Source organism: Methylophilus sp. E2MeOHC9 (assembly GCF_058744375.1).
On sequence record NZ_CP196024.1, the window covers coordinates 2,124,801 to 2,240,143 of the forward strand.

A 115,343-nucleotide genomic window follows, 5' to 3' on the forward strand; every position below is an offset into this window, starting at 1 on the left:
AACGCTCCACACGTGATCAAAGACAAAGTCTTGACCGGCTGTTCAGGTGCTGAATTCGGCGTACGCTGCTTTATCCAGGCTTACAACATCAAAGATGGTTCTACAGCATGGAAAGCCTACTCAACAGGCCCTGACTCTGAAACATTGCATGACGCTAACACCAACAAAGACAACCCACTGTATAACGCATTGTCAGTTTACCAAGACGTAAACGGTGGTAACAAAGAAGGCGGTTCCTTCAAACGCCTGGAAGCTTCACAAATCAAAGGTGGCGAAAAAGAATTGGGTACACGTACCTGGTTGAAACCACAAGCGATCAAAGATGGCTGGCAACATGGCGGCGGTTCCGTATGGGGCTGGTGGCCGTATGATGCAAAAACAAACCTGGTTTACTACGGTGCTGGTAACCCATCAGTCTGGAACCCGGACGTACGTCCAGGTGACAATAAATGGTCTATGACCGTGACTGCGCGTGATCTGGACACTGGCGTGGCTAAATGGGCGATGCAAATGACACCACACGATGAGTGGGACTACGATGGCGTGAACGAAGTCATCCTGTTCGACAAAGGTGGCAAAACATACGCATGGCACCATGACCGCAACGGTTTCGCATACACATGGAACGCAAACACTGGTTCTCTGATCGCTGCTGAAAAAGTACACCCATTTGTTAACTGGGCTGCTGATGTAGACCTGAAAACAGGTGTGCCAAGCAAAGATGGCCGTTACTCAACTCACCAGGACTACAATGCTAAGGGTATCTGCCCGGCTGCTTTGGGTACTAAAGACCAACAACCTGCTGCTTACTCACCAAAAACCGGTTTGATGTATTCTCCACTGAACCACGTATGTATGACATACGAGCCAGTTGAGTCTAAATACGTTGCTGGTCAACCATGGGTTGGTGCGACATTGACCATGTTTGCTGGTCCTGACGGCGTAATGGGTGGCTTTGCTGCTTATGACCCAATGACCAACAAAAAAGTCTGGTACAACAAAGAGAAATTCTCTGCATGGAGCGGTGCGTTGACGACTGCGACTGACTTGGTGTTCTACGGCACGCTGGACCGTTGGTTCAAAGCTGTTGATGCCAAATCTGGTAAAGAGCTGTGGAAATTCCAGGTTGGTTCAGGTGCGATCGGTAACGCATTCACCTACGGCAACAAAGGCAAACAATACGTTGGTATCTTCTCTGGTATCGGTGGTTGGGCTGGCGTGGCGATGAACCTGGGTATGACAAGTGACACCGACGCACTGGGTGCTGCTGGTGGTTACAAAGAGTTGACCAAGTACAACGCTGCTCCTGGCGGCGGTGCACTGAATGTATTCTCACTGTAATTTGAGATTCATCTCGAAGTACTTTTAGAATTACGTTGACTTAAAAACACCCTGCTTCGGCAGGGTGTTTTGCTTTATGCGGGTTGATACTAGAAGTTGTAACTAGGGTAGGGCTTAATACAGAGCCGCCAGTTTAGCTGGCAATAGAAGTGATGGGTCTGTGGAGGCAGTGGCTTAACGCCTAGCCGTAGATATGCACAGCGTTTTCAGCACGGATCTGCTGAAAGATCTGGTGGCGTGCCGGCGCGATCTCACCTTTGGCAACTGCTTCCAGGATCATGCAACCAGGTTCATGCGTATGGGTGCAGTTATTGAACTTGCAGTGGCCGATATGCGGCCTGAACTCGACAAACGCATATTCAAGCGCAATGCTATCAATGTGGTATAACCCGAATTCTTGCAGGCCGGGGGAGTCTATGATGGCACTGTCGTTATCCAGGTGATAGAGGTGTGTGGCAGTCGTGGTATGTTTGCCGCTATCCAGGGTGGTGCTGATTTCCTGTGTCTTGCTACGTACTTCAGGCAATAAGCCATTGATGATGGTGGACTTGCCCATCCCTGATTGGCCGACCAATATACTGGTATGACCCGCAAGGATGGGACGCAGCGCGTCTACCGACTCTTTAGCGTTGAGTGGTAATGAGATGTAGCCCAGCTGCGCGTATTGGGCAAGCTTCGCCACCGCATCCGGATTAGGCAAGTCACTTTTATTGAGAATAATGACTGCGCGTATACCCGCGGCTTCCGCCGCGACCAGGCAACGGTTTAACAGGTCTTCATAAAAACTGGGCTGGGTCGCCAGCACGATCAGTATTTGGGTGACATTGGCTGCCAGGATTTTGCTTTTAAAGGCATTGCTGCGATAAAGCAGTGTGTCGCGCTCTGCCGTTTTCTCGATCACGCCTTCTTTGTTGGAGGTGAGTTTGACCGAGACGCGGTCACCGGCGGCATTATCGACTTTCTTGCCGCGGGTGACGCAACTGAGTTTGCGGCCATCGGCCAGCTCAACGTTATAGCGCTTGCCAAAGGCAGCGACAATCAATCCTTCTTCCAGCATATTAGAAATGATAGTAAGCCTGGTTGAGATACTGTACTACCTGTTGCTCATCGTCATCAAACCACTTGAGGTTGAGCATGGTATTACAGTTGGTGACCTGCGCTTTGAGGCCATTGAATGAACGCACTTTTCGGTACTCCCTGGTATAAATCCCGCTGCCATCTCCGCCAAAACTGCTGGCATGGCAGGAGATGCAATGCGTTTTCACCAATTTTTCACCTGCTTGCAGATCAGATTTGCTAGCCGCCTGTACATTCGCAGCTAGCAATGTGAATAAAACAGTGATGGCTAGTGCTTTCATGCGTAAGTTTGCAATTTGGCAATACGCAAACTGGCCGGGGGGTGCGAGTCGTAAAAGGCCGAGTGTAATGGGTCTGGCGTGAGCGTAGACGCATTATCGCGGTAAAGTTTGACCAGTGCATCAATCAGGTATTGCGGACGCGACTGCTGCGAAGCGTATTGATCCGCTTCGAATTCGTTAATGCGTGAATACGCCGCCAGCAAAGGACGCAGGATAAACATAAACACCGGGCTGACGAGCATGAACAGCAGTAAAGCCATATGATTGCTTGCCTGTGCCACGCCCAGGCCATGGTAGAACCAGTCCTGTTTCATTAAGAAGCCTAATAGTGCCAGACCGAGCAGGCTTAAACCGAACATCATGATAATGCGTTTAATCACATGCTTGTGCTTGAAGTGTCCCAGCTCATGGGCAAGCACCGCTTCGATTTCATCGGCGTTGAGTTTTTCAAGCAGGGTATCAAAAAACACCACACGCTTGTTTTTACCAAACCCGGTGAAGTAGGCATTGCCGTGACCAGAACGCGTGGAACCATCCATGACAAACAAGCCCTGGCTGGCAAAGCCGCATTTTTTCATCAATGCTTCAATGCGGGCTTTCAAGCCCTGGTCTTCCATAGGCGTGAATTTATTGAATAATGGCGCAATCCAGATCGGGTACACAGCCAGCATAAACAGGTTAAATGCGCTCCAGATCAGCCACAGGTACAGCCACCACCAGTCACCAGCCCCTTGCATCAGCCATAATGCGACGAACAGGAGAGGGCCACCCAACAGCAGGCCAACAACGCTATGTTTGACCAGGTCAGCAAAAAACATGGCGCGTGACATTTTGTTAAAGCCAAATTTTTCATCGATATTGAAAGTTTGAATGTAATCAAAAGGCAGCGTCGCTGCGCCAGAAATCAACATGGCCGAACAAATCACCAGGGCACCACGGATGATCTCATGCGCAGGTAGCCACTGCTGCCAGAGTTGATCAAGCCCCTGTAACACGCCACCTAGGGTCAGGATAATCAATACTACCGACTCGATAATCGTTTCATTCAAACGCAGTTTAACTTTGGCGGTAGTGTAATCGGCTGCACGTTGATGCGCTTCCAGGCTGATCGTCTCTTCAAAAGCCTGAGGCACCTGCTGGCGATTTTGCTGTATATGGCTAATATGCCGTAAACCAAGCCAGACGCGGATAGCGAGGCTGATGGCAATGACGGCAATAAAGATTTGAGTAAAGAGTTCAGGCATATCGATCATGATTGGCTAAGTGATTTCGGTTAGCTATTTTGATGGATTAATACCCACCTTGTTCACTGAACTGAATATAATGTTTCATTTTAATGGAAATCATGACGTGAGGCACACAATTGGCAACTAATCAGGACAATTTAATCTGGCTGGATATGGAAATGAGTGGCTTGCTGCCAGAGTCTGATCGTATTCTTGAGCTGGCGGCGGTGGTCACGGACGCGCAATTGAACGTGATTGCAGAATCTCCGGTACTGGTCGTTCACCAATCTGACGCCGTACTTGATGGTATGGATGCCTGGAATAAAGGCACACACGGGCGCAGTGGCTTGATTGAGAAAGTGAAAGCATCGGTTCTGGATGAGGAAGCGGCAACGGATGCCATGCTGGCTTTTCTGAAAGAGCATGTACCGGCCAGTAAATCACCGATGTGTGGCAATTCTATCTGTCAGGACAGACGTTTTATGGCACGCTACATGCCGCGGCTGGAACAGTTCTTTCATTACCGCAACCTGGATGTCAGTGTATTTAAAGAGTTATCACGTCGCTGGCGCCCGGATATTTATTCAGGCTTTAAAAAGGCCAGCCGTCATGAAGCACTGGCAGATATTTATGAGTCTATTGATGAGCTTAAATATTACCGTGAGCATTTCCTGGTGATGACACTGCCAGCCAAGCCAGAATAACCGGCAAAAACACGATAAAAAAAAGACGCCTACTTGGGCGCCTTGAGGGAGGAGAAGTTAGCTTTGGAGAAGCTTGATTAGTAATTAGCATCTTCTGTGCCAACTTTGCCTCCACATTTCTTTTATAAAGCTTATCAGCCTGGAACCAGCCTGTCATATAGCTTTTGGTAATGTTTGGCGCGCGTTTCCCAGCTCACATCTTGTCGCATGGCCTGTTTTTGCAGTTGTAACCACTGACCAGAATTGGCAAATAGTTTAATCGCTTCGCGCAAGGTGACCAAAAGTGTCCAGGGATTATGGTAGGGCATTACAAATCCTGTCATTTTTGCCGGCACTTTCCCTTCAGCCGTCAACTCGCCACCATGTACAGAGTCTGCCAGCCCGCCCGTGTTGGCAACCACAGGTATCGTGCCATAACGCAGGCCGTACATCTGGTTCAGGCCGCAAGGCTCAAAACGTGAAGGCATGACAAAAATATCGGTGCCCGCCATGATGCGGTGCGAGAGGGGCTCGTTGTAGCCTATGGTGACTGATACCTGCCCGGGGTATAGTTGCATCAATGTCTGGTATTGCTGTTCCAGCGCTGGCTCGCCACTACCGAGCACCGCTAATTGACAGCCGCTTTCCAGCAGTTGATGGGCAATAGTGGCCAGCATATCCAGGCCTTTCTGGTGCGTCAGGCGGCTGACAACCCCCAGCAATGGCGCCTCGGCATTCACTTCCAGGCCCAGTTCAGTTTGTAGTGCGTGTTTGACTTCTTTTTTACAGCGTAATTTCTTGACACTATAGTGGACGGGTAAATAGGCATCGGTCGCCGGATCCCACACATGCGTATCTATGCCATTCAGAATACCGGCCAAGTCGGCTGAGCGGTGTTGTAACAAACCTTGGAAGCCAAAGCCAAACTGCTCGGTCTGGATTTCCTTTGCGTAGGTCGGGCTGACTGTAGAGAGGGCATCGGCGTAGTAAAGTCCTGCTTTCATAAACGAGACATGGCCAAAGAACTCATAGCCTTCTGATTTAAAATCCTGTTCATCGAGGGTCAGGCGATGACGCCAATCTGCATGAAAATTACCCTGGAATGCTAAATTATGAATGCTGAACACAGATTTTGTTTTACTGCCCATCTGGCGCAGGTAATAGGGCGTCAGGCCGGTTTGCCAGTCATTACAGTGGATCACATCCGGCTGCCAGGTCTGTAAATCATTAGGCATCGCCAGCATGGCTGCCACCTTGGAGAGCACGCCAAAACGTAGGGCATTATCCTGCCACTCGCCGTACTGCGGGTGATGATAAGGTCCCCCCTCGCGGTCGTACAACGCTGGGTAATCTATCAACAACAGTGGAATCTGTGTGCCGGGCAGCGTGGTCTGGTAAATATCGCAGAGGGTATCGTCGAACACCTGCAGTTCCCCAAGTAAACGCGGTGATTCACAGGTAGCCAGTATGCCGCGGTAAGCAGGCAGCACAATTTGAATGTCGAGCCCGGTGGCAAATAATGCAGTGGGGAGTGCACCACTGACATCTGCCAAACCTCCTGTTTTGATGATGGGGAAAATTTCTGAAGTAGCAAATAATAAACGCAAGGGAATCTCTTTAAATCAACAGAATGTGGTGGAAGGGCAGTGGCACTAGCAAGTTATGATACATTGCCTGAAACGCTTTTAGAAGGACATTAAAATGAAATCTTGGCTAGCAGTGGCGGTCGGTGCAAGTGTAGGCGCCTGGATCAGGTGGGGCTTATCGATTGGTTTGAACGGCATAGGCGTGATTCCGCTGGGGACTTTCCTGGCCAATGCGGTGGGTGGTTTGCTCATGGGTGTGGCATTAGGCATCTTGCAAAGCGTGCCGAACTTATCCCCGGAATGGCGATTACTGATGACAACGGGCTTTCTAGGTGGGTTAACCACTTTCTCCACTTTTTCGGCAGAAGCCTTCGCACTCTTGCAAAAGCAACATTACGGCTGGGCCATGATTTACATCAGCAGCCATGTCATCGTATCTATTGTGCTGACCATTATTGGCTATTGGTGCGTGCTGCGCTGGCAGTAAGTAGTACGTTGTGCTAATGGCCGTATAAAAAAAGAGAGCCATCGCTGGCTCTCTTTTATTGTTACTGGTTTCGATGCTACCGTGAAACCAGCGGTCATGGGCTGACGCTAGTTATTTCTTTTGCGTTTCAACCATCACCATTGCATTGGCTTCACCAGCCGCTGCTTCATCTTTTTTCCACTTGGCAGCTGAGCGTGGCTTTTTGGCTTTACTCGGTGCATCTGCTGCTGGCGTTTCTGCAGGTTTAGTGTCACCAGCCTTGGTTTCAACCAATTGTATGCCTGGATCTGCCGCAGTGCTATTGCCAGTGGTTTTTGCCGCTGCCGGTTTGCGTTTGCGTGCTGCCGGTTTCTTAGTCGCCGCTTCTGGCTTTTCAGTAGAAGCTTCTTCTTTGCTGGCTGCTTTAGCGGCTGCAGTTTCTACCAGTTCAATCGCTGGCGATGCCGTGGCAGAACCTTCTTCTGCTGCTTTACCGCGTGCTTTGTTGCCGGTTTTTCCACCGCGTGAACGATTGCGTGCAGGTTTTTCTGCATTGCTGTCGTCAGCTGTCGTTTTTTCAGTTGCTTTCGCTTCTGGTGCTGCCTTGTTTGGCGCTGCTGTGTCAGCAGGTTCTACGCTGTTGGCTTTCGCTACAGTTTGCGTGTCAACCGGTGCGCTAGTTTTTGTTTCAGCCACTGGCGCAGTTGCTTGACTAACCGCTTCAGCATTGACCGGTGCCTGTGCTGATGGTTGCGATTCAATCACCTGGGCATTGTTGTTCAAGCCTTCAGTGTTCTCATTGCTACCTGATTCATCACGAGGGCGGCGGTCACGACGGCCATGACGGTTGCGGCGGTTGCCACGCTCGCCGCGTTCCTTGATCTCGCCTGGCTGTGCGGTTAGTGCGGCCTGGTTAGTGTCCGTTTTAGCCACTTCTTGGGCTGGCTGACGTGGCTGCCTATCTTGCCTGTCCTGTCTGTCTTGCCTATCTTTACCAGCAGGTTTTTCCTGTTGTGGTCTATCTTGTCTAGGCTTGTTAGCAGCATCTTGTTCTCTAGCCGGGCGCTCGCCACGTTCTTGCTGTGGGCGCTCGCGCTGACGGTCGCGATCACGGCGGTTACGGTTCTTGTTGCGGTCACGGCCATGCTCTTTGGTGTCACGCGCTGGCTTGGTGGCTTCTTCAGCAACCTCTTTTTCTTCTAATCCTAACCAGGATTTGATCACGCCGAAGAAAGATTTTTTAGGGTCTACTGCAACAACCACTGGTTTTTCTTCCACGATCGGTGCAGAAGTCGCCGGGGTAATGCCTTTCACCAATGCTTCAACCTTGCCTGGTGCAGCCGCTTGCTCTAAGCGGTGCTGGTAATCTGACTCAGTCGGCAGGTCGACCATTTTGTAGCTGGCTTGTGTGGTTTCTTCATTCACATCATCATTGCGGATACGCACGATGTTGTAATTTGGCGTTTCCATATGGATGTTAGGGATGAGGATGACTTCTACGCCAGTGCGCTCTTCAATTTTATGAATATCGGCACGTTTTTCATTCAGCAGGAAAGTCGCCGCTTCAACAGGTAATTGCACCTGAATGATCGCGCTGTTGTCTTTCATCGCTTCTTCTTGCGTGATACGCAGAATATGCAATGCAGTGGATTCAATACCGCGGATATGGCCAGTGCCGTTACAGCGTGGGCAGGTCATATGGTTGGTTTCACCCAGGCTAGGGCGCAGGCGCTGACGTGACAGCTCCAGCAGGCCAAAACGTGAAATCTTGCCCATTTGCACACGGGCACGGTCGTGATGCAATGCATCGCGCAGCGCATTTTCCACTTCACGCTGGTTGCGCTGGTTTTCCATGTCGATAAAGTCAATCACGACTAAACCGCCCAGGTCACGCAGGCGCATCTGGCGTGCGACTTCTTCAGCAGCTTCCAAGTTGGTATTAAATGCTGTTTGCTCAATATCCGCACCTTTGATGGAGCGGCCTGAGTTGACGTCGATAGACACCAATGCTTCGGTGTGGTCAATCACAATCGCGCCACCGGAAGGCAGGCGTACTTCACGCGAGAACGCAGACTCGATCTGATGCTCGATCTGGAAGCGCGAGAACAGGGGGATCTCATCCTGGTACAGTTTAACGCGGGTCACATTGCCCGGCATGACGTGATTCATGAACTGTAATGCTTGCTCATGCACATCAGCGGTATCGATCAGGATCTCGCCGATATCGGCACTGAAGTAATCACGGATGGCACGGATGACCAGGCTGCTTTCTTGATAGATCAGGTAAGCGCCAGGCTGGAAATTGGAAGCATCTTCAATCGCTTGCCACAGTTGGGTCAGGTAGTTCAGGTCCCATTGCAGTTCTTCAGCGGTACGGCCAATGCCGGCGGTACGCGCAATGATGCTCATGCCATTAGGCACTTCCAGTTGCGCCATGGTGTCACGCAACTCATTGCGGTCTTCACCTTCAATGCGGCGTGAAACACCACCTCCGCGTGGGTTGTTAGGCATCAGCACCAGGTAACGACCAGCCAGCGAGATAAAAGTGGTTAAGGCTGCACCTTTGCTGCCGCGCTCATCTTTGTCCACCTGGACAATGACTTCCTGGCCTTCTTTGATCACATCCTGGATGCGGGCGCGACCTTCAGGTTTGTCCTGAAAGTAGCTGCGGGAGATTTCCTTGAAAGGCAAAAAGCCGTGTCTGTCAGTACCATAGTCGACAAATGCGGCTTCAAGTGAGGGTTCGATACGGGTGATGACCCCTTTGTAGATATTGCTTTTACGCTGTTCTTTGCCAGCGTGTTCAATATCCAGGTCTATCAGTTTTTGTCCATCGACAATGGCAACGCGTAATTCTTCTGATTGCGTTGCGTTAAACAACATTCTTTTCATGCAGTGCTCCTTGGCGAAGCTGCAGAATAAAAATGAGTACAGGGCGAGCCAGGGTTGTGAATCAACCGCCAGAATTTAACGTGAGGCCAGATTTAACTTGAGGCCAGTGCAATGGCAATTGCAAAGCTAATGAAGCAGTGCAGGCATCAATATGCACAATCTTTAAGTATGTCAATGAACCACAAGGGCAATCATATTGATACTCAATATATCTGACAGAGTCTAGCTTGATGAAAGGCCTGGCAGGTGTGTCATTGTTATCCACCTGTGTGATCCAACGCTATTTATCTACTAAAATAAAACCCTATGCAGAGTCTAAATTCGTTAAAATTCGGGTTTGGCAAACGCCGGGCTCATATCGTTAATTATTCTGCTTGAGCTTTCGCGTTTCGTATTTCTATTAATTATCGCTACTTGATGGCGAGCGGTATTCACCAAAATTTTTTGATTCTGAAGTGACACACGGGGCCAAGTAAAATGGCCGTTGTCGCTAAGGTTATTTCGATGTCAGCAATGTGAAAAACTGTTGACGATACCGGAAAAAACGCAGACCCAGAATGCCGACAGTATATCTATAAGTCCTGATAAAGCAAAGCAAGACCTGCATATGACCCCGAATTCACCACAATCACCAATACAGGCCTCGCCCGACAGCGTGGATAAGCCTATGCACCAGGATAAGCCAGCCAGTGACAGAGTCACGCTGCTACGGGTGGATGAGGCCTCTGAAACCCAGCGGGTGGATAATTACCTGGCCAAAGTGCTTAAAGGCGTGCCCAAGAGCCACGTCTATCGCATTCTGCGCAGTGGCGAGGTGCGGGTGAATAAAAAGCGTGTCACTGCCGAATACCGCTTGCAACTGGGGGACGAAGTCAGGGTGCCACCCATCCGCATGGCAGAAGCGGCCCCTAAACCTGGACTGCCAGCAGTCAGGCCCAAACTCGCCGAGATGGTGATTTATGAAGATGATGCCATGCTGGCCCTCAACAAACCTGCGGGCATGGCAGTGCATGGCGGCAGCGGCATCAGCCTGGGTGTGATCGAACAACTGCGTCTGGAGCGACCGCAAGCCAAATTCTTAGAACTGGTCCACCGCCTGGATAGAGAAACCTCAGGCGTGCTGATGATCGCCAAAAAACGTTCTGCACTAACCGCCCTGCATGAAGCGATGCGTCAGCACAAAATGGATAAACGGTATGTCATGATGGTGCAGGGGCAGTGGCTGGAAGCGAAAAAGAAAGTCATTCTTGATTTGCAGAAATATGTGACTGAAAGTGGCGAGCGCCGTGTACATGTGGTCGATCAGCCTTTGCTCAATAATCAGCCTGGAGGCCGGAAATCACTCAAATCCGCTGGCGTGATTGCGCAACAGCAGGCTTCCAAAGGCCGGTTTGAAGTCGAGACGCAAGTATCTGAAACCTGGTTTTATTTGCAGGAACCGCTCGGGCAATACAGCTTGCTACAAGCCAAACTGGTCACCGGGCGTACGCATCAATTGCGTGTGCAGCTATCGTATCTGGGGTTTCCTATCCTGGGCGATGATAAATATGGCGACTTCACGCTCAATAAGCAATTGAGCAAGCAACGGTTAAAACGCATGTATCTGCACTCCAGTGAAACACGGATTGCGCATCCGTTAACCGGTGAACCTTTGCACCTGGTTGCCCCATTGCCGGCAGAGTTGGACACTTTTTTGCAACACCAGCGTCAACTTAATACTAAATAATAAGTGAATTGAAATAAATGATAGAAGGCGACCCCGTGAAGCAGTTTGATTTGGTTGTTTGGGATTGGGACGGCACGATTGCTGATTCCACAGGCATGATCACACAGGCACTGATCAAAGCCGCCGATGAAGCTGGCTTGCCTGTACTCAGTGAAGCGCGGGCGCGCAGCATTATCGGATTAGGTCTGCGTGAATCGATTGAAGTGCTTTATGGGAGTATTCCCAATGAACAGGCACAAGCGCTGATCATACATTACAACCGCAATTATTATGCGGCAGAAGAAACGATCCTGCTGTTTTCCGGCATCACTGAAACGATTGCCAGCATTGCCAGGAAAGGCTGTAAACAGGCGGTGGCAACAGGTAAAGGCCGCCGTGGATTAAATAATGCCTTACAGCTTTCCGGCCTGGCTAAATATTTCAGTGCGACTAAAACGGTCGATGAATGCTTTTCAAAACCACATCCGCAAATGCTGGATGAATTGATGGATGAACTGGTGGTCATGCCTGAGCGCACCTTGATGATAGGTGACTCTCAATATGATATGCAAATGGGCAAGAATGCCGGTGTGATCACAGCGGCAGTCACTTACGGCTCACAAACTGCTGCACATTTACAGCAGTATTCACCGGATCATATGTTTGATGACGTGGCAACATTGAGTGCCTGGTTGCTGGCCTCGACATGAGTGAAGCTGTGTTGACATTTAATAGCGCAGATCTGCTGGAAAAAGGCGATGGTTTGCGTTTTGCCATGCCAGCATTAGGCCCGCATGCCTCTGGATTTGTCGTGCGTTACCAGGGTAAAGCCTATGCTTATGTTAACCGTTGTGCCCATGTACCGGTGGAACTGGACTGGGAACACGGGAAATTTTTCAATATGACGCAAGAATGGTTGATTTGCGCGACCCATGGCGCCATGTATTCTCCACAGAGTGGGCGTTGCATCGTCGGCCCATGCCAGGGTAAATCGCTATCGCCGATTCCTGTCAGTGAACAAAACGGGATTGTGACAGTACATCTGGATCAGTTCTGACTGCTTTTATTTTTAGATCAGGATGACTAAACAGTGGCAAACTGATTAGAATTGTTAAAGTGACTAAAATTATTAATGAAAGTTGAGTTATGCAAGCAGAAAACCAGCAGTCGCCAGAATTAAAAAATAGCCAGCCTTCGCAGGACTCGGCGATTAGCAGCTTGGAAAAAATAGCATTAGCCGGCTTGCAGGAGCAGAAAGTTTCAAGACGCTGGTCTGTATTGTTCAAATCCTTAACTTTTATCTACCTGTTTTTCCTGTTGCTGATGCTGCTGGGCTGGGTAGGGGCAAACAAAAGCTCATCATTGGCACATACAGCGTTGATCGATCTTAATGGCGTGATTGAAGCTGGCGGCCAGGTGAATGCCGATGCCGTCATCAGCAGCCTGAAAGACGCTTACGACCACAAAGGCACCAAAGGCATTATCTTGCGTATCAACAGCCCGGGCGGCAGTCCGGTACAAGCCGGTATCATCAACGATGAGATACACCGCCAGCGCAAACTGCATCCGGATGTGCCTGTTTATGCCGTGGTAGAAGATATTTGTGCTTCGGGTGGTTATTACATTGCAGTAGCCGCGGACAAGATTTATGTAGATAAAGCCAGTATCGTCGGCTCTATCGGTGTGCTGATGGATGGTTACGGTTTCACCGAGTTAATGAAGAAAGTCGGCGTGGAGCGTCGCTTGATGACCGCCGGTGATAACAAAGGCATGCTGGATCCGTTCTCGCCTGAGAATCCAAAACAAAAAGCGTTTGCGCAAAACATGCTGGACCAGATTCACCAGCAGTTTATCAAGGTTGTACGCGAAGGCCGTGGTAACCGCCTGAAAGAGACACAGGAAACCTTCAGCGGTTTGTTCTGGAATGGGGAAGAAAGCATCAAACTTGGCCTGGCCGATGCAGAAGGCAATGCGGATTATGTTGCGCGCGAAGTCATCAAACAGTCCGAGATTGTGGATTTCACATATCAGGAAACCGTGGTTGACCGTTTTGCCAAAAAACTGGGTGCGAGTATGGGCCAGGAGCTTGGTCTGAACGCTAAGAACCTGTTGCCTATGTTGCGATAATCACGCTCATATTCTTAACTTTTCGGAAAAGGGACTTTAGGTCCCTTTTTTATTGCACTGATTTTAGTGCGCTGCTTTATTGATGGGACAATCATGTTTATCCAGTGGAGTGTCATGGTATGACACAAAATCGCCAAGTCACAATACGCGTCATTGAGGCAAAGGATTATGCTGGCTGGAATGCCTTATATGCCGCGTACGCAGCATTCTACGCCGTTGCGCAAACGCAAAGCATGCGCGATCAGGTCTGGCAGTGGATACATCAATCCGCGCCCTTGGTTTACGCACTGGTAGCGGTGAGTGAAGAGGGGCATGTACTGGGGTTTTTGCATTACCGCACATTTGTGCGCCCATTGGCCGCGAGTGTGGGTGGCTATATAGATGATCTATTTGTGGTGCCTGAAGTCAGGGGGCGGGGAATTGCCAGGCAATTGATCAAAGCCGTTGTTGCTATTGGGCAGGCCAGCCAGTGGTCAGTGGTGCGTTGGATGACTGCAGAGGATAATGAGCAGGCAAGAGCGTGTTATGACAGCATTGCAGAGCACACGCACTGGCAGACGTATCAAGTGCAGGTTTGAAATAAAGCGTTTGAAATCAGGCCATTACATTGCAACGATTCAATCAAGTTTTTACCTGGGCACGCCCAGGTAAAAACTTGATTGAATAAAACATTATTTTTTAGTTTTATTCTTTTCGTTACGTTGTTTCAATTTAGCGCGCAACTCGTTCTTACGTCGACGCATGGTGACCAGGCCTTCACCTGGTTTACGCTCGTCTTCTTTATCAAACGGGTTATCCCCCTTGTGATATTGCACACGTAAGGGCGTACCCACCAGTTGGAAGGCTTTGCGGAAAATGCCTTCGAGGTAGCGTGTATAGCTATCTTTGATGCCATCGATATGGTTGCCGTGTACCACCACGATAGGCGGGTTGCTGCCGCCCTGGTGAGCGTAGCGCAATTTCGGGCGTATGCCACGCGTGATTGGCGGCTGGTGCTGTGTGGTCGCTTCACCGAGTACGCGAGTCAGCTGCGGCGTTGCCAGTTTGGCCATGGCTGCCTTGAACGCGACATCGACTGAACCCAGTAACTCATTCAGGCCTTTTTTACGCAAGGCAGAAATATAGTGGAATTTGGCAAAGTCCAGGAATTGCAGTTTACGGTCGATTTCGCGTTTGATCCATTCACGCTCGTCATCTTGCAGGCCATCCCATTTATTGATGGCAACTACCAGCGCACGGCCTGAGTCCAGGATGTAGGCCGCGACGTGCGCATCCTGCTCGGTAATGCCTTCCTTGGCATCGACCACCAGGATGGCGACGTTGGCATCTTCAATCGCCTGCATGGTTTTCACGACGGAGAATTTCTCTACTGCTTCAAACACTTTGCCGCGTTTGCGTACGCCAGCAGTATCAATAATGATGTAATTTTTGCCGTCTTTTTCGAGTTCAATTTCAATTGAATCGCGCGTGGTGCCTGGCTCGTCGAATGCAATCACGCGGTCTTCACCCAGCAGGGCATTGACCAGGGTGGATTTGCCGACGTTAGGGCGGCCGACGATGGCGATTCTAGGCGTATCCGGGTTGATTGGTGCAGACTCTTCTTCGATCTTATCGGCAATGGTTTCAAGCGCGATCTCGATCAGGTCACGTACGCCTTCGCCATGCGCTGACGAAATCGATAGAGGTTCACCAATACCAAGTTCGTGAAAATCTGCGCTGACCACGGCTTTGCGCATGCCTTCGGTTTTATTGACGGCCAGCAGCACAGGGCGTTGTGCTACACGCAAAGTCTGCGCAATGGTAAATTCCTGAGGGGTGAGGCCGGCACGTGCATCGACCAGGAAAATGATGACATCGGCTTCATCAATGGCAAGCAGGGTCTGCTTGGCCATTTCTTTTAAAATGCCGCTATCAGCGGTCGGCTCAAAGCCGCCGGTATCAATCACCAGATACGGCTGGCTGGCGCCCATGCCGCGACCATAGTGGCGATCGCGTGTCAGGCCCGGCAGGTCTGCAACCAGCGCATCCCGCGACCTTGTCAGGCGGTTAAATAAGGTGGATTTGCCGACGTTTGGTCGGCCAACTAGAACAATGGTAGGTAACATTACTTGTATGTGACGGCATAAATGTGCCCATCACGTGATTGAGCTAGAAACTGGTTATTAGTCCCTGCAACCAGTGACATGATTGGTTTGGAGCCAAGCTGAATGCGGCCTACGAAGCTGCCATCATCCTGACTGAGGAGGTGTATATATCCTTCGAGATCACCAACGGCGACGACACTGCTCAGTGCTAATGGCACAGTCAGGTTACGGTAGCCCAGGTTACCCTGGCGCCAGAAGGTTTTGCCATTGGTATTGTCCAGCGAGTAGACAGAACCTATGGTGTGACTTAAGTAAATTTTGCTGTTATCAACGGTCAGGCCTACATAGCTGGAAATGTCACGACTCCAGGCAACCTGGCCACGCTGGCGGTCAACGCCTGCGACTTTGCCTTGATAGGCGACTACGTAGACGAAGGCGCCATCGACAAACGGCAGGCTGGTGATGTCTGCGATCCGCTCGATCTCGGTCACACCTTTAGGCTGGGCGACGGTGGCTTCCCACAGCAACTTGCCGTTGTCTGCGCGAATGGCCACCAGTTTACCACCTGGAAAGCCTGCATAAACGGCACCGCCATCCACGACAATGCCGGCCTGATTTTTGAGAGAGAGAGAAGGGGTGGCGCGCTCATACACCCATTTACGGCGGCCATCAGCGGCATCAATACCGTAAATGTGATGGTCGCTGGTACGTACGATCACCGTGCCGTCAAAATAACGCGGCTGCCCTTGAATTTCGCTGCTAAGGATGGCGCTCCATAATTTTTTGCCATTCACATTCAGTGCATATAAATGACCTTTACTGGTGCCTGCCAATACCAGTCCGCCACCTAAACCCACACTGCTGCTGATAGGCTCATTCAGTTCGGTCTGCCATAAGGTTTTGCCGTTATCAGCGGATAACTGCGTGACAGTACCTTCAGCATTGACCGCATAAATCAGGTTGTCAGCCAACACGGGCGCATATGTAAAGCGGCCCGGTTCACCTACATCGGCAGACCATGCGATACGCGTCTCGTAAGAGCTTTTGATATCTTCAAGTTCGACTGGCGGGTTAGCCGGTTCAGCGCCAAAAATGCTTTCGCTCAGGTTGGTTTTGACATCGTTAAACGCGGTGCAGGCGGAGAGGCTGCTGCCAAGTAACAAAATGGCAGCCAGTGTCAGGCTGTTCAGCAAATAAGTTTTTTTCATGCGCAAAATAGGTGAGCTCGGCAAGCGTTGCATGTTGTTAACCCAATGCATCCAGTTTTTGCTGGGTCAGGTAAAACAGTTTTCCTTCTGGGTCCAGGCCTTTAAGCGCCTGAATATAAGCTTGTTTTGCTTCTTTTTCCTGTTTTTTCGCGATATAGATATCACCCAGCATGCTGTTTTTCAGGCCATCAAACCCGCTGTCATTAATCGCTTCCAGTGTTTTCTTGGCATCATCTAATGCGTTGCGCTCGATTTGCAGGCCGGCAATCTCAATGGCTGCCATTTGCTTGATCGCTGGCTCTTTGGCTTCGGCTACTGCCCAATGCAGCTGTTTCTCTGCCGCTTCGCCTTGTTTTGCCTGATGCAGTGCACGCGCGGCAAACAGGGCAGACCTGCCAGCATAAGGCGTCATGCTGAAATCTTTTTGGATGGCTTCGGCATCTTTGCTAATTTGCTCGGCCTTTTTAGTATCTACATCTTGCAATGAATTGCTGACCAGCGTTTGATAAGCAGTAGAAGCAGCTGTCGCTTTGCTGTCCATCCACGATTGGTAACCTTGCCATGCGGCATAGGCAACGATAGCGGCCAGTACAAGGCGGATTGCCATCTTGCCGTTTTTGTTCCACCAGACTCTGAATTCGTCCAGCTGTTCCTGTTCTTCCAAATCGTACGCCATGATATTTTCCTGCTTATTTTTTGTATGAGTGGTTATGCGATTGCTGCGCGCAAGCCATGCCCGGGAATTGCGCTAAGTAATTGTTGTGTATAATTTTGCTGGGGTGCATTATAAATGTTTTCTACGCTTCCTTGCTCAATTACTTTGCCTTTTTGCATCACAAGTACTTCGTCGGCAATATGTCTGACCACCCTTAAATCGTGAGTGATAAACAGGTAGCTGAGCCCCATTTCCTGCTGCAACTGCTTTAATAGCAATAGAATTTGCGCTTGCACAGACACATCCAGCGCCGATACCGGCTCATCACACACCACCAGTTTCGGTTCTAAAATCAGGGCGCGTGCGATGCCTATACGCTGACGCTGGCCACCGGAAAACTGGTGCGGGTATTTTTGCGCATCTTCTGCGTGCAAGCCGACTTTTTTCAGCATCTGGCTGACGCGGTCTTTTTGCTGGCTGGCATTGCCGATGCGGTGTATGACCAGTCCTTCGCCAATGATGTCGCCAACACGCATTCTCGGGTTCAGCGAAGCAAATGGGTCCTGGAAAATCATCTGGATATCGCGACGCGCACTGCGCAAAGCAGACTTATCCAATGCCAGGAAATTGACGCCATCAAATTCAACTTCACCGCTATCCAGCGGTAATAAACGTAAAATGCCGCGCGCCAGGGTCGATTTTCCACTGCCGGATTCGCCGACGATCGCTAAAGTCGTGCCACGTTTGAGTTGCAGGCTGACATCATCCAGTGCACGGATAGTGTGGTTGCCCAAGCCTAGCGCGCCGGTGCGCTGGAGATAGGTTTTTGTCAGGTGATGGGCTTGCAGGATCAGGTCAGACATGTGCGCTCCATCAGGCCGGTGTTAACCAGTCATAGGTCATAGGCTGCAGTATTTTTTGGCCTTCGGCATCCGGCACGCAAGCTAACAGCGCTTTGGTGTAAGGATGCTGTGGCTGGGTCAGCACCTGGCTGACGCTGCCTACTTCGACGATCTCGCCCCGGAACATGACCACTACTTCATCGGCGATATCTGCAACCACGCCAAAATCATGCGTGATAAACAGCATGGCCATCTGCATGCGGTCTTTCAGTTCTTTCAGCAAGCGTAAAACCTGTGCTTGCACGGTCACATCCAGGGCTGTAGTGGGTTCGTCAGCAATCAGCAGCACCGGTTCACAGGCAATACTCATGGCGATCATCACACGCTGGCGTTGGCCACCTGAGAGTTCGTCCGGATAGCTGTTGGCGCGGTTGGGATCAATGCCGACCTGCTCTAATAATGCAGCCACTTTCTGTTTTAGCGCAGCCCCTTTAAGGCCCAGATGTGTTTGCAGTGGCTCGCCGATCTGAAAACCGACGGTCAGTACCGGATTCAGCGAGGTCATCGGTTCCTGGAAAATCATGCCTATTTGACGGCCGCGCAGGCGCTGCATGGCTTTTTCATCCAGTGGTGCGATGTCCTGGCCTTGAAACAGAACCTGGCCTTGCATGTGCAGTTGTGACGAGAGTAATTTCATCACGCTCAGTGCGGTCAGGCTTTTACCACTGCCGGATTCTCCGACGATGCAGGTCGTTTTACCGCGTGACAATGACAGTGATACGTTACGCACCAGTTTGCGTTCAGGCGCGTGCGCCGGAAAAATGCTTAACTGGTCTATGCGTAAAATTTCACTCATTTGATCGTGTGTATTCCGGTGACAATCCGTGGAGATGCCAGCCATTTCAAGGCTACCGAAGTTGTGAAAAAAAGCGTTTTATGCAACTTCTAGCCTCCTGTGGAATTATCCTGCTTGCACAATGCTGAGTACTTGCGCCAATGGCACGCGGGCTTGTTCGCCCTGGCCCAGCATAGGTTTCAGGCTGATTTCATCGGCTGCGGCCTCATCATCACCAAAAATAGCCGCGTAGCGGGCACCGCTACGGTCAGCCTTCTTCATTTGCGATTTAAAGCTGCCGCCACCTGCATGCAGAACCACGCTTAACCCCATATTACGCAGGGTTTCCGCCACGGTAAAGGCTTTTTGTTCTGCCAGTTCGCCTACGTTCACCAGGTAGATATCCGGCTGGTTTTGTGCGTTGATGCCGTATTCCTGCATCAACAGGAATACACGTTCCAGGCCAATGCCAAAGCCGCAGGCCGGGGTAGGGTTGCCGCCAAGACGCTCAACCAGTGTGTCATAGCGGCCGCCACCCGCGATGGTGCCCTGGGCACCCAGTTTGGTGGTGACCCATTCAAATACGGTGCGGTTGTAGTAATCCAGGCCGCGTACCAGGCGGTGATTAATCGTATAGGCAATGCCAGATTGCGTGAGCAGGGCACACAGCTGTGCAAAGTGTTGTTTAGAAACTTCACCCAGGCAATCCATCAGCTTGGGCGCGGCCTCGCACATGGCTTGCATGCGCGGGTTTTTGCTATCCAGGATGCGCAATGGATTGTTGTGCAAACGGCGTTTGGCATCCTCATCCAGCAAGTCAGCATGTTGCTCAAAATAGCCAATCAACGTTTCGCGGTATTGCGCACGTTCATCAGCATCACCAATGCTGTTAATCTGTAATTCTACGTCCTGAATGCCCAGGGCTTGCCACAAACGTGCCAGTAGCACGATTTGTTCAGCGTCTACATCCGGGCCATCAAAACCAAACGCTTCTACGCCGACCTGGTGAAACTGGCGCTGACGGCCTTTCTGCACGTTCTCGTGGCGAAACATGGGCCCCATATACCACAGGCGTTGCGGGCCGTTATAAGTCAGGTTGTGCTCAACCACCGCACGCACGCAGCCAGCCGTGCCTTCAGGGCGTAATGTGAGTTTGTCGCCATTGAGGGCGTCTTCCCAGGCGTACATTTCTTTTTCGACGATGTCTGTGTGTTCGCCCACGCTACGCACAAATAATTCGGTGGGTTCCACAATAGGCATACGGATATGATTGTAGCCATACTGGCTCAGGATCTTGCGCGCAGTGTCTTCCAGCTTCAACCAGAGCGGGGTGGCTTCCGGCAAAATGTCGTAGAAACCTTTGATGGATTGGAATTTTTGGGTCATTGCTAACAGCCGTTTGCTTGAATTATTGTGGAATGGCGACGATAGGAATTACGCTGGGTTTGAGGATGCGCAATTTTCCTCCTTCGGCATAATGGGTGCGTACATATTCATCCACAATCAGCTGGAAATCTTGCGCGATATGATCACCTTTCAGTGTCACGGTTTTTTCACCATCGACAAACACCGGTGCGACCGGGGTTTCGCCGGTACCTGGCAAACTGATGCCGATATTGGCCAGTTTGGATTCGCCGGGGCCATTGACCACACAGCCCATAACGGCGACATTCAGTGTCTCAACGCCAGGATATTGGCCGCGCCAGATCGGCATCTGATGACGTAACCAGCTCTGGATCTGCATCGCCAACTCCTGGAAATAAGTGCTGGTTGTGCGGCCACAACCTGGGCAGGCGGTGACTAACGGTGTAAATGAGCGTATGCCCATGGTCTGCAGGATTTCCTGCGCGACGATGACTTCTTTGGTGCGGGATTCGTTGGGTTCTGGCGTCAGTGAGACGCGTATGGTGTCGCCTATGCCAGACTGCAATAAAATCGCCAGCGCAGCCGTGGAGGCGACGATGCCTTTGGAACCCATGCCAGCTTCGGTCAGCCCCAGATGTAATGGATAATCGCAGCGTTGGCCGAGATCACTGTAGACTTGGATCAGGTCTTGGACATTGCTGACTTTGCAGGAAATAATGATCTGGTCGGGGCTCAGGCCCAGGTCTATGGCTTGCTGTGCACTTTCCAGCGCGGATTGAATCAGGGCTTCGCGCATCAATGCATCGGAAGATAAGGGCTCTGCCAGCTTGCCGTTGTCATCCATCATCTGCGCCATTTTTGCCTGGTCCAGGCTACCCCAGTTCACCCCGATACGCACTGCTTTTTTGTAGTGGATGGCGGCTTCAATCATGGCGCCAAATTGCTCGTCGCGCTTGCTGCCTTTGCCCACATTGCCGGGATTGATACGGTATTTGGCCAGTGCCTCTGCGCAATCTGGATAAGCTTGCAGTAATTTATGGCCATTAAAGTGAAAATCACCCACCAAAGGCACGCTACAACCTAGTGCATCAAGGCCTTTGCGGATAGTCGCAACTTGCGCGGCCGCTTCGGCGGAGTTCACCGTGATACGTACCACTTCAGAACCGGCCTGCCATAATTCATATACCTGGCGTATGGTTGCCTCGGCATCTGCGGTGTCGGTGTTGGTCATACTTTGCACGACCACTGGTGAAGTAGTCGTGCCATAGAGTCCGCCGCCAACTGCGACGTGGCCTATCATGACCTGGCGGGTGTTTCGACGTTGAATCATGTTTATTTTAACTGGATGCGCGCCACACGGCCACGCGTGGCCTGGGTCAGGTCATAGGGTTGATTATCAATCGTCAGTTGCGTGCCCTGGGCATGCCCTACAATGACATTGACCGGTTTTTCTGCCACTACATTGTGTTCTGAGCCGGCAGTCAGCACTTCACTGAGTATTTTCTTGCCTTGCATATCTTCTATACGCACCCAGGAATCATCCGTGACTTTAAACACCAGAATCGCTTTTTGTGCATCCGCAGATTTCAGGGTGGTGCTTTCCACCACATTGTTGACAGCCGGTGTCGGGGTGCTGACGATGGTGCTGTCCGGGATCGCTGACGAAACGCTTGTGGGCTCAGTGGCTGGGGCAGGGAGTACTTCAGGCGCAATGCCAGCCGCTGGTTCAGTCGCCGCTGATAATGGCATCGTGCCGCCATTATCAGGCATGGATGCAGCATCTGCCGCCACAGGGGGAGAGGCTAGGGAGTCAGTTGCCGGTGCTGGATTGATCTCCTGGCCGGTCGTTTCGCTGATCTCATCGACATCCAGCGCCAGTGAGGCATTTTTGAGCGCTTGCGGTTTGATATGGTTGACGTAAAAATACGCCAGAATTGCAGCCAGGATGAGGAAAATAAAAAATGTCAGTATGCGTTGCGGACGGATCACGCGTGCTGGTTTATCAATAATGGATCGGCTGGCGTTTGATCGCACGCTCAGCGGCAAGGGTGCCGTACTCGGCACCATGCGCTGATAGGCTTCCAGTACTGGTGTGACATCAATATTCAGCAACCTGGCGTAGTTGCGGATGAAACCGCGCACTATGCTGGGTTGCGGCAATTTATCAAAATCATCCTGTTCAATCGCCTGGATCTGTTTCACGCCCAGGCGCAACTGGCTGCAAACTTCATGAATACTCAGCCCCAGCGATTCACGCGCTGCTTTTAATACGTTGCCGCAGCCTGAGCCAGGAATGACTGGCACAATAGTCTCTTCAATCGGAGGTAAATCTTTATCTGGTAAAGAAGATTGCATGCTGATAGGGTCGCCTGTTAGTTCCGGGGTGGAGATATCAATGGGTTGTGCTTCAACGCCGGTAATCTCTACCTTATCAGACACGTTTTCTGTATCGATTTTACGTTTGCGCCCACGCTTAGGCTTATTTTCAGCCTCTGTCGGTAGCGGGTTGACGTTGATGTTGTCTTCTGACGTCACTTGCATTTACTCCATTTTCAACAATTGTTTGGTTTCGTTGGAATTTGGAAACAGTTTATGCAACTGCACACTGTAATGATGCGCCTCATCCGGCATTTGTAATGTACGGTAAATGCGGACAGCCAAAAACAAAGATTCAGGCGTGGGGGCGACACTGACGCTGGTTTGCAGCGTGTTCAATGCTGCACTCGCGTCCCCGCGCGAAAATTGCAAATTGGCTAGCTGGTAAGCACTGGCATGTGCCAGTGGATCCACCTGTAATGCCTTGGCGAAATAGGTTTCGGCCTGCGGTTTTTGTTTGCTGCGCAAGGCACACACGCCGGCATTGTAATAAGCAAACTGCGGAGTCTTGTAGAGCGGGTTTTTAACTGCCAGCATGAATTCTTTTTGCGAGTCTTCATAGCGGCCCTGGTCACATAAGAAACGCCCATAGTTGTTATGGGATTCCGAGTTCACCGGCTGCAATTGAATCGCACGCTGAAAAGCTGTTTCTGCACGTGATTTATCACCCAATGCCGCATACACTAGACCGAGACCATTGTATGCAAGCGCATAACTAGGGCTGCGTTCGGTAGCGGTGTTGAATTCTTCAAGCGCGACATCGTAACGTTTGAGCCTGAAATATTCTGCGCCCAGTTCGGTATGCACGCGGGCCGACTCCACATCGCCGCTTTCACGGCCTATGGGTTGCTGGTCATAAGGCAGGTTGTTTGTGCTTTCGGACGGGTTTTGCGCACAACCGGCCAGCCACAGGCTAGCCAGGGAGATCACTAGGAGTTGCGCAAAAAAGTTTTTTTTCATGACTTATTGGCCACTTTGAATCGCACCTGATTGAATGGCAATGGTTCTTTCTGTTCGGCGGGTTTTGTCCAGTACCTTGCCCGCCAGCTGGCCACAAGCGGCATCAATATCCTCACCACGGGTTTTCCTGACGGTCACTACATAGCCAGCTTGCATTAACATATCACGAAAAGCGCGCACCTGCATGGGCTTGGAAGTGCCGTAACCACTGTTAGGGAAAGGGTTGAACGGGATCAGGTTGAATTTGCAAGGGACATCACGCACCACATCCAGCAATTGTCTGGCATGCTCAATGCTGTCATTCACGCCATCCAGCATCACATATTCAAAAGTCACAAAGTCACGCGGCGCCTTGACCAGGTAGCGTTCACAGGCTGCCATCAGGTCTTTGATCGGGTATTTTTTGTTGATAGGGACGATTTCATCACGCAGGGCGTCATTTGGCGCATGCAACGACACCGCGAGCGCGACCGGGCAATCCTCTTTCAGCCTGTCCATCGCTGGCACCATGCCGCTGGTAGACAACGTCACCCGGCGGCGGCTTAAGCCATAGGCGCTGTCATCCAGCATGATCTGCATGGCGGTGACGACATTGTCGTAATTAGCCAGCGGTTCGCCCATGCCCATCATGACCACGTTGGAAATGATACGGTCACTGGCGGACAGCAGATTATAACCATCGGCCTGGCGCAATGAGTGGTTAGCGACCCATAACTGGCCGATGATTTCAGACACACTCAGGTTGCGGTTAAAACCCTGGCGACCCGTGCTGCAAAACGTGCACTCGAGTGCGCAGCCAACCTGGCTGGAAATACATAAAGTGCCACGGTCATCTTCGGGGATAAATACGGTTTCTACGCTATTGGCAGTACCGTCTTTGAGGTTGTTGGTGCCAATCAGCCATTTACGTGTGCCATCGTCGGACACTTGTTCCAACTGCACATCGGGTAATTTGAATTCGGCTTCCTGGCGTAATTTTTCACGCAGGACTTTAGCGATATCTGTCATCTGGTCGAGGTCTAACACCCCGAAGTGATGCATCCAGCGCATCAGTTGCTTGGCGCGGAAAGGCTTCTCGCCGATACTGGTAAAGTAATCGGCGAGTTGCGGCTGGTTAAGATTGAGTAAATTAACCAAAGAAGTATTTAATTTCGATTGCTGCATTTTCCAATGAGTCTGAACCGTGAACAGCGTTCGCATCAATGCTTTCTGCAAAGTCAGCACGGATAGTACCTGGCGCTGCATCTTTAGGGTTAGTTGCACCCATCAGGTCACGGTGTTTCAATACTGCGTTTTCACCTTCAAGCGCCTGGATAATCACAGGGCCAGAGATCATGAATTTGACCAGGTCGTTGAAGAAAGGGCGCTCTTTGTGCACAGCGTAAAAGCCTTCGGCTTCAGCTTGTGTCAGTTGCGTGAATTTAGCAGCCACGATTTTCAAACCGGCGTTTTCAAAACGGGTGTAGATTTGACCAATCACGTTTTTTGCAACAGCGTCTGGTTTGATAATGCTAAGTGTGCGCTCTAAAGCCATGAAAACTCCAATGTGTAGTTAATTAACAAGAAAAATCAAACGACTATTCTACTATTTTTAACGTGATAGATAAACCTTGATTGCGGATTGTTTGTGTATTCATTGGTGATGTCTTGCTTGCTTATCGCCAGTAGGTTTACTTTTAACAGCTTAAATAACGCGCATTCCCGGCTTTATTTTTTCTATCCATACACTATAGATGTTTGTATGATGTGATGGTTTTCAACGATGGCGTTGGTTTTTTCAACGTAAACGAGAGATATTTCCACTCATGATAAATACAGAACAGAGTATGCATGCCTGCCCAGCCTGTGGCTTGCTATGTGACGATATTTCGGGGGATGCGATTGCCAAACAGCAGTTTTCGTGCGGCAAAGCAGCAAAATTTTACGCGCGCAAGACCGCTAACACGCAGCCACAGATCAATGGCAAGCCCGTCTCGCTGGCTGAAGCTGTGAGTGCCGCCGCAGGATTGTTGCAGCAAGCCAAAGCACCGTTGGTTGCGGGTAGCAGCACAGACGTACATGGCGCACGTGCCCTGGTGCACCTGGTAAATCAAAACGGTGCTGCCATGACGCACCTGAATGCCGCCAGCACGCTACGCAATATGAAAGTATTGCAGCACCGCGGCTGGCAAACCACCACGCTCACCGAGGTGCGCAACCGTGCCGATGTGATCTTGATGATAGGCACCGATGTGGTCAGCCACAATGCACGTTTTTTTGAACGTGTGGTGTGGGTGGATGAAGCCATGTTCACCGAACCTGCGGCCCGCCAGATTATTTACCTGGGTGGCGACAAACTGAAAACACAGGCAGGCACTGCACCGGATGGCCGTGCGCCACAAGTGATTGCCTGTCCTTCCGAGCAATTGCCGCAAGTGGTGTCTGCCTTGCGTGCACTGGTCATGAATAAGCCGGTTGCCGGGGAAGCCGTGGCTGGCGTTGCAATCAGCACCTTGCAGGCGCTGGCAGAAACCTTGAAGGCAGCCAAATACGCTACGCTGGTCTGGATATCCAAAGACCTGCATTACGACCATGCTGAATTGACCATAGAGAATATTACCGAAACCGTGGTTGCGCTCAACCAGAAGTCACGTGCCATGGGCCTGTCACTGGGCGGTAGCGATGGTGATACCAGCGTCAATTACGCGCACACATGGCTCAATGGCGTGATTATCGATGCACCAAACTGGCAGGACCATGACGCCGTGGTGTGGGTGAATAGCTATAGCCCAGAGGCCATGCCGCCTGCTGAAGTGTCCCCCGTCATCGTATTGGGTGCGCCCGATAGCGTTTTCACAACAGCGCCTGCTGTATTTATCCCGGTAGCGACTCCAGGGCTGGATACCGGTGGCCAGCAGTTCCGCGTGGATGGTTCGGTGACATTGCCGCTGACAGCGGCAAAACCTTCTGATGTACCTACCTTGTCGCATGTTGTGGCATTGATAGAAAAAGCCATCGAAAACAAGGGAGAACCGGCATGATTACTTTACTCAAAAATGCCAGGGTGATTGATCCCACCCGTGATCAGGATGGCGTATTACAGGACATCTACATCCGTGACGGACGCATTATCGCCAAACCGGACGAGACTGAAAAAATCGACCGGGCGCATGAGCTGAACGGCAAGATCGTGATGGCCGGTGCGATTGATATGCACAGCCATATTGGCGGCGGCAAAGTGAATATCGCACGTATGCTGTTGCCCGAGTATCAGGATATGCGCCGCTTGCAGGAGCCGGAAGCACACATTTGCGGCGCGAATTGCAGCCATCATGCGACGCCCAATACCACTGATACCGGCATGCGCTATATTGAAATGGGCTACACCGCCGCGTTTGAACCGGCGATTCTGGCAGTCAATGCGCGTCAGGCGCATATGGAAATGGGTGATACACCCATGATCGATAAAGGTGGTTACGCCATGCTGGGTAACGATGATTACTTATTGCGTTTGCTCAGCCAGAATGCCGACCAGAAAACCATTAATGACTATGTCGCATGGACATTGCACGCCACACAAACCATAGGCATCAAAGTAGTGAACCCGGGCGGTATTTCGGCCTTTAAGTTCAACGAACGCCGCCAGGACCTGGACCAGCAACATAGCCATTACCACATCACGCCACGCCGTATTTTGCAGGCGCTAAGCCGTGCGGTGAATGACCTCGGCATCGCCAAACCTTTGCATGTGCACTGTAACAACCTGGGCGTGGCTGGCAACTTCCAGACCACACTGGACACCATGGGTGCCAGCGATGGCGTGCCCATGCATTTGACGCATATCCAGTTTCATAGCTATGGCACCGAAGGCGACAAGAAATTCTCTTCTGCGGCTGCCAATATTGCCGAAGCCATCAATAAAAACAAACATATCACGGCCGATGTTGGCCAGATCCTGTTCGGGCAAACCGTGACCGCCTCTGGCGACAACATGATGCAGCATTTAAATGCCAAAGTCGCCAACCCGAAAAAATCGGTGATCATGGATATTGAATGCGATGCCGGTTGTGGTGTGGTGCCATTCAAATACCGCGATGAAAACTATGTCAACGCCCTGCAGTGGGCGATAGGCCTGGAGATTTTCTTAAGTGTAGAAGACCCATGGCGCGTTTTCCTGACTACAGACCACCCGAACGGTGCACCGTTTACCAGCTATCCGCACTTGATCCGTTTGCTGATGGACAGATCTTTCCGCAACGAGGCGTTTGACAAGCTGAACCTGGACGCGCAAGCCATGAGTAACCTAAAGGCACTGGATAGGGAATATACCCTGTATGAAATCGCCGTCATGACCCGCGCTGCACCCGCCAAACTGATAGGCCTGCAAGATCGTGGCCATTTAGGCATAGGAGCTGCGGCAGATATCACGGTGTATACAGAACAACCCGACAAAGAAGCCATGTTTGCCAAGCCAGACCTGGTATTCAAGGATGGTGAACTGGTCGTGAAAGAAGGCAAAGTCATCAAAGTGGTGTGGGGCGCGACCCATACTGCCAAGCCTGCATTTGATTTAGGCGTGGAAAAAGACATCAAGCAATATTTTGATCGCTACCACACCATGCAGATGCAACACTTTAAAATCAGTAATGACCATATTGCGGAAGATGGCCGCAATCATGTCATTAATCATCTGCAGGGGGCATGATGATTGTTAACGGCGTAGAAATAGACGACACCTTTGCGGAAGCATTCAATATGCGCGCCACGCGCGTGCTGATCACGGCACAAAACTTGCGCTGGGCTTATAACGCAGCCAATGCCATGACCGGTTTTGCCACCAGCGTGATTGGCTGCGGAGTAGAGGCTGGCATAGAGCGCGAATTGACCGCGGATGAAACGCCTGATGGCCGCCCCGGCGTCAGCGTGCTGCTGTTTGCCATGGGTAGCAAAGTGCTGATGCAACAACTGGAAACCCGCATGGGGCAATGTATCCTGACCTGCCCGACTGCCGCAGCGTTTGCTGGCATCGAGTCTGAAGACATGATCAGCCTCGGTAAACATTTGCGCTTTTTTGGCGATGGCAACCAGATTTCCAAGCAGATACCCAATGCAGAGGGCAAGCTCAAGCGTTACTGGCGGATTCCAGTCATGGATGGCGAGTTTCTCACTGAAGAAACCACCGGCATGGTGCGCGCTATTGGCGGCGGTAATTTCCTGGTTTTGGGCACCAGCCAGGCACAAGTTCTGACGGCATGTGAAGCGGCGATTGATGCCATGCGCAAGTTCCCGAATGTGATCATGCCGTTCCCTGGTGGCGTGGTACGATCCGGCTCCAAGGTCGGTAGTAAATACCCAAAAATGTTTGCCAGCACCAATGATGCGTTCTGCCCGACGCTGAAAGGTGCAGTCAAAAGTGAGCTGGACCCGCGTGTGGAAAGCGTGATGGAAATCGTAGTGAACGGCCTGGCATTTGAAGATATAGCATTATCCATGAAGGCTGGTATTGAGGCCGCATGCGGACTTGGTAAAGAGAATGGCATTCTGCGTATTTCTGCCGGTAACTACGGCGGAAAACTGGGGCCACATCACTTCAAACTGCGCCCGATTTTAAGTGGGGAGGTCGCATGAGTATCATCACATTAACAGCCAAGCCAGTGACACGCAGCATTGATTGCCGCAACTTGTCACCCCAATCCTTGCAAGCAAAAACAGTGGCCGAGATTGCTGCTATCAAATTGGCAAAAAACCTTACAGCGGGCGAAGTATTTGAGATCAGCATAGATGCCAGTGACGAAGCGCTGCAAGTGATCTTTAAAAAGACCACTTCTAACCATGCTTATATTGGTTTTGGCATGACGTTGGGCCAAGTAATCGTAGCGCAGGATGCCGGTGATTTTTTAGGTGCTCAAATGCAGCAAGGCGTGCTGATTTGCAAAGGCAATGTCGGCGCGCGTGCAGGTGACCGCATGCGACGTGGCATGTTGCTGATTGAAGGCAATGCCGGTGACTATTGTGCTTCTGACATGATGGCGGGTACGCTAGGTGTGCTTGGCACAACGGGCGCTTACCTGGGCTACGGTATGAAACGTGGTACCTTACTGCTGGCAAAAGCGCCAGCGGCACAAGCGACCTGGATTGATTGCGGTCCGCACAAATTGCCGTTCCTGAATATCCTGTATAAATCGTTTAAATTACTCGATAGCAAATTTGGGGAAATTTCCAGCCTGCGCGTGCAACGCTGGATGGGGGATATGGGCGGCTTGGGCAAGGCGGAGATTTTAGTGATTCTATAATCTTTTGATTTGGATCAATATTTATCAAACGGGCTATATGCCCGTTTGTTTTTTTGCATATTTGTCTTTTTCATTCAGCGGCTTAGGGTGGTAAAATGCCACTCTTTGAAACAAAGCTATTTCGCAAATGAGTCAATACCTCACCGCCGCGCTGTATAAATTTGTCACGCTGGATAATTACCAAGACCTGCAGCAGCCTATCCTGGAACAATGCCTGATGCTGGGTATTAAAGGCACTTTATTGCTCGCGAATGAAGGCATTAATGGCACGATTGCCGGAAAACCGGAAGATATCCGCGCCATTCTGGCCTATCTGCGCAGTGACCCTCGCCTGGCAGCACTGGAACATAAAGAGTCCTGGGCAGACAGCCACCCGTTTTACCGGATGAAGGTCAAACTGAAAAAAGAAATCGTCACCATGGGTGTACAAGGCGTGGACCCGAATGATGTGGTGGGGACTTACGTGAAGCCGGAAGACTGGAACGCGATCATCTCTGACCCGGATGTGATTTTGCTGGATACGCGTAATGATTATGAAGTGCATATCGGCACTTTCAAAGGCGCGGTGGACCCAAAAACCACCACTTTCCGTGAGTTTCCTAAATACGTGGCGGACAACCTGGATAACACCAGGCACAAGAAAGTGGCCATGTTTTGCACTGGTGGCATTCGCTGTGAAAAGGCCTCTTCATTTATGAAGCAGCAGGGGTTCGAAGAGGTCTACCACTTGCAGGGCGGGATTCTCAAGTATCTGGAAACCGTGCCTAAGGAAGAAAGCCTGTGGGAAGGCGATTGCTTTGTATTTGACCAGCGCGTGGCGGTCAAACATGGGCTGGAGGTCGGCGACCATCATCAATGCTATGCCTGCCGCATGCCATTGACTCAGGAAGAAATGCAGAGCGAGCAATATGAGGCCGGTATTTCGTGTCCATATTGTTACGATAAGCTCTCCGCTGAAAAAAGGGATTCCCTGCGCGAGCGGCAAAAACAGGTAAAACTGGCCAAGTCACGCGGACAGACCCATATCGGTGACGGCAAGCAGAAATAATCTCCGTTCACTCACGACTCAGGATCTTCCTGATCCTGAGTCTGGTTATCTGGCTCGACATAGCCAGCCTTATAGCCAGCCTTTGCTCGCCCGAGGTCATATTCTTGAAATAAAATTAGTGTAAATCTATGTGATTATGTCTATACTTTTATCAATGTGTAGGCCATATACACATACGCTCAGATAGACAGACACTAGTTTTAAGGAGAAAGCAGTGAAGTGCCCTGCAATATTGGCCAATGAACAGGAGCGGCTAGCCGCTTTATATGAGCATGGGTTTGACGATGAAGGGCTGGTGCCGAGTTTAGATCCGATTGTGCAAATTGCCGCGCGTATGTTTGATATGCCGGTGGCTGCGGTCAATATGATAGGCAGTGACCATGTGTTTTTTGCTGCGGCTGTCGGTGTGGGAGAAACGGATATGCGGCGGGATGTCTCTTTTTGCGCGCATGCCATTAACCAGGTGCAGATCATGGTGGTGCCCGATACCACGCTGGATGAGCGCTTTCACGATAATCCGCTGGTCACCGGTGAGGCCAATGTGCGCTTTTACGCCGGTGTTCCTCTCCGCTCGCCAGGCGGGCTGTCACTTGGCGCTTTGTGCGTCATCGATAACAAGCCGCATTTGGATTTCTCTGAAGAAGATCAACGTCGCTTGCGCGAGCTGGCGCATATCGTGTCTGACCGGCTTGAGCTGCGCCGCATTGAAACTTCCAGCAACCGCCATAGACCGACCTTCGAGAAATATGCCGGTAATTCAACCACGCCAGTGGTCTGGTTTGATGAACAGCTGCAAATCATTGCCTGGAACGCTGCAGCAGCGCTTTCACACGGTTATACACTGTCAGAGGGCGTAAATCAGTCAGTCGAGATGCTGGTGCCGGAACGGGATCGGCCTATCCTGCATGAAACCATCGCCAAAGCTGTTGCGGCGGATACGCTGGGCCATCTGGATACCTTTTCTGAAATATCCGGCTTGCGCAAAGATGGCACCCGGTTCCTGCTCGGATTTTCCCTGTTTGCCTGGAAAGAGTCCGGCAAAATGCGGTTTGAGGCCATCCTCAAAGACATTACCGAACAACGTATGGAAGAAGCCGAGCTGCGGCTGCGGGCCAATGTGGATTTGCTGACAGGCCTGGCGAACCGTGCCCGTTTTTATCGCGTGGTAGAAGATACCTTACTCGTACCTAAGCCTGCTGCCGTGTTTATGATAGACCTGGATGGCTTCAAGGATGTGAACGACACCCTGGGGCATACACTGGGCGACGCAGTACTCAAACAAGTGGCGGTGCAATTGGCACAGCTGGTCAATGTGCCAGGGCTGGCCGCCCGCATTGGTGGTGATGAGTTTGCGATTGTGGTGCCTGGTATCGTTGACCCTGAAGCCGCGATGCAACTGGCTGAAAAAATCATCCAGCAGATCGCCATGCCTATCTTGATTGACGGGCATGAAGTGCGTGTCGCCGCCAGTTGTGGTGTCGCTTTGGCACCGTTACACGCGCAGGAAGCGCTGGAGCTGGTCAGCGATGCCGACCTCGCCTTGTTCAAGGCGAAAATGTCCGGGCGCGGCAGGGTGTTCCAGTTTACGCCCGCCTTGCGTATGGAGGCAGTGGCACGCCGGCTGTACGCCATGGAGTTGCACCGGGCGGTAGATCAGGGTGAGTTCCTCTTGTATTACCAGCCACAGGTGAATTTGAATACCGGCGCGGTGATAGGCGCAGAGGCTTTGTTACGCTGGCATCATCCCAAACGCGGCGTGTTGACGCCTATCTCATTCTTGCCTGCCCTGGAAGGTGGGCCATTAGCTGCGATTGTCGGTTCCTGGATCCTGGATGAGGCTTGTGCGCAAGCCGCTTACTGGCGTCGTAATGGCGCCAGCGAGTTCCGCATCGGCGTCAACCTGTTTGAAGCGCAATTCCACGTCGGTAATGTCGTGCAGGAGGTGATGGATGTACTTGCCCGGCATGGCCTGCCGCCTGAGGCGCTGGAGCTGGAAATCACTGAAAATATTGCGCTGGATAATGACGAAGTCGTGTTGAACGCGCTGCGGAAACTGAAGCTTTATGGCGTAGGCATCGCCTTTGACGATTTTGGTACCGGCTATGCCTCGCTCAGTTTGCTCAAAACCTATCCACTCACACGCATCAAGATAGATCGCTCGTTTGTGCATGGCATGCTGGAGCACAAACAAGACGATTCAGTCGTGTGCGCCACACTGGATATCGCCCACGGTTTTGACCTGCATACGATTGCAGAAGGTATAGAAACCAAGCGTCAATACCACTATTTAAAAGAGAAAAAATGTGAAGAGGGGCAGGGTAGCCTGTTCGGCAAACCTATGCCTGCCACGCAGTTCGCCGGTTTAATAGGAATCAAGAATGTACCATCAGCGGCCTAGTGGTTACAGGTAATTAAGACTGCTGTTAAATCACATCCAGTGGGCTGGCGACACCGCGCCCGCCCGTGTTGACCACTTGCGTATAAATCATGGTGGTGCTCACATCGGCATGCCCCAGTAAGGCCTGCACCGTCTGCACATCCTGTCCGCCTTGCAGCAAATGGGTCGCAAAGCTGTGACGCAGTGTATTCGGCGTTACTTCCTTGTTGATATCTGCCTGCTTGGCTACTTTTTTCACCGCACGTTGCACGGTTTTTTCATCTGCATGGTGGCGATACACCACACCGGTTTGCTGATCCACCGAGAGTTTGCTGGAGGGAAATGCATATTGCCAGGTGAACGCTTTGCCCGCCTCAGGATATTTTTTTGCCAGGCCCAGTGGCATTCTTGCCTCGCCAAACCCCTTGGCTAAATCTTCCTCATGCAACTGCTCTACCTCCTGAAAGTGTGCCTTTAGCGGTTGGATCAAACTGGCTGGCAATAAAGTGATGCGGTTTTTATAACCATTGGTATCGCGCACCAATATCTCCAGCCTGTCAAAATCAACATCGGCGATCCGCAAACGCAAGCATTCCATCACACGCAACCCGCTGCCATACAACAGACTCACCATTAGCCACATCGTGCCATCCAGCCGCGTAAGAATGGCCTGCACCTCATGCTTGGTCAATACAACTGGCAAACGCTTATCTGCTTTCAGCTTGATCAAGTTTTCCATAGCAGGTAATTCGTGTTGCAAAACCTCTTTGTATAAAAACAGCAACGCACTTTTAGCCTGGCTTTGCGTGCTGGCCGAAACCTTTTTATCTATCGCTAAATGATTTAAGTAGGCTTCGATTTCTTCTGATCCCATATCGCGCGGATGACGCTTACCATGGAATGTAATGAAGCGTTTGATCCACTGGATATATGATTCTTCAGTGCGCTTGCTATATTCAAGCGAGGCCAGGCGCTCAATAATACTGGGGAACAGTTTTGGTTGCGGTGATTGTGAAGGTGCACTATCCATAAATAAACCTCCTTAACAGGTGCACTAAATTTAAATTAAATACTGAAAAATATCAATAATTATTAATTATTACTATTGTAGGAGAGTAATTTGATAAATATAAAAACCAGTTGCTTAGAACTTGTCCTCCGGAATATCTGTCAAGATTAAATTCCTAATCAACTATTCAAAAGCTAAGGGTTTTTGAAGGAGAAAAAATGGTTGCTAAAAACACGATTTGCCTCTGGTTTGATGGCACAGCGCATGAAGCGGCCAAATTCTATGCCGCCACCTTTTCTAATAGCAGCGTGGGTGCAGTGGCTTACGCGCCCGGCGATTATCCCTCAGGCAAACAGGGTGATGAGTTGACGGTGGCGTTTACTGTGATGGGTATTCCTTGCCTGGGCCTGAATGGTGGCCCCACTTTTAAACACAATGAGGCATTCTCTTTCCAGGTGGCAACGGATGACCAGGCCGAAACGGATCGCTTATGGAACGCGATTGTTGAAAATGGTGGGGAAGAAAGTGCTTGTGGCTGGTGTAAGGATAAATGGGGGATTTCATGGCAGATCACGCCACGCGCATTAACGGCAGCCATCACTGATGCCGACCCAGCAGCAGCCCAACGCGCTTTCGCAGCGATGATGCAGATGCAAAAGATAGATATTGCAGCGATCGAGGCAGCCCGGCGCGGCTGATTCATGATGGAACGCAGCATTATTTAGGCTAGACGTACACCATCCCAGCCCGTACTATGAGCTAAAGCTAAACGATATTAGAGAGGGGTCTAAGTGGCTATTCAGTTTTTACCTATCATCACAGCATTCGCACCTTATATTGCGCAGGTGGCGACTGCGGCCATTCCGGCGTTTACGCCCAAGCCTGAAGTCGCCAAAGTTGACCCTGTGTTAGCCAAGCAGATTGAGGAGTTGCAATCGGCGGCGATTCAGAATGCAGAGTCCCTGCATGTGCTGGCTGAGAAGATGCAGCTGGCGATACAGGGCATTGAAGCGGCTGCACAACGGGCGCAGAAGCAAGTCACAGCGTATAAAACCATGCTGTTTTTGTCGCTGGGGCTCTCTACTGCCTCATTGGCTACTTGCCTTTATATCCTGTTCAGATGATTTATGAAGCCGCGTATCAGTATCATCACGCTAGCCGTGGATAACCTGCAAGCCTCGCTGGCGTTTTATCGCGATGGCATGGGTTTGGCTACTGAAGGCATCATTGGCACTGAGTTTGAGTATGGGGCCGTGGTGTTCTTTGAGCTGGAAGGGGGCTTGAAACTGGCCATCTGGCCGCGTGAAAGCCTGGCGCGTGACAGCTCTTTGCCAGTGTCATCCACAGCGCTTACCCGGAATGCACCCGCTTTCGCAATTGGTCACAATGTAGCTTCTAAAGCAGCAGTGGATGCACTGATGGCGCAAGCGCTCAAAAGCGGCGCGACCATTGTTAAGCCCGCACAAGATACTTTTTGGGGCGGTTATGGCGGTTACTTCCAGGATCTGGATGGACATCTCTGGGAGATCGTCTGGAATCCGGACTGGGCGGTTGAAGACTAAACCGTAGCGCTTGCAAACTGTCAGTCGAGCCTAATATCCCCTCTTCAAGGACCCGCCGGTGACTTTTTCATCGCACGACGACTATCTAGCCAGCCTGACACCAGAGGTAAGAAGCCTGCTGGTTTCTATCCAGCAGACGGTAGTCACTTTGTTGCCAGAAGCTACGCCGTGTATCAGCTACCGTATGCCTGCATTTCGCACCAAGCGTGTGTTTTTCTATTTCGCCGCATTTAAAAACCACATCGGCATTTATCCGCCTGTCACACATGATCAAGACTTGATTGCGGCGCTTGCACCATACCGGGGTGAAAAGGGCAATTTATCCTTCCCGCTGGCACAACCATTACCCCTCGCATTGATAGGCCGGGTAGCCCTTGCATTGCATGATGAGTATGAGGCCGCTACGCGCAAAACGTGAGCTTGATTTATACTTGAAACATACAACTATGTTCAAGAATAATGTGGGAGGATACGTTTAGTCATGACAAATCTGAAAGTCACAGAAATCAAAGCGTTTGTGCCGGCCAAAGACTTTGAGTTATCCAAACAGTTTTACCGCGATATCGGCTTCACCATGGCCTCAGAGGGCGGCGGCGTTGCTTACTTTCACTTTGAATATTCAAGCTTTTTGTTGCAAGACTTTTGTGCTGAAGGATTTTCCGAGAACTACATGATGCATTTGCTGGTGGAAGATGTAGATGCCTGGTGGCAAAAAGTTGAGCAGAGCGGAGTCGTCGCAAAATATGGCGTTAAAATCTGGCCTATCACGTTGCAACCCTGGCGCATGCGTGATTTCTGTATCGCTGACCCTTCAGGCGTACTATGGCGCATAGGCCAGAATGTGGATTAAGACTGGCACCATATGATCACTGACTGGTTTTTCTGGGCAGCGCTTTCAGCCTGCTTTGCGGCGTTAACCGCCATCTTTGCTAAAATCGGCATCAATGGTATTGATTCTGACTTTGCCACGCTGATCCGCACGGTGGTCATCGCAGCAGTGTTGGCACCTTTTGTCTGGTTTGCCGGCAAGTGGAGTAACCCGCTGGCACTGCCTGCGCGCTCATTGCTATTCCTGGTCTTATCCGCAATCGCAACCGGTGCTTCTTGGATATGTTATTTTCGCGCACTACAACTGGGGGAAGCCTCCAAAGTCGCGCCGGTAGATAAATTCAGCCTGGTGCTGGTAGCATTGTTTGCTTTCCTGTTTTTGGGCGAGCGCCTTTCAGGACGCGAATGGCTAGGCGTGGCACTGGTGGCTATGGGCGTCTTTGTGCTGGCATTCAAACGCTAACCCATGCACTAGTGGCCGCCTTCATTGAAAAGCGCGACTGAGTAAAAAAACGTATTTAACCCACACACGAAATCATGCATGCTTGGTCATCCAGTCACGTCTGGATGACCCATTCAGGTTTTATCAATTTGACTGGAAAACATTTGTTACGTGCTTTAATTTATGGGCTCGCCATTTTGCATCTGGGGCCAGGTTTTGCGTTTGCAGTGGTGGCATTTGGCTGTGATGGTTTAGACCCGGCCTTGGGCGCATTCTGTCAGCAAGACAGCTTTGCTTTGTTTATTCGATTGACCCTGGCAGCGTGGGCAGTGATGATTGCTGTTTTATCGCTAAAAATATTCATCACAAACTACATGAATAAAAAATAATATTTAATTGATTTTAAATGTAAAAGTATTTTTTAAATTAGATTTATGTAAACTTTTCTCTGTGCTTGCAACTCGAATGCAATCATAAGAATGGAGTATCCAGCTTTGCTTTCCCTGAATCATAAAAAATCAAAACCACTATTTTTAAAATATTTAATGCTCAGCCTGTTATGGTTGAGTGTCAGCTGGCACATGCTCCAGCCTTCAGCGCAAGCCGGCGATGGTGTCGTGCCAAGGCTGCTCCTTTCAGGCAGCGATGCGGCGGAAGCGGATAAAGAAGCCAACAAAGAACCAGAGCCACCAAGAATCAGTTCGGTGTTTGGTACGCAACCCCTCAAAGTCTACAAGCTGCCTTTTGAGGACCAATATCCCAGCGGGCCGTTTGAGCGCCTGGATAAACATTTGTTTTTGTTCATCAGCAAATGTGGCGACGTCTATTTTGTGCGCCAGAATGAAACGCTGGAGTTAGTGAAACCCGGCAAGCAATTGGCGAAGTATATTCCAGGTGGCGATACTTCGTCAGATGAGAGCAGTAGCAAGCAATTGGTGTATTGCAAGGAGCTTTCCGGCGTGAAAGATTCGCTGCTGATAGGCAAAACACTGTATGTGGCTTATACCGCCTGGGATGAGGTGACCAATGGCGTGCGTCTGGCTGTGAGTGAGTTTGCGGTGGATGTAGAAAACAGCGAAGTGAGTTTTGACCGCGAAATCTATATCAGCCGCCCTGCGATCAAAGAGCCTATTCTCGGCCACCAGGTTGGCGGCAAATTGGCGTTGGGGGAGAACGAACGCACCTTGTACTTAAGCATAGGCGATTTTTCCAAACCGGACCGCGTGCAGGATAAGACCACTTCATTAGGCAAAGTCATGCGTATTGATTTGCAGCGGTTGAATGCCGAAGTCTACGCCACCGGTTTCCGCTCGCCTTCTGGCGGCCTGTTTTACGATAAGGAAAGCAATGAGTTGTGGCTCACCGACCATGGGCCGCGTGGCGGGGATGAGGTCAACCTGATCAAGCGCGGCAAGAACTATGGCTGGCCGATTGTCAGCTATGGCACTATTTATGAACGTGATGGCATGAGTGGCTATTACGGCAATAAATTCAACAGCCACGAAGGCCATGAAAAACCTTTGATGACCTTTGTGCCTTCCATCGGAATCGGCCCGCTGGCTAAGTACCCACCTACCGGGCGCAATGATTTCTGGGATAACGATTTGTTTGTTGCGGGCATGGGTAACACCACTTTGTACCGCATTCGCCGTGAGGGCACGACGCTGGTGTATGCGGAGCCGGTGCTCAGCGATTTCCGCATTCGTGCGATCCAGATCGATGCGAACGGTACTTTTTACCTGAAAACGGACCAGAACCAGTTGCTGATTTCAGAGCAGGAGTAAGCTTGGGTTTTGCACTCGCGATTACCTGCTTAACCTGGCATACATTGTGGATTGAATAACAGCATAAAATATTGCAGAGCTGGTGAGATGCCAAAGTTTGACGCAAAAGTGGCCTCTGGAATCAGTCATACCCATGACGAGGGAATATAGTGTTCAAAACCTTGCTGTTGTTTGTTTTCACCGCCATTGCGGAAATTGTGGGTTGTTACCTGCCTTATCTTTGGCTGAGGGAAGGTAAGAGCGCCTGGCTGCTTGTGCCCGCCGCGATCAGCCTGGCAGTATTTGCCTGGTTGCTGACCTTACACCCGGCGGCGGCAGGCCGTGTATATGCTGCCTATGGCGGTGTGTATATCGGCGTGGCTATTGTATGGCTATGGCTGGTGGAGGGCATACGCCCGACAGGCTGGGACTTGCTAGGTGCCGTAGTCGCTATGCTGGGCATGGCGATTATTATGTTTGCACCCCGGCAGATATAAAAATTCATCTTCATGTTCATATAAGTCAAAAATTAGCCATTCTCAAATCTGCTCTATTAAGAAAATATTTATTAAATTTTTTATTTTTTAGTTAAACTTTTTTAAATAAGTCTGGATAAGTTGTTTTAAGAAGGGTGGGTTTGCATGTTGTAGCGCAGGTCCGATTCCTCATAAACAACAATCTGGAAGGTTTGGCTATGGTAGCGATCGTCACTGGTAATGGCGTAGGTCTTGGCAAGAGTTCAGCGGAGGTGCTGGGTCAGGGAGGGCAGGTAGGACTAGGCCAGCTCCCTGGATTAGCAGGCAATGCCTACGTGAATGCCAGCAACGGTAACCTCATCATCCAGCGCCAGGACGAGCTCCTGATTGGCCGCGGTCCAGATATCGGGGTGTACCAGACGTATAACAGTCAGGGCACCTTGGACTTCGATAACAACGACAACTGGCAGGTATCCTTGTATCGTCAGCTATCTGGTCGTACGGGCACCCTCAATGCTGCAGGCAGTACCATCACCCGTACCGCTGCTGATGGTTCCGAGCTAGTCTATACCTACGACAGTACCGCAGGCAGTTCCACCTTAGGCAAATACGTCAACAAGGATGGCGCCGGCAGTTTTGACACTCTCACTTATACCTCAGGCACCAATACCTGGGTGTGGCAAGATGGCAATACCCGAATCAAAGAAAGCTACGCGGTTGACCCCACAGACAGCACCAAATGGCGCATCACCAGTGTCACCGACCTTGACAACAACAGCCTCACCTATATTGGCTCAAGCAGCAGCACTGCATCAGCTTGGTCGTCATGAAGAAACGGTTGATGCAGTTTATAAAGCGTTGGAAATGGAACCTGAAAGAATTGGTAAGATTACTGGAGTGCTGGAGGCGATATTTTCTTTGGCGATCTTGAATCGCCGACCAGAAGCTGCAGAACTTGCAAAACGCCATATTGCGGCAAATCCTAACTGGCAAGATAACTCAACATTCACACAGGCTGCAAAGGAGCTTAGTGTTGTGGATTGAAAGTTAATAATAGTGAATTGCTTTAATCCAACAAAAAAATGCTGTTTGTAAACTTTTTTTGAGTAACTCCGGAGAGAACAAACAGACCGCGATCACCACCAGTGCTAGCAATATGGCGCTCAAGAAAAACAACCAATACTGGAAACCCGGCTTCTCTGACCACTTCTATGATGTCAACGGCCATTTCAACCGAGCTTACGACCGGGTAGGTAACTGAGACATTAAATACGTCACTGACGCCCAGGGAAAATGCTGACCCAAGTCACGGCCATTATTATGTTTGCACCCAGGCAAATTCCCTGCATTTTAGAAACTGAGGTAAAGAGATATGGCAACCCATATGTTTGCGGGTTGCCAAATTTATTATTTGAAAACTTTGGAACTGTTAAAAACCGCTTATTAAAAATCAATAGTTGCCGAAATCAATGCCGTGCGTGGTGCGCCCATGGTGATAAAGCTACGAGAGACTGAATTCCAGTAATCTTTATTCGCCAGGTTCATGATGTTGGCGCGGAAAGTGACTTTGTTGCCTGAGATCTGGGTGGCGTATCGTGCACCTGCATCAAACGTTGTCCAGCCAGGAATGCTTTGAGTATTCGCGACATCGGCTTGTGCTTCACCAAAACTGGACATGCGGCCGGTCAAGGTCAAGCCAGGGATGGCAAACACATCATATTCAGCATTGATCACTACGCTTACTTTTGGCACACCGACTGCGTCTTTGCCATCATTCACCCCATTGAGTGTTTTAGTCTGCTCCGGGTCGATAAATGTCACGCCACCAAGCAAACGCACGCCGTTGAATGGCTGACCAAAGGTAGACAGCTCCAGGCCACGGTTGCGCTGTTCGCCATCTGCCACCAGTCGACGGGCGGCATTGGTGAATGTGCTGGGCTGGGTGATCTGAAACACGGCTGCAGTGACGCCAAAGGTTCCAGCGTTATACTTCACACCAACTTCTTGCTGTTTTGCGACAAATGGCGGCAAACTTTCGCCAGCGTTGGCTGCTGTGTTAGGTGCGACGGAGCCTTGTGACAAGCCCTCACTGTAGTTGCCATACACAGAGTAATTGCCCAGTTTTGCGAGCAGGGCAGCAGTAGGCGTGACTTTGCTTTCGTCATAAGCATTTGTTTTGACGCCAGAGGTAAAAATGCCGCTATAGAGTGACTGGTGGCGGGCACCCAGAGTGAGCAGCAGATTGTCTTCAAGGAAGCCGAAGGTATTCACCAGGCCGACACTATGTAGCTGCAAATCGCCATTTTGAGGGATCACACCATAATTGACCGTGGGTTTTGGCAGGTTTGGGCTTTGGTATATATTGCCAGTATAGTTGGCTCCACGAACGGTTAAACCGCCAGCAGTCCGATCAAAGTCAGTGTAGGTCAAGGCATAGTTGTTACTCACGCTACCCAGTTGCATCTGACCACGTAGTCCGACCTCATAGGTATCCACTTCGTAGTAGCCGCGGTATCCGCCGACACCAGCGGTGAAATTACCAGCACTATTGACCAAAACGCGAGCGGTGGCGCCTGCATAAAAATACTCTTCATTGCCTTTGGCCTGGCCGTAATTGATATAAGCGGTGAGGGCAGGATTAAACTCGTATTCTATTTTGGTCATCCAGTAATGGGAGTCACCTTTGAAAAACTCCCAATCATTGACAAAGTTTTTATCATTTTGTGGTGCACGTGGCAGCGCAAACCCCGGGTTATACTGAATGTTGGCGGAATAACCTTTTGTTAGACGGTCTTGGCTAGCCAGATCGAAACTGGCAGTGAGTTTTTCGCCACGATAGTCCACGGCCAAAGAACCTATCAACATGCGGTCGGATTGACGGCTGATCGGCGTGTCGCCTTCGCGAGCCAGTGCATTCAGGCGTACGCCCCAGGCGTTGTCTTCGCCAAAGCGCCTTCCCAAATCTAAATGCCCGCCAAACTGGCTATCTGAAATGTAACTGGCTGTGAAACGGTTGAGCGGAGTGTCACCCGCGCGTTTTGAGACCAGGTTGATGTTGCCACCGGTGACGCCAAACGGGCTGCTACCATTGAGCATAGAAGCCGGGCCTTTCAAGACATCGACACGCTCGTAAAAATCTGGTGCAATCCGGCGCAGCTCTGTCATTCCGTACAAGCCATTAATGCCCACCTGGTTGGTGAACAGCGGAAAACCACGGATATGGTAGGTTTCACTATCACCATATTCAGCCATGGCGCTACGCACTGAAGGGTCTACCGCCACAATATCCGCCAGGCGGCGTGCCTGCTGGTCGAGAACAAACTCTTCAGTAAAGCTTTGCGTGCTAAAAGGCGTTTTAAAAATATCGACGTTACCCAGAATGCCCATGCGGCTGGCTTTCGCCACTTGTCCGCCTGCAAATGCCTCAGGCAAATCGCTTGGGGAGTGCGTTCGGCTGGCCTGGATGGCGACTTCAGGTAGTGTATCGGTATGTTGAGTGACTGGACGCGGGACAATGATGACTGCGCCATTGGCAGACCTGGCTTGCAAGCCTGTGTCTTTAAGTAGTTGCTGTAACGCCTGATCGCGCGTTAATTGTTGTTTCAGGGCTGGCACAGATCTGCCTTTGACTTGTGCCGCATCAAAGGTCAGGGTGATGGCAGATTGTCTCGCTAATGCATTCAGCGCGTCTTCAAGTGTGCCCGCCGGTAGCTTGAAATCGAATACCCGGCTTTCTTCAGCATAAGCGCTCACTGCTGAAGTGGCCGCCAGGCCGCCAGCAAACCCTGTCAGTAATACGGTATGAAATGCCGCAGAGAACTGCCGTTTGAGGGATGATTTTTTGCGGTGGGTGCGTACTTGCATCAGGTTAGACCTCTATCAGTAAAAGAGAAATAACCCTATGCCGGATAACTCTGGAAAAACCCGCAGATTTTTTCAGATTATTTTTTTCTGACCACAATACGATCAGGTTGCCTTGATACCCGTATCGGCAACGTTTGGGCAATGGTTTGCAAGGCATGTTCTGCCGGGTCGGCACGATTAAGCTGGAACACGCCAGATACGGTCAGCTTGGCTACCTCGGCATCATAAGTCACCGGTAGCACCTGGTAACGTAATAATTCAGAAACCAGTGTGTCCAGAGGCATTTGTTTCGCTACGATGACACCGTCTAACCAGGCCATGGGGTCTTGTGCCTGCAAGGTTTCTTTTAACGGCAGAGCCGGGGCGCCCTGCAGGTGGTAGGATTCATTCGCATAAGCGCGCACAGGCGGATGTGCCGGGGTATGCATGGCGACAATGCCTTCGCTGACATGCAGGCGGGTGCTGCCCTGTTGCTGATATACCGAGAAACGCGTGCCTATGGCTTCTAAATCACCTTGTTTGGTATTGACCCAGAAGGTACGCCGTCCAAACAGTGCCTGCGTATCTTTACCCGTTTCCACATAGATCTCGCCGTTGTTGAGGACGATTTCACGTTTCAGCAATGCATAATGAATGTCGACGCTGGTATTGGTATTCAGCGTCAGCGTTGTGGCGTCGGCAAGCGTATAGGTCGCCCGTTGCCCTAATGGCGTGGCAAAGTGCGAATCTTGATGCCATGGCCCAAGCTGATTCATCAGCAAAGAAAGTGTAACCAGTGCAATCGCGCCTATGCCAAGTTGCTTGAGCGTCCCCTGGCGATTAGCAGTGCTCTTAGATTGTTGATCGACCAGGGCAATGGTCTGCGTCACCACTTTTTTTGAAGTGGCTGGGATCGCATTCAATGCCTGTTCCATCGTATGCAATGTCTGCCAGGCGGCCTCATGCATAGGATCTTGGGCACGCCATTGGCGAAAGTTATTTTCATCTTCTGCACTGGCTGTGCCTGAGCTGAGCTTGACTGACCATGTAATCAGTTCTTCCATCACCGCAGCGGGAATCTCTTTTTGATCTGGCAGAGGGGGAGCGTGCAAGGCAGACATGGTTCTGATCAATCTCTTATGCTCTGGCACTGCGTGTAAGCAGTACATGCCTTAAGGCAACTGCCATATGCGCTTCAACGCTACGCAATGAAACCTTCAGTGTGTCAGCAATCTCAATATAAGTCAGTCCTTCCAGTTTTGAGAGCAGAAACACCGTGCGCACTACGGGTTTTAGTCCATTCAATAACTGATCGATTTGCAACAGGGTTTCCAGCAGGACCAGTTGTTCTTCTGGTGAAGGTGCCATGGCGGCAGGCAAATGCATGATCGTTTGCAAATAAGCCTGCTCGACTGCCTTGTGGCGAAACTGGTCTACCATCAAGCCATGCGCGATCGTACTCAAAAAGGCACGTGGCTCATCCAAGTGGGGAACGCTTAAGGATTTGGTAATCAGGCGCAGAAAGGTATCATGAGCGAGGTCATTGGCATGGTGGATACAGCCTAAACGCCGTTTTAACCAACTGACTAGCCAGGTATGGTGTGTCTGGTACAGCGTATGAACTTCTTGTTGCGGTGGCGCATCCACAGTGGACATGAGGACAATCATTACTAATGATAACTATTCTCAACATGATAGGTTGGGGTGATATGGCTGTCAATATGTGCGACTGGTAAGTATTGTTAATCATCAGGGTTGTTGAATAAAGGGTGCTCGAATTATGCGTTTGCTGATTTTCTTATGGGCATTGCCTACCACGCTGGTGGGTGTGGTGACTGCCATCCTGTGGTTGTCGTTTGGTGCAAAGCTGCGAATCGCACATGGCGTGCTGGAAGTGCATGGCGGGAAACTTGCCCTATGGTTTATGCGGCGAGGGTTTGCGGCCATTGCATTAGGGCATGTGATACTGGGTTTTTCAGCGAGCAGGCTGGAGCAATTACGTCCGCATGAACATGTGCATGTACGGCAGGCTGAGCGCTGGGGCATTTTGTTTATCCCAGCTTATTTGTTAGCCGGGCTTTGGCAAAAGCTGCGGGGACGCCATATGTATTATGACAATCCTTTTGAACTGGAAGCCTTCGCTGCAGAAACCTGGGCGGCAAAACCGGAAAGCCGTCACCACGCGTGAAGCTGGCAAATAAAAAAGCGCCTGGGATAGGCGCTTTTTTTCAGTCCGGATGGCTGCAGAGAATTACTTGTACAGGCTTTCCCAGAACTTCCACCAGACTTTTTCGTCTTCGTTGATTTTCCCGGTGATCATAGGGTTTTCAGGATAGTTGGTTTTGAGCACACGCAAGGTGTCATCCTTGAGATCATCCAGGTGCATGGCATCGTAGGCGCTGATCATGGTGACTAGTGCATCTTCAACCGCGCTGGAATTAGGGTAAGTTTCCAGCACATACTTGGTGCGGTTGACCGCAGCGACATAGGCTTTACGTTGCATGTAATAACGCGCTACGTGCATTTCATGCATGGCCAGCGTGTTGACGAGGAAAATCATGCGCTGCGTGGCATCTTTGACATAACGGCTATTAGGGAAGCGCTCGACCAGTTCTTTAAAAGCATTGAATGAAACGCGCAGGGTTTTCGGGTCGCGGTCATTGATTTCCTGCTTGGTGTATTTTTCGATCACACCACGTTCGTTAAACGTCGCCAGGCCTTTGAGGTAGTAGGCGTAGTCCAGGTTAGGGTGGTTAGGGTGCAGTTTGATAAAGCGGTCAACAGCGGATAAACATAATACCGGCTCGGATTTCTTGTAGTAAGCGTAAGCCACTTCAAGTTGTGCCTGGGTAGCATATGCCCCGTGTGGATAACGCGCTTCCAGCTTCTGGAAGTAATCAATCGCCTTATCGTAGTTTTTATCCACCATCTTTTCCTGACCGGCGGCGTACAGACGTTGTTCGGGCCAACCTTTGGTTTCGTCAAGCGGATTTGGATCACCAAAAATAGCACAAGCACTCAAGGTGAGCGCAGCGATGAAAATAAAAGCGCGCGTGAGCAGGGCGTTAAGCGGTAAAATGCGAAGCATGTTGTTCAATATCGTTATATATAAGGAAACTCAGGGCATTATAACTGATGCCGTTTGAAAATATGAAAGAAAGCGCTTCCTTACATCTGGTCGTGCCTACCAACCTCGGTGGGCAACGACTGGATCTGGTTTTGCAGCAAATGCTGCCAGACCATTCTCGTAGCCGGTTACAGGGCTGGATCAAAGAAGGCCTGGTGCTGCTGGATGGCAAAGCGCCTACCGCTAAAACCAAAGTCTGGGGTGGCGAGAACATCACCGTCACGCCGCCAGTGAATGCGCAAGACAGCGCATTTGAACCTGAAGACATCCCGCTGGATATCGTCTATGAAGATGATGCCCTGATCGTGATCAACAAACCAGCCGGCCTGGTAGTGCATCCTGCTGCCGGAAACTGGAGTGGCACATTGTTAAATGCGCTGTTGTTCCACCGGCCGCAACTCAAAGAAGTGCCACGCGCAGGCATTGTGCACCGGCTGGATAAAGACACCAGTGGTTTGCTGGTGGTGGCGAAAACACTTGAAGCACAAACCAGCCTGGTACGCCAGCTGCAAGCGCATTCGGTCAAGCGCGAGTACCGCGCCATCGTCTGGGGCCAGCTGTGGCGTAGTGGCAAGGTCGATCAACCGATAGGCCGTCATCCACACCAGCGCGTCAAAATGGCGGTGATACGCCGTGGTAAATCTGCAGTGACGCATTATCAGGTATTGGAACGTTTTGGTACGAATACCTATTTGCGCTGCAACCTTGAAACCGGCCGCACGCACCAGATCCGGGTGCATTTGCAGCATTTGAAAGCGCCTATGGTGGGCGATCCCTTGTACGGCATCGGCAATATCATCCCGCACAAAATGATGTCGACAGAACTGCGTGCCGTGATCGGTGATTTCAAACGCCAGGCTTTGCATGCCATCAAACTAGGTTTGACGCACCCGGTCACCAATGAGCATATGGAGTGGCAAATCGAGCTGGCAGATGATATGCGTGCATTGCTCGAAGCCATGCGCGCCACTGAAGTGCCTGATGAGCCTATGTCACCCGTTGACCTCAATGTCGACGAAAACGGATTATTCATCGGCGAAGATGATGAAGACTGGGGCGATGACGATCTTGACGATGATGACCTGCAAGATAGCGATCTGGAGGCTAACGAAGAGTGGGATGATGACGAACTGGTAGCGGACGAGGACGATGCCTAAACCTGCATTCATCACGCCGGACTGGCCAGCGCCTGCAAATGTCAAAGCATTACAAACCACGCGCGCAGGCGGTGTCAGCACAGACAACTATGCCAGCCTGAACCTGGGCGATCATGTCAAAGACAATCCATTACACGTCGCGCATAACCGTCAATCGTTAAGCCCGTTTTTGCCGACTGAACCGGTCTGGCTGCAACAGGTGCATGGCGTCCGTGTGATTGATGCCAGTACCTCCAGCTGCCTGGAAAGTGCGGATGCCAGTTTCAGCACGCGCAGCGATGTGGTGTGCGTCACCATGACGGCGGATTGTTTGCCGGTATTGCTTTGTGATCAGGCAGGCACTGCTGTGGCGGCCATCCATGCAGGCTGGCGCAGTTTGTGTGACGGTGTGATTGAAGCCACCGTCAACGCCATGCCGGTAGAAGCAGGGCATTTAATGGCCTGGCTGGGCCCTGCGATTGGCCCGGATGCGTTCGAGGTCGGTAGTGAAGTGCGTGCGCAATTCATGGCGCAGGACACGCAAGCGGAAACTGCTTTCCGCCCCCATGGTGATAAATGGCTGGGTGACTTATATGCCATTGCCAGGCAACGGTTAAACACTTTAGGTATTCAGCAGATTTATGGTGGCGGACGCTGTACCTACAATGAGCCGGACGCATTCTTCAGCTTCAGGCGCGATGGCGATACCGGGCGCATGGCGACCATGATCTGGCTGGAATAGGGTCTGGGCCGGAATAAAGTTTTCCCCGGCAATCACGCATTAATTTATTGGAAGAATGGTTTTTAAACGTCATTGACCAGCATTCCAGCAGTTTGAGACATATACATAACTCATGAAAAAACATCTGATTTTTGATCTGGACGGCACCTTGATTGATTCTGCCCCCAGTATCCTCGAGGGCTATGACCAGGCTTTTAAAACCACAGAGACGCCATTGCAAATGCCTTTAACCAGTGATGTGATAGGCCCGCCGCTGATTGAAAGCCTGAAAATGCTTTCCGGGCGCGACGATGAAGCACTGCTGCAAGCGCTGGCAACCGCGTTTAAACAACACTACGACAGTACCGGCTACCTGAAATCTGTGGTGTTTGAAGGTGTGGCCGACATGTTGCAGAAACTGCATGATGCAGGTTGTCAGTTGTATATTGCGACTAACAAGCGCTTATTCCCAACTGAAAAAATCATCCATCATTTGCAATGGGATACATTTTTCTCGGGCGTTTTTGCGCTGGATTACTTTCAACCTGCCTTGCGTTGCAAAGCCGATATGGTAGGCCGCATCGTGCAGGACCTGGCATTGCCGATTGAGCAATGCCTGTATATTGGTGACCGCCTGGAAGATGGCCTGGCCGCTGATGCGCACCAGATGGACTTTGTGCTGGTGACCTGGGGTTATGCCGCTGATGCCTCGCTTAAAAAGCCGTATTGGCAAAGCTGTGCTACTGTAAATGGCTTACCCAAACTAATCGCGGATACAAAAGGCCATCATTAAAGCAACAGTATCGCATGCGCAGCCACCCAGGCCAGCCTGCATATACCGTGCTTACCTTGTGCTGATACTAGGGATTGTCGTCGACGATGTTATTGCACAACTCATTTAACCCGCAGATTGGCAATGATGATAACTGATTGTTTATGCTCATTTTTGGCAGAACTCACGTATAATGCCCGCCTCATTTCTACAAAGTATGCATGATTAATTTCTCACCCTCTTTGACTGCCACACTGGCGACCATGTCACCCCTGACGGGCATGGTGATCGCCTGCCTGGCCGGAGGCGTGTTAAGCGTATCAGTCGCTGCGGTGTTTGCGCTCAATGCCAAAAAGCAGTGGGTGCCACTGCTGGTCAGCTATGCGATCGGTGCTTTGTTGGCCGCTGTATTCCTGGAGATATTGCCGCACGCGATTGAAACCAGCCCCAATATTGAGGCGATGACAGCGACCATGCTATTCGGGATTCTGCTGTTTTTTGCATTGGAAAAACTGGTGTTGTGGCGGCACTGTCACGGTGAACACTGCGAAATGCATGCCATCCATGACGAAGCGCATTGCCCGGAACTGCATCCAGGCAAGGCTTCTGAACAAAAAATAAAAGCACCGCAAGGGTTGATTAAATTCCGCCCGGTATCAGTTGAAACACCACAGGTCATGAGTCATCACCATCATCATGATGATGGTCGTAGCGGCATGATGATTATGATAGGTGACACTTTTCATAATTTTGTCGATGGCGTGTTGATTTGTGCCGCGTTTATGGTCGATATGCAGGTAGGGCTGGTGACTGCGCTGGCGATCATTGCGCACGAGATTCCACAGGAAGTCGGTGATTTCCTGATTTTATTACATTCCGGCTATAGCAAGCGCAAGGCGTTTTTGTTCAATATTGCTTCCAGCCTGGCGACGCTGGCAGGTGGCCTGATTGCTTATGCAGGGCTGAATATGGTACAGCACTGGGTGCCTTATATCCTGAGCCTGGCAGCTTCCAGCATGTTATATGTGGCGGTAGCGGATTTGATTCCCGGTTTACACAAACGCACCGCATTGCGCGATACGTTATTGCAGTTATTATTGATTACATTAGGCGTAGCTTCGGTCGCGGTAACCAAGCTCCTGGTGGAAGGTTAAAAGGTTAATGTATGCAGAGTATGCCTAAAGTTGGTTTTGTCTCGCTGGGCTGCCCCAAGGCGGGCTCAGATTCAGAACGTATCCTGACCCAGCTGCGTGCTGAAGGTTATCAGATCAGTAACAGCTATGAACAATCTGACCTGGTGGTGGTGAACACCTGTGGATTTATTGATTCTGCGGTACAGGAGTCCTTGGACGCGATTGGCGAAGCACTGAACAAAAACGGCAAGGTCATCGTGACCGGCTGCCTGGGTGCTAAAAAAGACGTCGTCACTGGCGCACACCCTAGCGTGTTGGCTGTCACCGGCCCGCATGCACTGGAAGAAGTGATGGGCCATGTGCATACGCATTTGCCAAAACCGCATGACCCGTATACCGATTTGGTGCCGCCACAAGGCGTGCGCCTGACGCCCAAACATTATGCCTACCTGAAGATTTCAGAGGGCTGTAACCACCGTTGCAGCTTCTGCATTATTCCAAGTATGCGCGGTGACCTGGTCAGCCGCCCGATTGGCGATGTCATGAACGAAGCCGAAAATCTGGTTAATGCCGGGGTGTCGGAAATCTTGGTGATTTCGCAGGACACCTCCGCCTATGGCGTGGATATGAAATTCCGTAGCGGCTTCTGGAATGGCAGACCGGTGAAAACCCATATGACCGCCTTGAGCAAAGCGCTGGGCGAGCTAGGCGTATGGATACGACTGCACTATGTTTACCCATACCCGCATGTTGATGAAGTCATCCCATTGATGGCAGAAGGTGCGATTCTGCCGTATCTGGATGTACCGTTACAGCACGCCAGTCCGCGTATTCTCAAAGCGATGAAACGTCCCGCCAGCAGTGAGAACAACCTGGCACGTATTAAAGCCTGGCGCGAGACTTGTCCGGAAATCGCCATCCGCAGTACCTTTATTGTTGGTTTCCCCGGTGAAACCGAAGACGACTTTGAAATGTTGCTCGACTTTATGGAAGAAGCGCAACTGGACCGTGTTGGTTGCTTTGCTTATTCTGCAGTTGATGGTGCGACGGCCAACGCTTTAGATCACCAGGTGCCGGAAGAAATCAAGAAAGAGCGCTTGAGCCGCTTTATGGAAGTGCAGGAGCGCATCAGCGCCGCCAAAGTGTCTGCCAAGATCGGTAGCCTGCAAACCGTACTGGTGGATGAGCTGACCGAGGATGATGCCGGCAATGTGATCGCCATTGCGCGGACAAAAGCAGATGCGCCGGAAATCGATGGTATTGTCTATTTGCAGGATGCTGACGGCATAAGTCCGGGCGATTTTGTCGATGTGCAGATTGTGGATGCGCAAGGGCATGACCTGATAGGGGCGCCGCCTGAGTTCTGATCTATTCGCTTGAGTTTTGATCCATTAGATAGACATGGAAAATGCCGCAATTGCGGCATTTTTTGTTTGAAAACTGTGTTTATTTAAAACATTTGTGAATCACTTAAAGGTTAAACGCGCGCCATTCTGCGGAGTTTAAAAACCTTTATTCTTATCATGCGGCTTGGGTCAGCTGGGGCCGTTCGCAATCCGCGCGGTCAGCAAAAATATCGAGGGTGTAAGGGCAGCGCTTCAATTTTGATTCGCTATTTTTACGTTTGCCGGTTTGTGCCAGATTCACATAAGGCGTCTGGCTAAGCCTGACATAGCCAGACTGTAGCAGTTTTTTTTCAGTCGTTTCAAACTGGCTTAATGGGTTATCCATGTTTTGCAGGGTGATGCCTAGTTTATGTACGGCAACCACATGGTAAATCACGCTGGTTTGCCCAGGCATGGCCGGTTTGCCGTAAAGCTCACCGACATGAATCTCGCTGCTGGAAGGAGTAGGCTGCATCATGGACGCATGATAACGCGTTTGTAAGCGCGCTTCAATCTGCCCATGTGCAAAAAGCACGGCGCGGCAAGAGCAGCGCCAACATGTTAAAATAGTCCGCTTAAGAATTCAGAGAGTCATCATGCAACAAGTTGTTAAAACCCGTTTTGCGCCCAGCCCCACAGGTTACCTTCACATTGGTGGCGCACGTACCGCATTATTTTCCTGGGCCTATGCCAAGCGTCACGGCGGCCAGTTTATCCTGCGGATTGAAGATACGGATGTTGCGCGCTCTACGCCAGAGGCCGTACAGGCGATCCTGGATGGCATGGCGTGGCTGGAGCTGGACCATGATGAAGGCCCTTACTACCAGATGCAGCGCATGGAGACTTACAAGGCGACGATAGCGAAAATGCTGGACGCAGGACAGGCCTATTACTGTTACAGCAGCAAAGAAGAGCTGGATGCCCTGCGTGAAAGCCAGATGCAACAAGGCTTAAAGCCACGTTACGATGGTCGCTGGCGGCCAGAGCCTGGCAAAGTCTTGCCAGAACCGCCTACAGATATCCCGCCCGTGGTGCGTTTTAAGAACCCGCAAGAGGGCGTGGTGGCGTGGGAAGATATGGTCAAAGGCCGTATCGAGATTGCCAATGCTGAGTTGGATGACCTGATTATTGCCAGAGGCGACGGTACGCCGACATACAACTTCTGTGTGGTGGTAGACGACTGGGAAATGGGCGTGACCCAAGTGATTCGTGGCGATGACCATGTGAACAATACGCCACGACAGATCAATATGTTGCAGGCACTGGGTGCACAGGTGCCTCAATATGCGCATTTGTCCATGATACTGGGCGATGATGGCCAGAAGTTATCCAAGCGTCATGGTGCTGTCAGTGTCATGCAATACCATGAAGATGGCTACTTGCGTGAGGCGGTATTGAATTACCTGGCGCGCTTGGGTTGGTCGCATGGCGATGATGAAGTATTTGATATGGCGCAGTTTTGCCAGTGGTTTGATCTTGACCATATCACGCCTTCAGCCGCGCAGTTCAATACCGAAAAACTCAATTGGTTGAATGCGCATTACATCAAGACATTGCCTTTGGAGCAGATCGCCGAGGAAGTAAAGCCACGCCTGGCAAAGCTAGGCATTGCTGACACCCAATCGCCCGATTTGCTGGCCGTGCTGAATCTTTACCGTGAGCGCGCCAATAACCTTAACCAGCTGGCAAGTGAGATCGCTTTCTTTTATCGCACGCCTGAGATTAGTGAAGCCGATGCGACTAAGCACATCCAGCCGGAAACAGCTGCCTATATTGAAAGCTTCCTGGAAAAGATTAAAGATTCTGACTGGACTGCCGATAAATTACACGATGGCCTGAACCAGGTCGTCGCTGAGCAACAGATTAAATTCCCCAAACTGGCGATGCCACTACGGGTGGCTTTAATCGGGATTGCGCAGTCTCCCAGCATCGATCAAGTGATGTCGATACTAGGCAAAGACGCCTGTTTACAACGCATTCGTGCATTATTTCCAAAAAAATAATGCACAGGCATTGAAATTGGAACAAATTAGTACAATCATAGTCACTGTAAGGGATTGGTGTTCAACATAATAAAAACTCCAATATATGATTAAAACAATGAAGGAGCAATTCGATGAATAATAAAGGCCAAATGCTGCAAGACCCTTTTCTGAACGCCTTGAGGAAAGAGCATGTTCAAGTGTCCATTTATCTCGTAAACGGTATCAAGTTACAGGGTCAGGTAGATTCGTTTGACCAGTATGTTATTTTGCTGAAAAACACTGTCACGCAAATGGTATACAAACACGCTATTTCCACCATTGTTCCAGCCCGTCCTGTTAATTTAGGACCACACGAACCCGCACAAGAATCTTAATGCATGTTTGATAGACCTAGCGGCGGAGATGCTGTCGTTCTGGTCAGTATCAACTTTGGTGATGCTGATTATGAAGAAAGTTTACAAGAGCTCCGCCACCTTGCCGGTACTGCCGGATTAAATATTTCTGCTACGCTTGAAGGTAAACGTCAGTCACCTGACCCCAAGTTTTTCATCGGGTCAGGTAAGGCCGATGAGCTGAAAGCCATGATGGCCACCTACGAAAGTAAAGTGGCTGCCTTTAATCACGACCTCAGCCCTTCGCAGCAACGCAACCTGGAAAAATTTCTGGAAGCCCGTGTGGTCGACCGCACCGGCCTGATCCTGGAGATTTTTGCCCAGCGTGCGCAATCGCATGAAGGCAAGTTGCAGGTTGAACTGGCGCAGTTGGAGCATTTATCCACCAGACTGGTACGCGGCTGGACCCACCTTGAACGCCAAAAGGGCGGTATCGGTGTGCGAGGCGGCCCTGGTGAAACGCAGCTGGAACTGGACAGGCGCATGCTGCGGGTGCGCGTCAAGCAATTGCGTGAAAAGCTGGAAAAACTCAAGCAACAGCGCGGCATGCAACGCCGTGCCCGCAAACGGTCTCCATTGCTGACAGTCTCCCTGGTTGGTTATACCAACGCGGGAAAATCTACCCTGTTTAACCGGCTGACGCACTCAGGCGTGTATGCCGCCGACCAGTTATTTGCCACACTGGATACCACTTCACGCAAAATGCATTTGCCTGAAGGGTATCCTGTCGTCATTTCAGACACTGTCGGCTTTATCAAGCATTTGCCTACCACCCTGATTGAAGCCTTTGGCGCCACATTGGAAGAGGCGTCGCAGGCTGACTTGTTACTGCATATCGTGGATGTGGCCAGCCCTAACCGCGACAGCCAGATTGAGCAGGTGAATATTGTGCTGAATGAAATTGGTGCTGCCCAGGTGCCACAGATACTGGTGCTGAACCAGATTGACCGCATGGGCATGGCACCGGGAATCGACCGTGACGAGTATGGTAATATCAGTACAATTCGCGTGTCGGCCAAAGACGGTATAGGTATCGAAGATTTACGTCAGGCTCTGCTAGAGCATCAACAACATTTGAAGAAACTGAGTACGGAAGAACGTGCTTACGTTTAACCGGAAATAGAAAACACGGAGTACATGAATGAGAAAGTTTCCAGGCTTTTGGAATAAAAATAACGAAGGCCCGCCCGATCTGGACGAGGTGTTCAAGGATTTGAATCAAAAGCTGAATCGTATGTTCGGTGGCAAAGGCGGGCAGGGCGGGCCTCGTGCGAGCGGCCCTGCGCCACAGCCTTTGCCTATCGCCCCGATTCTGGGCCTGGTGGCCTTGATCTGGCTTGGTTCCGGTTTTTATATCGTGGATCAGGGTTCGCGTGGTGTCGTGTTGCGTTTCGGTAAACATGTGGAAACAACCACGCCGGGCCCGCGCTGGCACCTGCCTTTTCCTATCGAAACAGTTGAAAATGTTAACCTTGAGCAAGTGCGCACCATAGAGTTGGGTTATCGCTCGTTCGAGGGGGAATCTGGCCGTAGTAAAGAGCCGCGTGAATCATTGATGCTGACCGATGATGAAAACATCATTGATCTGCAAGTGGCTGTGCAATACAACCTCAAATCGGTTGAAGACTACCAGTTCAGCAACCGCTCCACTGAAGAAAGCGTACGCGGTATCGCTGAGACAGCCATTCGTGAAGTCGCCGGTAAAAGCAAAATGGATTTCGTGTTGTATGAAGGCCGCGATGAAGTCGCTGCCAAAGCGAAAAAACTGATGCAAGAAATGCTGGATCGTTATCAGTCCGGCGTGCATGTCGTCAACGTCACCATGCAAAATGCCCAGCCGCCTGAGCAAGTGCAGGCCGCATTTGATGATGCGGTCAAAGCCAAGCAGGATCTGGAGCGTCAGAAGAATGAAGGTCAGGCTTATGCCAATGACGTCATTCCGAAAGCGCGTGGTACTGCGGCCCGTCTGGGTGAAGAAGCTTCCGGTTATAAATTGCGCGTTGAAAATGAAGCCAAAGGTAATGCGGACCGTTTTGAACAGATTCTGGCCCAGTACAACAAGGCGCCAGAAGTCACGCGTCAGCGCTTGTACCTGGATGCGCAGGAACACATTTTGTCTAATACCAGCAAGGTGCTGGTGGATCAAAAAGGTGGCAACAGCCTGCTTTATTTGCCGTTGGATAAGTTGATGGGCGCCAGTGGGGCGGGCGGAGGCACTAACGCTGCACCTGCCGCTGAAAAGCCGACGCAGGAATCTTCACAGTCCGATGCCGGCGTTCTGGATCGCACACGCGATACCATGCGTAGCCGCGATCGCGAATATCGCTAGTTTGCCCTGAAGGAAAAAGAACATGAGAAATATTGGAAGTATATTAATCGGGGTATTTGTGTTGCTGGTGGTGATCACCTCATCAGCGTATACGGTTGATCAGCGCGAGTTTGCACTGGTGTTCCGCCTGGGCGAAATCGTATCGGTCAAAAAAACACCTGGCCTCTACTTCAAAATGCCGATGGTGGAAAATATCCGTTATTACGATAAGCGTATCCTGACCCTGAACTGGGAAGAGCCAGACCGCTTTATTACCAGTGAAAAGAAAAACGTATTGGTGGATTCATTCATCAAATGGCGCATTATCGACCCTGCGAAATACTACGTTTCTGTACGTGGTGAAGAGGTGCAGGCCGAGCGCCGTATCTCGCAAATGGTGAATGATGGTTTACGTGCAGAAATCGGTAAACGTAATATCCACGACGTGGTTTCCGGCGAACGTGCCACTATCATGAGGATTTTGCGTGAGCGTGCCGATAAGGAAAGCCGCCAGATGGGTATCCAGATTCTGGATGTGCGCCTGCGCCGCGTGGACCTGACTAAAGAAGTCAGTGAGTCGGTTTATCAGCGTATGGAAGCAGAACGTAAATCTGTTGCCAATGAGTTGCGTTCAGAGGGTGCCGCGGCTGCCGAGAAGATTCGTGCCGATGCAGACAAGCAGCGCGAAGTGATTATTGCCGAAGCCTATCGTGAAGCACAAAAGGTCAAAGGTGAAGGTGATGCCAAAGCTTCAGAAGTGTATGCGCAGGCATTTGGCAAAAACCCAGAATTTTACGCGTTCTACCGCAGCCAGGAAGCTTATAAAAACAGCTTCAAGAGTAAGTCTGATGTGATGGTCATTGACCAGAGCTCTGACTTCTTTAAATATATGCGCAATTCCGGTAAAAAATAATTCTATCCAGCCCTTAGATGATTGTATGAACTGGTGGTGGCTGATTGGTGGCGTATTGTTGATTGAAGGGTTGATGCCATTGCTGTTTACGCAGTCATGGCGGCAAACTTTTGAAAAACTGCTGCAACTGCGGGACGGACAGATTCGTTTTGTCGGTTTTCTTTCAGCCTCGATAGGCCTGCTTATTTTGTGGCTTAATCGCTAATCACTCTGCTGGATATTTCAAAGGCACGCTAATTTAGCGTGCCTTTTTTGTGGTCTGCTCAGGCCATCACAAGCCATTCCCATTGCTAAAGCCATGTCTAAGGCAGGGGTTTGCAGGTATAATAACGGCATGCATAATTGGTTACTTCCCGAATATATTGAAGATGTGTTGCCGGCTGAGGCGGCGCGTCTCGAATCCTACCGTCGTCAGATCCTGGATTTATTCCGCGTGCATGGCTATCAATATGTGATGCCACCCATGATGGAATATGTCGAGTCTTTGTTAACCGGCACCGGCCATGATCTGGACATTGCTACTTTTAAAGTGGTGGATCAATTAACCGGCCGCCTGATGGGTTTGCGCGCAGATACGACACCGCAAGCGGCGCGTATTGATGCGCATATGCTGAACCATCAGGGTGTTTCGCGCCTGTGTTACGCCGGAACCGTGTTGCGTACCAAGCCTGATGGCCTAGCACGTACGCGTGAGCCGCTACAACTGGGTGCCGAGATCTACGGCCATGCCGGTATTGAAAGCGATATCGAAGTGCAGCGCTTGATGGTCAAGGCTTTGCAGCTATTAGGTATGCGCACGCTGTTTGTGGATCTTAGCCATGTGGCTATTTTTGCCAGCTTGTCGCATATGGCGCAGTTAGGTACACAGCAAGAACGTGAATTGCAGATCGCCTTGCAGGCTAAAGATGTTTCGCGCGTGCAGGAGCTGATCACCAACCTGTCTGAGAAATCGCGTAAAGCCTTTGTTGCACTGACCCAGTTAAGTGGTGGGATAGAAGTGCTGGAGCAGGCGCGTGATGTGCTGCCAGATTCCCCTGAAATTGAGCAGGCCCTGCATGAAATGGCAGCGGTGGCGGCTGCATTGAGTAGCGACGAAGTCACAGTGACCATAGACCTCAGTGAGCTACGTGGCTACCACTACCATAACGGTATGGTCTTTGCCGCATATGCCAAAGAATATGCCGGGCCTATCGCCTTAGGCGGGCGTTACGATGAAGTCGGCGCCGCTTTTGGCCGTGCGCGGCCAGCCACCGGGTTTAGCCTGGACTTACGCGGTGCTTTGCAGGCATTAGGGCCAGCCACCTTGAATAAAGGCATTCTTGCACCTGTCTCCAGTGATGCAGAGTTGGCAGGGGTGGTAAACGCCTTGCGTGCCCAAGGCCAGATCGTGGTGGAAGCATTACCGGATGCACTACTGGATTATTCTGAGTTGGCATGTGACCGTACTTTGGAAAAAGTCGATGGTCGCTGGCAGGTCGTTGCGGTTTAAAGCCATTTTAAATTGGCAACCCATTTTCGTTTTAGACAAGATAATTATTGAACATGACACAATCTAGGCAAGCAAAAAACGTCGTTGTTATTGGTACCCAGTGGGGCGACGAAGGTAAAGGTAAAATCGTTGACTGGCTGACCGATCACGCCCAGGGCGTGGTCCGTTTTCAGGGTGGTCATAATGCAGGCCATACATTGGTCGTCGGCCAGGGTGCTGCGCAAAAAGTATACAAGCTGAATCTGGTGCCATCCGGCATTGTGCGTGATGGCGTGAATTGCTATATCGGTAACGGCGTAGTGCTGGACACCACACATTTGCTACATGAGATTGCCTCGCTGGAGCAGGGCGGCCTGGATGTGAAAAGCCGTTTAAAGGTCAGCCCTGGTTGCCCGCTGATTTTATCGCATCACGTGGCGGTCGATCTGGCGCGTGAAGCCAAACGTAGTGCCGAGAAAAAGATAGGCACCACCGGTAAAGGCATAGGCCCGGCTTACGAAGACAAAGTCGCACGCCGTGCTTTGCGTGTGTATGACCTGTTCCATCCTGAGCGGTTTGCTGAAAAGCTGCGTGAAGTGATGGATTATCATAATTTTGTACTCACCCAGTACCTGGGCGCAACGGCAGTGGATTTCCAGCAACAATATGACGCCAGCATGGCGCATGCTGCCGTGCTGAAGCCCATGGTGGCGGATGTTTCTGCTGCTTTGTATGAAGCCAATGCACGTGGTGAGCACCTGTTGTTTGAAGGCGCACAAGGTACATTACTGGATATTGACCACGGTACTTATCCGTATGTGACTTCCAGCAACTGTATCGCTGGCCAGGCTTCTGCCGGCACAGGTGTGGGCGCCAATATGCTGCATTATGTTCTGGGTATCACCAAAGCCTACACCACTCGTGTTGGCGGCGGCCCGTTCCCAAGTGAACTGGATATCGAAACCGAAGGCGTGCCAGGTTACCAGATGTCTACCGTAGGCCAGGAAATCGGCACTGTGACACGTCGCAAACGCCGTTGTGGCTGGTTTGATGCGGCAGCTTTACGCCGTTCGGCGCGCATCAATGGCCTGACTGGCTTGTGCATCACCAAACTGGATGTGCTGGACGGTATTGAGTCGCTGGATATTTGTACTGGCTACAAACTCGATGGCAAAGTGGTTGATATGTTGCCTGTTGGTGCCGATGATGTCGCGCGTTGCGAACCGATCTATGAAACCGTGCCTGGCTGGACAGAAACGACCTTTGGCGTTAAAACCTGGGAAGGCCTGCCAAAAAATGCCCAGCATTACCTCAAACGCCTTGAAGCCTTGTGTGGCGTGCCGATCGCGATCGTTTCTACCGGCCCAGAGCGCGATGAAACCATCGTCTTGCAACATCCGTTTGCCTGATTAAGAGATTTCAGTGATGCACGCACAGCGATTGGCTTGGGCAATTACCGGTTCCGGCCATTACCTGCGGGAGTCGCTTGATATCCTGCAGACTTTGCAGGATGTGGATATTTACCTCAGTCGCGCCGCTGCCGAGATCATCAAGCAATATGGCTTTCAGGCCCAGTTAGATGCCACTGGCCATAAAGTCTACCAGGACAAAACGGCCAGCAGCATCCCGGTGGAGCGCTTTTACGAAGGCGTGTATCACACTCTGGTGATTTCGCCGGCGACTTCCAATACCATTGCCAAAATGGCTTACGGTTTTTCGGATAGCCTAGTCACCAATTTATTTGCCCAGGCAGGTAAAACGCGTGTGCATAGTGTCGTGTTTGCCTGTGATACCGCGCCAGAACTCGAGTCTGAGGCGCCGCGCGATAATGTAGTCAAAGTCTATCCACGCCAGATTGACCTGGAGAATGTAGCGAAATTGAAGTTGTTCGCTGACACTGCTGTGGTGGAAAATATGGCTGACTTGCAATCTAACATCATGCAACGGCTGGCGACGCATCATGACTTGTATCTGCACGCAGGTGTACAGGTAGCTGATCACCTGGCTGAGTAGGCGTGATGGCAAAACTGCTGTTCCTCACCGGAAAACTGGCAGAACACAGTCTGCATCAAGTGTTAGCGTCTATCCTTGCAGATAGCAAACAATCTCCGTTTGAATATGAAGTGAAACACATAGGGGTGTCGGTGGCCGCATTAATGACCCCATCTTTAATTGCGCGCCGTGTGCCTAAAGTCGAAAATATCGACAAAGTGATTTTACCTGGCCTGTGCCAGGGAGACCTCGAACCTTTAGTGGCGCAATGGGGAGTGCCGGTAGAACGTGGACCCAAAGACTTGAAAGATCTGCCTCAATATTTCGGACAAAAAGGCAAGGCGCCAGACCTGACGCGCCATAGCGTGACGATTTTTGCTGAAATTGTAGATGCGCCAGATTTGAGCGTGGAACAGATCGTAGCCAAAGCTGGGCACTTTCAGCAACAGGGCGCCGATGTGATTGACCTCGGTTGCTTGCCAGGTAAGTCATTTGCACATATGCCAGCAGCTATCAACGCGCTGAAAACAGAAGGCTTTCAGGTCAGTGTGGATTCCATGCGTGACGAAGACTTGCTGGCCGCAGGTAAAGCCGGCGCTGATTATCTGCTGAGCTTGCATGAGCATAATTTGTGGATCGCCGATGAAGTCGAGTCTACGCCTATCCTGATCCCGGCCAAGCCGACCAATGTCGCCAGTTTGACGCGGGCGATCGAGCATTGCCTGCAACGCGGGCGGCGTTTTATTGCAGACCCTATCCTGGACCCGATTCATTTTGGCCTGACAGACTCTATCGTGCGCTATCATAAATTGCGCAAGCGTTACCCGGATATAGAGATGATGATGGGCGTGGGTAACCTGACCGAACTCACCGATGCCGATACCACCGGTGTGAATGCGCTTTTGTTTGGCGTCATCAGTGAGTTGAATATCAATGCCGTGCTGGCGACTTCTGTCAGCCCGCATGCTTCCGAAGCGATTGCTGAAGCCGACATCGCCAGGCGCGTCATGTACCGCGCCAGCCAGGACAAGCGATTGCCGCGTGGTTATTCCAGCGGGTTGCTCGGCCTGCATGACCGCAAGCCATTCCCCTATAGCACAGAAGAGATCATGGATTGGGCCAGCCAGATTAAAGACCCGAGCTTCAGGATCATGGTCAGTGAGGAGGGCGTGCATGTTTATAATCGGGACGGCATCCAGCATGGCACCGACCCTTTCAGTTTTTACGCCGGGTTGAATCTGCAGAATGATGCTTCGCATGCGTTTTACCTGGGAGTTGAGCTGGCCCGCGCGCAAATCGCCTGGCAGTTAAAAAAACGCTATGTACAAGACGAAATGCTGGAGTGGGGCGTCGCTTCCATCCAGCAAAACAAACAGGCAAAAATCGCGCATCGCGAAGCCTCGATTAAAGAACGTTTGGAAAATACGCGCGCTAACCCTGATCCAGGCCCGACGCCAGACGCAGAATGATTCGTCATGGTTTTGAAACACTTGATATGATTTACGAAGCGATAAAATGATTTACGAAACAATCGTCACCACTTGTTCTGCCCAGGGCGAAGCGCATATTGCGCCATTCGGCGTGCAATGGTTTGATGGCAAAGTGATTATCTCGCCTTACAAGCCATCCACTACGTTGCAGAATATTCTTGAGACCGGGCATGCCGTGTTAAACCTGACGGATGATGTGCGCGTTTTTGCGGCGGCCATTGCAAAGAAAACACAGTTTGCAACCTTGTCGGTTGCCACTGGCTGTGTACGGCTGCAGGATTGCCTGACCCATCATGTATTAAAGCTCGACCAGGTCGAAGAGGATGAAGTGCGTCCCAGGCTATCGATGACTGTGGTCGAAAGTGCCTTGCATGGCCCTTTTATGGGCTTCAATCGCGCGCAAGCAGCGGTGATCGAGCTGGCCGTTTTAGTGAGTCGCCTGCATATGCTGCCAGTCGAAAAAATCACGCAGGAGATGCAATACCTGCAAATTGCCATCGACAAAACGGCCGGGGAACGTGAGCTGGAAGCCTGGCAGTGGCTGGTCGATTGCGTCAATAACCATCTGGCACGCCAGAGCGGCATGCAACAGGCTTGAACCATATGCAAGTGTTAGTGAGTGTCAGTTCAGTTCCGGAAGCACAAATGGCATTGGCAGCCGACGTGCGGCTGATAGACCTGAAAGAAACGTCGTATGGCGCGCTGGCGGCACTAGACCTTGCCATGTCTGAAACTATCATAGAAGAGGTCAACCTTTACCGCCAGCAACACCCGCAAGCTGACATTATTGTCAGTGCCACCATAGGCGATGATTGCCCGTCAGCCGATGTGCTCGCCGAGTTGATTCAGTCCAGGGTAGATATAGGTGTGAACGTCATTAAACTCCCACAAACCATTTGGGCGGACGCGGCGTATGCATCAGTGATAAAAAGGTTTCTTAACCGGCAGATTAAACTCATTGCCGTGCTATCAGCAGATCATTTTTCAGAAAAAGACACCGTAGATAAGCTTTTACATGCGCTGGCAAGTGCCGCTTATTGGGGAGTCATGGTAGACACCATTCAAAAATCCAGTCCTTTAACCACATTGATCAGCTTGGCGTCGCTGGATTTTTTTGTCAGTTCGGCAAAATCATTGGGGCTATATGTCGGCCTGGCAGGCGGTTTAAAGCTGGAACACTTTGATACCCTGGCAGATTTATCCCCTGATTATCTGGGCTTCAGAAGCGGTTTATGCCTGAATCAGCGTAGAGAACAACCGTTGATTAAAGAAAAATTACATCTGGTCACGGCAAAAGTGTCGGAATTTTGTTGAATATTGCCTCAAAGCCAATAAATACTTGATTCGCATGCTGGTGAGGGTTGCGTCCAGGTTGGCCTTTGCGTATAGTTCAACTTGTAAGTCTTTTCAAAGATGTGGCTATTAAAGCCTAATAATAAGGAGTCAATGAATGAAAAAGAATTTTTTAAGCTTGGCAATTGCTTCTGCATTTGTATTAGCGTCGCAAGTTGCGCAAGCTGAAGATATGTACCGTGGCGCATGGTACGTTGTGCCAGGTGCAACATACATCAACACAGACAATGATCTTGATGCTGACAATGGTCGTGGTGGTTTTCTGTCATTGGGTAAAGAGTTGAGCGAGCACTGGGATATCCAGGGTCGTCTGGGCTACACCCGTTCTGATGAAGATACCGGCATTGCTGGTGCAAGTGGTAAATACAAGCAAACAGCTTTGGGTCTGGATGCATTATATGTATTCAGCCGCGAAAAATTCCGTCCATTCCTGTTAGCAGGTCTTGGCGCAGCACGTAACGATGTAGATTACTCTTTGCCAGGTACTGACTTTGATGGTAAAAAAACATCATGGTTAGCTAACGTAGGCCTGGGTGCGCAATACCTGTTTAACGACAAATTCGGTATTCAAGCTGATGTACGTCATCAGTGGAGCCGTGCAAAATTCAGTGCAAATGGCGCTTTAAATGGTTCTGATTCAGGCACTATCGGCAACACACTGGTAAACCTTGGCGGTATCTTCCGTTTCGGCGCACCGGCACCAGTTGTTGAAGAGCCAACTCCAGCGCCAGCACCGGCACCAGTAGCCGCTGCTGAGCCAGCACCAGCTCCAGTTGCACCAGCGCCAGCACCTACTTGCAAACCACAAAATGAAGTAGTGACAGTGAGTGCTGAAAAACTGTTTGGCTTTGATAAAGCTAACCTCCGTGAAGAAGGCCGTAAAGTTCTGGAAGAAACCGCAGCCAAGATCAAGGCTAACCCGGAAATCACTGCTGTGATTGTAACTGGTCATACTGACCGTATCGGTACAGATGCTTACAACCAGAAGTTGTCTGAGCGTCGTGCTAAACAAGTATCTGATTACCTGATCGCTCAAGGTATTGATGGCGGTATCATCACTTCCGAAGGTAAAGGTAAATCTGAGCCAGTTGTACAGTGCGAAGGTAAAAAAGTATCCAAGAAACTGATCTCTTGCTTGCAACCTAACCGTCGCGTTGAGATTCGTGCTGAAGGTACCAAGCAACTTGGTTGCCAGTAATTAGCACTTAGTCTTACTAAAAAGCCACGCAAATGCGTGGCTTTTTTTACGTCTGTCGCTGGCAGCGAGTACAGCAGCTACTTGCCTCGGTTATAATTCAAACATGAGTGACTCTCAATTTATTATCAAGCCACGTTGGGTAATACCCATGGATGGCAAACAGGCCACTCTGGAGCAACATGCCGTATTAGTGGATGCCGGAAAGATTGTAGCTCTCGTTCCTAAAAACGAGATTCCGGAATGGGCTAGCCATTGGCCTGTTGTGGATTGTTCCCGCCATGCATTGTTGCCAGGATTCATTAATCTGCATGCGCACAGCAGCATGAATCTGCTGCGAGGGTATGCGGATGATCATGCATTGATGCCCTGGCTCAATGAGCATATCTGGCCGGCAGAGCGGCAATGGGTGTCAAAGTCTTTTGTGCATGACGGCAGCTTGCTGGCGTGCGCTGAAATGTTGAGTGGCGGTGTGACCACTTTTAACGACATGTATTTCTTTCCCCAGGCGACTATAGAAGCGGTTAAACGCAGTGGCATGCGTGCACACATAGGCCTGGTGATTATGGAATTCCCTACCAATTACGCCACCACTGCCAATGAATATATCCGTTTAGGCACTGAAGTGAGGGATCAGTATAAGTCTGATACGGACATCAGTTTTTCTTTTGCACCGCATGCGCCTTACACAGTCAGTAATGCAACATTTGAACAAATCAGTACGCTGGCAGAACAGTTAAATTTGGGTATTCATACTCACTTGCACGAAACGCGGGCCGAGATCCAGCAAAGCCTAGAACAGTTTGGTGTCAGACCATTAGATAGATTACTGGCACTCGGCGTGCTTGGCCCAAGCACAGTCTGCGCACACGGCGTACATCTTGAACAAAGTGAGTTAGAGCTGCTTGCCACACAAGGCGCGCATATCGCTCATTGCCCATGCTCTAATTTGAAGTTATCGAGCGGCATTGCCCCGGTCGCTGCCGCGTTACGCGCAGGGTTGAACGTAGGTTTGGGTACTGATGGCGCGGCCAGCAATAACCGGCTGGATCTGTGGCAGGAAATGCGCACAGCTGCCTTACTGGCAAAAGTCGTCGATGATAATGCAGAATCAATTCCCGCCTATACGGCACTGGAAATGGCCACCATCAACGGTGCACGCGCATTGGGATTGCAAGACCAGATCGGCAGTATAGAAGTCGGCAAGCAGGCAGACCTCATCGCTGTCAGGCTGGATGATCTCAATAGCTTGCCTAGTTATGACCCAATTTCAAACCTGGTGTATGTTGCTGGGCGTGAGCAGGTCACCCATACCTGGGTTGCAGGCCGTCTGCGCTATCAGCGCAGCGATGAGGGCCAGGCTGTTTTTGCAGGCATGGAAGCAGAAGAATTAAGGTCAATCGCATTGCAATGGCAACTGAAAATACAGTCATCGCAATCTTGAGAAAAGTAAAAAAGGAGTCATGATGGCAAACGTAGAAGCGGCTGAAGTGAATAAATTTGCTGAACTGGCGCATCAGTGGTGGGATCCGCAAGGCGTGTTCAAACCCTTGCATCAGCTAAACCCTTTGCGTCTGGATTATATTGATGGTCGCGCCAGCCTTCATGGCAAGCAAGTGCTGGATGTAGGTTGCGGCGGCGGGATTTTAAGTGAGTCCATGGCCCTTCGTGGTGCGCAGGTGACAGGCATTGATCTGGCTGATAAATCCCTGCAAGTCGCACAGTTGCATGCACTGGAAGCAGGTGTAGCAATCGAATGCCGCTGTGTGGCGGTCGAAACATTGGCCGAAGAAAAGCCGCAATCGTTTGACGTGGTGACCTGCATGGAAATGCTGGAACACGTGCCGGATCCAGCCAGCGTTGTCCGCGCCTGTGCTGCGCTGGTCAAACCGGGCGGCCACCTGTTCTTTTCAACGCTCAACCGCAATGCCAAAGCTTATCTAATGGCAGTTGTAGGCGCCGAATATATCTTGAACCTGCTGCCAAAAGGCACGCATGACTACAGCAAGTTTATCAAACCCTCGGAGCTGGCAGCCTGGTTACGCCAGTCCGGTCTGGAGCTGCAACATCAGACAGGCCTGACATACAATCCGCTCAACAAGCAATACAGCCTGACGGTGGATACCAGCGTGAATTACATGCTACATGCCATCAAGGACAATTGATGCAGGCCGTATTATTTGACTTGGATGGGACCTTGGTCGATACCGCAGCCGACCTGGGTTACGCGCTCAATTTGCAGCGGCAGCGCCATGGTCTGCCATTTCTGCCGGATGCAGCCATGCGCCCTTATGCCTCGCATGGGTCTAAAGGATTGTTGGACATCGGTTTTGGCCTAAGTCCCGAGGATCTAACGTTTAACGAGATGCGTACAGAATACCTGGATTTATATACCGAGGTGCTGACACGGCAGCCGGTGTTATTTCCAGGAATGGCTGAAACCCTGACGGCCATAGAAGAGCAAGGCTTGCAATGGGGGATAGTGACCAATAAACCGCGCCGTTTTACCACGCCGATTGTAGAAGCCTTAGGCTTGGCAGAACGCGCAGGTGCTGTGATCAGCGGAGATGATGCGCCAGAACCCAAGCCTTCGCCACAAACACTATTACTCGCCTGCGAACGCATGCAGTTAAACCCGGCAAACACCCTTTACCTGGGCGATGCCGAGCGCGATGTGCAGGCTGGTAACGCCGCAGGTATGACCACACTGGTTGCCTTGTTTGGTTACCTTTCAGAAACAGATAAGCCGCAGGAATGGGGCGCTGACGGCTATATCCAGCAACCGCAAGACTTGCTTTCCTATTTGTAATCAATATCAGTACATAGCCATATAGCTTGGTGTTTAATTTCTTGTACTGCTAAGTACTGCCATCGCTGCAATATTAATATCCGCTACTAATATACTGACTAGCTGGCCGTCGTCACCCAGGATTGGCAAAGAGACAGTCAGGCAAAAATCTTCTGTGGCGGTAGACAGGTAAATACTTGAAATATAAGGCACATTTGTTTCTGTCACGCGTTGATAATAGGCTTGCTGACTTCGGTCTATGCCTGCACCGCCTGCCTTGATTTTTCCATACATATTCGGATTTATCCAGTTGGCATAGCGCTGGATGCCGTTAGCTTCTAATTCAAAGATCACTTCAAAGTAAGGGAATTCGGCAAAGCAACTGTCCAGGTCATGCGAACCCGTTGAGCGGTGCGTATTCAACAGTGATTGCAATGCCGACAGTGCTTTCTGTTGCCATCCTGAGTAAAACTCTTTTGTAGGCAAAATGGTTTGAGGTGGCGTATCTTCGACAACTACAATACTGCCAATATTGGCTTTACCGATTTTTTTAAGGTGGGCGGCACGTTCCGCCGCTACCGCGCTGTTTTCCAGACTACCTTGTTTACCATTGACCACAGCAATAGATACACTGGCCACCGGGTGATCTTTACCGTCTTCGGTAGTAAAGAATCCCCGCTCAAGATCACTTGCATCGTAGAGATGCACCGCCAAAGCCTGAAACTGGCTAATAATATGTAGCAACGTGTCATTGAGGGCAGGGGCGTTGTGATCATAGATCAGCACAAAATCATCGCCGCCGATATGCCCTACCATGACGCCGGATTTATCCTGGTATTCCTGACGGATGATTTCGGATAGCAAGCGGATCATTGCATCGCCACGGATAAAGCCGTAGCGGTCGTTGTAGGCCTTAAAATGATCCAGATCAATATAGATCAGCTGTGTGTTGGTGTTATTACGCAGGCTATTATCCAGCGTTTGTCTAAGCGTTGGACCAGTGGTCAGGTGGCTAAGTGGATGCAGATTGCCGCTGGATGCTTTGCGGCTGATTAATTGGGCCATGATTTCCATGGGCTGCAAAACGCCCATATAGCCACCTTCGTCATTCACGGTAATCCAGATGTCTATATTGCCCCGTTCCAAGTAAAAGATGCGAGCAAGTACAGAAGAAGGCCACATATGGTTAATGACCTTGGGTAATGGGTCACAGCAAGCCCCCAAACCAGTTTGTTTCTTGGAAAAAACCTTGCCGCGTCTCAATACCCCTAGAGGTTTCTGTCCATCAAGCACCACAGCGTTGGCAATATCGGCATGGGCATTGAATAAATGCCTTGCCTCGGCCAGTGAACTGCTCACATCAATCGTCAGGCCGTGGCTGATGTACTCACCAATGTGAAAATCATCAGGCACATGTGAGCGGTGTGATTCATCCCGTGCTGGTAGCGGGGTCACCTGGTCACTAGGTGTGCTTTGCGGATAGGCAAAATAATAGCCCTGCGCATAATGCAAGCCTAAATCTTGGCAATAGGTGATATCTTCTACGCGCTCTAATCCTTCCGCAATAATGGTGCATCCCAGGCGCTGGGCCATAGAAATAATGGCTTCGAGTAACACTGTCCGCACACGGCTGCCTTGCGCCTCATGCACAATCGCTCTATCTATTTTGATGAAATCTGCACGTACCTCAGCCAGAATGCGTAGACCGTTAAAACCAGACCCCATGTCGTCTAACGCGATTCGCAGGCCATGCCTGCGGATTTCGTCACAATAACGAGCCAGTACTTCGGGGTCGGTTTTTTCACTCTCTACAATTTCAATCACAACGTCACGTTTATCAATTGCCTGCTGATTGAGGATCTTTAAAATAAAGTCCAGCCAGCCAGGGCTCATAATGGTTTGCGGCAGCACATTAATAAAGATCGGCTTCTCGGCAGAGATGGATTGGGATTTGCCAATCAAAGCCAGTTGCTGGCAAGCCAGATCCAGTTCGTATGTACGTTTCACTTCTGCTGCCAGCGCAAAGGCTTCCATGCCATTCAGCCATGTACCCTCGGGTGTTTTCAGCCTACATAAAGCCTCAAAGCCAAACACTTTTCCGCTTTGGTTAAAATCTACAATCGGCTGATAATGCATTTGCACATGAGGTGTCAGATCGGAAAGCAGCCATGGATATTTGTGTCGCGCATAAAAGGTATTGAACGGCATCGTTGCCTGCAGAGCCTCCATCGGGCTCATGGCCTTATTGTCTGGCGTAACCAGCGCCCAGGTATCTCGCAGTGTGCGTGCAGCCTCGGTCGCAATCACCTCGTCCAAAATATGCAGGAGTTCAGTTTCTGAACTATAGCTAAATGATGAAGTATTGATTCCTGGAAAAAGTGGATTATCTGAATTAGCGTGGTTGTTGGCGTCAAAAGTATGCAGAAATAATTCCATTTAATACGACCTTGCTTTTTATAAGTGAGCAGACTATATGGCGCCTTTATGATTAGAATGAGGCGTCTTAATTTTATAACGACAATGACCGGTTTTTATTAAGAGTACTGACTTAGTAAACTCTGCCTGATAAATGGTTTGCCATGAACAGCCGGTGTATAGTCGAGTGCTGATTCAATCTATAAAACGCATTGCTTTTAGAGCGAAATAGTTTCAAATCAACTCACTTTTCAGCTAAAAAATCCTACATGTGAATAAGCAAAATCCTATAAAAGCGCAGGTAGATTAAAACAATAATATTTTCAACTGCGTTTAAAAGGAGAGTTGCATGAGTGAAGACATTGCAAAAGATAACTGGAAACAGTTGGCTGGCAGAATAAAAGCCAAATGGGGCAGGCTGACAGACGATGAAATTCAGCAATCACATGGTGATACAGATTACTTGATAGGTAAACTACAGGAACGTTATGGCCTTGCAAAAGAGCAAGTAGAAGAAAATCTCCGGGATATTGGTTATGAGTAATCATTCCTCAATTGAATTATCTCCTGGAGAACTGATTTTTATCGACCACTATTAATAATAAGTAATCGCACGTGGCCTACTAGTTGGCGGCGCGAGCTAGTGTTCAGCAAGTATTCAGATAGTCGCATACTCTCCACTGCACTGCTCGTGTAACATCGTCACCTGAACACTCTTACTTGCATACTTACCAGCCTGAACAGCTTTTAGTCACATATTTCTGCGGTCGACCGATTCCTACAATGTTTTAAGCAATAGCCTATAACTGACATGGCTGTAACTCCTTATATTAAACATCATCTTCTTAACTAAATATCGATCCACTTGTTTTCCGTGGTTAAGCCCAGAATAGGTTGAACCAGAATAAAGGAACTGGCTTTATTTAGTGAAGATTAATCATAAATAAACAAGGAGCGGTGATGAAACTAACAAAATTATCTTTACCTTTCGTGAGCGTATTGTTGCTGGGGTCATTGCAGCTTTCAACGGCTTGGGCCGGTGGCGCTGCAGGAGTGGGTGCCGGTGCTGGCGGTAATGCCGGTGCGGCTGGTGTTGGAGCGGGTGCTGGCGGTAACGCTGGTGCTGCTGGTGTGGGCGTTGGCGCTGGCGTTAATGGTGCTGCAGGCGTAGGCGTGGGTGGAAACGCAGGCGCTAACGGTGTTGCCGTGCCTAATGGCGCAACTGGCGGCGCAGCAGCACCGGCAAACAGGCCAACTGTCGATCCTAACCGACCAGCTGCGCCTGCGGGACAAGATCAGAACAGGCCTGCCCCATTGCGCAAAGACATGAATCAGGTGGATCCGGTTAACAGAGATACCAGGGCGAGAAGTAACAATACAGCAACCGTACCTCCAGCCTCAAACAACACCTGTACTACCATAGACGGCCAAACGGTATCGGGTAGTCAGTGTGTTTCATCTGCAACACCAAATACACGCTAGATACTTGGAAAAAAAATACCGCCAGGAAAAAAATCCTGGCGGTATTTTTGTGTTTGTTAAATGCCGAATCAGTCAGTCATTATCACAAGAAGGACCTATCATAAGGAGGTTTGATACACGAGGATATAGTAAACATTTGAATACAAACCAGCTGTATCAAAATACAAAGCCAGAAGAACTCCTGGCTTTATTATTTGTAATAGCTTTAACGTGCATTTGGTGTTGCACCTGAAGCACATCGATTGCTGCCTGTCACAGGCTGTCCATCAACTGCATGGCAGGAATTATTCAGTACCGGCTGTATTTTTTGTGTACTGTTCTAAATTGGTTCCTGCCCTTGTGTCTCTGCTGGCGGGGTTAACGTTTACGTGCAGGATTTGAAGGTTCACGCACATCCTGCCCTGTGGATGTAGCTGGTTGGGTAGGAGGGTTAACAATGGGTCTTACAGGTGTTGTTGGGCTTGGATTGCCTGTTGGGCCTGGTGTCGCACCATTAGGTGAAACACCATCTGTGAGCGCACCATTGCCTACAGTACCATTAGTCGCACCTGCGCCGGTAGGACTAGTCGCGCCTGCGCCGGTAGAACCGCCTGGATTGCCAGTACTAGGAGCCGCCGCCGCTCCGGCCCATACAAATGAACACTGCAAAAGCCCGGCTAATGCTAGGCTGACGATTGAAATTTGTAATTTGATTGATTTCATTATGATGACTCCTTATTGGAAGTGAATATGCCTCAAATTTCACTATAAGAAATCCAGTGATTTAGCTTTATAGGTAAAAGCTTAAATCCGTGTAGGAATTAGTTGACCTTTGACCGGCTCAACGCTTATGACTTGAATCTGCCGATAGAAAAGTGGGGGCAGATTCGGGTTGTTAAGATTCAGGTCACTATTTTTCGCTCAAGCAGTGCTGTAGACAACGTTCCGCTATCCACGTATTCAATTTCTCCGCCCATAGGCAATCCGCGTGCTATACGGCTGACTTTAATCCCCCTGGATTTCAGCATTTGCCCGATGTAATGAGCAGTGGCTTCACCTTCAGAAGTGAAATTGGTCGCTAATATGACTTCTTCCACCAGGCTGTCCTGCGCACGTTTAAGCAGCTTATCCAGGTGGATATCTTTAGGGCCTATGCCATCCATGGGGGAGAGTTTTCCCATCAATACAAAATACTGGCCCTGGTAGCTGCGTGTATTTTCCAGCATCATCAGGTCAGTTGGCATTTCAATCACACACAGCGCAGATTTGTCCCTGTGGTTATCCAGACACAGGCTACACACAGTATGCTCACTGAAGTTGTTGCAGTAGTCGCAATGGGCGAGTTTGTCCAGCGCCTGCTGCAAGCTTGCAGCGAGGCGCTGTGCGCCTTCGCGGTCACGCTGCAACAGGTGGTAAGCCATGCGGGTGGAAGATTTAGGCCCAACGCCAGGCAGGCAGCGCAGGGCGTTGATCAGTTGTTCCAGGACTGCCGGAGAGTTCAAGCGACTATTTTCCGCTTAGAAAGGTAGTTTGAAACCGGCAGGCATCATGCCACTCATCTTGGCAGACGAGGTGGCTTCAGCCTTGGCTTTGCCATCTTTAAGCGCGATCAGGATCAGGTCTTCCAGTGTTTCCTTATCATCCATGACTGAGTCGTCAATCTGGATACGTTTGACATCGTTGCTACAGGTCATGGTCACTTTGACCAAGCCATTGCTGGCAATGCCTTTTACTTCGGTTGTCGCCAGTTCGGCTTGCGCCTTTTGCATATTGGCTTGCATCATCTGGGCCTGTTTCATCATATTGCCCATGCCACCTTTCATCATCGTATGCTCCTAAGTTTGATGTGGTTAATGTAGAGGTTTAATCGAGTTGGGCACGATGGTCGCACCCATTTCCTGCATCAGGCCTTGCACAAAGTGGTCGCTCAGAATAGCGTCTTTGGCTTGATCCTGTAATTCTGCTCTTTCGACGGCCATTTGCCTGGCAGGCGTATTGGCTTCCTGTCCGACCTGGATATCCAGTTTAATGCGGCGGCCAAAATAGCTATTGAGGGCGCTGTTCAATTTGTCTACGTAATTAGTGCTGGCCAGGTGTTTGTGCGCATCACCGATACGCAGCACCATATTGTCTGCATCAAAAGAGACAAGTTCACAGTTTTGCGCCAGGGCACGTACCAGGCCCAGTTTGCTTAAATGGTTTTCGACCAGGCTGCGCCAGTTGCCATCCCATTGAAACGATGCGGCTTCAGATGGCGGTTCATTCAGTTCGGCTGGTTGTGCAGATGCTGGTTCAGACATCTGTGACGCTGCAATGGCAGGCGGGTCAATCACGACGGTTGGCGCCACTGCAATAGTGGTTTCAACGGCAATGGCAGAGGCCACCAGTGTGGGTGCTTCAGCTACAGGCGCTGGACTTGCATTCAGTGTCTGACGGCTTTGTGCTAACGCAGCACGTGCGCCACCACTGGCTGATCCAGTGCGGGAATTGCTGTCATTAGAGCCAGTATTTCCTGCAGGCGCTGCTGAAGCCGGTGCCATCGCATCTGTTTTAAACGCCAGCATGCGTAATAAGGTCATGGTGAAACCGGCGTAGGCATCAGGCGCCAGGCCAATATCCCGGTGCCCCAGGATAGAAATCTGGTAATACAGTTGCAGCATCTCGGCAGTCAGTTGCGCTGAAAGGTCCAACAAGGTTTGCCGTTCCGGGTGGTCATCGGCAATGGCCTGTGGGCTGTGCTGGGCAATCGCCAGCAGGTGCAGTAATGCAGACAGGTCTTTCAGCGCGCTTTCAAACCCGATGCTACGCGAATCCATTTGCTGCGCAATGTTGAGCAGGGCCGGGGCGTCATTGTTGATCAGGGCACGCAATAACTCGTACAGGTAACTCTGGTCTATGGCCCCGAGCATGCTGCGCACATCTGTTTCACGCACAGACTGGTTGCCATAGGCGATCGCCTGGTCGGTCAGTGATAAGGCGTCACGCATACTGCCATTGGCGGCACGCGCAATCAGTTGCAGGGCCGGGGCTTCAAATGTGATCTGTTCCTGGCCCAGGATATCCTGCAGGTGGGCAGTAATCGTGCTGCTTGCCATTTGGCGTAAGTTGAACTGCAGGCAGCGCGACAGAATCGTCACCGGCACTTTTTGCGGGTCAGTGGTCGCCAGGATGAATTTGACGTGCGCTGGCGGCTCTTCCAGCGTTTTCAGCATGGCATTGAAGGCTTCTTTGGTCAGCATATGCACTTCATCGATCATGTAGACCTTGAAGCGGCCGGAAGAGGGTGCATAAATCGCCTGCTCCAGCAAACTGACCATATCGGCGATGCCGCGGTTAGAGGCGGCATCCATTTCGACGTAATCGACATAGCGGCCAATATCAATGGCGCGGCAGGCATCGCATTCACCACAAGGGGTGGCGGTGATGCCGGTGGCACAGTTCAGTGACTTGGCCAGGATGCGTGACAGCGTGGTTTTACCGACGCCACGGGTGCCGGTAAACAGGTAAGCATGGTGTAACCGTTGCTGGCTGAGCGCGTTACTCAACGCTTGCACCACATGGCCTTGCCCGACCAGATTACTAAAGGATTTTGGGCGCCATTTACGCGCCAGCACTTGGTAAGACATTACGGTCTCTATTGATTAAATATCATGAAGCCAAACCAATACTTTAGCCTAAATTGCCTGATTATGCGCACATCCGGACAACTAAATGATTCAGGGAAAGGCATGAGGGATTTGGCTGGATGGCAATACAGAAAGGGGCGAGCCCAACCCCCGGCACTTGCTTGACAGTTGTGGCTGCTTGCTTCCGCATCTGACCAGGTTGGCTATCTTACAATGCGGGGAGGCCCGCCGGCGCTATTGTAACGCAAAACCGCGCGTGCATGACTGTGTTTTTGAAAACCCCGTGTTGAAAAGCACGCGCCGCACAATTCAAAAATGAAACGCAATCCGCCTTCTTATGACCACATCAAATCGCTAGTGCGCATTGCACAATACGCTTTATTTTCAGTAAATGTGTGCGGTAAAAATACTATGGCAACCCACGGAACATCGATGACTGCATCGGAAATTGCACGCGAAACCATCAAACAGATGGCGGTACGCCGTGTGGAACCTACGCCGGACAATTACACACAGATTTACCTGGAAGTCTCCGGCAAGCCAGCCAAAGAGGATGCTACCTCTGCCTTGCGCAAAGCACTCAAGCAATTGCCACATGATTCCATGGAACAAACCAACTGGGTGAACCGTTGGGAAAAAGTCCTCAAACAGGATAACTGGCAAGGCCTGGGTGATCTGCTGAAAGAAGCCATGCAGCAGCAACTCAGTCATTCTACCAAATGGCCTAAAGCGATACGCACGCTGATGCAGGGCTGGGATGATAAACGCACCGGCATGGACCTCGCCAGGAAGCGCGAGATGCTGGAGCGGGTGCTGATAAATTTTGGTAATGACGATACGTTGTCTGACAAGTTAATCGGCATGGCAAATAACTGGTTGCCGGCGGATGCCAGGGTTGAAGGGATTGCTGTCCCGGATTTAAAAGAGACGACCAGTGCGGTTACTGTGCCTGTAGCGATAGAGCCATTGACCAAAGAAGAATTACCCAGCGAAGTGCAGCAATTTCATGGTGCATTCACTATTTTGCAAACCCTGCTCAAGCAGACCTTGCAATTGGGGCTGATTCCGCGCCTCGAAGGCTATCCGGATTTACAGGTAGAAGCTATCGCTGTGCAGGAAAGCACCGAGCGCGCAAAAAAAGTCAAAGAGTGGGAAGCGCTGGCCAAATCACTGAAAGCCTTATTGATGCGCGTAGAAGTGATAGGCGCGAAAGAGGATGATGTACGTGGCGACATTATTGATTTGCTGCATTTGCTGCTGTCTAATATCGGCGAGCTGGTGGCTGAAGATAGCTGGTTAAGTGGCCAGGTCTATGCCGTGCAATCAATCATCAGTGGCCCGCTTGACCGTGCCAAACTCAAGCAGGCAGAAAAAAGCCTGAAAGAAGTGGTGTATAAACAAGGCTTGTTGAAACATAGCCTGATCGAAGCGAGAAACTCTTTTAAAACGCTGATCAGTTCATTTATTGATAAGCTGAAATATATGGGCGAAGCCAGCGAGTTGTATAGTGGCAAGATTGAGACCTATGCCCAGGAACTCTCGCAAACCGATGACCTCATCAAAATCAATGAACTGGTCACGCACCTGATGCGTGATACCTCGGTGATGCAAACCGATATCCTGCGATCACGCGACGATTTGCTTAATCAGCAGCGAGTGGCTAGTGATACACAAGTCCGGATCTTGAAGTTGCAGGAAGAGCTCAGTCAGCTCAGTGAAGTGGTGCGTATCGATCAGCTGACAGGCGTGCTGAACCGGCGTGGAATGGACGATGCATTCAGTACTGAAATCGCCCGTTATCGCCGTAGCGGTGAAATGCTGAGCGTGGCGCTACTGGATATTGATAATTTCAAATCACTCAATGATCAGCACGGGCACGCGGCCGGCGATTCTGCCTTGAAACATCTGGCGGGCGTGGTTAAGCGCACTGTGCGCCCGACCGATATCGTGACACGCATGGGCGGCGAAGAGTTTGTCGTCATTCTGCCTAATACCAGCCTCAATGAAGCGGTCACCACCATGAGCCGTTTGCAGCGCGCACTGACTAAAGAGTATTTTCTCGGCAATAACCAGAAACTACTCATCACCTTCAGTGCTGGTGTGGCGTTGTTTCAAACTGAAGATGATGTCAGCTCTATTCTGCTACGCGCAGACCAGGCCATGTACCTGGCCAAGAAGAGTGGCAAAAACCGCGTGATGACTGAGATGGATTTACTGCAAAGCCCATCCTCACTCAATTCTTTTAAGTAGTTCCGGTTTCATTATTTCCCGATCCAGCCCATCAGGCATGATGGGCTGCTGGCATTTCCCATAAAGCATACCCAAGCCACAGGGTGTCATGGTATGCTAATTGGCATCAAACCTGAGGTGCCCTGTGACCAGCCCTGCAACTGACTCTCCTGTCGATAGCGTCAAAGATGCCTTGCATGAAAGCGAGCGCAGATTTTCAGCCATTGTTTCCAGCATTCCTGGCCTGGTATTTCAAATACATATGACTGCCGATGCGCAAGTCGTATTCACTTACCTGAGCGAAGGCTGTGAAGCGTTGCTGGGCATTCCCCCTGCGGCATTGCTGAAAGATGCGCAGACTTTATTCAATGCCATGGAAGAAAAGTCCGCCACCCAGTTCAAGCATAAATTGCAGCAGTCTGCCCGGCAACATAAACGGCTGGATTGGGAAGGCAAGATATGGATTGCCGACTGGCAGGACATGAAGTGGGTGAACATCCGCGCCACCATACAGGCGCTGGGGCAGGGCGCAGTGCAATGGGATGGCATCATGCTCAATATCAGCCAGAGCAAGCAGGAAAAGCAGGAGATCGAACAGGCAAAGCAGGATCTGCAGGCACTGACTGCTCACCTGAACCAGGTCAAAGAGCAGGAGCGCGTCAGCATTGCGCGCGAGATCCATGATGATCTCGGCGGCAATATGACAGCGATGAAACTGGGTCTTTCCACTATTATCCAGAAAATTCAGCAAGGCGCGCCGGTCGATATTGAACAGGCGACCATGCTGCAATCGATTGTGAACCAGACGTTTGACTCCGTGCATCGTATTTCCGGTAACTTGCGGCCCAATATCCTGGATTTAGGCCTGGTGGATGCGTTGGAGTGGCAGGTCAATCAATTCAAGAAACAATTGGGGTTGAAAGCCAGGTTTGTCACCAATTGTGATGAACTGGACTGTGACCATGACAAATCCATGGCCTTGTTCCGCATTTGCCAGGAGGCCTTGTCCAATATCGCCAAATACGCACAGGCAGATGAGGTGAGGGTAGAGCTGAATAAGGTAGAAGAAGAACTATGTATGACCATCGCCGATAATGGCATCGGTATCGCGCCTGCTGATAAAATAAAACCTAATTCTTTTGGCTTGCGTGGCATGCAGGAACGCGCAGCCGCTTTTGGCGGCGAATGCTATATTGAGTCGCCTGCGCAAGGGTCAGGCACGCTGATCCGCGTGCAGGCCCCTGTGCGGGCAGCAGCAACATGACAAATGTGAGGCAACAGCTTGGATACTAAAAAAATCAGAGTCATCATCGTTGATGACCACGCCATTCTTCGCTCTGGCATTAAGCAGATACTCATCGCCAGTGGCGATATCGATGTGGTTGGCGAAGCGGAAAATGTTGCGCAGGCGCTGAAGTGTGTGCGGGAGATCCAGGCGGACGTGATGTTGCTGGATATTTCGCTGCCGGATAAAACAGGTATTGAAGCGCTCAAGTTGATCAAGCGCGAAAACGCGGCGCTGAATGTGCTGATGTTGTCCATGTATATGGAAGACCAGTACGCCGTGCGCTCCATACGCTCGGGCGCCTCCGGTTATTTATGCAAGCATACGGCGTCTGAGGAGCTGCTGACCGCTATCCATACCCTGGCAAAAGGCCGCAAATATATCACCGCCAATGTGGCTGAAATCCTGGCTGAGCAGGTCGGTAATGAACATGCGGCTGCGCTACACGAATCTTTGTCGGATCGCGAGTTCCAGGTCATGCGTATGATTGCTTCGGGCTTGTCGGTGAGTGAGATCGCTGACAAACTGGCCTTGTCGGTGAAGACGGTGAGTATGTACCGGACGCGCTTGCTTGAGAAAATGAATTTAAAGCACAATGCAGATATTACGCATTATGCGATCAAGAATCAGTTGGTTGAATAAGATTTTCAGCAATAAAAAAGGCCTTTTAAAAGGCCTTTTTTATTTTTAAATCAGACTATTACGAATTTTTCTTCGAGTAGTTGATTAAACCATTGGTTGAGCTATCAAAGCTGGTCACGGCATCGTTATTGGTCAAGAGTGGCAGAATCTGGCTGGCGATTTGTTTGCCGTATTCCACGCCCCATTGGTCATAGCTGTTGATGTCCCAGATAATGCCTTGCACAAAAATCTTGTGTTCATACAAGGCAATCAGCTTACCCAGTGTGAAGGGCGTCAACTGCTCAAACATGATGGAAGTGGTCGGGCGGTTACCTTCAAATACTTTGTGCGGTAACAGGTCTTCCAGCGCTTTACCGCTGATGTTCTGTTGCGCCAGCTCAGCACGTGCTTCTTCACGGGTCTTGCCCAGCATCAATGCCTGGGTTTGCGCCAGGAAGTTGGCCAGCAAGATTTTGTGGTGCTGGTCATCCGGGCTGCCGACTTTGTAATGGCTTTTCACTGGCATCAGGAAGTCAGCCGGTACCATTTGCGTGCCCTGGTGGATCAACTGGTAAAACGCATGCTGGCCATTGGTGCCAGCTTCGCCCCAGATGACCGGGCCGGTTTTATAGCTGACACGGCTGCCATCACGGCAGATAAATTTACCGTTGCTTTCCATATCTGCCTGTTGCAGGTAAGCCGCAAAACGTGACATGCCCTGGTCGTAAGGCAGAATCGCATGCGTATCAACATGGAAGAAGTTGTTATACCAGATACCCAGCAATGCCATGATCACCGGCATGTTTTGCTCAAGAGGCGCATCCTTGAAGTGCTGATCCATGGCGTGACCACCGGCCAGCAACTGTTCAAAGTTGTCCATGCCTACATACAATGCAATCGATAAGCCAATGGCAGACCACAGGGAGTAGCGTCCGCCTACCCAGTCCCAGAAAGCAAACATGTTGTCAGTGTTAATACCGAAGGCTTCCACGGCTTTAGCATTGGTCGATAAAGCGACGAAATGTTTGGCAACGTGGTGTTCATCTTTAGCCGTATCCAGGAACCAGCGGCGGGCAGAAAGCGCATTGGTCATGGTTTCCTGCGTGGTGAAGGTTTTGGAAGCGACGATGAACAGCGTGGTTTCAGGATTGCATTGTTCCAGCGCGCGCACCAGGTGTGCGCCATCAATGTTGGAGACAAAATGTGCTTTTAAATCGGGGCTGGCATAAGGTTTGAGTGCATCGCAAGCCATGACCGGACCAAGGTCGGAACCGCCAATACCGATATTCACGATATCGGTAATGCGTTTGCCGGTGTAGCCGGTCCATTCGCCATTGCGTACCTGTTCAGTGAATGTACGCATATGTGCCAGCACGGCATTCACCTCTGGCATCACATTCTTGCCATCGACTTCTACCGGCGTGTTGCTGCGATTGCGCAGGGCGGTATGCAGGACGGCACGGTTTTCGGTGATATTGATTTTTTCCCCGGAAAACATGCGGTCACGCCACGTCTCTATTTTAGAGTCACGTGCCAGCTGGAAAAGCAGGGATAAGGTTTCTTTGGTGATACGGTGCTTGGAATAGTCCAGCAGAATGTCATCTACATTTAAACTGAATTCTTCAAATCGTTTTGCGTCTTGTTTAAACAAATCACGCATTTGAACATTGCGGATATCACTTTGATGCTGGTTCAGCGCGTGCCAGCTGGGGTGCGTCGTTAATTTAGCCATGTTATGTTGTTGCTTTAGTTTTCAAGTCAATAAATTGTTAAGTCAATGCGTTTTATCGGGCCTGCAAACCGCAATTTCTATTGCTTTTTTTGCAGGCTCCTATGTCTTTACTACAGTGTATCCAGTTATTGTAACTGAAGTATGACACCTGCCAGTGGTGGTAAGTTTATACTGATAGAGTCAGGATGATCCATCCACGGAACGGGGTCGCTGTGACAGCCATCACCATTCCCTACGTTACTACCGCCATAACAGGTTGCATCACTGTTAAATACTTCTTTGTAGACGCCAGCTTGTGGCACGCCCAGGCGATATTGGTGGCGTGGTACCGGTGTGAAATTCAGTACTATTATAACAAAACTATGGTCATTGCCGCGCCTAATATAACTCAGAAGCGATTGACCAGCATCCTGGCAATCTATCCATTGAAAGCCTTGCTGATCAAAGTCATGCGCATGCAGGGCCGGGCGTTGCCTGTAAAGTGCATTCAAGTCACGGACCAGCGATTGCACGCCTCTGTGCATGGCATGTTCTGGATAGCTGTCTTCCAGTAAGTGCCAGTCCAGGCTTTGGTTGACATTCCATTCTCGCCACTGGCCAAATTCGTTGCCCATGAAATTCAGTTTCTTGCCGGGGATCGTCATCTGCAAGGTCAATACCAGGCGCAGATTGGCAAATTTCTGCCAGCTGTCACCAGGCATTTTGCCGAGCAGCGATTTTTTACCATGCACTACTTCATCATGAGAGAAAGGCAGGACGAAATTTTCTGAATAGGCATACATCTGGCCAAATGTCAGGCGGTTATGATGATGCTGGCGAAAAATAGGATCGAGCTGCATGTAGGTAAGGACATCATTCATCCAGCCCATGTTCCATTTCATATTGAAACCCAGGCCGCCAGCGTAGACCGGGCGCGAAACTGCGGGCCAGGAAGTGGACTCTTCAGCGATGACCAGCGCGCCTGGGAAGCGTTCACCGACCATCATATTCAATTGCTTGAGAAACTCGATCACTTCCAGGTTTTCACGTCCGCCATACGCGTTCGGCAGCCATTCACCTTCCTTGCGTGAATAATCCAGGTAAAGCATGGAAGCCACGGCATCGACCCGCAAGCCATCAATATGGAATTCTTTGATCCAGTAATAGGCATTACTCAACAGGAAGTTGCGTACTTCATTGCGCCCGTAATTGAAGATATAGGTGCCCCAGTCTGTATGTTCACCCAGCCTGGGGTCTGCGTGTTCATACAGGGCGGTGCCATCAAAGCGTGCCAGCGCCCAGTCATCTTTAGGGAAATGTCCTGGCACCCAGTCTAGGATCACGCCGATATTGGCGGCATGGCACTGGTCGATAAAATATTTCAGGTCGTCCGGGCTGCCATGGCGTTGTGTAGGCGCAAAGTAACCGGTGACCTGGTATCCCCAGGATTCATTCAACGGATGCTCGGCGATCGGCAACAATTCAATATGGGTATAGCCCATGTTGGTTAAATGCGGGATAAGCGCATCTGCCAGGGCGCGATAGCTGAGGAAGTGGCCATTTTCATCACGTTGCCAGCTGCCTAGGTGTACTTCATAACAGTTGAATGGTGTATGTAACCAGTCATGTTTCTGGCGCTGTTGTAGCCAGTTTTGGTCCTGCCATTCGTATCGGCTTTGGCAGATACGGTTGGCTGAGCCAGGTCTGGGCTCGAAAGCCTTGCCATATGGATCGGCTTTAATGACGACGAAACCGTGCTGACGGTTGCGGATCTCGAATTTGTATAAGTCGTGCTCAGTCAGGTGCGGGATAAACAGCTCCCATACACCGCTATCACCCAGTACACGCATGGCATTGACGCGACCATCCCACTGGTTAAAACTGCCTACCACACTAACGCGCTCGGCGCTCGGTGCCCACACTGCGAATCTGACACCTGCTACGCCTTGCACCGTCATGGGGACAGCACCTAGCGTATTGTAGGCCTCCAGCAGTTTGCCTTCGCCAAACAGGAAGAGTTCTTCCTGGGAAACGGTGCTGGGAAAACTATAGGTATCGCTGGTTTCGTAAAATGCAGTCTGCCCGTGTGGTTGTATGCGTAGTGGCACAGGGGTTGGCAAGGCTGTCTTGGTTGCGAATTCAAATAAACCGTGGCTATCGACCAACACCATCGCTTGCCAGGCAGCATCGATATAAACCCAGAGTTTTTCGGCATTGGGCTGAAACACACGCACCAGCCATGACCCGTCAGCTTCATTCTGGTGTACGCCCAGGAACTGGAAAGGATCGTGGTGAGTCGCATCAAGTATGCGTTGCAAGTGCTGGGAATACGCGTGATTCGGTGAGGCTAGTTTGACTGTCATGCTGGCAAGGTCCGTTTGACTAACCCTCATCCTAACAAAAAAAGTGAGGTTTTACGCCGTTTACGGCGGAAATATCGTTGTCATTGCCTGAATTATCATGCAGACTGTGGATGTCGGACCTGTGGTTAACATGCGTTATGTTGCCTTAACAATTCATCGCTAGACATGACTGCAGGCTGATTTTCAGGATCAGGAAAAAGGGAAGGCATCATGTCACAAGTAGAATTTGTTGAACGCAGAAGATACAACCGGCGACAAGAACGCCATTCTGACCGGTTTATCAGTACTCTTACAAAAAATACCGTTGCCATCATCCTGGCAGGTGGCCGTGGTAGCCGATTGAAAAACCTGACGGACTGGCGCGCCAAACCGGCTGTGCAGTTCGGTGGTAAATTCCGCATTATCGATTTCCCGCTTTCCAATTGTATTAATTCCGGTATCCGTCGTATTAACGTCGCCACCCAATACAAGGCGCAAAGTCTTATTCAACACGTGCAGCGCGGCTGGGGGTTTTTGCGTGGTGAATTCAACGAATATGTGAATATTATTCCCGCCCAGCAGCGCCTGGGTGAAGAGTGGTACAAGGGGACGGCAGACGCGGTTTACCAAAATATCGATCTGCTACGCGAAAACGGCGGTGAATATATCCTGATACTGGCTGGTGACCATATTTATAAAATGGACTACGGCAAAATGCTGGCCACGCATGCACGCAGCAATGCGGATATGACGATTGCGTGCATTAATGTGCCGCTCGAAGATGCCAAGGGCTTTGGTGTGCTGGAAGTCGACAGCAGTGACCGTGTGGTCGCCTTTGACGAGAAACCAGCGAACCCCAAGCCGACGGCAGATGACCCGACCCAGGCATTTGCGAGTATGGGTATCTACATCTTCAACGCTAAATTTTTATATGAGCAACTGATCCGCGATGCTTATGACCGTCATTCCAACCATGATTTCGGCCAGGATATTATCCCTTACATCATTAATAAATACCGGGTACACGCACATCGCTTTACTGATAGCTGCGTGGGCGCCCTCGGGAACAGTTATTACTGGCGTGATGTCGGAACGATTGATGCCTATTGGGAAGCCAATATGGAGCTGACAAAAGTCATTCCTGAATTGAACTTGTATGACAGCGAGTGGCCTATATGGACTTACCAGGAGCAATTGCCACCGGCTAAATTTGTCTTTAAAGATGAAGGGCGTACTGGCAAAGCGACTGACTCGCTGGTTTCAGGCGGTTGCCTGATCAGTGGTTCCAGCGTGTCTAACTCGGTTTTATTCTCAGGTGTGCATGTGGCGGATTATTGTGACCTGGATGGCGCAGTCATTTTGCCCAAGGTAAAGATCAACGAAGGCGTCACTCTGAAAAATGTGGTGATTGACCGCGGATGCGATATACCGGCCGGCATGCAGATCGGCATTGACCTGGCTCGCGACAGCAAGCGCTTTTACGTGTCTGAGAAGGGCATTGTGCTAGTCACGCCAGACATGTTGGGTCAGGATTTGTATCGTGTGAAATAGTGAAGGAAGTTTTGCATTAAGTGCAGCTTCAAACCATTCTTGACTTAAAAATGTTGCCCGGCATCATTAATTAAGCATTTTTCATAAGCAATAGCGAATGGTGACGAAGTGGGGCTTGACCAGGGCTTTCGTAAAAAATAAAGTAGGTCGAATGTGAAAGAGGTATATGTATGTCCGATAAAAAACTACTGTTAAATCTGTATTGGCACATGCATCAACCCGATTACCGGGATCAGGTCAGTGGTGAATATGTGTTGCCTTGGACATATTTGCATGCGCTGAAAGATTACAGCGATATGGCCTATCATCTCGAGCAGAATCCCAAGGCCAGAGTCACTTTCAATTTTGTGCCTATCCTGGTGGAACAGTTACAGGATTACGCCGAGCAATCGCGTATTGGCCAATGGCGTGACCCCTTGTTGCGCTTGCTGGCCAGCCCTGATCTTGATCATATTACGGATGCAGATTGCCAGCTGATTGTGGATAGCTGCTTCAAGGCGCACCACGAAAAAATGCTGAGCCCGTTTCCCCATTACCAGCGTTTGTTGCACCTCTACGAGCTGGTCGAGCCTATCATGAAGTCCGGACAGTTTCACTACCTGTCCGCACAATTCAAGGCTGACTTGCTGGTCTGGTATCACCTGGCCTGGACTGGTGAAGGCTTACGCCGCAAAAGCAAGGTCATCCAGCGCCTGATGAAAAAAGGCCTGCTGTTTACCCTGGAGGACCGGGTAGCGCTTGTGGATGTACTGAGTGAAACACTGCAGGGCATTTTGCCGCGCTATAAGGCGTTAGTGGCTAAAGGCCAGATCGAACTTACCACCACACCTTACTATCATCCTATCCTGCCATTGCTGATTGATCTCAACAGCACGCGAGACGCAATGCCGGATGCGCCACTGCCTAAATCGCCCAGTTACCCGGATGGTCATGCGCGTGCAATCACTCATGTCGAAGCCGCCAAGGTTTTTCATGAGAAAGTATTTGGGCAAAAATCCATAGGCATGTGGCCAGCCGAAGGTGCGGTCTCGCATGCTGCCTTATCTTTATTGGCAGAGCAAGATGTCGCCTGGGCAGCCACCGGGCAGGGCGTACTGGCCAATAGCCTGAAAGCATTGGGATTGGAACACGAGCAGTCTAAAGACTATTTGTACCAGCCTTACCGTGTGACTAATGGCCAGCAGGATATCGTCTGCTTTTTCCGCGATGACCAACTATCAGACAAGATTGGTTTTGAATATTCCAAGCAATACGCCAGCGAAGCGGTGCATGACTTTGTGCAATCACTGGAAGCGATTCATGCCAATAGTGATGAAGATATAACACCGGTTGTCAGCGTGATTCTGGATGGTGAAAATGCCTGGGAATACTATCCTTACAACGGCTATTACTTCTTGCACGAGCTATACCAGGCCCTGGCAAGTCACCCGCTGATCCAGATGACAACTTTTAGCGATATTCTTTCTTTGCAGGAGTCGCAAGTGTTACCACAGCCCAAGCTCCTGGAAGATATTTGTGCCGGTAGCTGGGTGCATGGCACCTTTAGTACCTGGATAGGTGAGCCTGCCAAAAACCGCGCCTGGGACCTGTTGTGTGAAGCCAAGCGCCAGTATGATCAGCATGTGCACAAGCTTTCAGTGTCAGCCAGAGAAAAATGCCAGCAGCAACTATCTGTCTGCGAAAGCTCAGACTGGTTCTGGTGGTTTGGCGATTATAACAATGCCCAAAGTGTCACCAGTTTTGACAAACTCTACCGCCGCAACCTGAGCAATCTCTACCATTTGTTGGGTTTGGTTCCGCCTGACAACTTGTCTCAGTCTATCAGCCATGGCGGCGGCAATTCTGAAAATGCAGGCACCATGCGTCGAGGAACCTCTTGATCGGTCATTGAAAGTGACCTGATTAGATATCTCGATAACTTCCCCATCATTTCCACCATTATTCAATAAGAACAATATGACGCAAGCCAGACAAGTTGGTGTATTGATGCATATCACCTCGTTACCGGAAGGTAACGTTGGTCCGGATGCTTATCGTTTTGTGAATCACCTGGTGGATATGGGCGTGACCATCTGGCAAACCCTACCAGTCAGTTTGCCGCATGAAGACCAGTCTCCCTACCAAAGCGTGTCGGCGCATGCCGGGCACACGGGTATGATCAGCGTAAAACAGTTATTGAATGAAGGCTGGTGCCTGCCGGATGAGGTGAATCTGTCGCAGCCAGAATTATTCGCAAAAGTCATACTGCGTGTGCAGTCCAATGGTGCTATTTCCAAAGTGGATGGTCATGGTCTGAGTTGGTCAGGCTTCGCTCGTTTTTGCCAGGCGCAGCAATACTGGCTGGAAGATTTCGCCTTGTTTATGAGCCTGCGGGAACAGCACGGCTACAAAAGTTGGAATGAGTGGCCTGAGGCATATCGTAGACACGATTTACAGGCACTGCAGGCATTTACAGAAGCGCACCAGGAAAAACTGACGCTGATTAAATTCACGCAATACATCTTTTTCCAGCAGTGGGCGCAGCTCAAAATATACGCCAATGAGCACGGCATTAAACTGTTCGGCGATATCCCTATTTTTGTCGCTTATGACAGCGCTGATGTCTGGGCACACCCGCAATGGTTCAAGCTGGATGCCGAATCCAGTATGACCGTAGTGGCCGGCGTGCCTCCTGATTACTTTTCTATCACCGGTCAGCGCTGGGGTAATCCGCATTACAACTGGGACCTCATGCAGGCAGATGGGTTTTCCTGGTGGCTGGGCCGTATCCAGACACAATCCAAACTGTTTGATATTGTGCGTGTAGATCACTTCCGTGGATTGCAGGCAGCATGGGAGATCCCCGCCAGCGAGCCGACAGCCATTAATGGCTACTGGCAACCCGCCCCGGGGCATGCGCTATTGCAAACCATCATACAAACTTTCCCCCAACTCAGCCTGGTGGCTGAAGATCTGGGGATCATCACTGAAGATGTGGATGCTTTGCGGCATGCGTTTCACCTGCCAGGCATGAAGATCCTGCAATTCGCCTTTGGCAGCGGCTACGATAATCCTTATCTGCCGGAAAACATCGACGAAAACAGCGTGATGTATACCGGCACCCACGATAACGATACAACGCTGGGCTGGTACCAGGAGGCAGAAGAGGGTGCTCGGGCGCATCTGCAGGATTACCTGCAGCAGGAAGTACCTGACATGCCACTCGCCTTGATGCGGCTGGCCTTGCACAGTATTGCTTTCCTGGCTGTCGTGCCCATGCAGGATATCTTGGGCCTGGATGGTAGTGCGCGCATGAACACGCCCGGCACCAGCATTAATAACTGGGCCTGGCGCATGCACTGGGAACAACTGACTGATGAAAAAATCGCCACCTTTAAACAACTGGTGAAAGAAAGTGGTCGCGCTGATGGCTGAAACCCCCACAGTTTTGCGCCTGGGGCTGGATGTAGGCGGCACTAATTTAAGATTAGGTGTGTTTTCAGGACTGACATTGCTTGAAGAAACCCGCTTTCAGGCAAATTATTCAGCCATTTGCAAGCAAGATGCGCCGGAGCAAGCCTGGCAGAAAATACTGCAAGTGACGGCGGAGGCTATTCAACCCTTGCTGGAAAAATATCCGGATATACAGGCAATTGGCATTGGTTTCCCCGGGTTTATTAACCCGCATACTGGCGTGTTAGCGCAATCACCGAATTTCCCCGGGCTACGTGATGTCAACCTGGGTAAAAACTTATCCCAAATCCTGAAGCGTCAGGTACTCGTCGCAAATGACGGCAATGCTGCGGCTTATGGCGAATATTGCTTGCTTGGCAGGCCTGCTGGTGGTTTGCTGTATGCCGGTCTTGGTACCGGAATAGGTGGCGGATTAGTCACCGGCGGTCAAGTATGGGCGGGCGCGCATGGTTATGCCTTGGAATTAGGACATCTGATTGTCGAACCCGGCGGGCCAGAATGCGGCTGCGGCAATTATGGATGTGTAGAGCAGTATGCTTCTGCCACGGCCATCGGCAAAAGCTACGCCAGATTGACCGGTAAACAATTAACGTCTTTTGACGTGGCAGCGCTGGCGACACAAGGCGATACGCAAGCAAGGGGAGTGTTTCAGCTGGCAGGTGAAAAGCTAGCGCAAGCGATCGCTTTGACGCTGAATATTGTGGATGTTGAACATGTCGTGATCGGGGGCGGAGTCGTTTCGTCGTGGCCGCTGATGCAGGAATCATTTACAAACAGGTTGCAGACAGATTTGATACCTGTGTTGCGTGACAAAGTGAAAATACATCTGTCATCTTCCGGAGATAATGCTGGCATACTAGGCGCAGCCTTACTCGCTGATCACGTGGCTTAGGTGACTGGCACAAGGCTGACTGGCCAAGCTTTTGTGATAAATTGGATTGCTTTCAAAAGGTTTAAAAAACCAATTAAAAACGTCTAAAAAGTCATGAGGGGCTTGTCGTGCAAAAAAATAATAAAGCGGCTTTTTTTTATTTTTAATTTAAATTATTACTTTAAATAAATTAAATAAGTGATTGTTTAAATTAAACTTAAATATGACGTTCTAATGCCCAGCGCACATGTTCTCTCACCATGTCACTTGTATCATTTTGCCGTGATTGTAGCGCGTTGATCACTGCGGGTGAGGTGGGGGCATTGCCTAACCCAACCGCTACATTGCGCAGCCATTGCGCATAGCCAATGCGGTAAATCGCGCTGCCCGCCATGCGTTGCTGAAATTCCGCTTCAGTCCAGGCAAAGCAGGTCACTAAATCTGTGCTGTCCAAGCCATTCCGCACTGCAAAATCACTTTCTTCACTGGAGACAGAAAATTTGTTCCATGGGCAGATCAGCTGGCAATCATCGCAACCATAGACGCGATTGCCTATCAGTGGACGCAGTTCGAGCGGGATGCTGCCTTTGTGTTCAATGGTCAAGTACGAGATGCAGCGACGTGCGTCGAGCTCATAAGGCGCCACAATGGCCTGAGTAGGGCAGATAGCAATACACGCGCTGCAGCTGCCGCAATGTGAGCTGGTGGGCGCGTCAATCGGCAAAGGCAGGTTGGTGTAAATCTCGCCGAGAAAAAACCACGAACCCTGTTGCCGGTTAAGCAGCAACGTATGTTTGCCGCGCCAGCCCACGCCCGCTTTGGTTGCCAGCGCGACTTCGAGCACCGGCGCACTATCGGCAAATACCCGATATTCAAAGCTGCCAAATGTTTCGCTGATGCGTGTGCAGAGTTGTTGCAGTTTTTGCCGCATCACTTTGTGGTAATCACGCCCCATGGCGTAGCGAGCGACATAGGCTTTGTTCGGGTCTTCAAGAATTTTCCAGCCATCCTGCGCATCGTCTGGCATGTAATCCAGGCTGACCGAGATCACACGCAAGGTGCCGGGCACCAATTCTGCCGGTCGGCTGCGCTTGGAACCGTGTTTTGCCATATAATCCATGTCGCCATGGTATTTTTTTTCCAGCCAGCGCATAAAACCTGGCTCTGCGGCGGACAGGTCGGTATCCGTAACACCGATATTGCCAAAGCCCAATTCGCGCGCCCAGTCCTTGATCGTGGCCGCCATTTTCTCGGCAGCATGATGATCAGGCAGGTGAATGGGAGCGGGATGTATAGGGTGTGACATGACAGAAACGTATTCTACACAGATTTTAAAAGACGAAGCAGCCACTACGCATGCCGCAGGCGTGCTGGCCAAGCAATTGCAGCCTGGGCAGGTGATTTACCTGCATGGCGACCTCGGCGCCGGTAAAACGACGCTGGTGCGCGGTATCCTGCATGCGTTGGGGCATCAAGGCAAAGTCAAAAGTCCCACTTACACCATAGTAGAACCTTACGGTCTGGCTATCGCTTCATGTTACCATTTTGATTTATACCGTTTTCAAGACCCTGAAGAGTGGGAAGCCGCCGGATTCAGGGATTACTTCAATGCCACCAGCATTTGTATGGTCGAGTGGCCGGAAAATGCCGGTACTTTATTACCGACTGCCGATATTGAGATTCGATTTGATATTTTGCCACATGGCCGCGTCCTGCATATCACCAGCCAGCAACCACTCTCATTGGAAGGGCTATGCCAGTGATTAGCATGCAGCATTGTAAAACCTGGGTGCTGACAATCATGCTTTTGGCAATCAGCACATGTGCACAAGCCGCTGAAGTGATCCTGGCGAACTTGCAACAACAGGGCAGCCAGGTGCATTTGGAGTTATTGCTGGACCAGCAGATCAAATACCGGATATTCACGCTGGATAACCCTTTCCGCGTGGTCATCGATATGGATACCGTCGCCATTAGCCCGACTTTGAAAGCGCTGCCGCCACAACTGGATCCCCAGCATCCTTACCTTTCCAAAATCCGTATTGCACCGTTTACCGAAACCACCACGCGCCTGGTATTTGATATCAAATCGGATATCAAGCCTTTGGTGACTGATATGAATGCCGGTAACTCGCAGCAACGGCTGGCGATCAGTATCGCCCCGGCGACAGCCACTTCTGAACCTCCACTCGGTTCACCGGCCCTGGCCCATACAAAAAAACTGCAAGAATTAGAGTCCGCCAGTGGGGATGAAAAACCAGCCAATGCCAGCGAGCCAGTGGCAGAGCCTGCAATCGTCAATCCGCCCGCAGAAAAGCCATTGGAAAAACCGCCGGTAGAAAAACCTGCTGAAAAACCAGCGAAACAAGCCAGGCCAGGCCAGAAAATCATCACTATCGCGGTAGATGCCGGCCACGGTGGCGAAGACCCGGGCGCCAGAGGCTCCAAAGGCAGCCACGAAAAGAATATCACCCTGGCCATCGCCCGCAAACTCAAGCAGCAGATCGATGCGGAAGATAATATGCAGGCGATCCTCATCCGTGATGGCGATTACTTTGTGCCATTGGGCGATCGCGTCAAGAAAGCGCGTGCGGCTAAAGCCGACCTGTTTATTTCGATTCACGCGGATTCGTTTATCAATAGCACCGCACGCGGCTCCTCAGTGTTTGCCTTATCCGAGCGCGGCGCCACCAGCGCCGGTGCGCGTTACCTGGCGAAGAAAGAAAACGCGGTGGATTTGATCGGCGGCGTGGCGATTGATACTAAGGATATGGATTTGGCAAGAACCTTGCTGGACCTATCGCAAACCGCAACGATTCATGACAGTATCCGCCTGGGTAAAGGTGTGCTTGGCAGAATCGCAAAGATTAATACCTTGCATTCCAAGTATGTGGAACAGGCAGCGTTTGCGGTGTTGAAATCCCCGGATATTCCTTCTATTTTGGTGGAGACAGCGTTTATCAGTAATCCTGATGAAGAGGCCAGGTTGAATGATGATGGCTACCAGGATAAATTGGTGAATGCGATCTTGTCGGGGGTGAAGTCGTATGTGGCGACGAACCCTTCTTTTTCTAAGAAATAAGCGTTAGTTTTAACGCGATATTTTTTGAAAGCGCTATTAGCCTGGAGTGGAAGGGGCTTTGTAACGTATTCTGTGCGCTTATAAGACGATTTCCTTACTTGTGAGCAGATGATCTCCCGGCAATCAGTCGTCATTCTGGCGGAGGGTGTGGCAGGGGTTTCAAAGAGCATGCTCTTTGCCTGCGAAACGACTGGCTTATGCAGAAGCCAGTGCGCCCTGCAAGGGAGAATCCAGGCAAGGTTCATGCATAGCTTGGCTACAGTAGAAAACAAGCATTCCACTTACTGAAAGTCCTAATAGGTATTTCTTTGGATGGTTTGGTGCTCTATTTCGCCATTCTTTTTCGCCCCTAGGCGAGTGACTTTTCTTTGCCTGCCCAAAGAATAAGTCACCAAAAGAAAAGGCACCCTAGCTTCCGCTTATTTCCTGCGTTGCTCATCAACGTGGGCGTCCAGCGGAACTCGCCCTAGCGGCTTGCAAAAGACGCAAGCCACCGCGGAGCTCAAACAGGCGCTGGCCGAAGACTCCCACGCTGACTGCGCTACTCGGCGCGTCAGATAGGGGCCCGTGAAAAGCACCACGCGGTTACTTAATACTGAATTCCAGCACATTGCATCCCGCCGACACACTGAACTAAAACAAAGAGAACGGACAAAATGACCAACAAAATAGTTTGTTGGTCATTTGCTTTGGGGGGGTAAAAAGTCCCTTAGCGCCCTGAATGCGATGCTCTTAACCAACATTTCATCGTGGTGGGTTTAAAGCGGGCCCCTATCTGACGCGCCGAGTAGCGCAGTCAAAATAAGGAGGAAGGGAGCGACTGTCCGGATCCCGCGGTGGCCTGCGTAGTGTGCAGGCCGCTAGGATGAGTTTCGTGACCGCTTATTTTGGCGAGCAACGCAGGGAACAAGCGGAAGCAAGGGTGCATTTCTTTTGGTTACATTTTCTTTGGGCAAACAAAGAAAAGTAACTCGCCTAGAGGCGAAAAACAACCTGCCAATATAACAATTAATCTTATTTAAATTTACGGTGAATTTGAATGGCTTAGTTAACGCTGTTGCATCAACTCCGTCTCTCGCTGCGTCTTCCCATACCCCGCCTGCACCCTCAGCGCCCGACTAATAAACGCATTCAACGTTTTCCTTGCAACATCTACCAACTCCCGATCCGGGAAGATCTTTGGATACTGATAACCTAGCCAGCTATATAAACTCAAATGCTGGCAAATCAGTTCTGCCTGCTCCAAATATTGCGCCTGCTGGCCTTTCAGCCATTCCGGGAGCATGGGCAAAGGGCGTAGCTGATGCTGATAGATGGCTTGTATGCATTGCACAAAATAATCCCGCGCAATCGGCACTTGTATCGCCAGTGGTGCACACAGCAAGCGATATTTATCGCGCATGGCCATTTGTGGAGCGGTTTCATCAATCAGCAGTGCCTGCTGGTGCTGCAAAGAGGTGATTTGCCATTGCATGGCCTGCACGCCAGATTGGCGCTGATATTGTGTATGCAAATACTCCACACACTCCGCCAGCCGCCAGGTGGGTATGCGCTGGCTCAGTACTTCTATATCGCCACCACTCACCGCCATCGGCAGGGCGAATGGTGCCACGGTGTCATCGCAAGCAAGCATTTCATGCAAATGCCATTGCTCATCATCTTCCAGCACGGTGACATAGCCGGTTTCATACAAGCCATGGCGTCCGGCACGCCCGGCGATTTGCCGCATTTCAGTGGCATTGAGCGGGCGCGGTGCCACGCCATCAAATTTATGGATATTGGCGAAAATCACGCGTCGAATGGGCAGGTTGAGCCCCATGCCTATCGCATCGGTGGCAATCAGGATTTGCGCCTCGCCATTGGCAAAGCGTGCGGATTCGCCACGGCGCACCTCGGGCGAGAGTGCGCCATAAATGGTGGCAACGTTAAAGCCCCATTGGCGGATACGTGCTGCCAGTGTCAGCACATCCTTGCGGCTAAACGCAATGATCGCATCACCGGCCTGTAACACTTTGCGCAGTTTGGCGGCATGGTAGCGCTCGCCGCAGATGCTGGCGTCTTCAATCATCAAAGGCGTCATGCGTTGCAGATGAGTGAGGGTGTAAGGCTCATTGAGTGCGTCCAGCACACGCGTGCAGCTTTCTGTCACGCTATTGGCACCGCAGATGAATACCTGCCTGGCCGGCACGCCAACAAGTGCCGCAGTCCAAGCACTGCCACGGTCCGGGTCCATCAGCATTTGGATTTCATCTATGACCGCGACATCCACTTGCATATCCGGCCGCAGCATTTCGATAGTCGAAGCCGTATGCTTGGCACCCGGCACCATGACACGCTCTTCACCCGTCACCAGATTGCATGGCACACCCGCCTGCGTTAACCGGTCACGTACTTCCATCGCCAGCAGGCGCAATGGCGCAAGGTAAACGCCAGACTCGGCTTTGCGTAAGGTTTCCAGTGCCTGATAGGTTTTGCCAGAATTGGTCGGGCCGACATAAAAATGGTGCTGACGTTTTAGCTGGCGGGCGAGGGCAAAGCGGTCTAGATAGGCTTGGAAATCGGAAAGCGGCATGGGCTCCATTCTAGCAAAACAGGCCGGTAAGCTCTAAATAAGTGATCAGGCGGATCAAATTGCAAGGTGTGCGCACTGCAGAAATTTGCCGGTGTAGCCATTTATTTGCGAGTTTCCTTTAGAATGGCGAGATGCAAATTAAATTATTACCTGATCAACTGATCAGCCAGATTGCTGCTGGTGAAGTGGTTGAACGCCCGGCCTCGGCGCTCAAAGAACTCCTTGAAAACAGTGTCGATGCCGGTAGCACCCAGATTCAAGTCGCGCTTATACAAGGCGGCACCAAATTATTAAAAGTGACCGATAACGGCCACGGCATTGCCAAAGATGAGCTGGAGCTCGCCTTGACACGCCATGCCACCAGCAAGATTCAAAGCCTGGAAGACCTGGAGCAAGTCGGTAGTCTTGGTTTCCGTGGCGAAGCGCTGGCAAGTATCGCGTCTATTTCACGCACTGTGCTTACTAGTCGCCAGCAGGCTTCCAGCCATGCCTGGCAGATCAGTGCCGAAGGCACGCAGGGCCAGCCAGTCAGCCCGGCGGCGCTGGATGAAGGCACTATCATCGAGGTGCATGACCTGTACTTTAACACCCCGGCGCGCCGCAAGTTTCTCAAGACCGAGAATACCGAGTTTGGCCACTGTGAAGATGCCTTTACCCGCATCGCCTTATCGCGCTCGCAGATTGGTTTTTTGCTGCAACATAACGGCAAAGCCATTATACGGCTGGCCGCCAACACGCCACAACAACGTATCGCCGATGTATTAGGCAGCGAGTTTGCCTCACAAAGCGTGTGGCTGGATGAAGAAAGCAGCGGCTTGCGCCTGTGGGGCATGACCGCATCGCCAACTTACCAGCGACATAGCCGCGATACGCAATACGTATTTGTGAATGGCCGTTTTGTGCGCGATAAACTGATTGCGCACGCCATCAAGCAGGCCTACCAGGATGTCTTGCACGGTGATAAACACCCGGCGTTCGTGCTTTTTCTGGAGCTGGATCCATCCCTGGTGGATGTCAACGTCCACCCGGCCAAAACCGAAGTGCGCTTCCGTGAATCGCAAGCCGTGCATCGCTTTATCTTCCATAGCCTGCACAAGGCCCTGGGCAAAACATCTGCCGAGATTCAGGCCAGCCAGCCAGTACAAGCGCCATTTAACCCATTTACGCCGGGCTTATCCATGCCGCGTCAACAAGTGGAAATGCCATTGCAGAACCGCTCGGTATTCGATGGCAGTTACCAGCCCAATGTGAATAATGGTGCAGCCATTGCCCAACAATTTTACGGGCAACTCTACGGCGACTTAAAACCGACCAATATCAGCGCATTGGGCAATCCCCAGGAAAACTATTCTTCTGAGGATTACTTAAACCCGATATCACTCTCTGAAGCGGTTTTAACTGCAGAATCAGCCCCACAGCCACAGCAATACCCGCTGGGCTTTGCGCTGGGGCAAGTGCACGGCATTTATATCCTCGCCCAGAATACGCAAGGCATGGTGGTGGTCGATATGCACGCCGCGCATGAACGCATCATGTACGAGCGCCTGAAGAATGCCTTAAGCGAACAAGCGATTGCCACGCAGCCACTACTCATCCCCATGAGTTTTTATGCAGAAAAAGTAGAAGTGGCTACGCTGCAAAGTTTAAATGGCAGCGACACTTTGCAGCAGCTTGGTTTTGATTTAGCGACTTTGTCGCCAACCACTATTGCCATTCGTGCCGTGCCCACCATGCTGCAAGATGCAGATGTGGTGTCATTGGCCAGAGCTGTATTACGTGACCTGCACGAGTATGGCGCCAGCCGTGTATTGCTTGAACGCCAAAACGAAGTATTAGGCACCATGGCTTGCCATGCCGCCGTCAGGGCCAACAGACAACTCACCATCACTGAAATGAATGCTTTGTTGAGGGATATGGAAGCCACTGAAAGAAGCGGGCAGTGCAATCACGGCCGGCCAACCTGGTTTCAGGTGAGTTTGAATGATCTGGACAAGATGTTTATGCGGGGGCAATAAACTTGGCCTGTGTAAAAACTCATTAAAAATAATAGTTTATGGCTTATCCAATCGATAAAAAATTAGTGATCAGTGTTGCCTCAAGCGCTTTGTTTGATTTAACTGAGTCGCACGAAATTTATAAGACTCAAGGCGTAGAAGAATATCGTAGGCATCAAGAGACACATATTGATGTGCCATTTCCGAAAGGCGTGGCATTTCCCTTTATACGCAGATTTCTGGCAATCAATAAAGCATTTCCTGAAGAATTACCCGTAGAGGTTGTGCTGTTATCACGAAACTCACCAGAGACCGGGCTTCGTGTTTTCAGATCAATCCAGCATTACGGGCTGGATATCACCCGCGCCAGTTTTATGACGGGTAGATCCCCGCACGAATATATTCCGGCCTTCAATACATCATTATTCTTAAGTGCCAATGAGGCAGACGTACAAAGCGCGATAGATCTGGATTACCCAGCAGGTGTGGTTCTGCCATCTAAAGTCTACGATGACGAGGCCGACACAGAATTAAGGATAGCGTTTGACTTTGATGGCGTGATTGCCGATGACGAAGCTGAAACAGTATTCAAAAAGAACAATGACCTGGGCGAGTTTGAAGCGCATGAGGTAGAGAAACAAGCTATCCCGCACCAAGCTGGGCCTTTGGCTGACCTGTTTAAAAAGCTCTCTTATATGCAACAGCTGGAAGATAAACTGCTGCAAGATAATCCTAATTATAAAAAAATACTCAGAATCGCCATTATCACCGCCAGAAACGCACCATCGCATGAAAGAGTCGTCACAACGTTAAAAGAGTGGGGCGTTTCTGCAGATGAGTCATTTTTTCTGGGAGGCATGGAAAAAGCCAGAATCCTCTCAGTGCTAAAACCGCATATGTTTTTTGATGACCAACGTAGCCATTTGCAATCTTCTGCGGGAGATATTCCAATGGTGCATATTCCATTCGGGGTTGCGAATAAAAAAGCTAAATGAAGTATTGGATATCATGGAATGAACGCCTTGCTCTGAGATAAGGCTATTTCAAAAACTGAGGTAAATTAATTGTCAGAAAATCATGAAAAATATCATTACAGCATCACATGTAATACTTTAGATCCAATTGTGCTGCATTGCTTACGTGCAATAGCTCAGGCGGTAGAAAAGGGAAAGTATCCGCAAATAGGCTGGGGTGGTACAACTAGGGAAAATTGGGCAAAGAGTAATAATGAGTTTACTATCCGATTTACTTCTGATGGTTATAGGCGTGATTTCATTTCTGAGGCCAATCGCTTATTGTCTGGGCACTGGCTTCAAATATCGCAAAATGATGCAGATCCTGCTTCTCCACAAAGGTAGCGCTTTTAATTAGCAATAAACTACTGCACAGAGTTCAATTCTAAACTCTCAGATTTTCGTTGCTTAATTACATCGATGGCCTGGCACTACCAGCCGAAATCCTCTGTATCGCTTGCGGTGGTTGCCCATAAGCCCTCAGAAATGCCTGCCGCATACGCTCTCTATCCCCAAAGCCTGTTTCACGGGCAATGATTTCAATCTGATGGTGGCCAGTTTCCATCATCAATCTTGCAGACTCCACGCGTAGCCTTTCTACGGCCTTTGCCGGCGGCAAGCCTGTTTCTTCGGTAAACACACGGCTGAATTGGCGAGGACTCAGGCTTGCTACTTCGGCCAGGGATTCAACGGATAAATCTGCTTTCAGGTTTTCTTTGACATAAGACAGCACTATCTGGACCCGGTCAGATTTTGCATTAAGCTCTAGCAGTGTTGAGAATTGCGATTGACCGCCGCCACGCCTTTGGTGGACGACTAATTTGCGGGCGATCTGCCTTGCTAATTCTGGGCCGAGATCTTTCTCGACGATCGCTAATGCCAAGTCAATGCCCGCTGTTAAACCGGCTGAAGTCCATATCTGGCCATCCACCACAAAGATTTTGTCTTCATCCAACTGTACTTTCGGATAGCTTTTTTTAAATGTATTTGAATGCAGCCAGTGGGTGGTGGCACGTTTCCCATCCAACAGTCCGGCCTCTGCCAGGATAAATGCGCCAGTACAAATAGCGGCAATTCTTCTAATGTGTTTTGGTGATTCTTGTAAGTAATGCAGTAACTCGGGAGAGGGTAGTTTGCAATCGTTATCGCCACCCACCATTAATGTGTCGTAGTGTGCATCAGTGATGCGTTCAGTATTCACCGAAAAAGTATGTGAAGTCATGACCGGGCCGCCATGTTCGGACACCAGGCGGAAATGGTATATCTTTTCAGTATGCATCAGATTGGCGTATTCAAATACCGTTGAAACTGCCAGCCCCAAGGCCTGAAAATTAGGAAAAACCAAAAGACCAATGGTATGCATCATTCCTCTTTTCTTTAAAGTGGCATGAATATTTTATATGTCATTAAATAGGCCATTTTTATATATTGGACATTTTTGGATTAAATGCCATTTACACATGTATTCATGGTAAATCAGTATGTAAGTAGAAATAAAGTACAAAATGCAATAATGGCATAAAACATTGTATATATGTCATTGATGATATTTAAGCTCACGGTCAAAATGCGTTTCGTAATAGCAACCAACACACATTTTCATCTGGAGAAATAATATGACTTCTACACATAAAGGCACGGCTGTCGTCACGGGCGCATCAACAGGTATCGGCGCGGTCTATGCCGACCGTTTGGCAAAAAGAGGCTACGACCTCATTTTGGTTGCCAGAAATACTGAAAGGCTTAACGCGCTGGCAGATCGCCTGGTAAAAGAAACTGGCGTTAAGGTGAAAACCATAGGCGCTGATTTGAATGACAGAAAATCCTTGGCAGCGCTCGAAAAAATCCTGAAAGAATCCAAAGATATCAGTATGCTGGTAAACAATGCTGGCGTTGGTTCGGTGGCCTCGATTCTTGAGGCGGATGTGGATGAAATGGAAGCCATGATCGCTTTGAATATCACGGCTTTAACACGACTTACCTATGCGATTGCACCTGTTTTTACAGCAAAAGGCAGCGGCACAATCATTAATATTGCTTCTGTTGTCGGGATTGCGATTGAGCTGCTCAATGGTGTTTACAGTGCTTCAAAAGCGTATGTGTTGAGTTTTGGACATTCGTTACAAAAAGACCTGGCTGATAAAGGCGTGCGTATTCAAACGGTATTGCCTGGCGGCACAGCCACCGAGTTCTGGGATGTGGCTGGTTATGCTAAGGTGAAGGAGGCACCCACCACCATGAGCGCGGAGGATTTGGTCGATGCGGCGCTGGCTGGCCTGGACAATGGCGAATTAGTCACGATTCCACCCTTGCAGGATCATGATGACTGGCTACAGTGGGAAACTGCCCGCCGTGCTTTGGCGCCAAAATTTGCTAACTCAAAACCTGGCCGCCGCTACGGTATTGCTTCATAACAATTAAGAAAAGGTTGCCTCTATGTCTGAACTGAATCATGTACCCACCCACATCACTTTAGGGGATCGCCAACTTTATCGGATTGGTTTCGGCTCTATGCGCATTACAGGCACAGGCGTATGGGGGCCGCCTGATGACCCGGCCCATTGCCTGGCATTACTGCGCCGGTTGCCGGAGCTTGGGGTTAACTTTATCGATACCGCAGACAGCTATGGGCCCAATGTCAGTGAAGAGTTGATTAGCGAAGCATTGCACCCCTACAACGAGCTGACGATTGCCACCAAGGCGGGGTTGACCAGGCAAGGGCCTAATGTATGGACAGCAGTGGGGCGGCCAGAGTATTTACGTCAATCGCTGTTGATGAGTTTGCGTCGCCTGAAGGTAGAGCAAATTGATTTATGGCAATTGCATAGAATAGATTCTAAAGTACCCAGGGATGAGCAATTCCAGGCGGTGGCTGAGTTCCAGAAAGAAGGCCTGATAAAACATATAGGCCTGAGTGAAGTGAAAGTAGAGGATATTCAGGAAGCCGAGAAATACTTCACTGTGGATACCGTGCAAAACCAGTTCAATCTGATTAACCGGCAATATGAGCAGGAACTGGATTATTGCACGGCGAATCACATCATTTTCATTCCCTGGTACCCGCTAGCCAAGAATGCACTGGCTGGAAAAGTCGATATATTGGGTCAAATCGCCAGGAAATACGAAGCCACGCCAAATCAGATCGCGATCGCATGGTTGTTAAAGCGCAGCCCCATGATGTTGCCGATTCCGGGCACTAGCAAGGTGCAGCACTTTGAAGAAAACATGCAGGCCATCCATATCAAGTTAACAGACGAAGATTTTGAGCTGCTGGCAAATGCTTACAAAACCGTGGCTACATAGACCTGAATAATGACCTTGGCCAGCCGGATTCAGGCTGGTCCTGCTTTCATCAAACAGTCATTTTTGATCATCACATTTCTGATATTTTTCTGATTGATAACAATTAAAAAGATATCGGGAGTGAATGTGAATATATTAAAAACAGTGTTGCTGGTTAACTTGGCTTTACTGAGCAATCTGAGCCATGCATTGGTGATGCCAGCCGCTGGTTCGTCTTTGATTGTGGATCAGCGTGAGACGTTATATGTCAATGACGGCGATGTATTTGACCTTTCTTCCTTAAGTATCACTTCTTCCGGTGGCATTGATATTTTTGGCAATACCCAAAATGCTTCTTTCTCCATTGTTGCAAACAGCTTTATCAATATTGCTGGCTATTTAAATCTGTTTGTATCGGATACCACGCTTCACGCAAATGAAATCGACTTTTCTGGCATCCTCAATATCATTGGCGGTGGACGGATTACTTTTATTCCGAAAAATCGTATGGATTTTTCCGGATCAATCATGTTTGATGGCGTCTCTCCTCCCTCTTTTCCGCCGCAGGAAGGCCCGCTGATCGGCCCCCAGTTGCCACCTAAGGTTATCCTTTCCGCTGTGCCAGAAGCTGAAAACTACGTCCTATTGCTAGCCGGGTTGAGTATCATAGGAATGGCAAGACGGCGGCATTCAGCTTGATCGATTAACAGCCAAATGCTGATGGCTGTGCATCAGCTAGCAAGGCACTTATCTGCTCAAGCAAGCAGTAAGAATACCGTTGGTTTTTTATGTACATCCGGCAATGTCGACTTTTTCCACTCAGCCACTGTTTTAGTCACAATCAGTTCATCCTGTGCCGTGATATTGCAGGCTACACACAGGCGTGTCTGCGCTTGCAGGTTGGCGACCAGGTCTTCCAGCATATGCTGGTTACGGTAAGGCGTTTCAATAAATAACTGCGTTGCCTGCTGTTTCTTGGAATCAAACTCAATGCCTTTGATCGCTTTGATGCGTTCAGCTTTATCGCTGGGCAAATAGCCCAGAAACGTAAAGCGTTGACCATTCAAGCCGCTTGCCATTAAACCCAGCAACAAGCTGCTGGGGCCTATCAGTGGCGTCACACGGATATTTTTTTGATGTGCCACGGCCGCCAGTGTCGCGCCAGGGTCGGCAATGCCCGGGCAGCCGGCTTCGCTCATCAGGCCAACATCTATGCCTTTTTGTAAGGGTTGCAACAGGGCTGGCAGATCTTTTGGTGCGGTGTCTTTAGTCAGCAGTGCAAACGTCAGTTCGCGTATGGGTACCGGGTGTCCACTAGCGGCCAGGAACTGGCGGGCAGTCTTTTCATTCTCGACAATAAAATGGTTCAGGCTATGCATGCGCTGCACGACTTCAGCGGGTAAGACTTGTTGCGGCGTGGTGCCTTCAGCAAGAGGGACAGGAATGAAATATAAAGTACCGGTAGCCATAGCGATGTCGGGAAGTTTCAAAAATGGAATTATCCCACGCCGGGCATAAAAAAAGCATTCCGGTTAAGGAATGCTTTTTTAGATACTTCAAGGCAAGTGCTTGCCTGGCAATGACTTATGAATGCTTAGTATTTCACCTGCACTCTGTATTTGAGCGTCACATCACTCTCGGCGGGTACATTGATCTTCCAGGTGGCCTCATGCGCTGAAGTTTTCTCGTGCGCTTGTGATGCATTGAGGATTTTCCAATCGCCGTTGATAGGCTCTTTAACAGTGACTGTGACCGCTTCTTTCTTGGCGTTGTGCAAGGTGATGGCATAGGCACTTTCATACAGCTGTGCCTGGTTGTTGTTCTTGCTCAGGTTTTTAAAGTCGGTTTGTACGCGGTCTGCGGTGACATCAAAGGCATTGCCCAGTTTTAAACGCACAGTATCGTTTTTAGCGGTGTGGTCGATATGGTCTTCACCGACAAACTGCGCAGTGCCATCGTTATCCTTTTTGTAGACGCGCATGGTGCCTTTGGGTAAAGGGATGCCCAGCTTGCTGCTTTCCTTGTTTTCAAATTCAACATATACCTGTACCTTTTGTTTTTTTTCAACGTCGCGGTACTGGCCTTGATAATAGTAATCGGAGCCGCTTAACACTAATTCTTTGCGTGCCGGGATATGTTGCGCAGAAAGCAGAGCCACTTGCTTGGTCTGGTTTTCGGCAATGGTGGTTGCACGTGGCAAAGTATATAAGTGATATTCCAGCAGGCCTTGTTCGGTTGGCATAGGCGCATCGGCGGCCATGGCTTCTGAGCGCATCATCATGGTTTTCGGGCGGATAGCTTCACGCACGCGATTGACATCGCCTGCCACCAATTGCACCTTGGCATTTGGGTATGAGGTGCCGCTGGTGTTGTTGAGGGTCACCCAGCCAGAGAGGTCTATGCTGTCTTCTTTACTGCTGAGTTCAGCAACGTAGTCGGCTTTCCAGTTCAGGCCGCCGGTGAGGTAGCTTAATTCCACATTTGATTGTTCGGCACCCTTGTATTGCACTTGCGTGGTCAGGGTGGGGCGGTCGCGCAATTGGCCAGGCACATTCGGGTAGGCGATGCGGCCCGGAAAGCCGGTTTCGATACGGTTACCGATTTTAAGCACGATGCCGTTTTGTGCGGAGAGTACGGTTGCACTTTCTTCAGTCTCGGCACCAGTAGTCGGGTTGGTTTTAATCACGCTGACTTGCTGGCCGACAAATTTTTCCAATAGGGTTTGCGGGCTGAGCAGGTCAAAATCAAAGTTTTGTTCCAGTACTTGTAAGCTGGTATTGGGCAGCAGGCTGCGCAACAGGGCAGTTTCTGGCTTGATCTGTGCGCTGACATCACGGAATGACAGTGCGGATAAACCATTATTTAATTTAAGTTTGCGGTTATCTTTCACAAGGGCCAGGTCTTCGTTGTAAATCGTGACGGCGACACCGGTTTGATCTGATTGCGGGCTGATGATGGCGGTTTCCGCATGAGCGAGTGAAACACTGCCTAATGATAAAAGCAGCAGGGAGCTGAGTCGCATGAATATCCTCTCGTTGTTGTGTGTGCTTGTATGCTTGAGACTCTGTTAACGCGACAGCCGTTCAAAAGTTAACAGACGGTTACTGCGATGGCTGATCATAGGCTATTGGCGTGGCAGGGATAAGACATTCACTCCAGCTTGCTGCAGCATATTGACCAGTGCGATCACAGGCAGGCCGATGAGGGCATTCGGGTCGTCACCGCGCATATAATCCAGTAGCGCGATGCCCATGCCTTCTGATTTAGCACTGCCAGCGCAATCGTAAGGCTGTTCTAGGCGTAAATAGGTTTCAATTTGTAGTGGCGTCAGTGTTTTGAATTTGACGTAATAGGGCACGATAGTGGATTGCATTTGCTGGCTGGCGCTGTCATACAAACACAGCGCGCTATGAAAAATCACTTCCCTGCCACTGAGCATAGTCAGTTGCCTGACCGCGTTTTCGTGATTGCCTGGCTTGCCGATCTGCAAGTCATCCACTGTCGCCACCTGGTCACAGCCGATAATCAAGGCGTTAGGGTGAGTCTCAGCCACTTTGCGTGCTTTGCTTTCAGCTAGCCGCAAAGAAGTCTGTGCCGGGTTTTCATTCGTCAATGGCGTTTCATCGATGTCAGGCGATATGCATGCAAACGGCAGATGCAGCTTTTCCAGTACTTCACGCCGATAGCGTGAGGAAGAGGCAAGAATGAGATTTTTTGCGGATACAGACATTAGGATGAAAAAATCCCCGAATAACGATTCGGGGATTTTAGCATTGCTATTTAATACTTAAGCAGGATTAATCCGGCTGAATTTCAATCAGTGTCTCATCCGGCGTCACGCTGTCACCTTTGGCAACGTGGATCGCTACCACGGTGCCGGCTTTGCTGGCCTGGATTTCGTTTTCCATCTTCATGGCTTCGATCACTAATACGCCATCACCAGCGCTGACTTTATCACCCACGTTGACTTTGACTGTGACGATGGTGCCCGGCATGGCCGTTGTCACGCAGCCTGGGTGGGTAGGGCGAGGGCGACCACTGGAAGCGACGGCAGCCGCTTTTTTCTTGCTACCGTTGGAAGCGCTGCCATCACTGATTTCCATTTCGCTCAGTGTCTCAACAAAGACTTCTTCTGAGATGCCATCGACTTTGACATAGTATGGGCGGCGCTCTTCGCCAGCATGGCCGCTACCAGTCAATTTGATATGGTAGGTTTCACCGTGCAGTGTGATATTGAACTCATTTGGCGCATAGCGTGCAGCGGCAGTTTGCTGTGTCACGGCTTCTTTGCTCAGCAATTGTTCAGGTTGCAACGAACCGGCATTACGTTCTTGCAGGAATGTCTGGCCGATATCCGGGAACATGGCATATGTCAGCACATCTTTTTCGTTATTGGCAAAGCGTTCAGCTTCACCCTGCAACTTGGTCATTTCAGGTTGCAACAGGTCAGCAGGGCGACAGGTGATCACTTCTGCATTGCCAACCGCTTTTTGACGTACTTCGGCATTTACCGGCGCTGGTGATTTACCATATTGGCCCAACAGGTAATTCTTCACTTCGTTAGTGATGGATTTGTAGCGCCCACCAGTCAGTACGTTCAATACCGCCTGTGTACCAACGATTTGTGAGGTTGGCGTCACCAATGGAGGAAAGCCCAAATCTTCACGCACACGTGGTATTTCAGCCAGCACTTCATCCATGCGGTTGAGCGCACCTTGTTCTTTCAGCTGGTTAGACAAATTAGAGATCATGCCGCCAGGTACCTGGTTAACCAGTACGCGGGTATCTACGCCAGTAAATTCACTTTCAAACTGCCAGTATTTCTTGCGTACGTCTTTGAAGTAGGCGGTGATTTCCTGCAGTTTGCCCAAGTCCAGCCCGGTATCGTATTCAGTGCCTTGCAAGGCAGCAACCAGGCTTTCAGTCGTCGGGTGGCTGGCACCTTCCGAGAATGAAGAGTTACAGGTGTCGATAATATCGACACCGTTTTCAACGCTCTTCAGCATCACCATGCTGGCTAAGCCAGAAGTGGCATGACTATGCATATGGATAGGTAGGCTGACAGCTGCTTTCAGTTCCCTGACCAGTTCGCCGGCTAAAGTAGGTGTCAGCAGGCCAGCCATGTCTTTTACGCCTATGCTGTCGCAGCCAAGCGCTTCCAGCTCTTTGGCCATATTGACGAAGTAGGCCACGTCATGCACCGGGCTGGTGGTGAATGATAAAGTACCGATTGCGTGTTTTTTAACCGATTTAACGGCTTCAATCGCTGTTTTCAGGTTGCGGATGTCGTTCATCGCATCAAAAATACGGAACACATCAACGCCGGTATCAGCCGCCTGTTTCACAAAAGCGTGTACGACATCATCAGAGTAATGGCGGTAGCCCAGCAGGTTCTGGCCGCGCAGCAACATATTGATTGGTGTGTTAGGCAGAGCCTTACGCAGGCTGCTCAGGCGCTCCCAAGGGTCTTCTTTGAGAAAGCGCACGCAGGCGTCAAAAGTGGCGCCGCCCCAGGCTTCAAGAGACCAGAAACCAATATCATCCAGCTTGCTGGCGATCGGCAGCATGTCTTCGGTACGCATGCGCGTTGCGATCAGGGATTGGTGGCCATCTCTTAAAACGAGTTCGGTGACGTGTATTTTGCTCATAATCTTGTCGATCTTAATAATATCTGCAATACGTTAATCAAATGCCTTCGTGGGCGGCAATTGCGGCTGCAATCGCTGCGGCCATCAGTTCTTTCGGTAATCCGACGTCATATTCAGTCAGCTCCGGGTGTTGCTCCACAAAGCTGGTGTTGAAGTTAGCCGCACGGAAATCCGGGTGTAGCATGATCTGCTGGTAGTAAGGGATCGTGGTTTTGACGCCATAGACTACCATGTCGTTCAGCGCACGGCGACCGCGTTCGATCACGCCTTCCCAGTCCAGGGCCCAGACGGTGAGTTTGGCACACATGGAATCGTAATAGGGCGGAATCACATAGCCGCTATAGATCGCTGCATCCATACGCACGCCTGGTCCGCCGGGTGCGTAGTAACGGGTGATTTTACCAAAGCTGGGCAGGAAGTCTTTTTGCGGGTCTTCGGCATTGATACGGTATTCCATGGCAAAGCCACGGAAAGCGATTTCGCTCTGCTTGTATTGCAATGGCAACCCAGCGGCAACGCGGATCTGTTGCTGAACGATATCGACACCGGTAATGGTTTCAGTCACGGTATGTTCCACCTGCAAGCGGGTGTTCATTTCCATGAAGTAGAAATTGTTGTCTGAATCGAGCAGGAACTCGACGGTACCGGCATTCTCGTAGCCGACCGCTTTAGCCGCTTTCACACCCAGGCCACCGATATAATCACGTTGTGCCTGCGACAGCTGTGGTGAAGGCGCAATTTCAATCAGTTTCTGGTTACGGCGCTGGATAGAGCAATCGCGCTCAAACAGGTGAATGACGTTGCCTTGCGAGTCAGCCAGAATCTGTACTTCAATATGGCGCGGATGCACCACACATTTTTCAAGAAACACTTCTGGTTTGCCGAAAGCCTTGCTGGCTTCGGAAATCACCCGGTCATAGTTACTCAGCAGGTCTTTTTCACTATCGCAACGGCGAATACCACGACCACCGCCACCGTTAGTCGCTTTCAGCATGATCGGGTAACCGATTTTCTTGGCTAACACAATCGCAGCATCCAGTGATTCAAGGTTGCCATCACTACCAGGTACACAAGGAATACCTGCCTCAATCATGGCATTACGCGCTTGGATCTTGTCACCCATCTGGCGGATCACATGCGCTTCAGGGCCAATAAATTTGATACCACGGCGTGAACAGACTTCTGCCAGCTGTGGATTTTCAGAGAGAAAACCATAGCCTGGGTGTAGCGCGTCACAGCCAGCGGCGACGGCGATATTCACAATGTTATGTGCATTCAGGTAACCCGCAACCGGGTCAGAACCGATGTTGTAGGCCTCGTCAGCTTTTTTGACATGCAAGGCATGGCGATCGGCGTCGGAATAAATGGCGACAGATTTAATGCCCATTTCCGAACATGCGCGCACAATGCGTACCGCAATTTCACCGCGATTCGCGACTAAAATTTTCTTAAACACACATTACCCTTAAAGCAAGAAAAAAAGGACAGAGTTTTTGTTAAGCTCATTGTTTCATAAGGCTTTTAAATGCCTGTATCAACAATGTTTTGGCTAGTTTGGTTGTGGTTAAGTCCCATCCAGACCGCCGGGTAGGCTGGTCGATAATACTCACCGTACCATAGTTGTACTCTCGAAAAGAGCACTGCGTGAAGCGACGTTATTATAACAAAAAACTGCGGCTTATACAGTATCAAGTAATCCGGGGCTGTGTGGGCGTATATAAGGATTCGTCAATGACGGCATAGTTTGCTATATTAAATAGCATGTGAAGAGAAGGAGAGTTTTTTGTCGAACGCGCGTTATCTGGAGTTAGCCAGGCAGCAAAAAAAGAGTGAAGGGGTGCTGGAGATCGCATCATTGCCGCGACTGGAAGAGGCGCTAAGCGATCTGGGCGTCAATGATGCCCAGGCATTGGCTAAAGTGTCGGTGGTTTATCAATTGCAGGGTTTGCCGCCGCGTTATTTTGGCGACACGCAATTGCCTATGCTGGCTTTGGCGGTACAGGCAAGTTTGCCACTTATTTGCCAGCGGTGTTTTGCACCCATGCCACAATCTTTGGATGTGCAGTTTGAATTTGCTGTTTGCGATGAGCCCCCTGAGGCCTTGCTTGAAGATGAGGATGTGGATTGGCTGGAGTCCAGCGCTGAATCTACCTTTGAATCTTTGGTGGAAGATGAGTTGCTGATGGCTTTGCCGATTGCGGTCATGCATGAAGAGGCTTGTGCGCCTTTGCAGAAGACGGCGGGTGAAAAGCCCAACCCGTTTGCTGCGCTTAAAAATTTAAAGCTGGATAAATAAAGCTGGTTAAATAGTAGGTTGAGTAAGGTGCCTAGGCCCGCATTTAGTTAAAAAGGTAATGAAAAGCGACGGTTGCAGGATTTGTTTGCAGTTGTCTCTGGAATATTTTATAATGCTGGATTAGGTAGCAATTCTGGTTTTTAAACTGCCCATTTATTAAATTGCGGCGGTTAATTTTGGAGTAATTTAAAATGGCAGTTCAGCAAAACAAAAAGACACCGTCCAAACGTGGTATGCACCGTTCCCACGATTTTTTGACAAACCCACCTTTGGCTATTGAGCCTACAACAGGTGAAGTGCATTTACGTCATCACGTCAGCCCAAACGGTTTTTACCGTGGCCGTAAAGTGATGCCTGCAAAAGGCGAGTAATTCGCTGGCAAAAAGTAACAACGTTTCAAACTGCGCCGCGCACAAAATGCGCGGCGTTTGTGTATCTGGCGTATGCCTGCGTTTTGGCGCAGAGCAGCACATGTGTTTAAGTGAACATGGGAAATAACATGACTACTGGTCAACACGGGCAATCTCAGGAAGTTGTCATTGCGATAGATGCCATGGGAGGCGATCACGGTCCGCATGTGACTGTGCCTGCGGCAGTACGCATCCTGAACGAGAATCCTAATCTCAATATTATTCTGGTCGGCTTGCAGGATGCCATCGAGGCAGAGCTGAAGGCGCTGCATGTTTCACCTAACCCGCGCCTGCGCGTGCATCATGCGACCGAAGTGGTGTTAATGAGTGAATCCCCGCAAAGCGCGATGAAGAACAAAAAAGATTCTTCAATGCGGGTGGCGATCAATATGGTCAAAACCGGTGAAGCGCAGGCTTGTGTGAGTGCAGGCAATACCGGCGCGCTGATGGCGACCGCACGTTTCGTGCTTAAAACGTTGCCAGGCATTGATCGCCCGGCGATCGCTTCTACCTTGCCTTCTGAAAATGGCAGCACTTTTATGCTGGATTTAGGTGCTAACGCTGATTGTACGGCAGAGCATTTGTACCAGTTTGCGATCATGGGCGCGATGGTGGTAAGTTGCGTCAACAATAAACCTAACCCGACCATAGGTTTGCTCAATATCGGTTCGGAAGATATTAAAGGGAATGAAGTGGCAAAGCAGGCAGCTGAGTTGTTGCGTGGCAGCCACCTCAATTTTTACGGCAACGTTGAAGGCGACGATATTTTCAAGGGCACTACTGATGTGGTGGTCTGTGATGGCTTTGTCGGCAATGTGTCGCTTAAAACAACTGAAGGCCTGGCTCACATGATGGGTAAGTTCCTCACCCAGGAATTTAAACGCAACTGGCTGACCAAGTTGATGGCGCTCGGTGCTTTCCCAGTATTAAAAGCATTTAAAAAACGCGTCGACCCGCGTCTTTATAATGGCGCCAGCTTTCTTGGCTTGCGCGGCATTGTCGTCAAAAGCCATGGCGGTGCAGATAGCGTTGGTTTTTACCATGCGATTCACGTCGCCATGGAAGAGGCACAAAGCGGCGTTTTGAAGCGGATTCAGTCGCAACTCGAGATCGAACATTTAGCGACGGCAGAAGAGTCCTGATGCGCTTGCAGCCATTGTTCTGTTAGGCGTTTTTACCCAATTAAGGCATAATCGCACCCATGATTCACACACGTATTGCAGGGACTGGCAGCTATCTGCCGCCCACTATATTGACCAATAATGATTTGGAAAAATTGGTCGATACCACTGACGAGTGGATATTTTCCCGCACCGGTATCAAGCAACGTCATCGTGTCACCGATGAGCTGACCAGCGACCTGGCAACCAAGGCCGCGCTCAATGCCATTGAAGCGGCAGGCATCCAGGCGCAGGATATTGACCTGATTATCGTCGCCACAACCACGCCAGATAAAATTTTCCCTAGCGTGGCTACCATGGTGCAGCGCAAACTGGGTATCTCCGGCTGTCCGGCATTTGATGTACAGGCCGTCTGTAGCGGATTTATCTATGCGTTAGCGACCGCCAATCACTTTATGCGCTCTGGGCAGCATAAAAACGTGTTGGTCATTGGCGCTGATACTTTCACCCGCATTTGTGATTACACTGACCGTAGCAACTGTATTTTGTGGGGCGATGGCGCTGGCGCTGTCATTCTGCAAACCAGTGACCAGCCTGGTGTGCTGTCTACGCACATTCATGCGGATGGCAATTACGAAAATCATTTGCATGTACCGCGTAACCCGGATGGGCCAGACACCGTCGTGATGGAAGGCAATACGGTATTTAAAATCGCCGTAAACACCTTAGACCAGATCGTTGACGAAACGCTGGAAGCCAACCAGATGCAAAAATCCGATATCGACTGGCTGGTGCCGCACCAGGCCAATATCCGTATTTTGCAAGCCACCGCCAAAAAGCTGGATATGTCTATGGACAAAGTCATCGTCACGGTAGATCGCCACGGTAATACATCCGCGGCTTCAATTCCTCTGGCATTAGATACGGCAGTGCGGGATGGCCGTATTCAGCGCGGGCACATTCTACTCATGGAAGCATTTGGTGGCGGGTTTACCTGGGGTTCTGCGCTGGTAAGGTTTTAAGTAGTCACTTCAATAAGTGATTTACGCCTGGCGCATTCAACTACCCAATTCCTGCTTGATACTTATTAATTACTGATTTTAAACGCCTATGTCTACATTTGCTTTTTTCTTTCCTGGTCAAGGTTCACAATCTGTGGGCATGATGCAAGGTCTTGAGTCTCACGCCATTGTCAAACAAACCTTTGAAGAAGCTTCCAGTGTGCTGGGAGTCGATTTCTGGAAAATGGCCACTGAGCCGAATGACGCGATTAACCTGACCGAGAATACACAGCCTATCATGCTCACCGCAGGCATTGCTACCTGGCGCGTATATCAAAACCTGGGCGGTAAACAGCCTGTGACGATGGCAGGCCATAGTTTGGGTGAGTACACTGCACTGGTCGCTGCCGGCGCGTTGAGTTTTGCAGATGCATTGCCATTGGTTAAATTCCGCGCTCAAGTCATGCAGCAAGCCGTGCCTGAAGGGCAGGGGGCGATGGCTGCCATTTTAGGGCTGGATGACGACACTGTGCGTGCAGTTTGCAGTGAAGCCGCACAAGGCCAGGTGGTGCAAGCAGTCAACTTTAACTCTCCAGGCCAGGTAGTGATTGCCGGTGAAAAAGCAGCGGTTGAGCGCGGCATGGAACTGGCGAAGGCCAAAGGTGCCAAACGTGCACTGCCATTGCCGGTCAGCGTACCTTCGCATTGCGAGTTGATGAAGCCCGCCGCAGAAAAATTACGCGACTATTTGCAGAATGTAGCAGTGCAAACACCAGTGGTGCCCGTATTGCACAATGCGGATGTCGCTGCTTACAGTGACGCAGCGCAGATCAAGGATGCCTTGGTGCGCCAGCTTTATAATCCGGTGCGCTGGGTTGAAACAGTACAATTGTTAGCTTCCCAACAGGTGCTGATCAGCGCAGAATGCGGGCCGGGTAAAGTGTTGGCTGGCCTGGCTAAGCGTATTGTGGCGGAAGTGAACTGTGTGGCGCTGATCAATGAAGAAGCCATACAGACTTTTGTGAACCAATAATAAAAAAAGTACGGTGTGAAAAAGGAGAGATTATGCTAAATCAACAAGTAGTGCTGGTCACCGGTGCCAGTCGCGGGATTGGCGCTGCCATTGCGCTGGAACTGGGCAAACAGGGCGCCATTGTCGTGGGTACAGCCACTTCTGCCAGCGGGGCAGATGCGATCACGACCTCACTGAAAGCGGCCGGCGTTAATGGCGTCGGCATGGCGCTGGATGTGACGCAGCCTGAGCAGATTGATACGGTACTCAAGAAGATTGCCGAGCTATACGGCGATGTCACTATTCTGGTGAACAATGCCGGCATTACCAAAGATACATTGCTGATGCGCATGAAGGACGAAGATTGGGATGCTGTATTAGGCACTAACCTGAAATCCGTGTTCCGCATGAGCCAGGCGGTTTTACGCCCGATGATGAAAGCGCGCAATGGCCGCATCATCAATATTTCCAGCGTGGTTGGCCATATGGGCAATGCTGGCCAAACCAATTATGCGGCGGCCAAGGCCGGCATGACAGGTTTTACCAAGTCATTGGCGCAAGAAGTCGGTAGCCGTAACATTACCGTTAACTGTGTTGCGCCTGGTTTTATCGAAACTGATATGACGGCTGAACTCCCGGAAGACATTAAAGCCAAAATGCTGGAACGCATCGCGGCCGGTCGCCTGGGTCAGGTATATGAGATTGCAGCCACGGTGGCTTTCCTGGCATCGCCAGCGGCAGCCTACATTACAGGCGAGACCATTCACGTGAATGGCGGCATGTATTGCGCATAAATTGAAATGCTAGCGATGTTTTCTATGGCATTTTATTAATAGTTTTTTGGTATTCTGGGCAAGATTTGTTAGAATACCGGTTTACTGAACACGACACTTATCAATAAGGGGTATTTTAGATGTCCGACATCGAACAACGCGTAAAGAAAATCGTTTGTGAACAATTAGGTGCAAACGAAGCTGACGTAAAAAACACTTCATCCTTCGTGGATGATCTGGGTGCAGATTCTCTGGACACGGTAGAATTGGTAATGGCTTTGGAAGAAGAATTCGATTGCGAAATCCCTGACGAAGAAGCCGAAAAAATTACAACAGTTCAGCAAGCGATTGACTACGTCAGCGCTAATCTCAAGTAATTCATTGACTTATTCATTTAATCAGCCCTCGCAAGAGGGCTGATTTCTATTATGACCAAACGCAGAGTAGTAGTAACCGGCTTAGGCGTGGTGTCTCCAGTGGGGATTGGCTACCAGAACGCCTGGAACAATCTTATCGCTGGTCAATCAGGCATAAGCCGTATCACCAAATTTGATCCCACCCCGTTTGCTTCGCAAATTGCAGGTGAAGTCAAAGGCTTTAACGCCGAAGACTTTATTCCTGCCAAAGATGCGCGGCGTATGGATACGTTTATCCAGTATGGCCTGGCAGCAGGTCTGGAAGCGTTCAGGGATTCCGGGCTCGAAGTGACTGAAGCCAATGCCGAACGCATTGGTGTCACGATAGGGTCAGGGATAGGTGGCCTGGGGTTGATTGAATCCACCAACGACAATTATGACGATGGTGGCCCACGTAAAATTTCGCCATTCTTTATTCCCGGCACCATTATCAATATGATTTCCGGCAACCTGTCGATCATGTTGGGCCTGAAAGGGCCGAATATCGCGATCGTTACCGCTTGTACGACCGGCACCCACAGTATCGGTGAAGCTGCGCGTATGATTGAGTACGGTGATGCCGATGTCATGGTCGCTGGTGGGTCTGAAGCCGCGATTACCGAGTTGAGCGTAGGTGGCTTTGCCTCTGCGCGCGCCTTGTCTGGCCGCAATGATGATCCTGAAACGGCAAGTCGTCCCTGGGATAAAGACCGTGACGGCTTCGTGATTGGTGAAGGCGCTGGTGTATTGGTGCTGGAAGAATACGAGCATGCCAAAGCCCGCGGCGCACGCATCTATGCCGAAGTATCAGGCTATGGTTTAAGTGCCGATGCTTATCATATGACCGCACCTAATATGGATGGCCCACGCCGATCCATGGTCAATGCATTGAAAAATGCAGGCGTGAGCCCTGACCAGGTGCAGTTTATGAACGCACACGGTACTTCGACACCATTAGGTGATGCCAATGAAACCAATGCCATCAAAGCTACTTTTGGTGACCATGCCTACAATCTAGTGGTGAATTCCACCAAATCGATGACTGGTCACTTGCTAGGTGGTGCTGGAGGCTTGGAATCGGTGTTTACCGTATTGTCTATCTATCATCAGGTGTCACCACCAACCATCAATATTTTCAATCAGGATCCCGAATGTGACCTGGATTATTGTGCCAACACCGCACGTGATCTGAAAATTGAGTATGCATTGAAAAACAACTTCGGTTTTGGTGGGACGAACGGCAGCCTGTTATTTAAGCGCGTTTAGTTTTTACCGTAACGAGCAACAACAAAAAAGCCAGCGTAAGCTGGCTTTTTTGTTCATTGAATCAGGGTTTTACCTGATTCAAACAGGCGATGCATCCGCGTGATGTATCCGCCGCCTGTCTGGGTTTCTCAGTGCTTATAAAACAGCTAGAGCCGCTTCGTAGTTAGGCTCGTTGGCAATTTCACCCACCAGTTCGCTGTACAGGACTTTGTTGTTTTCATCCAGCACAACTACGGCACGTGCAGTTAAGCCAGCCAGGCTGCTGTCGGTGATGAATACACCGTAATCATTGGCAAATTTTGCTGTGTCACGGAAGGTAGACAGGGTAACTACATTTTCCAGGCCTTCAGCACCGCAAAAACGGCTTTGCGCAAATGGCAAATCAGCAGAGATACACAGCACAGCCGTGTTGCTGGCTTTGCTGGC

At 50.3% G+C, this 115,343-nt stretch carries 111 protein-coding genes and 1 other RNA gene (2 of these 112 cut by a window edge); 73 read left to right on the plus strand and 39 right to left on the minus strand.

From position 1 onward, the window contains the following. Positions 1–1,341, plus strand: partial view of a PQQ-dependent dehydrogenase, methanol/ethanol family gene (locus ACSSVF_RS10310; protein WP_492403348.1) — the 3' portion only. It extends 531 nt beyond the left edge of the window; 1,341 of the gene's 1,872 nt are visible here — the last part of the coding sequence; its start codon lies beyond the left edge, outside the window; its stop codon occupies positions 1,339–1,341. Between the two features lie 181 nt (positions 1,342–1,522). Here ACSSVF_RS10310 and rsgA read toward each other — a convergent pair whose 3' ends face one another. The 3 genes from rsgA to ACSSVF_RS10325 are packed head-to-tail and all read right to left on the minus strand — an operon-like array spanning position 1,523 to position 3,943. Next, complete coding sequence (rsgA, locus tag ACSSVF_RS10315) at positions 1,523–2,398, minus strand: ribosome small subunit-dependent GTPase A (RefSeq protein ID WP_492403350.1); 876 nt, start codon at positions 2,396–2,398, stop codon at positions 1,523–1,525. A 1-nt stretch (position 2,399) separates the two neighbouring features. Then, positions 2,400–2,699 (minus strand): cytochrome c, encoded by a 300-nt coding sequence (locus ACSSVF_RS10320; RefSeq protein WP_492403352.1) that lies wholly within the window; start codon positions 2,697–2,699, stop codon positions 2,400–2,402. Next, complete coding sequence (locus ACSSVF_RS10325) at positions 2,696–3,943, minus strand: M48 family metallopeptidase (protein WP_492403354.1); 1,248 nt, start codon at positions 3,941–3,943, stop codon at positions 2,696–2,698. The genes ACSSVF_RS10320 and ACSSVF_RS10325 overlap by 4 nt, the downstream gene beginning before the upstream one ends. Before the next feature lie 155 nt (positions 3,944–4,098). On the opposite strand from ACSSVF_RS10325, the gene orn reads away from it, so the two are divergent. Next, complete coding sequence (gene orn / locus ACSSVF_RS10330; RefSeq protein ID WP_492406342.1) at positions 4,099–4,629, plus strand: oligoribonuclease; 531 nt, start codon at positions 4,099–4,101, stop codon at positions 4,627–4,629. 134 nt (positions 4,630–4,763) lie between these two features. On the opposite strand, the gene glgA is transcribed toward orn, so the two are convergent. After that, complete coding sequence (glgA, locus tag ACSSVF_RS10335; protein ID WP_492403355.1) at positions 4,764–6,215, minus strand: glycogen synthase GlgA; 1,452 nt, start codon at positions 6,213–6,215, stop codon at positions 4,764–4,766. Between the two features lie 94 nt (positions 6,216–6,309). On the opposite strand from glgA, the gene crcB reads away from it, so the two are divergent. Beyond that, positions 6,310–6,681 carry a fluoride efflux transporter CrcB gene (gene crcB, locus ACSSVF_RS10340; protein WP_492403357.1) on the plus strand — a complete coding sequence of 124 codons (372 nt, stop codon included), beginning with the start codon at positions 6,310–6,312 and terminating at the stop codon, positions 6,679–6,681. 111 nt (positions 6,682–6,792) lie between these two features. On the opposite strand, the gene ACSSVF_RS10345 is transcribed toward crcB, so the two are convergent. Then, positions 6,793–9,552, minus strand: a complete 2,760-nt coding sequence (locus tag ACSSVF_RS10345; protein WP_492403358.1) for an Rne/Rng family ribonuclease — start codon at positions 9,550–9,552, stop codon at positions 6,793–6,795. Positions 9,553–10,219: 667 nt separating this feature from the next. On the opposite strand from ACSSVF_RS10345, the gene ACSSVF_RS10350 reads away from it, so the two are divergent. From ACSSVF_RS10350 to ACSSVF_RS10370, 5 genes are all read left to right on the plus strand, one after another. Continuing rightward, entirely contained in the window at positions 10,220–11,278 is a 1,059-nt protein-coding gene (locus tag ACSSVF_RS10350; protein ID WP_492406343.1) for a pseudouridine synthase, read from the plus strand. 35 nt (positions 11,279–11,313) lie between these two features. Then, positions 11,314–11,967, plus strand: coding sequence for an HAD family hydrolase (locus tag ACSSVF_RS10355; protein WP_492403360.1), 654 nt, complete (start codon positions 11,314–11,316; stop codon positions 11,965–11,967). Further along, positions 11,964–12,314, plus strand: a complete 351-nt coding sequence (locus ACSSVF_RS10360) for a Rieske (2Fe-2S) protein (protein WP_492403362.1) — start codon at positions 11,964–11,966, stop codon at positions 12,312–12,314. The genes ACSSVF_RS10355 and ACSSVF_RS10360 overlap by 4 nt, the downstream gene beginning before the upstream one ends. A gap of 89 nt (positions 12,315–12,403) precedes the next feature. Continuing rightward, the gene (locus ACSSVF_RS10365; RefSeq protein WP_492403364.1) at positions 12,404–13,384 is read left to right on the plus strand and encodes a S49 family peptidase; all 981 of its coding nucleotides are present in this window, start codon (positions 12,404–12,406) and stop codon (positions 13,382–13,384) included. 119 nt (positions 13,385–13,503) lie between these two features. Continuing rightward, positions 13,504–13,962 (plus strand): GNAT family N-acetyltransferase, encoded by a 459-nt coding sequence (locus ACSSVF_RS10370; RefSeq protein ID WP_492403365.1) that lies wholly within the window; start codon positions 13,504–13,506, stop codon positions 13,960–13,962. Between the two features lie 93 nt (positions 13,963–14,055). Here ACSSVF_RS10370 and der read toward each other — a convergent pair whose 3' ends face one another. From der to ndk, 11 genes are all read right to left on the minus strand, one after another. Further along, the gene (der, locus tag ACSSVF_RS10375; RefSeq protein ID WP_492403366.1) at positions 14,056–15,489 is read right to left on the minus strand and encodes a ribosome biogenesis GTPase Der; all 1,434 of its coding nucleotides are present in this window, start codon (positions 15,487–15,489) and stop codon (positions 14,056–14,058) included. Further along, positions 15,489–16,676, minus strand: a complete 1,188-nt coding sequence (bamB, locus tag ACSSVF_RS10380; protein WP_492403367.1) for an outer membrane protein assembly factor BamB — start codon at positions 16,674–16,676, stop codon at positions 15,489–15,491. The genes der and bamB overlap by 1 nt, the downstream gene beginning before the upstream one ends. Positions 16,677–16,713: 37 nt before the next feature. Continuing rightward, the gene (locus ACSSVF_RS10385; protein WP_492403369.1) at positions 16,714–17,352 is read right to left on the minus strand and encodes a YfgM family protein; all 639 of its coding nucleotides are present in this window, start codon (positions 17,350–17,352) and stop codon (positions 16,714–16,716) included. 32 nt (positions 17,353–17,384) lie between these two features. Further along, complete coding sequence (locus tag ACSSVF_RS10390; RefSeq protein WP_492403371.1) at positions 17,385–18,194, minus strand: ATP-binding cassette domain-containing protein; 810 nt, start codon at positions 18,192–18,194, stop codon at positions 17,385–17,387. A 10-nt stretch (positions 18,195–18,204) separates the two neighbouring features. Further along, entirely contained in the window at positions 18,205–19,029 is an 825-nt protein-coding gene (locus ACSSVF_RS10395; protein ID WP_492403373.1) for an ATP-binding cassette domain-containing protein, read from the minus strand. A gap of 105 nt (positions 19,030–19,134) precedes the next feature. Beyond that, positions 19,135–20,394 (minus strand): histidine--tRNA ligase, encoded by a 1,260-nt coding sequence (hisS, locus tag ACSSVF_RS10400; protein ID WP_492403375.1) that lies wholly within the window; start codon positions 20,392–20,394, stop codon positions 19,135–19,137. A gap of 22 nt (positions 20,395–20,416) precedes the next feature. After that, entirely contained in the window at positions 20,417–21,703 is a 1,287-nt protein-coding gene (gene ispG, locus ACSSVF_RS10405) for a flavodoxin-dependent (E)-4-hydroxy-3-methylbut-2-enyl-diphosphate synthase (protein WP_492403377.1), read from the minus strand. A 2-nt stretch (positions 21,704–21,705) separates the two neighbouring features. Beyond that, positions 21,706–22,914: a helix-turn-helix domain-containing protein gene (locus ACSSVF_RS10410; protein ID WP_492403378.1), complete on the minus strand. Its 1,209-nt coding sequence runs from the start codon at positions 22,912–22,914 to the stop codon at positions 21,706–21,708. Then, positions 22,915–23,709: a type IV pilus biogenesis/stability protein PilW gene (pilW, locus tag ACSSVF_RS10415; RefSeq protein ID WP_492403380.1), complete on the minus strand. Its 795-nt coding sequence runs from the start codon at positions 23,707–23,709 to the stop codon at positions 22,915–22,917. 3 nt (positions 23,710–23,712) lie between these two features. Continuing rightward, entirely contained in the window at positions 23,713–24,846 is a 1,134-nt protein-coding gene (gene rlmN, locus ACSSVF_RS10420; RefSeq protein WP_492406344.1) for a dual-specificity RNA methyltransferase RlmN, read from the minus strand. Beyond that, entirely contained in the window at positions 24,839–25,243 is a 405-nt protein-coding gene (ndk, locus tag ACSSVF_RS10425; protein WP_442586615.1) for a nucleoside-diphosphate kinase, read from the minus strand. The genes rlmN and ndk overlap by 8 nt, the downstream gene beginning before the upstream one ends. A 271-nt stretch (positions 25,244–25,514) precedes the next feature. Here ndk and ACSSVF_RS10430 point away from each other — a divergent pair, with 271 nt between their 5' ends. The 6 genes from ACSSVF_RS10430 to ACSSVF_RS10455 all read left to right on the plus strand — a co-directional run bounded on the left by ACSSVF_RS10430 (position 25,515) and on the right by ACSSVF_RS10455 (position 33,427). After that, positions 25,515–26,729, plus strand: coding sequence for a formylmethanofuran dehydrogenase (locus tag ACSSVF_RS10430; RefSeq protein ID WP_492403382.1), 1,215 nt, complete (start codon positions 25,515–25,517; stop codon positions 26,727–26,729). After that, a complete protein-coding gene (locus ACSSVF_RS10435) occupies positions 26,726–28,393 on the plus strand; it encodes a formylmethanofuran dehydrogenase subunit A (RefSeq protein WP_492403383.1) in 1,668 nt (555 codons plus the stop codon). The genes ACSSVF_RS10430 and ACSSVF_RS10435 overlap by 4 nt, the downstream gene beginning before the upstream one ends. Then, positions 28,393–29,316, plus strand: a complete 924-nt coding sequence (gene fhcD / locus ACSSVF_RS10440) for a formylmethanofuran--tetrahydromethanopterin N-formyltransferase (protein WP_492406345.1) — start codon at positions 28,393–28,395, stop codon at positions 29,314–29,316. The genes ACSSVF_RS10435 and fhcD overlap by 1 nt, the downstream gene beginning before the upstream one ends. After that, on the plus strand, positions 29,313–29,981 hold the full coding sequence (locus tag ACSSVF_RS10445; RefSeq protein ID WP_492403385.1) for a formylmethanofuran dehydrogenase subunit C: 669 nt from the start codon (positions 29,313–29,315) through the stop codon (positions 29,979–29,981). Before fhcD ends, ACSSVF_RS10445 begins: the two co-directional genes overlap by 4 nt. A 127-nt stretch (positions 29,982–30,108) precedes the next feature. After that, a complete protein-coding gene (gene trhO, locus ACSSVF_RS10450) occupies positions 30,109–31,029 on the plus strand; it encodes an oxygen-dependent tRNA uridine(34) hydroxylase TrhO (RefSeq protein WP_492403387.1) in 921 nt (306 codons plus the stop codon). A 214-nt stretch (positions 31,030–31,243) separates the two neighbouring features. Next, the gene (locus tag ACSSVF_RS10455; RefSeq protein WP_492403389.1) at positions 31,244–33,427 is read left to right on the plus strand and encodes a putative bifunctional diguanylate cyclase/phosphodiesterase; all 2,184 of its coding nucleotides are present in this window, start codon (positions 31,244–31,246) and stop codon (positions 33,425–33,427) included. 25 nt (positions 33,428–33,452) lie between these two features. On the opposite strand, the gene ACSSVF_RS10460 is transcribed toward ACSSVF_RS10455, so the two are convergent. After that, complete coding sequence (locus ACSSVF_RS10460) at positions 33,453–34,436, minus strand: integron integrase (protein WP_492403391.1); 984 nt, start codon at positions 34,434–34,436, stop codon at positions 33,453–33,455. A gap of 197 nt (positions 34,437–34,633) precedes the next feature. Between ACSSVF_RS10460 and ACSSVF_RS10465 the strand changes: the two genes are divergently transcribed. The 12 genes from ACSSVF_RS10465 to ACSSVF_RS10520 all read left to right on the plus strand — a co-directional run bounded on the left by ACSSVF_RS10465 (position 34,634) and on the right by ACSSVF_RS10520 (position 40,747). Beyond that, positions 34,634–35,113 (plus strand): VOC family protein, encoded by a 480-nt coding sequence (locus ACSSVF_RS10465; protein WP_492403393.1) that lies wholly within the window; start codon positions 34,634–34,636, stop codon positions 35,111–35,113. 93 nt (positions 35,114–35,206) lie between these two features. Next, positions 35,207–35,539 carry a hypothetical protein gene (locus ACSSVF_RS10470; RefSeq protein ID WP_492403394.1) on the plus strand — a complete coding sequence of 111 codons (333 nt, stop codon included), beginning with the start codon at positions 35,207–35,209 and terminating at the stop codon, positions 35,537–35,539. Positions 35,540–35,542: 3 nt separating this feature from the next. Then, the gene (locus ACSSVF_RS10475; RefSeq protein WP_492403395.1) at positions 35,543–35,977 is read left to right on the plus strand and encodes a VOC family protein; all 435 of its coding nucleotides are present in this window, start codon (positions 35,543–35,545) and stop codon (positions 35,975–35,977) included. Between the two features lie 58 nt (positions 35,978–36,035). Beyond that, on the plus strand, positions 36,036–36,395 hold the full coding sequence (locus tag ACSSVF_RS10480) for an iron chaperone (RefSeq protein WP_492403397.1): 360 nt from the start codon (positions 36,036–36,038) through the stop codon (positions 36,393–36,395). 63 nt (positions 36,396–36,458) lie between these two features. Continuing rightward, complete coding sequence (locus ACSSVF_RS10485) at positions 36,459–36,827, plus strand: VOC family protein (protein ID WP_492403399.1); 369 nt, start codon at positions 36,459–36,461, stop codon at positions 36,825–36,827. Positions 36,828–36,839: 12 nt separating this feature from the next. Then, positions 36,840–37,268 carry an EamA family transporter gene (locus ACSSVF_RS10490; RefSeq protein ID WP_492403401.1) on the plus strand — a complete coding sequence of 143 codons (429 nt, stop codon included), beginning with the start codon at positions 36,840–36,842 and terminating at the stop codon, positions 37,266–37,268. A gap of 143 nt (positions 37,269–37,411) precedes the next feature. Then, entirely contained in the window at positions 37,412–37,636 is a 225-nt protein-coding gene (locus ACSSVF_RS10495; RefSeq protein WP_492403403.1) for a hypothetical protein, read from the plus strand. 192 nt (positions 37,637–37,828) lie between these two features. Further along, complete coding sequence (locus ACSSVF_RS10500) at positions 37,829–39,031, plus strand: PQQ-dependent sugar dehydrogenase (protein ID WP_492403405.1); 1,203 nt, start codon at positions 37,829–37,831, stop codon at positions 39,029–39,031. 149 nt (positions 39,032–39,180) lie between these two features. Next, positions 39,181–39,507, plus strand: a complete 327-nt coding sequence (locus ACSSVF_RS10505; RefSeq protein ID WP_492403407.1) for a YnfA family protein — start codon at positions 39,181–39,183, stop codon at positions 39,505–39,507. 197 nt (positions 39,508–39,704) lie between these two features. Next, positions 39,705–40,316 carry a hypothetical protein gene (locus ACSSVF_RS10510; protein WP_492403408.1) on the plus strand — a complete coding sequence of 204 codons (612 nt, stop codon included), beginning with the start codon at positions 39,705–39,707 and terminating at the stop codon, positions 40,314–40,316. After that, on the plus strand, positions 40,276–40,530 hold the full coding sequence (locus ACSSVF_RS10515) for a hypothetical protein (RefSeq protein ID WP_492403410.1): 255 nt from the start codon (positions 40,276–40,278) through the stop codon (positions 40,528–40,530). Before ACSSVF_RS10510 ends, ACSSVF_RS10515 begins: the two co-directional genes overlap by 41 nt. A 58-nt stretch (positions 40,531–40,588) precedes the next feature. Beyond that, entirely contained in the window at positions 40,589–40,747 is a 159-nt protein-coding gene (locus ACSSVF_RS10520; protein ID WP_492403411.1) for a hypothetical protein, read from the plus strand. 182 nt (positions 40,748–40,929) lie between these two features. On the opposite strand, the gene ACSSVF_RS10525 is transcribed toward ACSSVF_RS10520, so the two are convergent. From ACSSVF_RS10525 to ACSSVF_RS10535, 3 genes are all read right to left on the minus strand, one after another. After that, complete coding sequence (locus ACSSVF_RS10525) at positions 40,930–43,350, minus strand: TonB-dependent siderophore receptor (RefSeq protein ID WP_492403412.1); 2,421 nt, start codon at positions 43,348–43,350, stop codon at positions 40,930–40,932. 77 nt (positions 43,351–43,427) lie between these two features. Next, positions 43,428–44,450: a FecR family protein gene (locus ACSSVF_RS10530; RefSeq protein ID WP_492403414.1), complete on the minus strand. Its 1,023-nt coding sequence runs from the start codon at positions 44,448–44,450 to the stop codon at positions 43,428–43,430. A gap of 16 nt (positions 44,451–44,466) precedes the next feature. Continuing rightward, positions 44,467–44,985, minus strand: a complete 519-nt coding sequence (locus ACSSVF_RS10535) for a sigma-70 family RNA polymerase sigma factor (protein ID WP_492403416.1) — start codon at positions 44,983–44,985, stop codon at positions 44,467–44,469. Between the two features lie 124 nt (positions 44,986–45,109). On the opposite strand from ACSSVF_RS10535, the gene ACSSVF_RS10540 reads away from it, so the two are divergent. After that, positions 45,110–45,517, plus strand: coding sequence for a hypothetical protein (locus ACSSVF_RS10540; RefSeq protein WP_492403417.1), 408 nt, complete (start codon positions 45,110–45,112; stop codon positions 45,515–45,517). Between the two features lie 63 nt (positions 45,518–45,580). Here the strand turns inward: ACSSVF_RS10540 and ACSSVF_RS10545 are convergent, their stop codons facing one another. After that, a complete protein-coding gene (locus ACSSVF_RS10545) occupies positions 45,581–46,417 on the minus strand; it encodes an outer membrane protein assembly factor BamD (protein ID WP_492403419.1) in 837 nt (278 codons plus the stop codon). Positions 46,418–46,464: 47 nt separating this feature from the next. Here ACSSVF_RS10545 and rluD point away from each other — a divergent pair, with 47 nt between their 5' ends. The 5 genes from rluD to rimO all read left to right on the plus strand — a co-directional run bounded on the left by rluD (position 46,465) and on the right by rimO (position 51,585). Beyond that, positions 46,465–47,613, plus strand: coding sequence for a 23S rRNA pseudouridine(1911/1915/1917) synthase RluD (gene rluD, locus ACSSVF_RS10550; RefSeq protein WP_492403420.1), 1,149 nt, complete (start codon positions 46,465–46,467; stop codon positions 47,611–47,613). Continuing rightward, positions 47,606–48,334: a peptidoglycan editing factor PgeF gene (gene pgeF / locus ACSSVF_RS10555; protein ID WP_492403421.1), complete on the plus strand. Its 729-nt coding sequence runs from the start codon at positions 47,606–47,608 to the stop codon at positions 48,332–48,334. The genes rluD and pgeF overlap by 8 nt, the downstream gene beginning before the upstream one ends. A 112-nt stretch (positions 48,335–48,446) precedes the next feature. Beyond that, the gene (locus tag ACSSVF_RS10560; RefSeq protein WP_492403422.1) at positions 48,447–49,106 is read left to right on the plus strand and encodes an HAD family hydrolase; all 660 of its coding nucleotides are present in this window, start codon (positions 48,447–48,449) and stop codon (positions 49,104–49,106) included. Positions 49,107–49,348: 242 nt separating this feature from the next. Further along, positions 49,349–50,239 (plus strand): ZIP family metal transporter, encoded by an 891-nt coding sequence (locus ACSSVF_RS10565; RefSeq protein ID WP_492406346.1) that lies wholly within the window; start codon positions 49,349–49,351, stop codon positions 50,237–50,239. An 11-nt stretch (positions 50,240–50,250) separates the two neighbouring features. Beyond that, on the plus strand, positions 50,251–51,585 hold the full coding sequence (gene rimO, locus ACSSVF_RS10570; RefSeq protein ID WP_492403424.1) for a 30S ribosomal protein S12 methylthiotransferase RimO: 1,335 nt from the start codon (positions 50,251–50,253) through the stop codon (positions 51,583–51,585). A 154-nt stretch (positions 51,586–51,739) separates the two neighbouring features. On the opposite strand, the gene ACSSVF_RS10575 is transcribed toward rimO, so the two are convergent. Then, positions 51,740–52,081, minus strand: coding sequence for a hypothetical protein (locus ACSSVF_RS10575; protein WP_492403426.1), 342 nt, complete (start codon positions 52,079–52,081; stop codon positions 51,740–51,742). Positions 52,082–52,199: 118 nt separating this feature from the next. On the opposite strand from ACSSVF_RS10575, the gene gltX reads away from it, so the two are divergent. From gltX to ACSSVF_RS10655, 16 genes are all read left to right on the plus strand, one after another. Then, the gene (gltX, locus tag ACSSVF_RS10580) at positions 52,200–53,606 is read left to right on the plus strand and encodes a glutamate--tRNA ligase (RefSeq protein WP_492403427.1); all 1,407 of its coding nucleotides are present in this window, start codon (positions 52,200–52,202) and stop codon (positions 53,604–53,606) included. 113 nt (positions 53,607–53,719) lie between these two features. Beyond that, entirely contained in the window at positions 53,720–53,962 is a 243-nt protein-coding gene (gene hfq, locus ACSSVF_RS10585; RefSeq protein ID WP_306390195.1) for an RNA chaperone Hfq, read from the plus strand. A 3-nt stretch (positions 53,963–53,965) separates the two neighbouring features. Further along, positions 53,966–55,093: a GTPase HflX gene (hflX, locus tag ACSSVF_RS10590; RefSeq protein ID WP_492403429.1), complete on the plus strand. Its 1,128-nt coding sequence runs from the start codon at positions 53,966–53,968 to the stop codon at positions 55,091–55,093. Positions 55,094–55,121: 28 nt separating this feature from the next. Continuing rightward, entirely contained in the window at positions 55,122–56,309 is a 1,188-nt protein-coding gene (gene hflK, locus ACSSVF_RS10595) for an FtsH protease activity modulator HflK (protein WP_492403431.1), read from the plus strand. A gap of 22 nt (positions 56,310–56,331) precedes the next feature. Continuing rightward, positions 56,332–57,201, plus strand: coding sequence for a protease modulator HflC (gene hflC, locus ACSSVF_RS10600; RefSeq protein WP_492403433.1), 870 nt, complete (start codon positions 56,332–56,334; stop codon positions 57,199–57,201). A gap of 25 nt (positions 57,202–57,226) precedes the next feature. After that, a complete protein-coding gene (locus ACSSVF_RS10605; protein WP_492403435.1) occupies positions 57,227–57,406 on the plus strand; it encodes a DUF2065 domain-containing protein in 180 nt (59 codons plus the stop codon). 129 nt (positions 57,407–57,535) lie between these two features. After that, a complete protein-coding gene (locus ACSSVF_RS10610) occupies positions 57,536–58,690 on the plus strand; it encodes an ATP phosphoribosyltransferase regulatory subunit (RefSeq protein ID WP_492403436.1) in 1,155 nt (384 codons plus the stop codon). Between the two features lie 53 nt (positions 58,691–58,743). Continuing rightward, positions 58,744–60,078, plus strand: a complete 1,335-nt coding sequence (locus tag ACSSVF_RS10615; protein ID WP_492403438.1) for an adenylosuccinate synthase — start codon at positions 58,744–58,746, stop codon at positions 60,076–60,078. 16 nt (positions 60,079–60,094) lie between these two features. Beyond that, positions 60,095–60,682 (plus strand): flavoprotein, encoded by a 588-nt coding sequence (locus ACSSVF_RS10620; RefSeq protein ID WP_492403439.1) that lies wholly within the window; start codon positions 60,095–60,097, stop codon positions 60,680–60,682. 5 nt (positions 60,683–60,687) lie between these two features. Next, entirely contained in the window at positions 60,688–62,130 is a 1,443-nt protein-coding gene (locus ACSSVF_RS10625; protein WP_492403441.1) for a DUF6513 domain-containing protein, read from the plus strand. A 46-nt stretch (positions 62,131–62,176) separates the two neighbouring features. Then, complete coding sequence (locus ACSSVF_RS10630; RefSeq protein WP_492403443.1) at positions 62,177–62,749, plus strand: DUF447 domain-containing protein; 573 nt, start codon at positions 62,177–62,179, stop codon at positions 62,747–62,749. A gap of 5 nt (positions 62,750–62,754) precedes the next feature. Next, positions 62,755–63,465 carry a (5-formylfuran-3-yl)methyl phosphate synthase gene (locus tag ACSSVF_RS10635; protein ID WP_492403445.1) on the plus strand — a complete coding sequence of 237 codons (711 nt, stop codon included), beginning with the start codon at positions 62,755–62,757 and terminating at the stop codon, positions 63,463–63,465. Positions 63,466–63,601: 136 nt separating this feature from the next. Beyond that, positions 63,602–64,702 carry an OmpA family protein gene (locus ACSSVF_RS10640; protein ID WP_442586578.1) on the plus strand — a complete coding sequence of 367 codons (1,101 nt, stop codon included), beginning with the start codon at positions 63,602–63,604 and terminating at the stop codon, positions 64,700–64,702. Between the two features lie 103 nt (positions 64,703–64,805). Beyond that, positions 64,806–66,143, plus strand: a complete 1,338-nt coding sequence (locus ACSSVF_RS10645) for a TRZ/ATZ family hydrolase (protein ID WP_492403446.1) — start codon at positions 64,806–64,808, stop codon at positions 66,141–66,143. Between the two features lie 22 nt (positions 66,144–66,165). Beyond that, positions 66,166–66,864 carry a bifunctional 2-polyprenyl-6-hydroxyphenol methylase/3-demethylubiquinol 3-O-methyltransferase UbiG gene (ubiG, locus tag ACSSVF_RS10650; protein WP_492406347.1) on the plus strand — a complete coding sequence of 233 codons (699 nt, stop codon included), beginning with the start codon at positions 66,166–66,168 and terminating at the stop codon, positions 66,862–66,864. After that, positions 66,864–67,508, plus strand: a complete 645-nt coding sequence (locus ACSSVF_RS10655; RefSeq protein WP_492403447.1) for an HAD family hydrolase — start codon at positions 66,864–66,866, stop codon at positions 67,506–67,508. The genes ubiG and ACSSVF_RS10655 overlap by 1 nt, the downstream gene beginning before the upstream one ends. A gap of 33 nt (positions 67,509–67,541) precedes the next feature. Here the strand turns inward: ACSSVF_RS10655 and ACSSVF_RS10660 are convergent, their stop codons facing one another. After that, positions 67,542–69,923, minus strand: a complete 2,382-nt coding sequence (locus ACSSVF_RS10660; RefSeq protein WP_492403448.1) for an EAL domain-containing protein — start codon at positions 69,921–69,923, stop codon at positions 67,542–67,544. 328 nt (positions 69,924–70,251) lie between these two features. Between ACSSVF_RS10660 and ACSSVF_RS10665 the strand changes: the two genes are divergently transcribed. Next, positions 70,252–70,446, plus strand: coding sequence for a CsbD family protein (locus ACSSVF_RS10665; RefSeq protein ID WP_492403450.1), 195 nt, complete (start codon positions 70,252–70,254; stop codon positions 70,444–70,446). A 416-nt stretch (positions 70,447–70,862) separates the two neighbouring features. After that, positions 70,863–71,384 carry a hypothetical protein gene (locus ACSSVF_RS10670; protein ID WP_492403452.1) on the plus strand — a complete coding sequence of 174 codons (522 nt, stop codon included), beginning with the start codon at positions 70,863–70,865 and terminating at the stop codon, positions 71,382–71,384. 357 nt (positions 71,385–71,741) lie between these two features. Here the strand turns inward: ACSSVF_RS10670 and ACSSVF_RS10675 are convergent, their stop codons facing one another. From ACSSVF_RS10675 to ffs, 5 genes are all read right to left on the minus strand, one after another. Continuing rightward, entirely contained in the window at positions 71,742–72,086 is a 345-nt protein-coding gene (locus ACSSVF_RS10675; RefSeq protein WP_492403453.1) for a hypothetical protein, read from the minus strand. A 179-nt stretch (positions 72,087–72,265) separates the two neighbouring features. Next, a complete protein-coding gene (gene recR, locus ACSSVF_RS10680) occupies positions 72,266–72,865 on the minus strand; it encodes a recombination mediator RecR (protein ID WP_492403454.1) in 600 nt (199 codons plus the stop codon). Between the two features lie 15 nt (positions 72,866–72,880). Then, positions 72,881–73,189: a YbaB/EbfC family nucleoid-associated protein gene (locus ACSSVF_RS10685; protein ID WP_492403456.1), complete on the minus strand. Its 309-nt coding sequence runs from the start codon at positions 73,187–73,189 to the stop codon at positions 72,881–72,883. Positions 73,190–73,213: 24 nt separating this feature from the next. Next, positions 73,214–74,989: a DNA polymerase III subunit gamma/tau gene (gene dnaX, locus ACSSVF_RS10690; RefSeq protein ID WP_492403458.1), complete on the minus strand. Its 1,776-nt coding sequence runs from the start codon at positions 74,987–74,989 to the stop codon at positions 73,214–73,216. A gap of 133 nt (positions 74,990–75,122) precedes the next feature. Beyond that, an RNA gene (ffs, locus tag ACSSVF_RS10695) (signal recognition particle sRNA small type) lies at positions 75,123–75,219 on the minus strand. A gap of 202 nt (positions 75,220–75,421) precedes the next feature. On the opposite strand from ffs, the gene ACSSVF_RS10700 reads away from it, so the two are divergent. From ACSSVF_RS10700 to ACSSVF_RS10710, 3 genes are all read left to right on the plus strand, one after another. Further along, a complete protein-coding gene (locus ACSSVF_RS10700) occupies positions 75,422–77,239 on the plus strand; it encodes a GGDEF domain-containing protein (protein WP_492403460.1) in 1,818 nt (605 codons plus the stop codon). 124 nt (positions 77,240–77,363) lie between these two features. Further along, complete coding sequence (locus ACSSVF_RS10705; protein WP_442586569.1) at positions 77,364–78,482, plus strand: PAS domain-containing sensor histidine kinase; 1,119 nt, start codon at positions 77,364–77,366, stop codon at positions 78,480–78,482. 18 nt (positions 78,483–78,500) lie between these two features. Next, positions 78,501–79,145, plus strand: coding sequence for a response regulator (locus tag ACSSVF_RS10710; protein WP_442586568.1), 645 nt, complete (start codon positions 78,501–78,503; stop codon positions 79,143–79,145). 58 nt (positions 79,146–79,203) lie between these two features. On the opposite strand, the gene pgi is transcribed toward ACSSVF_RS10710, so the two are convergent. Continuing rightward, a complete protein-coding gene (pgi, locus tag ACSSVF_RS10715) occupies positions 79,204–80,856 on the minus strand; it encodes a glucose-6-phosphate isomerase (RefSeq protein WP_442586567.1) in 1,653 nt (550 codons plus the stop codon). A gap of 125 nt (positions 80,857–80,981) precedes the next feature. After that, positions 80,982–83,198 carry a 1,4-alpha-glucan branching protein GlgB gene (gene glgB, locus ACSSVF_RS10720; RefSeq protein ID WP_492403463.1) on the minus strand — a complete coding sequence of 739 codons (2,217 nt, stop codon included), beginning with the start codon at positions 83,196–83,198 and terminating at the stop codon, positions 80,982–80,984. A 210-nt stretch (positions 83,199–83,408) separates the two neighbouring features. Here glgB and glgC point away from each other — a divergent pair, with 210 nt between their 5' ends. The 4 genes from glgC (at position 83,409) to ACSSVF_RS10740 (ending at position 89,073) form a co-directional block, all read left to right on the plus strand. After that, the gene (gene glgC, locus ACSSVF_RS10725; RefSeq protein WP_442586565.1) at positions 83,409–84,728 is read left to right on the plus strand and encodes a glucose-1-phosphate adenylyltransferase; all 1,320 of its coding nucleotides are present in this window, start codon (positions 83,409–83,411) and stop codon (positions 84,726–84,728) included. A 170-nt stretch (positions 84,729–84,898) separates the two neighbouring features. Continuing rightward, positions 84,899–86,608 (plus strand): glycoside hydrolase family 57 protein, encoded by a 1,710-nt coding sequence (locus ACSSVF_RS10730; RefSeq protein WP_442586564.1) that lies wholly within the window; start codon positions 84,899–84,901, stop codon positions 86,606–86,608. Between the two features lie 76 nt (positions 86,609–86,684). After that, entirely contained in the window at positions 86,685–88,142 is a 1,458-nt protein-coding gene (gene malQ, locus ACSSVF_RS10735; protein WP_442586563.1) for a 4-alpha-glucanotransferase, read from the plus strand. After that, positions 88,135–89,073 carry an ROK family protein gene (locus tag ACSSVF_RS10740; RefSeq protein ID WP_442586562.1) on the plus strand — a complete coding sequence of 313 codons (939 nt, stop codon included), beginning with the start codon at positions 88,135–88,137 and terminating at the stop codon, positions 89,071–89,073. Before malQ ends, ACSSVF_RS10740 begins: the two co-directional genes overlap by 8 nt. A gap of 196 nt (positions 89,074–89,269) precedes the next feature. Here the strand turns inward: ACSSVF_RS10740 and queG are convergent, their stop codons facing one another. Then, positions 89,270–90,358, minus strand: a complete 1,089-nt coding sequence (gene queG / locus ACSSVF_RS10745) for a tRNA epoxyqueuosine(34) reductase QueG (RefSeq protein WP_442586561.1) — start codon at positions 90,356–90,358, stop codon at positions 89,270–89,272. Between queG and tsaE the strand changes: the two genes are divergently transcribed. Beyond that, a complete protein-coding gene (tsaE, locus tag ACSSVF_RS10750; RefSeq protein WP_442586560.1) occupies positions 90,357–90,815 on the plus strand; it encodes a tRNA (adenosine(37)-N6)-threonylcarbamoyltransferase complex ATPase subunit type 1 TsaE in 459 nt (152 codons plus the stop codon). The genes queG and tsaE overlap by 2 nt on opposite strands. Continuing rightward, complete coding sequence (locus ACSSVF_RS10755) at positions 90,806–92,134, plus strand: N-acetylmuramoyl-L-alanine amidase (RefSeq protein WP_492403466.1); 1,329 nt, start codon at positions 90,806–90,808, stop codon at positions 92,132–92,134. The genes tsaE and ACSSVF_RS10755 overlap by 10 nt, the downstream gene beginning before the upstream one ends. A gap of 1,048 nt (positions 92,135–93,182) precedes the next feature. Here the strand turns inward: ACSSVF_RS10755 and ACSSVF_RS10760 are convergent. Then, complete coding sequence (locus ACSSVF_RS10760; RefSeq protein WP_442586559.1) at positions 93,183–94,706, minus strand: helicase-related protein; 1,524 nt, start codon at positions 94,704–94,706, stop codon at positions 93,183–93,185. Positions 94,707–94,837: 131 nt separating this feature from the next. On the opposite strand from ACSSVF_RS10760, the gene mutL reads away from it, so the two are divergent. The 3 genes from mutL (at position 94,838) to ACSSVF_RS10775 (ending at position 98,058) form a co-directional block, all read left to right on the plus strand. Then, positions 94,838–96,721 (plus strand): DNA mismatch repair endonuclease MutL, encoded by a 1,884-nt coding sequence (gene mutL / locus ACSSVF_RS10765; protein WP_442586558.1) that lies wholly within the window; start codon positions 94,838–94,840, stop codon positions 96,719–96,721. A gap of 38 nt (positions 96,722–96,759) precedes the next feature. Then, positions 96,760–97,695 (plus strand): 5'-nucleotidase, encoded by a 936-nt coding sequence (locus ACSSVF_RS10770; RefSeq protein WP_442586557.1) that lies wholly within the window; start codon positions 96,760–96,762, stop codon positions 97,693–97,695. A gap of 69 nt (positions 97,696–97,764) precedes the next feature. Continuing rightward, entirely contained in the window at positions 97,765–98,058 is a 294-nt protein-coding gene (locus ACSSVF_RS10775; protein ID WP_442586556.1) for a hypothetical protein, read from the plus strand. Between the two features lie 67 nt (positions 98,059–98,125). On the opposite strand, the gene ACSSVF_RS10780 is transcribed toward ACSSVF_RS10775, so the two are convergent. Continuing rightward, positions 98,126–99,079: a GlxA family transcriptional regulator gene (locus ACSSVF_RS10780; RefSeq protein WP_442586555.1), complete on the minus strand. Its 954-nt coding sequence runs from the start codon at positions 99,077–99,079 to the stop codon at positions 98,126–98,128. A 250-nt stretch (positions 99,080–99,329) separates the two neighbouring features. Between ACSSVF_RS10780 and ACSSVF_RS10785 the strand changes: the two genes are divergently transcribed. The 3 genes from ACSSVF_RS10785 (at position 99,330) to ACSSVF_RS10795 (ending at position 101,694) form a co-directional block, all read left to right on the plus strand. Further along, positions 99,330–100,127, plus strand: a complete 798-nt coding sequence (locus tag ACSSVF_RS10785) for an SDR family NAD(P)-dependent oxidoreductase (protein WP_442586554.1) — start codon at positions 99,330–99,332, stop codon at positions 100,125–100,127. Between the two features lie 22 nt (positions 100,128–100,149). Further along, a complete protein-coding gene (locus tag ACSSVF_RS10790; protein ID WP_442586553.1) occupies positions 100,150–101,016 on the plus strand; it encodes an aldo/keto reductase in 867 nt (288 codons plus the stop codon). 126 nt (positions 101,017–101,142) lie between these two features. Beyond that, positions 101,143–101,694, plus strand: a complete 552-nt coding sequence (locus ACSSVF_RS10795) for a hypothetical protein (protein WP_442586552.1) — start codon at positions 101,143–101,145, stop codon at positions 101,692–101,694. Between the two features lie 56 nt (positions 101,695–101,750). On the opposite strand, the gene ACSSVF_RS10800 is transcribed toward ACSSVF_RS10795, so the two are convergent. The 5 genes from ACSSVF_RS10800 to ACSSVF_RS10820 all read right to left on the minus strand — a co-directional run bounded on the left by ACSSVF_RS10800 (position 101,751) and on the right by ACSSVF_RS10820 (position 108,099). Further along, the gene (locus tag ACSSVF_RS10800) at positions 101,751–102,464 is read right to left on the minus strand and encodes an SAM-dependent methyltransferase (RefSeq protein WP_492406348.1); all 714 of its coding nucleotides are present in this window, start codon (positions 102,462–102,464) and stop codon (positions 101,751–101,753) included. A gap of 125 nt (positions 102,465–102,589) precedes the next feature. Further along, entirely contained in the window at positions 102,590–104,017 is a 1,428-nt protein-coding gene (locus tag ACSSVF_RS10805) for a DUF4139 domain-containing protein (protein ID WP_492403470.1), read from the minus strand. A gap of 102 nt (positions 104,018–104,119) precedes the next feature. Next, positions 104,120–104,725, minus strand: coding sequence for a Maf family nucleotide pyrophosphatase (locus ACSSVF_RS10810; RefSeq protein ID WP_492403472.1), 606 nt, complete (start codon positions 104,723–104,725; stop codon positions 104,120–104,122). Positions 104,726–104,792: 67 nt separating this feature from the next. After that, complete coding sequence (oadA, locus tag ACSSVF_RS10815) at positions 104,793–106,643, minus strand: sodium-extruding oxaloacetate decarboxylase subunit alpha (protein WP_492403474.1); 1,851 nt, start codon at positions 106,641–106,643, stop codon at positions 104,793–104,795. Positions 106,644–106,680: 37 nt separating this feature from the next. Continuing rightward, entirely contained in the window at positions 106,681–108,099 is a 1,419-nt protein-coding gene (locus tag ACSSVF_RS10820; protein WP_442586548.1) for an acetyl-CoA carboxylase biotin carboxylase subunit, read from the minus strand. 327 nt (positions 108,100–108,426) lie between these two features. On the opposite strand from ACSSVF_RS10820, the gene ACSSVF_RS10825 reads away from it, so the two are divergent. The 8 genes from ACSSVF_RS10825 (at position 108,427) to fabF (ending at position 114,917) form a co-directional block, all read left to right on the plus strand. Further along, on the plus strand, positions 108,427–108,939 hold the full coding sequence (locus ACSSVF_RS10825) for a YceD family protein (protein ID WP_492403475.1): 513 nt from the start codon (positions 108,427–108,429) through the stop codon (positions 108,937–108,939). 191 nt (positions 108,940–109,130) lie between these two features. Further along, positions 109,131–109,310, plus strand: coding sequence for a 50S ribosomal protein L32 (gene rpmF, locus ACSSVF_RS10830; RefSeq protein ID WP_018985326.1), 180 nt, complete (start codon positions 109,131–109,133; stop codon positions 109,308–109,310). A gap of 128 nt (positions 109,311–109,438) precedes the next feature. After that, on the plus strand, positions 109,439–110,491 hold the full coding sequence (gene plsX, locus ACSSVF_RS10835) for a phosphate acyltransferase PlsX (protein WP_442586546.1): 1,053 nt from the start codon (positions 109,439–109,441) through the stop codon (positions 110,489–110,491). A 59-nt stretch (positions 110,492–110,550) separates the two neighbouring features. Next, positions 110,551–111,492 carry a beta-ketoacyl-ACP synthase III gene (locus ACSSVF_RS10840; RefSeq protein WP_492403477.1) on the plus strand — a complete coding sequence of 314 codons (942 nt, stop codon included), beginning with the start codon at positions 110,551–110,553 and terminating at the stop codon, positions 111,490–111,492. Positions 111,493–111,580: 88 nt separating this feature from the next. After that, positions 111,581–112,504, plus strand: coding sequence for an ACP S-malonyltransferase (gene fabD, locus ACSSVF_RS10845; protein WP_492403478.1), 924 nt, complete (start codon positions 111,581–111,583; stop codon positions 112,502–112,504). 32 nt (positions 112,505–112,536) lie between these two features. Beyond that, the gene (fabG, locus tag ACSSVF_RS10850) at positions 112,537–113,277 is read left to right on the plus strand and encodes a 3-oxoacyl-ACP reductase FabG (protein WP_442586543.1); all 741 of its coding nucleotides are present in this window, start codon (positions 112,537–112,539) and stop codon (positions 113,275–113,277) included. A 119-nt stretch (positions 113,278–113,396) separates the two neighbouring features. Continuing rightward, complete coding sequence (gene acpP, locus ACSSVF_RS10855; RefSeq protein WP_055825178.1) at positions 113,397–113,633, plus strand: acyl carrier protein; 237 nt, start codon at positions 113,397–113,399, stop codon at positions 113,631–113,633. A 51-nt stretch (positions 113,634–113,684) separates the two neighbouring features. Beyond that, positions 113,685–114,917, plus strand: a complete 1,233-nt coding sequence (fabF, locus tag ACSSVF_RS10860; protein WP_442586542.1) for a beta-ketoacyl-ACP synthase II — start codon at positions 113,685–113,687, stop codon at positions 114,915–114,917. Positions 114,918–115,052: 135 nt separating this feature from the next. Here fabF and tpx read toward each other — a convergent pair whose 3' ends face one another. Then, positions 115,053–115,343 carry the 3' portion of a thiol peroxidase gene (gene tpx / locus ACSSVF_RS10865; protein ID WP_442586541.1) on the minus strand. The gene runs 210 nt beyond the window's last position, so only the last 291 of its 501 coding nucleotides appear in the window; its start codon lies off the right edge, out of view; its stop codon occupies positions 115,053–115,055.

Excerpts from the sequence above, each read along its gene's own strand:
- rsgA (WP_492403350.1), bottom strand. The coding sequence starts at position 2,398 with ATGCTGGAAGAAGGATTGATTGTCGCTGCCTTTGGCAAGCGCTATAAC.
- ACSSVF_RS10320 (WP_492403352.1), bottom strand. The coding sequence starts at position 2,699 with ATGAAAGCACTAGCCATCACTGTTTTATTCACATTGCTAGCTGCGAAT.
- ACSSVF_RS10325 (WP_492403354.1), bottom strand. The coding sequence starts at position 3,943 with ATGCCTGAACTCTTTACTCAAATCTTTATTGCCGTCATTGCCATCAGC.
- orn (WP_492406342.1), top strand. The coding sequence starts at position 4,099 with ATGGAAATGAGTGGCTTGCTGCCAGAGTCTGATCGTATTCTTGAGCTG.
- crcB (WP_492403357.1), top strand. The coding sequence starts at position 6,310 with ATGAAATCTTGGCTAGCAGTGGCGGTCGGTGCAAGTGTAGGCGCCTGG.
- ACSSVF_RS10345 (WP_492403358.1), bottom strand. The coding sequence starts at position 9,552 with ATGAAAAGAATGTTGTTTAACGCAACGCAATCAGAAGAATTACGCGTT.
- ACSSVF_RS10350 (WP_492406343.1), top strand. The coding sequence starts at position 10,220 with ATGCACCAGGATAAGCCAGCCAGTGACAGAGTCACGCTGCTACGGGTG.
- ACSSVF_RS10360 (WP_492403362.1), top strand. The coding sequence starts at position 11,964 with ATGAGTGAAGCTGTGTTGACATTTAATAGCGCAGATCTGCTGGAAAAA.
- ACSSVF_RS10365 (WP_492403364.1), top strand. The coding sequence starts at position 12,404 with ATGCAAGCAGAAAACCAGCAGTCGCCAGAATTAAAAAATAGCCAGCCT.
- ACSSVF_RS10370 (WP_492403365.1), top strand. The coding sequence starts at position 13,504 with ATGACACAAAATCGCCAAGTCACAATACGCGTCATTGAGGCAAAGGAT.
- der (WP_492403366.1), bottom strand. The coding sequence starts at position 15,489 with ATGTTACCTACCATTGTTCTAGTTGGCCGACCAAACGTCGGCAAATCC.
- bamB (WP_492403367.1), bottom strand. The coding sequence starts at position 16,676 with ATGAAAAAAACTTATTTGCTGAACAGCCTGACACTGGCTGCCATTTTG.
- ACSSVF_RS10385 (WP_492403369.1), bottom strand. The coding sequence starts at position 17,352 with ATGGCGTACGATTTGGAAGAACAGGAACAGCTGGACGAATTCAGAGTC.
- ACSSVF_RS10390 (WP_492403371.1), bottom strand. The coding sequence starts at position 18,194 with ATGTCTGACCTGATCCTGCAAGCCCATCACCTGACAAAAACCTATCTC.
- ACSSVF_RS10395 (WP_492403373.1), bottom strand. The coding sequence starts at position 19,029 with ATGAGTGAAATTTTACGCATAGACCAGTTAAGCATTTTTCCGGCGCAC.
- hisS (WP_492403375.1), bottom strand. The coding sequence starts at position 20,394 with ATGACCCAAAAATTCCAATCCATCAAAGGTTTCTACGACATTTTGCCG.
- ispG (WP_492403377.1), bottom strand. The coding sequence starts at position 21,703 with ATGATTCAACGTCGAAACACCCGCCAGGTCATGATAGGCCACGTCGCA.
- ACSSVF_RS10410 (WP_492403378.1), bottom strand. The coding sequence starts at position 22,914 with ATGCAAGTGACGTCAGAAGACAACATCAACGTCAACCCGCTACCGACA.
- pilW (WP_492403380.1), bottom strand. The coding sequence starts at position 23,709 with ATGAAAAAAAACTTTTTTGCGCAACTCCTAGTGATCTCCCTGGCTAGC.
- ndk (WP_442586615.1), bottom strand. The coding sequence starts at position 25,243 with ATGGCTTTAGAGCGCACACTTAGCATTATCAAACCAGACGCTGTTGCA.
- ACSSVF_RS10430 (WP_492403382.1), top strand. The coding sequence starts at position 25,515 with ATGATAAATACAGAACAGAGTATGCATGCCTGCCCAGCCTGTGGCTTG.
- ACSSVF_RS10435 (WP_492403383.1), top strand. The coding sequence starts at position 26,726 with ATGATTACTTTACTCAAAAATGCCAGGGTGATTGATCCCACCCGTGAT.
- fhcD (WP_492406345.1), top strand. The coding sequence starts at position 28,393 with ATGATTGTTAACGGCGTAGAAATAGACGACACCTTTGCGGAAGCATTC.
- ACSSVF_RS10445 (WP_492403385.1), top strand. The coding sequence starts at position 29,313 with ATGAGTATCATCACATTAACAGCCAAGCCAGTGACACGCAGCATTGAT.
- trhO (WP_492403387.1), top strand. The coding sequence starts at position 30,109 with ATGAGTCAATACCTCACCGCCGCGCTGTATAAATTTGTCACGCTGGAT.
- ACSSVF_RS10460 (WP_492403391.1), bottom strand. The coding sequence starts at position 34,436 with ATGGATAGTGCACCTTCACAATCACCGCAACCAAAACTGTTCCCCAGT.
- ACSSVF_RS10465 (WP_492403393.1), top strand. The coding sequence starts at position 34,634 with ATGGTTGCTAAAAACACGATTTGCCTCTGGTTTGATGGCACAGCGCAT.
- ACSSVF_RS10475 (WP_492403395.1), top strand. The coding sequence starts at position 35,543 with ATGAAGCCGCGTATCAGTATCATCACGCTAGCCGTGGATAACCTGCAA.
- ACSSVF_RS10485 (WP_492403399.1), top strand. The coding sequence starts at position 36,459 with ATGACAAATCTGAAAGTCACAGAAATCAAAGCGTTTGTGCCGGCCAAA.
- ACSSVF_RS10490 (WP_492403401.1), top strand. The coding sequence starts at position 36,840 with ATGATCACTGACTGGTTTTTCTGGGCAGCGCTTTCAGCCTGCTTTGCG.
- ACSSVF_RS10500 (WP_492403405.1), top strand. The coding sequence starts at position 37,829 with ATGCTCCAGCCTTCAGCGCAAGCCGGCGATGGTGTCGTGCCAAGGCTG.
- ACSSVF_RS10510 (WP_492403408.1), top strand. The coding sequence starts at position 39,705 with ATGGTAGCGATCGTCACTGGTAATGGCGTAGGTCTTGGCAAGAGTTCA.
- ACSSVF_RS10525 (WP_492403412.1), bottom strand. The coding sequence starts at position 43,350 with ATGCAAGTACGCACCCACCGCAAAAAATCATCCCTCAAACGGCAGTTC.
- ACSSVF_RS10530 (WP_492403414.1), bottom strand. The coding sequence starts at position 44,450 with ATGTCTGCCTTGCACGCTCCCCCTCTGCCAGATCAAAAAGAGATTCCC.
- ACSSVF_RS10535 (WP_492403416.1), bottom strand. The coding sequence starts at position 44,985 with ATGTCCACTGTGGATGCGCCACCGCAACAAGAAGTTCATACGCTGTAC.
- ACSSVF_RS10540 (WP_492403417.1), top strand. The coding sequence starts at position 45,110 with ATGCGTTTGCTGATTTTCTTATGGGCATTGCCTACCACGCTGGTGGGT.
- ACSSVF_RS10545 (WP_492403419.1), bottom strand. The coding sequence starts at position 46,417 with ATGCTTCGCATTTTACCGCTTAACGCCCTGCTCACGCGCGCTTTTATT.
- rluD (WP_492403420.1), top strand. The coding sequence starts at position 46,465 with ATGCCGTTTGAAAATATGAAAGAAAGCGCTTCCTTACATCTGGTCGTG.
- pgeF (WP_492403421.1), top strand. The coding sequence starts at position 47,606 with ATGCCTAAACCTGCATTCATCACGCCGGACTGGCCAGCGCCTGCAAAT.
- ACSSVF_RS10560 (WP_492403422.1), top strand. The coding sequence starts at position 48,447 with ATGAAAAAACATCTGATTTTTGATCTGGACGGCACCTTGATTGATTCT.
- ACSSVF_RS10565 (WP_492406346.1), top strand. The coding sequence starts at position 49,349 with ATGTCACCCCTGACGGGCATGGTGATCGCCTGCCTGGCCGGAGGCGTG.
- rimO (WP_492403424.1), top strand. The coding sequence starts at position 50,251 with ATGCAGAGTATGCCTAAAGTTGGTTTTGTCTCGCTGGGCTGCCCCAAG.
- ACSSVF_RS10575 (WP_492403426.1), bottom strand. The coding sequence starts at position 52,081 with ATGATGCAGCCTACTCCTTCCAGCAGCGAGATTCATGTCGGTGAGCTT.
- gltX (WP_492403427.1), top strand. The coding sequence starts at position 52,200 with ATGCAACAAGTTGTTAAAACCCGTTTTGCGCCCAGCCCCACAGGTTAC.
- hfq (WP_306390195.1), top strand. The coding sequence starts at position 53,720 with ATGAATAATAAAGGCCAAATGCTGCAAGACCCTTTTCTGAACGCCTTG.
- hflX (WP_492403429.1), top strand. The coding sequence starts at position 53,966 with ATGTTTGATAGACCTAGCGGCGGAGATGCTGTCGTTCTGGTCAGTATC.
- hflK (WP_492403431.1), top strand. The coding sequence starts at position 55,122 with ATGAGAAAGTTTCCAGGCTTTTGGAATAAAAATAACGAAGGCCCGCCC.
- hflC (WP_492403433.1), top strand. The coding sequence starts at position 56,332 with ATGAGAAATATTGGAAGTATATTAATCGGGGTATTTGTGTTGCTGGTG.
- ACSSVF_RS10605 (WP_492403435.1), top strand. The coding sequence starts at position 57,227 with ATGAACTGGTGGTGGCTGATTGGTGGCGTATTGTTGATTGAAGGGTTG.
- ACSSVF_RS10610 (WP_492403436.1), top strand. The coding sequence starts at position 57,536 with ATGCATAATTGGTTACTTCCCGAATATATTGAAGATGTGTTGCCGGCT.
- ACSSVF_RS10615 (WP_492403438.1), top strand. The coding sequence starts at position 58,744 with ATGACACAATCTAGGCAAGCAAAAAACGTCGTTGTTATTGGTACCCAG.
- ACSSVF_RS10620 (WP_492403439.1), top strand. The coding sequence starts at position 60,095 with ATGCACGCACAGCGATTGGCTTGGGCAATTACCGGTTCCGGCCATTAC.
- ACSSVF_RS10625 (WP_492403441.1), top strand. The coding sequence starts at position 60,688 with ATGGCAAAACTGCTGTTCCTCACCGGAAAACTGGCAGAACACAGTCTG.
- ACSSVF_RS10630 (WP_492403443.1), top strand. The coding sequence starts at position 62,177 with ATGATTTACGAAACAATCGTCACCACTTGTTCTGCCCAGGGCGAAGCG.
- ACSSVF_RS10635 (WP_492403445.1), top strand. The coding sequence starts at position 62,755 with ATGCAAGTGTTAGTGAGTGTCAGTTCAGTTCCGGAAGCACAAATGGCA.
- ACSSVF_RS10640 (WP_442586578.1), top strand. The coding sequence starts at position 63,602 with ATGAAAAAGAATTTTTTAAGCTTGGCAATTGCTTCTGCATTTGTATTA.
- ACSSVF_RS10645 (WP_492403446.1), top strand. The coding sequence starts at position 64,806 with ATGAGTGACTCTCAATTTATTATCAAGCCACGTTGGGTAATACCCATG.
- ubiG (WP_492406347.1), top strand. The coding sequence starts at position 66,166 with ATGGCAAACGTAGAAGCGGCTGAAGTGAATAAATTTGCTGAACTGGCG.
- ACSSVF_RS10655 (WP_492403447.1), top strand. The coding sequence starts at position 66,864 with ATGCAGGCCGTATTATTTGACTTGGATGGGACCTTGGTCGATACCGCA.
- ACSSVF_RS10660 (WP_492403448.1), bottom strand. The coding sequence starts at position 69,923 with ATGGAATTATTTCTGCATACTTTTGACGCCAACAACCACGCTAATTCA.
- ACSSVF_RS10665 (WP_492403450.1), top strand. The coding sequence starts at position 70,252 with ATGAGTGAAGACATTGCAAAAGATAACTGGAAACAGTTGGCTGGCAGA.
- ACSSVF_RS10670 (WP_492403452.1), top strand. The coding sequence starts at position 70,863 with ATGAAACTAACAAAATTATCTTTACCTTTCGTGAGCGTATTGTTGCTG.
- ACSSVF_RS10675 (WP_492403453.1), bottom strand. The coding sequence starts at position 72,086 with ATGAAATCAATCAAATTACAAATTTCAATCGTCAGCCTAGCATTAGCC.
- ACSSVF_RS10685 (WP_492403456.1), bottom strand. The coding sequence starts at position 73,189 with ATGATGAAAGGTGGCATGGGCAATATGATGAAACAGGCCCAGATGATG.
- dnaX (WP_492403458.1), bottom strand. The coding sequence starts at position 74,989 with ATGTCTTACCAAGTGCTGGCGCGTAAATGGCGCCCAAAATCCTTTAGT.
- ACSSVF_RS10700 (WP_492403460.1), top strand. The coding sequence starts at position 75,422 with ATGACTGCATCGGAAATTGCACGCGAAACCATCAAACAGATGGCGGTA.
- pgi (WP_442586567.1), bottom strand. The coding sequence starts at position 80,856 with ATGGCTAAATTAACGACGCACCCCAGCTGGCACGCGCTGAACCAGCAT.
- glgB (WP_492403463.1), bottom strand. The coding sequence starts at position 83,198 with ATGACAGTCAAACTAGCCTCACCGAATCACGCGTATTCCCAGCACTTG.
- glgC (WP_442586565.1), top strand. The coding sequence starts at position 83,409 with ATGTCACAAGTAGAATTTGTTGAACGCAGAAGATACAACCGGCGACAA.
- ACSSVF_RS10730 (WP_442586564.1), top strand. The coding sequence starts at position 84,899 with ATGTCCGATAAAAAACTACTGTTAAATCTGTATTGGCACATGCATCAA.
- malQ (WP_442586563.1), top strand. The coding sequence starts at position 86,685 with ATGACGCAAGCCAGACAAGTTGGTGTATTGATGCATATCACCTCGTTA.
- ACSSVF_RS10740 (WP_442586562.1), top strand. The coding sequence starts at position 88,135 with ATGGCTGAAACCCCCACAGTTTTGCGCCTGGGGCTGGATGTAGGCGGC.
- tsaE (WP_442586560.1), top strand. The coding sequence starts at position 90,357 with ATGACAGAAACGTATTCTACACAGATTTTAAAAGACGAAGCAGCCACT.
- queG (WP_442586561.1), bottom strand. The coding sequence starts at position 90,358 with ATGTCACACCCTATACATCCCGCTCCCATTCACCTGCCTGATCATCAT.
- ACSSVF_RS10755 (WP_492403466.1), top strand. The coding sequence starts at position 90,806 with ATGCCAGTGATTAGCATGCAGCATTGTAAAACCTGGGTGCTGACAATC.
- ACSSVF_RS10760 (WP_442586559.1), bottom strand. The coding sequence starts at position 94,706 with ATGCCGCTTTCCGATTTCCAAGCCTATCTAGACCGCTTTGCCCTCGCC.
- mutL (WP_442586558.1), top strand. The coding sequence starts at position 94,838 with ATGCAAATTAAATTATTACCTGATCAACTGATCAGCCAGATTGCTGCT.
- ACSSVF_RS10770 (WP_442586557.1), top strand. The coding sequence starts at position 96,760 with ATGGCTTATCCAATCGATAAAAAATTAGTGATCAGTGTTGCCTCAAGC.
- ACSSVF_RS10780 (WP_442586555.1), bottom strand. The coding sequence starts at position 99,079 with ATGATGCATACCATTGGTCTTTTGGTTTTTCCTAATTTTCAGGCCTTG.
- ACSSVF_RS10785 (WP_442586554.1), top strand. The coding sequence starts at position 99,330 with ATGACTTCTACACATAAAGGCACGGCTGTCGTCACGGGCGCATCAACA.
- ACSSVF_RS10790 (WP_442586553.1), top strand. The coding sequence starts at position 100,150 with ATGTCTGAACTGAATCATGTACCCACCCACATCACTTTAGGGGATCGC.
- ACSSVF_RS10800 (WP_492406348.1), bottom strand. The coding sequence starts at position 102,464 with ATGGCTACCGGTACTTTATATTTCATTCCTGTCCCTCTTGCTGAAGGC.
- ACSSVF_RS10805 (WP_492403470.1), bottom strand. The coding sequence starts at position 104,017 with ATGCGACTCAGCTCCCTGCTGCTTTTATCATTAGGCAGTGTTTCACTC.
- ACSSVF_RS10810 (WP_492403472.1), bottom strand. The coding sequence starts at position 104,725 with ATGTCTGTATCCGCAAAAAATCTCATTCTTGCCTCTTCCTCACGCTAT.
- oadA (WP_492403474.1), bottom strand. The coding sequence starts at position 106,643 with ATGAGCAAAATACACGTCACCGAACTCGTTTTAAGAGATGGCCACCAA.
- rpmF (WP_018985326.1), top strand. The coding sequence starts at position 109,131 with ATGGCAGTTCAGCAAAACAAAAAGACACCGTCCAAACGTGGTATGCAC.
- plsX (WP_442586546.1), top strand. The coding sequence starts at position 109,439 with ATGACTACTGGTCAACACGGGCAATCTCAGGAAGTTGTCATTGCGATA.
- ACSSVF_RS10840 (WP_492403477.1), top strand. The coding sequence starts at position 110,551 with ATGATTCACACACGTATTGCAGGGACTGGCAGCTATCTGCCGCCCACT.
- fabD (WP_492403478.1), top strand. The coding sequence starts at position 111,581 with ATGTCTACATTTGCTTTTTTCTTTCCTGGTCAAGGTTCACAATCTGTG.
- fabG (WP_442586543.1), top strand. The coding sequence starts at position 112,537 with ATGCTAAATCAACAAGTAGTGCTGGTCACCGGTGCCAGTCGCGGGATT.
- acpP (WP_055825178.1), top strand. The coding sequence starts at position 113,397 with ATGTCCGACATCGAACAACGCGTAAAGAAAATCGTTTGTGAACAATTA.
- fabF (WP_442586542.1), top strand. The coding sequence starts at position 113,685 with ATGACCAAACGCAGAGTAGTAGTAACCGGCTTAGGCGTGGTGTCTCCA.